Below are 115,343 nucleotides of genomic sequence, written 5' to 3' on the forward strand. Positions count from 1 at the left end.
GGCCTGGAACAGGATGCTGCCGCGCGGGCTGGCATCCGCCGGCCAGTCGAACCGGCGGAGCATCCACCCGTCGCGCGCGCGCCAGAAACCGACCCGGGCGCCGGCGGGAATGGCGCGGCGATGGGAGTGCGGCGACAGCATCGACTCTGGTTACTTTTTTGAAAGCCATTCCGTCTAGGCGCTTTCAGATGGGTGGGACGCTATTCGTGACATTGCTGCCGGGCGCGCTGGCGCTGCTCCTGGTCTGGGCCGGGATCGAGGACGCGCGCACGCGCGAGATCGCCGACTGGAAGAACATCGCCATCGCGCTGCTCGCGCCGCTGTGGTGGCACGCGAGCGGCATGGCGCCGTGGCCCGACATGGCGCTCCAGATCGGCCTCGCGGCCGCCGTGTTCGGCCTGTTCTGCGGCGTGTTCGCGTTCGGCTGGATGGGCGGCGGCGACGTCAAGATGATCGGTGCGCTCGCCTTGTGGTTCCCGCTGCAGGCGCTGGTGTGGATGCTGGTGGTGATGTCGATCGCCGGCGGGGCGCTCACCATCGTGATGCTGTTCGATCGCGCCCGCGACCGCACCACGCCGATCGAGGTGCCGTACGGCGTCGCGATCGCCTTCGCGGCGCTGCTCGCGATGCGTGAACTGCATCTTAACCACCCAAGCATAGTTGCTTGAACTCCAATTAGCCGGGCGTCGAAAGGCCGAGATGGACAGTCGCAAAATCCTGTTGCTGGCGAGCGCGCTGGTGGTCGCCGCCGTGACCGCCTTTCTGGCGCGCAGCCTGATCGTGGGCGCGCCGACGCCCCAGGCGGCGGCGATCGCGACCGCCGCGCCGGTGAGCGGCCCCGAAGTGCTGGTGGCGACACGCGCGCTGCCGGTCGGCACGATCCTCGACGCGACCGCGCTGAAGTACCAGCCCTGGCCCAAGGAGCTGGTCGAGAACGCCTATTTCATCCGCCAGGGCAATTTCGACGCCAAATCGCTGCAAGGCACGGTGGTGCGCAACCCGATCACCGCCGGCCAGCCGATCACGCAGGGCGCGCTGGTCAAGCCCGGCGACCGGGGCTTCCTGGCCGCCGCGCTCGGGCCGGGCATGCGCGCGGTGACGGTGCCGGTCTCGCAGCAGAGCAGCGTCGCCGGCTTCGTGTTTCCCGGCGACCGGATCGATCTGGTGCTCACGCAGAACGTGGTGGGCGGCGGCGACGGGCCGCCGCTCAAGGTCGCCGAGACGGTGATGCGCAACCTGCGCGTCCTCGCCACCGACCAGCGCACCGACAATAGCGTCGACGAGACCGGCAAGACCCAGGTCCGCAGCTTCTCGATGGTGACGCTGGAGGCGACGCCCAAGCTCGCCGAGCAGATCGCGGTGGTGCAGACGCTCGGGCAGCTTTCGCTCTCCCTGCGAAGCCTCGCCGATAATCCGTCCGAACTCGAACAGGCGATCGCCAGCGGCGCGGTGAACGTGCCCGACGGCAATGATCCCAAGGCCGAGAAGGCGATGATCGCCAAGGTCGCCGCGCAGCCGAGCGCGGGCAGCCTTTCGTATGAAACCGGCGCCGACGTGTCGCGCTTCCAGCGCCGCACCGTGCCGGGCAAGCCGGTCGATGCGACCGCGCCGGGGGGCGCGGTGGCGCTGGCCAAGGGGCCGGTCGTGCGGATCGCGCGTGGCAATACCGTGACCGATGTCGCGGTTGGGGGGAAGAAATAGGATGCGCGCTGTTTCGAAGTCGATCGGCTGGCCGCTGGCTGCCGCGCTGATCGCGGGCGCGGCGAGCGCCGCGCCGCTGAAGCACGCGCCGGCGAGGCGCGCCGTCGCCGCCGTGGTGCCGGCCAGCACGCTTTTGCAGGTGAGCACCGGGCGCGGGCGCCTGATCGACCTGCCCCGCCCGATCACCGACGTGTTCGTGGCGAGCGACGCGATCGCCGATGTGCAGGTCCGCTCGCCGACCCAGCTCTACGTGTTCGGCAAGGGCCAGGGCGAGACGACGGTGTCCGCCACGGCGGCCGGCGGCGCAGTGGTGTATTCGGCGACCGTGCGCGTCGGCAACAATTTCGACACCATCCAGCAGATGCTCGACATGGCGATGCCGGATTCGCACATCATCGCGACGACGATGAACGGTCTGGTGCTGCTGACCGGCACGATCGCGAGCCCCGGCGACGGCGCCGAGGCCGAACGGCTGGTCCAGTCCTTCGTCGGCGACACCACCAAGGTGCTCTCGCGGCTGAAGACCGCGACGCCGCTGCAGGTGAACCTGCAAGTGCGCTTCGCCGAAGTGAGCCGCAGCTTCGTGAAGAACATCGGCGTCAACCTGACCACCTACGACAAGGCCGGCGGTTTCCAGTTCGGCCTCGGCCAGGGACGCCCCGCCGTGCCGCAATATACCCCGTCCGGCGGCCTGTTCACGGGCATGTCCAAGGCGGACAGCGGCAGCAGCGTGCTGACTTCGATCGCGAACGGAACGACGATCGGCGCGGCGGGCAAATTGCTCGGAGTGAACATCCTCTCCTCGCTCGATCTCGGCGAGCAGGACGGCCAGGTGACGACGCTCGCCAACCCCAACCTCACCGCCCTGTCGGGCGAGACCGGCACCTTCCTCGCCGGCGGGGAAATCCCGATCCCGGTCAGCCAGGGGCTCGGCGCGGTCTCGGTCGAGTATAAGCAATATGGCGTCAGCCTCGCCTATACGCCGACCGTGCTCGCCGATGGGCGCATCTCGCTACGCGTCCGGCCCGAAGTGTCGCAATTGACCTCCGAGGGCGCGGTGACGATCAGCGGCGCGACGATTCCCGCGCTGAGCACACGGCGCGCCGAGACGACGGTCGAACTCGGCTCCGGGCAGAGCTTCATGATCGCCGGGCTGCTTCAGAACGACCACAACAACGCGATCAGCAAGGCCCCCGGCGTGGGCGACATGCCGGTGCTCGGCGCGCTGTTCCGATCGAACGCGTTCAAACGCAACGAGACCGAACTGGTGATCGTCATCACGCCGTATCTGGTCAAGCCGGTCGACGCCAACCAGATCGTGCTGCCGACCGACGGCTATAAGGCGCCGACCGATCTCGACCAGATCTTGTTCGGCCAGCTCGGCGGCGGGACAAGCGGCGCGCAACGGCCCAAGCCGCGGCTCGTCGCGCCCGTGACGGCACCGCCGGCGATCGGCGCGGCGACACCCGCGCCGCCGATGCCGGGCACGCCCGCCGCGCCACCGCCGCGCGGCACGGCGGTGGCCGCGACCGATCCAAAATCGCAGCAGCCCGGCGCGGCGGCGCCCGGCTTCGACAACTGACGCTTCGCGAAGGGCAATGTCCATGCGTAAACATCTGATCCTGATCGCCGCGCTCACCATCGGCGGCTGTACCGGCACGCAGAATCGCGGCCTCGAATCGGTGCATCAACCGGTCGTCGCGCGTACCGATTACGTGTTCGATGCCGCCACCAGCGGCGACGCGCTCGCGCCCGGCGAAGCGCAGCGGCTGGCCGGGTGGATGGCGTCGATGCGGCTGGGCTATGGCGATCATGTCGCGGTCGATGATCCGGGCGGCCTTGCGGTCCGCGCGCACGAACAGATCGCGGCGCAGGTCGCGCGCTACGGGCTGCTCGTCACCGATGACGCGCCCACGACCGATGCGCCGGTCACGCCGGGCATGGTCCGCGTCGTCATCAGCCGGATGAAGGCGAGCGTGCCGGGCTGCCCGGACTTCAGCCGCGTCGGTCAGCCCGATTTCGAGAACCACACCGGATCGAACCAGGGCTGCGCGATCAACGCCAATCTCGCAGCGATGGTCGCCAATCCGATGGACCTCGTGCGCGGGCAGAGCGCCGGCAGCCTGACCGACACCGCCTCCGCCACCAAGGCGATCGACAGCTTCCGCAAGACCGTGCCGACCGGCGCGGGCGGACTAATGGGCGGGCTGAAGGACGTGAAGAAATGAACGCGCCCTTCAACCCCGGCAAGATCGGGTTTCGCGAACCGTTCGTCGCCCACGTCTGCGACGAGCAGACCGCCGAGACGATCCGCGCCGTCGCGTCCGACATGGGATGGGCGGAGGAGAAGGTCAGCAAGGGCGGATTGCGCAACGCGGTCCAGTCGCTGTCGGTGCAGGCCAGCCCGCAGATCCTGCTCATCGATCTGTCGGAGAGCGGCGATCCGCTCAACGACATCAACGCGCTCGCCGAGGTGTGCGAACCCGGCACCGTGGTGATCGCGACGGGCCAGGTCAACGACGTGCGGCTCTACCGCGATCTCATCGCCAGCGGCATCCAGGATTATCTGCTGAAACCCCTCAGCCCGGCGATGCTGCGCGAGGCGCTGACCCATGCCCAGTCGGTCTTCAACGCGCCCAGGGCGATCGAGGATCATGGCGGGCGGCCGCACTGCGCGACCGCCTTCATCGGCGCGCGCGGCGGCGTCGGCGCATCCACGCTGGCGACGTCGGTCGCATGGCTCATCAGCGAGCGCGGGCCGCGCAATACCGCGATCCTCGATCTCGACGTGCATTTCGGCACCGGCGCGCTCGCGCTCGATCTCGAACCCGGCCGTGGGCTGACCGACGCGATCGAGAATCCCAGCCGCATCGACGGGCTGTTCATCGAACGCGCGATGGTGAAGGCGAGCGAGACGCTTTCGGTGCTGTCGGCCGAGGCGCCGATCAACGCGCCGGTGCTGACCGATGGCGCCGCCTTCCATCTGTTGCAGGAGGAGATGCGGCTCGCGTTCGAATGCACCGTGGTCGATCTGCCGCGCGCGATGCTGGTGCAGCACCCGCAGCTCGTCGCGGGGGTTCAGGCGGCGGTGATCGTCACCGAACTGACGCTGGCGGCGGCGCGCGACACGATCCGCATCCTCTCCTGGCTCAAGTCGAACGCGCCGGCGAGCGAGGTTATCATCGTCGCCAACCGCGTTCCGCCGGCGGCGCAGCTCGAGATCAGCCGCAAGGATTTCGAAGGTTCGATCGAGCGCAAGATCGACCATTTCGTGCCGCTCGACCAGAAGCTCGCCGCGCAGGCGGCCAAACTCGGCAAAACGCTGGCCGAAATCGGCAAGGCGTCGAAGACGACCGCGCCGCTGGCGGAGATCGCGGCCCGCATCCTCGCGACCGGCGAGACCGAAAGCGGCGCACCGCGCGGCAAGGGCAAGGCCGGCGGCGCTTCGCTGTTCGCCAAGATGGGCGCGCTCACGGCGATGATGCCGAAGCGCGGCGATAAGGCGAAACAGGCTTGAGCGTCGGGAGCGATTGAGACCGATGGGGATGATGCCGCTCCTTGCCGTGGGCGCCGGCGCGCTCTGCGTGCTGGTGCTGGTGGCGTTCGCGTTCGCCGGCCCTTCGCCCGAGCGCGCGCGCGCCCGCCGGCTGGCATTGGTGCGCGAGCGGTACGGCGAGACGGCGGCGGCGCTCTCGGCCGTGCAGGCGCGCGGCATCGCCGCCGCGCGCGCCAACAAGATGGACGCGGCGGCGATGCGCTATCTGCCGCGCCCGGACGCGCTCAAGAAGCGGCTGGCGATGACGGGAAAGACCTGGACGGTCGGCCAATATGGGATGGCGACGGTCGGGTGCGCGCTATTCGTGGCGTTGGGGCTGATGGTGCTCAATCTGCCCGTCGCGCTTTCGGTGCTGCTCGCGATCGCCGTCGGCGCGGGCATTCCGCACATGACGGTGAGCTTCCACATCCGGCGGCGCGTCACCCGCTTCACGGCGAAATTCCCCGACGCGATCGAACTGCTCGTGCGCGGCTTGCGCTCGGGCCTGCCGATCACCGAGACGATCGGCGTCGTCGGTCAGGAGATTGACGGGCCGGTCGGCGTCGAGTTCCGCGCGATCACCGACCGGATGCGGATCGGCCGCACGCTCGACGCGGCGTTGCAGGAGACCGCGGACCGGCTGGGCACGCCCGAATTCCAGTTCTTCGTCATCAGCATCGCGATCCAGCGCGAGACCGGCGGCAACCTCGCCGAGACGCTCGCCAACCTGGCCACGGTTCTGCGCACGCGCTTCCAGATGAAGCTGAAGATCAAGGCGATGTCCTCCGAATCGAAGGCTTCGGCCTATATCGTCGGGTCGCTGCCGTTCATCGTCTTCGCGATGATCTGGATGGTCAACGCCAGCTACATGCGGAACTTCTTCGTCGATCCGCGGCTCATCATCGCGGGCGTTGGCGGGCTGGTGTGGATGGGGATCGGCGTGTTCATCATGGCCAAGATGGTCAGTTTCGAAATCTAACCGCGGGTACGAGCGACAGATCATGGCACCAGCAGCCGGCCCCACGATCCTCGGGATCGACGTCTTCGCGGTCGCGACCCTGCTCGCGGCGGTGGCGGCGTGTTCCGTCCTGCTCGCCATCTACGCGGCGACGACGGTGCGCGACCCGATGACGAAGCGGGTCAAGGCGCTCAACGACCGCCGCGAACAGTTGAAGGCCGGCATTGCCCCATCGCCCAAGCGCCGCGCCAGGCTCGTCACCCGCAACGAGACGACCGACCGCATCAAGGCGTTCCTCTCCGCGCTCAAGATGTTGCAGGACAGCCAGGTCAAGGCGGCGCAGGTCAAGCTGCTCCAGGCGGGCATCCGATCCAAGGAATATGCCGTCGCGGTGATCTTCGGGCGGCTGGTGCTGCCAATCGTGTTCGGCGGGCTGAGCCTGTACTTCGTCTACGGCACCGACATGTTCGCGACCTGGTCGCCGCTGAAGGCTTACGGCGTGGTCGCGGGGACGTTCATCCTGTCGTACAAGGCGCCCGACCTCTACCTCGACAACAAGGTGACGAAGCGGTCGGACGCGATCCGCAAGGGGTTGCCCGACGCGCTCGATCTGCTGGTGATCTGTGCCGAAGCGGGATTGACCGTGGATGCGGCGTTCGGCCGCGTCGCGCGTGAACTCGGCAAAGGCTATCCCGAACTGGGCGACGAATTCACGCTGACCGCGATCGAACTGGGCTTCCTGTCGGAGCGGCGGCAGGCGTTCGAGAACCTTGCGGCGCGGGTCAAGCTCGATGCGATCCGGGGCGTGGTCACGACGATGATCCAGACCGAGAAATACGGCACGCCACTCGCCTCCGCGCTGCGCGTGCTATCGGCGGAGTTCCGCAACGAGCGCATGATGCGGGCGGAGGAAAAGGCCGCGCGCCTTCCCGCGATCATGACGGTGCCGCTGATCCTGTTCATCCTGCCGACCTTGTTCATCGTCATCCTCGGCCCGGCGGCCTGTTCCATTTCGGACTCGTTCATCCACGGCAACCACTGATCTGTCCCGAAGCGGAGCATATCGTCTGGCTTGCCGCCCGCGCGGGCGCGCGGCAGGAAAGCCGCACCGTGGATGGAGGCCGGTGCTGCGATGCTGTTCGATTCGCCGTTGCAACTCCTCGTGCTGTGCGCGGTGGCGGTCGGTGCGTGGCTGCTCGGGTTCGCGACCAATCCGACCTCGGTCAATCGCGACCGCATGATGCGCCGGCTGACCAGCGAGTTCGCCGCGTTCCGGACGCAATCCCAGGACCGTCTCAACACGTTGGCCCGCCACGCCGCCGCGCTGGAGGCCACGCACGAGACGATGGCGGCGCGGCTGGGCGAAGCCGAGGCGCGGATCGCGGCGTTCAAGATCGCCGGCGCGGCATCGGCGCAGGAACGGCTTCCGAAGCTCGCCGAGACCGAGGCCACCTCCGATGCCATGCCCGATGCGCTGACGCGGATCGACGGGATCGACGATGCGCTCGCGCAACGGCTGCTGGACCTCGGCATCACCAGCTTCGAGGATATCGAGAAACTGTCCGACGAGGACGAGATGGCGCTGGAACTGCGCCTCGCGCTGCCGGCGGGTTACGTCACCGGCCGGCAGTGGCGCCAGCAGGCGGCGACGTTGCGAACCCCCGGCGACGCATGATCGCGCTCAGTACCGAACCCGCCGCACGGTGATGTGCTTCTTCGCGAGCAGCGACTGGACGCTGCCCGCGCCGGCGAGATGCCCCGCCCCGACCGCGATGAACACGGTGCCGGGCTGATCCATCCGCCGCGCGATCCAGTCCGCCCAGCGCGCGTTGCGATCATAGAGCAGCACCTGGCGCAGCACCGGCTGTTTGGTGAGATCCTCGTTCATCATCTTGCCGAGCCCGTCGGCATCGCCCTTGCCCCACAGATCGACCATCTTGTCGATTTCCGCCGGGAAGGTGTCGATTTCCTCGATGCCGGAGAGCAGGAACGAGACCTGCGCGTCCTGCGGCAGATCGTGGAAATAGCCGAGCTGCTGGCCGAGCGTTTCCAGCCCGGTGACCGGCTTGCCCGCCGCCTTGGCCGCGGCATCGAGCTGTTTCTCGACGCCGTCGTCGCGCCCGAAGCCGCTCTTCTGCAGTTCGAGCTGGCCGACCGTCGCACCCGCGAACCACGGCTCGAAACGGTCGAAAGCATCCGGCCGGACGCCGAGCTTGGCGAGCCCCGCGCGATATGCCGCGCGCTTGTCGGCGGGGATCTTCTCGGTCAGCGTCGGCCCGGTCGGATCGAGCGCGAGCGGCAGCATCACCTTCTGCGCTTCGTCGGGCGAGGGCATCGGGATTTCGAGGACGAGGCTGTCGCTCGCGTCGAACGCCTTCCGCACCGCATCGTCGAACCAGCCGAGGCCGGGTTTGAGCGCGTGGATCGTGCCGAACAGATAGATGGTGGTATCCGCGTCCTTGACCACCCACAGCGCCGGATCGACATCCTTGACCGCACCCGGCGCGGGCTTCGCGCAGGCGGGCGTGGCCGCGATCAGGCTCACCGCCAGCAAGGTCTTCAAGAAACGCATCGTTCACATCCCACAGAGCCGAGCGGCGCCGATTATAGAATCCCGCGTGCCGCACCAGCCCAAAGTCGGCTCGCGCAACGCGCCTGCGTGGAACGGTGGATGCCGGAACCGGGCCGCCGCGTGCGCCGCATCACTGCACCCGCGTCACGCGCACGCCGCGTTTCTCGAGCAGCGCGAGCACCGAATCCGGGCCGATGAAATGCCCCGCCCCGGCCGCGAACAAGGCGGTGCCCGGCACCTTGAGCCGCCGCACCAGCGCGTCCGCCCAGGCGCGGTTGCGATGCGCGAGCAACGCGCCCCCCAGCGCATCGCCGCCCGTCGTGACCGCCAGATCGCGGGTCAGCGCCGACCCCGGGCCGAGATCGCCCTGCGCCCAGGCGTGCGTCGGCGCGCGCCGCTCGGCGCGAGTCGCGGCGGGCGTGTCGAGCGCCTTGTCGAGCGTCTTGCGCTGCTCGGCCTCGGCCACGGCGTTCACCTGCCCCATCACCTTCGCGGCATCCTCGATCGCGATGACGGGTTTGTGGCGGCTGCGGAACTGCGCCTCGATCCAGTCGTCCGCGCCCGGCCCCGGCAGCTCGCCCGCCTGCGTGTCCCGCGCGAAGCCGACCGCGATCGCGGCGATCCAGGTCGGCATGCCGTCGAGCACGGCGGCGGCCTCGGGCGGCAGCGTATCGGTGAACCGGCGCAGCGCGGCGCGATGATCGGGCGAGACGCGCGCGGCGAGCGGCGGCAGTGCTGAGCCGCCGGCATATGTGACGGCGAAATCGGGCACGGCATCCTCGTCGATCGCCTCGACGATCAGCGTGTCGGCCTTCGCCACGATCGCGTCGATCGCCGCGTCGCGCCACGCGAAACCGGGCGGCAGGACATGGACCGTGCCGAACAGATAGATCGTCGTGTCACGGTCACCGATCCGCCAGATCGCCGGATGGGGGCGGTAATTCTGCGAAAGCTGCGAGAGCAGCAGCGTGTCGGCGCCGCGCGCCGCCTCCTCGGGCGATATCGTGTCGCCGTCGAGCGGCGTATCGGTCGGCGCGGTCTGATCGTCGAGCGGCAGCGCGGTATAGCCCACCTTCGGGGCGGGCTCGACCGGCTGCCCGTGCAGCGTGACCGTCTCGCTGGCGGGAACGGATGGATAGGCGATGCGCTGCGCGAGCGCCGGCGCGCCCGCGCACGATAGCGACAACGCGACCGCCAAGGCACAGCGTACCCCCGACCCGCCCGCCCGCGGCAAAGCGAGACCCTTTCGCACCATGACGCCCCCGATGAAGCGCAAAGCCGCCGCGCCGTCAATCGTGCGCGGTACGGACGGTTGACCCTCTTTCGGCCATACGCCAAAGCCGTGGGCCACCAGCCACCCGTGAGGATATCGTTCTTGGCCGCAAGCCACCCCTCCGCCCCCGCCCCCGGCGAGCCGCTGAGCTTTCAGCGCATGATCCTGACGCTCCACGATTACTGGAGCGCGCATGGCTGCCTGATCCTGCAGCCGTATGACATGGAGATGGGCGCCGGCACCTTCCACCCGGCGACCACGCTGCGCGCGCTCGGGCCGAATCCGTGGAACGCCGCGTTCGTCCAGCCCTGCCGCCGCCCGACCGACGGCCGCTATGGCGAGAACCCCAACAGGCTCCAGCATTATTACCAATATCAGGTGATCCTGAAGCCGAGTCCGCCCGATTTGCAGGAGCTGTACCTCGGCAGCCTCGCCGCGATCGGCATCGATTTCACGCGGCACGACATCCGCTTCGTCGAGGACGATTGGGAGAGCCCGACGCTCGGCGCATGGGGCCTCGGGTGGGAAGTGTGGTGCGACGGCATGGAGGTGACTCAGTTCACCTATTTCCAGCAGATGGGCGGATTCGACTGCAAGCCGGTCGCGGGCGAGCTGACCTATGGGCTCGAGCGGCTCGCGCTGTACCTCCAGAACAAGGACAGCGTGTACGATCTCGCGTTCAACGACGCGCAGGGCAATAAGCCGCAGATGACCTATGGCGAGGTGTTCCTGGAGAACGAACGCCAGATGAGCGCGTGGAACTTCGAGGTTGCCGATACCGAGCGGCTGTTCGACCTGTTCCGCAAGGCCACCGCCGAATGCGAAAGCTGTCTGGAGACGAAGCTGCCGATCCCCGCCTATGAACAGGCGATCAAGGCGAGCCATGTCTTCAACCTGCTGCAAGCGCGCGGCGTGATCTCGGTGGCGGAGCGCCAGGCGTATATGGGCCGCGTGCGTGATCTGGCGAAGGGCGCGTGCGCGGCGTGGATGGAGAAGAACGGGTGGGCCGCGTGAGCACCGTTGATCCCAACCGCTGTTCCCCCGCGAAGGCGGGGGTCCAGACCCCAATCAACATTCCGCGCGCCAGCGCGATCGGCGCTGCGCGCCGAGGCTGGACCCCCGCCTTCGCGGGGGAACGGAGAGCATCATGACCGACTTCCTCCTCGAACTCCGCTCGGAGGAAATCCCCGCGCGCATGCAGGACAAGGCGCGCGACGATCTCGCGCGACTGTTCGCGGCCGAGTTGGCGAAAGCGGGTCTGCACACCGATGCCATTGTCACCTTCGCGACGCCGCGCCGGCTCGCGCTGATCGCGCGTGACCTGCCCGACGCCACCGCTGCCGTCTCGGAAGAGACGAAGGGGCCGAAGACCAGCGCGCCGCCGCAGGCGCTCGAAGGCTTTCTGCGCAAGACCGGGCTGACGCGCGACCTGCTCGTCGAGCGCGACGGCGTGTTCTTCGCGGTGGTCGAGCGCGCCGGGCGCGCCACCGCCGACGTGCTCGCCGAGGCCATTCCCGCCGTGATCCGCGGCTTCCCCTGGCCCAAGTCGATGCGCTGGGGCGAAGCGTCGCTCACCACCGAATCCCTGCGCTGGGTGCGCCCGCTGCAAGGCATCGTCGCTTTGTTCGGTGAGGATGTCGTTCCGTGCGAGATCGCCGGCGTCGCCTCTGGCGCCGCGACGGTGGGGCATCGCTTCCACCATCCGGGCGTCATCACGATCGGCTCGGCGAGCGATTATGTCGAGAAGCTCCACGCCTGCCACGTCGTCGTCGATCAGGACGAACGCCGCGCGCTGATCCGCGAGCGTGCGAGCGCGCTGGCCGAGGCGGCGGGGCTGGCGCTGGTCGAGGACGAAGGGCTGGTCGCCGAGAATGCCGGGCTGACCGAATGGCCGGTGCCGCTGCTCGGGCGCTTCGACGCGGCGTTCCTCAGCGTCCCGCCCGAGGTGATCCAGCTCACCGCGCGCGTGAACCAGAAGTATTTCGTGTGCCGCGATGCCAGCGGGAGCCTTGCGAACGCGTTCGTCTGCACCGCCAATATCGACGCGGTCGATGGCGGCGCGAAGATCGTCGAGGGCAACCAAAAGGTGCTCGCCGCGCGGCTTTCAGACGCGAAGTTCTTCTACGAGACCGACCTCAAGGTGCCGCTCGAAGAGCAGGCCGAGAAACTCGCGCGAATCGTGTTCCACGAGAAGCTCGGCACGCTCGCCGACAAGGTGGACCGGGTCGCCAAGCTGGCGCGGTGGCTGGTCGAAGAGGGGATCGTCGGGGGTTCAAGTCCCTCCTCCGCTACCACCACCGTCGTCACCCCAGCGCAAGCTGGGGTCTCCCGCGATGGCGCGGGGCAAGAGCCGCACGAGACCCCAGCTTTCGCTGGGGCGACGAAGGAGGCACTGGTTGACCTCACCGAACGCGCGGCGCGGCTGGCGAAGGCCGATCTCGTCACCGGCATGGTCGGCGAGTTCCCCGAGTTGCAGGGGCTGATGGGTGGCTATTACGCCGAGCGCCAAGGCGAAGACCCACGCGTCGCGGCGGCGATCCGCGATCATTACAAGCCGGTCGGCCAGGGCGACGACGTGCCGACCGATCCGGTGACGGTGGCGGTGTCGCTGGCGGATAAGCTGGATACGTTGCGCGGGTTCTTCCTGATCGAAGAACTGCCGACCGGATCGAAAGACCCGTTCGCGCTGCGCCGCGCCGCGCTCGGCGTGATCCGCCTGATCGTCACCAACGGGTTGCGCGGCGCGCTCGGCGCATGGCTGACCAAAGCGGCCGATCTCCACCTCGAAGCCTATCTGCGCAGCGTCGGGCGCGCGGTGCCGGGCGCGCCGATGTATCTCGAAGTCTCGGGCGATGTGCGCCGGCTGATGGCGGACCGCGAAGAACTGATCGTCTTTCCGGTGGCTGACGATGCCCGCAGCTACGCGGGCCTGCGCGCGGCGGGGCTGCACCCCGCCCCGCCGATCGACTTCTTCGCCGACCGCCTCAAGGTCCAGCAACGTGAAGCCGGTGTGCGCCACGACCTGATCGATGCGGTGTTCGCGCTGGGGGGCGAGGACGATCTCGTCCGGCTGCTCGCGCGGGTGCGGGCGTTGCAGGCGTTCGTCGGCACCGAGGATGGGGCGAATCTGCTCGCCGGGTACAAGCGGGCGGCGAATATTTTGAAGAAGGAGGGCGTTCCCCAAAGCGTCACCCCAGCGCAAGCTGGGGTCTCTGGCGATGGTGCAGGACAGGAGCCGCGAGAGGCCCCAGCTTCCGCTGGGGCGACGGCTGGCGTGGATGCGACGTCTGTGGCCACCGAACCCGCCGAAGCCGCGCTCGGCGCCGCGCTCGATGCGGCCGAGCCGGCGGCGGCCGATGCGGTCGCGCGGGAGGATTTCGAGGCGGCGATGGCGGCACTCGCGACGCTGCGCGCGCCGATCGACGCGTTTTTCGAAGCGGTGATGGTCAACGATCCCGATCCCGCCAAACGCGCGGCGCGCCTCGCGTTGCTCGCGCGGGTTCGTCAGGCGGTCCATACCGTTGCCGACTTCTCGAAGATCGACGGCTGATCTTAGCGCGGACTTGGCATAACTCTGACAATTGACTGATATCGCTAACACGATCGAAAGATCAATTTAGCGCCTTCGACTTGAATTCTTGCGTGCTGCGATGCACAACGCGGGAAACACGTTTTGGAGGAAGACATGGCGACGATTCTGGCTGACGCGGACACTTCCACCGGTCAGCGCTATGTCTATCGTTTCGGCGGCGGTGTGTCGGACGGCGGCAAGGGCGACCGCAACCTGCTCGGCGGCAAGGGCGCGAACCTCGCCGAGATGGCGTCGATCGGCCTGCCCGTGCCGCCGGGCTTCACGATCAGCACCGAAATGTGCACGCGCTATTATGACGAGGGTGGCCGCTTCCCGCAGTCGCTGCGCGACGAGGTCGCCGCCGGCATCGCGCATATCGAGGGCGTGACCGGCAAGGTCTTCGGCGACGCCGCCGATCCGCTGCTCGTCTCGGTGCGCTCGGGCGCGCGTGCCTCGATGCCGGGCATGATGGATACGGTGCTCAACCTCGGGCTCAACGACCAGACGGTCGAAGGGCTCGCCGCCACCTCGGGCGACGCGCGCTTCGCGTGGGACAGCTATCGCCGCTTCATCCAGATGTATTCGGACGTCGTGCTCGAACTCGATCACGGCGCGTTCGAGGAAGCGCTGGAAATCGCCAAGGAAGACAATGGCTATTTCCTCGACACCGATCTGACCGCCGACGATCTGCGCAAGCTCGTCACCGAATATAAGGCGCTGGTCGAACAGCAATGGGGCAAGCCCTTCCCGCAGGACGTGCACGACCAGCTCTGGGGCGCGGTCGGCGCGGTGTTCGGATCGTGGCAGTCGGAGCGCGCCAAGGTCTATCGCCGCCTCAACGACATTCCCGCCGCCTGGGGCACCGCCGTCAACATCCAGGCGATGGTGTTTGGCAACATGGGCGAGACCTCGGCGACCGGTGTCGCCTTCACGCGCGACCCCGCCAAGGGCGACCGCGCCTATTACGGCGAGTTCCTCATCAACGCGCAGGGCGAGGATGTCGTCGCCGGCATTCGCACCCCCCAATATCTGACCAAGGCGGCGCGCGAAGCCGCCGGCGCCAAGCCCGCCTCTATGGAAGAGGCGATGCCCGAGACCTTCGCCGAACTGGCCAAGGTGTTCGACCTGCTCGAAACGCATTACCGCGACATGCAGGACATCGAGTTCACCGTGCAGCAGGGCAAGCTGTGGATGCTCCAGACGCGATCGGGCAAGCGCACCGCCAAGGCCGCGCTCAAGATCGCGGTCGAGATGGCCGAAGAGGGTCTCATCACCCGCGAGGAGGCGATCGCGCGCGTCGAGCCGCAGGCGCTCGACCAGTTGCTCCACCCGACGCTCGACCCCAAGGCGGCGCGCGACGTGCTGACCAAGGGGCTGCCCGCATCGCCGGGCGCCGCCTCGGGCGCGGCGGTGTTCGACAGCGACACCGCCGAGAAGCGTGCGGCGGCGGGTGACGCGGTGATCCTGATCCGCGTTGAAACCTCGCCCGAGGACATTCACGGCATGCATGCGGCCAAGGGCATCCTCACCGCGCGCGGCGGCATGACCAGCCACGCCGCGGTGGTCGCGCGCGGCATGGGCCGGCCGTGCGTCTCCGGCGCGGGGTCGATCTCGATCGATGCGAAGGCGCGGGTGATGCGCGTCGGCGCGCGCGAGATCGCCGAGGGCGAGATCGTCACGATCGACGGCACCACCGGCGAGGTGATGGCGGGCGCAGTGCCGACGGTGCAACCCGAACTGTCGGGTGATTTCGGCACGCTGATGGGCTGGGCCGATGCGGTGCGCCGCCTCAAGGTGCGCGCGAACGCGGAAACGCCGCTCGATGCCAGGACCGCGCGCGAGTTCGGCGCGGAGGGCATCGGCCTGTGTCGGACCGAGCATATGTTCTTCGACGCCGCGCGCATCACCAGCGTGCGCCAGATGATCCTGGCGGAGAACGAGGCCGGCCGCCGCTCGGCACTCGACAAGCTGCTGCCCGAGCAGCGGAGCGACTTCGTGCAGTTGTTCGAAGTGATGGCCGGGCTGCCGGTGACGATCCGCCTGCTCGATCCGCCGCTGCACGAATTCCTGCCGCACGAGGAAGCCGAATTCGCCGAGGTGGCGACCGCCGCCGGAATCGACATCGACACGCTCAAGCGCCGCGCCGCCGAACTGCACGAGTTCAACCCGATGCTCGGCCATCGCGGCTGCCGGCTCGGCGTGACCTACCCTGAAATCTACGAGATGCAGGCGCGCGCGATTTTCGAGGCGGCGATCGAAGTGGCGGAGAAGTCGGGCGCGGCACCGATCCCCGAAGTGATGATCCCGCTCGTCGGTACGCGCCGCGAGCTGGAGCTGATGAAGGTGGTGGTCGACCAGGCCGCGCAAGCGGTGTTCGCCGAGAAGGGCCGCACGATCGAGTATCTGGTCGGCACCATGATCGAACTGCCGCGCGCCGCGCTGATGGCGGGCGAGATCGCGGAGGTCGGCGAGTTCTTCTCGTTCGGCACCAACGATCTGACCCAGACCACGCTCGGCGTGTCGCGCGACGATGCCGCGCGCTTCCTCGGCGTGTATGTCGAGAAGGGCATTTACGCCAAGGATCCGTTCGTCAGCCTCGATGTCGAGGGCGTCGGCCAGTTGATCGAACTCGCCGCCGAACGCGGCCGCAAGACGCGCGCCGGCATCAAGCTCGGCATCTGCGGCGAGCATGGCGGCGATCCGGCCTCGATCGCGTTCTGCGAGAAGACCGGGCTCGATTACGTCAGCGCCTCGCCCTACCGCGTGCCGATCGCGCGGCTGGCGGCGGCACAGGCCGCGCTCGCCACCAAGGGGTGATGCGCGACGCGTGACGAACTGATCTAGCGCCGTTCACGCTGAGCGAAGTCGAAGCATGGCGAGCGGCCTGGTTCGGCCACGCACTTCGATTTCGCTCAGTGCGAACGGTTGAAATTGAGACCGCTACGCCTCGACCTTCTGCTGGTGCGAGGCGATCAGCGCGTTGAGCACGCGGATACGCTCGCGCGTTTCGGTCGAATCCTGTGAGGGGTAGGTTTGAATCTTGTCGAGAAGGATGGCGAGTTCCTTCTCCCACTCGGCCTGATTGTTCTCGGACATCATACTCTCCTTCTTGGTCTCCCACCGATATGGGAAGGCGCCCGGCCAATTCCAGCGGTATCCGGGACGCGCCCGCCCCCTTGCCCTCCGCGTACGCTTCGGCTATGCGCGCCGGCTTCCGGTCAGGGTCATCCCTGGAGGCCTGGCCGGACCATGAACCACCGTATTTCGGAGATCTGCAATGAGCGAACAACTTACGCTCGCAGCCGAGACGCGCGAACAGGTTGGCAAGGGAGCCTCCCGTTCGCTTCGTCGTGAAGGCCGCGTACCCGCCGTCGTCTATGGCAACAACCAGGAGCCGCTGGCGATCCACGTCGAGGAAAAGGCGCTGATGCGCCTCCTCATGACGGGCCATTTCATGAATTCGCAGGTGATGATCGAGGCCAATGGCCAAAGCATCCGCACGCTCCCCAAGGACGTGGCGTTCGATGCCGTCACCGACCGCCCGGTCCATGTCGACTTCCTGCGCATCGGCGCGCACACCACCGTTCACGTCAGCGTGCCGGTCGTGTTCACCGATGAGGACGAGGCCCCCGGCATCAAGACCGGCAAGGGCGTGCTCAACATCGTCCAGCACGAGATCGAGCTGGTCTGCGACGCGGCCGCGATCCCCGACGACATCACCATCTCGCTGGCCGGCCGCGAGATCGGCGATTCGATCCACATCTCGAACGTGACGCTGCCGAACGGCGTGACCCCGGCGATCACCGACCGCGACTTCACCATCGCGACGATCGTCCCGCCGACCGTGCCGACCGCCGCCGATGACGAGGCTGATGCCGCCGTCGCCGCCGAAGCAGCCGCGGAGAGCGAGGCGTAAGCCTTACCCGATCGGGCAGATTTGGGCAGGGCGGCGCGCGGCGTTGCCCTGCCCTTTTCGTATTCGGAGCAATCGCACGTGCAAATCTGGGTCGGTCTCGGCAATCCGGGTGCGCAATATGCGCTCAACCGGCACAATGTCGGCTTCATGGCGGTCGACACGATCGCCGATCTCCACGGCTTCTCGCCGGTCAAGAAGGCGTTCCAGGGCTGGACCCAGGAAGGGCGCATCGGACCTGAGAAAATCCTGCTGCTCAAACCCGCCACCTTCATGAATGAAAGCGGCCGCAGCGTCGGCGAGGCGATGCGCTTCTACAAGCTCGACACCGGCGACGTCACCGTCTTCCACGACGAACTCGATATCGCGCCGTTCCGCGTGAAGGTGAAGGTCGGCGGCGGCACCGCCGGGCATAACGGCCTGCGCTCGACCGAGGCGCATATCGGCAACGCGTTCCGCCGCGTCCGGCTCGGCATCGGCCATCCGGGGCACAAGGACAAGGTCTCGCCGTACGTGCTCGGCAATTACGCCAAGGCGGAGATGGACCCGCTTTCCGACATGCTCGGCGCGGTAGCGGCGGAGGCGCCGTGGCTCGCCAAGGGCGACGACATGCGTTTCATGAACGATGTCGCGCTGCGGCTTGGAGATGGCAAATGAGCGTGCGCACTCTGTTCGCGACTCCGGTTTACGAGGGCGCGCTTGGCGACGCTCGGCTGCTCGAAGACCTGGAACAATCGTGCCTGATGTTCGCGCAGGAAGACCGCGCCGGGCGCGCCTGGTCGAAGGCGCACACCTATCGCGGCTACACCAGCTATGCGTCGCTCAACGACTTGCCGCAGCGCGATCCCGCGTTCGGCGACCTCGCCAAGCGGCTCGCCAAACACGTCGCGGCCTTCGCCGAGGCGTGCGCGTTCGATCTTGGCGGGCGCAAGCTCCGGCTCGACAGCCTGTGGGTCAACGTCCTCAAACCTGGCGGCATGCATTCGGGGCATATCCACCCGCATTCGGTGGTGTCGGGCACGCTGTACGTCGCGGTGCCGCCGGGTGCTGGCGCGATCCGCTTCGAAGACCCGCGGCTGCCGCTGATGATGGCCGCCCCCACCCGCCGCGACGACGCGCCGGAGCCGCTGCGCAGCTTCGCGCATGTCACGCCCGAGCCGGGCACGATCCTGCTGTGGGAAAGCTGGCTGCGCCACGAGGTGATCGCCGGCACCGCCAAGCAGGACCGGATCAGCATCAGCTTCAACTATAGCTGACACGCATTTCCGTCATCCCAGCGCACGCTGGGATCTCTCCGGGGAGGGCGTGCGGCCCACCCGGAGAGACCCCAGCGTGCGCTGGGGTGACGGTCTCGGTGTGACATCTGGCATTCCCCCTCCGCACTCGCTATCGGCGGCACCATCGCGCGCCCGTTGCGGCGCACCAGCATTCAAGGACGAGAGTATGGGTTTCCGCTGTGGTATCGTGGGCTTGCCCAATGTCGGCAAGTCCACCCTGTTCAACGCGCTGACGCAGACGGCGGCGGCGCAGGCGGCCAACTATCCGTTCTGCACGATCGAGCCGAACGTCGGCAACGTCGCGGTGCCCGATGCGCGGCTGGATCAGCTCGCGGCGGTCGCGGGCTCGGCCAAGATCATCGAGACGCAGCTCGCCTTCGTCGATATCGCCGGGCTGGTGCGCGGCGCTTCGAAGGGAGAAGGTCTAGGCAACCAGTTCCTCGGCAACATCCGCGAGGTCGATGCGATCGTCCACGTGCTGCGCTGCTTCGAAGACGGCGACGTGACGCATGTCGAAGGCAAGGTCGATCCGATCGCCGATGCCGAGACGGTCGAGACCGAGCTGATGCTGTCCGATCTGGAAAGCCTCGAAAAGCGCGTGCCCAACCTCGCCAAGAAGGCGGCGCAGGGCGACAAGGAGGCCAAGATCGGCGTCGCGGTGCTGGGGCAAGCGCTCGAGCTGCTGCGCGAGGGCAAGCCCGCCCGCCTGACCGTGCCCAAGGACGAGGAAGAGGCGCGCGTGTTCGCGCAGGCGCAATTGCTCACCTCCAAGCCGGTGCTCTATGTCTGCAACGTCGATGAAGGCGATGCGGCGAACGGCAACGCGCTGTCAGCGCGCGTCTTCGAGAAAGCGGCGGCGGAGGGCGCGCAGGCCGTGGTCGTCTCCGCGGCGATCGAGGCCGAGATCGCGACGATGCCGCCCGAGGAGCGCGGCGAGTTCCTCGGCGAGCTTGGGCTTGAGGAGACCGGCCTCGCCCGCGTCATCACCGCCGGGTACAAGTTGCTCAACCTGCTGACCTTCTTCACGGTCGGCCCCAAGGAAGCGCGCGCCTGGACGGTGCATGTCGGCGCCAAGGCGCCGCAGGCGGCGGGCGAGATCCACACCGATTTCGAACGCGGCTTCATCCGTGCCGAGACGATCGCCTTTGCCGATTACATCGCGTTCAAGGGCGAGGCGGGCGCGCGCGATGCGGGCAAGCTGCGCCAGGAAGGCAAGGACTATGTCGTGCAGGACGGCGACGTGATGCTGTTCCGCTTCAACGTCTGAGCGGCACACCGCGCTGTCTTGAAGATGTAGCAGAGCCGGCGCAGGGGGCGGTCATGCGTTGGTATAGCAAGATCGTCGTCGCCGGGCTCTGCGCGGGCCTCCAGGCCTGCGTCACCCCGCCGGCGGTAGCCCCCGCCCCGCCCGCCAAGTCCGTCGCCCAAGCGGCGCGGACGCCGGTCACCATCCTGATCTCGATCGACGGGTTCCGGGCGGATTATCTCGAGCGGGGGGTGACACCCAATCTGTCGGCGCTCGCGGCGGCGGGAATCAGTGCGGCGATGCGGCCGTCGTTCCCGTCGAAGACCTTCCCCAACCACTGGACGATCGTCACCGGCGAGCGGCCCGACCGCAACGGCATCGTCTCCAACAGCATGGAGGACTCGCGCCGCCCCGGCGAAACCTTCACGATGGCGACCGACGATCCGTTCTGGTGGAATGAGGCCAAGCCGCTGTGGGTCGATGCCGAGCAGGCCGGCATCCATAGCGGCACGATGTTCTGGCCGGGCGCGAATGTCGCCTGGGGCGGTGCGGTCAAGCCCAACAGCCACGGCGCGACCACGGGCGGTACGCGGCCCGAGGACTGGATGCAGTTCAACCAGGCGGTGACCGGCGAGCAGCGCGTCAACGGCGTGCTCGACTGGATGCGCCGCCCAGCCGCGATCCGCCCGCGCTTCGTCACTCTGTATTTCGACACGGTCGATGGCGCCGGGCACGAGTTCGGCCCCGACGATCCCCGCACCACCGCTGCCGCTGGCGCGGTCGATGCGCTGATCGGCAAGCTCGTCGCCGGCCTGCGCGAGCTTGGGCAGCCCGCCAATCTCGTCATCGTCGCCGACCACGGCATGGCCGCGATCAGCAGCGAGCGCACGATCGCGATCGACCGGATCGCCAACCCGGCCGACTATCGCATCTTCGAGACCGGGCCGTTCGCCTCGCTCTCGGCAGTGCCGGGCCACGAGGCGGCGCTGGAAAAGGCGTTGCTGGCGCACCACGACCATCTGCAATGCTGGCGCAAAAGCGATATCCCGGCGCGCTTCCATTACGGCAGCAATCCGCGCATCCAGCCCTATTTCTGCCTCGCCGAGCCGGGCTGGGAGACCGCCAAGACCACCCCCGACAAGCCGCGCACCGGCGGCGACCACGGCTATGACAATATGGCGCCCGAGATGCGCGCGCTGTTCGTGGCGAGCGGGCCGGCGATCAAGCCGCTCGGCACGCTGCCGCCGTTCGACAATGTCGATGTCTATCCGTTGCTGCGCGATCTGCTTGGCTTGCCGCCGGCCAGCGGTGTCGATGGCGACGACACACCGTTCCGGGCCGCGCTGAAACGGTAGCCGGTGCGAAGGCTCGCGCGATCCTAACCCCGCAGGATCGCCATAAAGCGGTCGGCCGGGCAGAGTTTCCCGCAGCCGGACACGCTGAGCACCTGCTCGACCGGCGCGCCGCCGCCCGCGCGCAGCGCGGCGAGCGGCTGTGCGCGGTAGCGAACCCGCACGAACGCCTTGCCCGCGGAATCGCGCAGCCTTTCGATCACGATCGCGCCGCCCGGCGCTGGGTCATCTTCGGCATAGCCGGGAACGTGCCAGTGGACGCCGAGCAGCCCGCCGAGATTGGCGATCTGCGTATCGTGCGCGGAAAACACCGTGATCCGCGCCGCCTTGGGGTCGGTCAGCGCCGCCGCGATCGTCGGGGTGATCAGCGACAGGTTCGCGCGCGCGACCGGGAGCGGCCGCGCGAGTAGGCGGAATTCGAGCGCGTGGAATTCGGACAAAGCGGTCACATCGGCGGCGGAGGCGCGGCCGAAGCCGACATCGGCCATCGGCTTGCCATCGGCATATTCGAGCAGCAACACCTGCGCCGCGGTCGAAGCGAGATCGAGCGCGCCGCGCAGCTTGGGGCGGCTGGTCGCGGTCGCATCGGTGAGGCCGGTCGGGGTGCGCGTCACGCCGCAGGCGGGCTTGCCGCCACACAGGATCGCGTCGAGCCTGCGCAGCAGCGGCGCGTACCGTGCGTCGAGCGCCGCCACCCCGCCGGGCCCGACCGCCGCCCTCACCGCCGCGCCTACCGCGACCGGATCGAGCGTCGCGCCATTGCCGAGCGGCGAGAACATCGGATCATCGACATCCTGCGGCTTGTGCGTGCTCGGCAGCGCGCAGCCTGGCGCGAAGCCCGACGCCCAGGCATCGGCGGTGGCGATCGTGCGCTGGTCGCTGTCGGCGATGATCGCGACCGATCCCGCCGCCGGGCAACCGCCCGCCGGGACCAGCCCGGCCTTGACCACCGTGGCGCGATCGGCGGCGCCGAGCGCCGTCACCGCGACGGTGCCGTGCGCGGTCAGCCAGCCCGGCGGCACTGCCCAATCGGGCCAGCGCTCGGGCGTGACGCTGACCGGCATCGCCGGCGCCTTGGTTGGCGGGCGGACGCCGTGGCGCATCATCAGCACGACGCGCTCGAGTTTTAATGCGGGGGTCTTGGCCGGCGCGGCGCTCGTGCCGAGCCCGGCCAGGGCGATCGCGAGAATCAGGGCTGAACGGCGCATCTGTGTCCCTTTCGATCAATCACCCAAACCGTTCGTGCCGAGCCCGTCGACGCACGTGCCACGCAACGCAGCGCCTTGGGCACGTCCTTCGACTTCGCTCAGGACGAACGGGGGTGCAGGCGGTGTCTCTAGAAATGGAGCTGCACGCCACCCCGCAGCGAATAATCGTACCGCTCGCGTTCGACCAGATTGGCCTTGGTGCCGATGAACCGGCGCCACGGCGCGTCGCTGAGGTTGGTGCCGTCCGCGAAGATCGTCACCATCGGTGTGATCTGATAGCTGGCATGGACATCGAGCTGGCCGTTACTGTCAGTATATTCGTCGGTCGCGGTGCTGCCGCCGAGCAGATCGAGATATTTGGAGCGGTAGCTGTAGGCGACGCGCGCCGCGAAGCCGTATTTCTCGTAAAAGAGCTGCGCGGTGCCGATATCGTGCGACTGGAAGCCGAGCGGAAGGTCGCCCGCGCGGATGCCCGGTGCGGTCGCATGTCCCTCGACATGCGTGTAGTTCGCCGACACGCCGAACCCGCTGAGCAGCCCCGGCAGCCAGGTGAACTGGGTCTGCGCGTTAAGCTCGATGCCGTACACGACTTCGCTGTCGGCGTTGATCGGCTTGGACACGTCCGCCGCCGCATAGGCCACGCCGGCATAGGTCACGTTGGTGAGCCGCGCATTGCTCGTGTAGATCGGGTTGTCGATATGCTTGTAGAACAGGCCGATCGCGAACACGCTGTCCTTGGTCGGATAATATTCGAGCGACGTGTCGAGATTGACCGCCTTGTACGGTTTCAGATCTGGGTTGCCGAGCGAGATGCCGGGCACCGTATCGTCCTCGACGACGATATAAGGCGCGAGATCGGGATAATTGGGCCGGCCGATCGCGGTCGTCACCGCCGCGCGCATCAGCAGATCGTCGGTGATGTTCCACTTGGCATTCACGCCCGGGAAGACGTCGGTATAGCTCTTCTTGCCGAAGCTGTTGTAGCCGTCGGTCAGTTTCGAGGCGGCATCAACCACGGTGGCGCTGGTCTTGTCTTCGGTATGCTCGACCCGGACGCCGGGGATGATCGTGATGGGGCCGAACTTGAGCGTCGCCATCGCATAGCCCGCGACGATCGTCTCGCGCACGTCATAGTCGCTCGACAGCGTATCGGCGAGCGTGCCGTCCTTGTCGATCTTGAGCGTCGAAGGGTTGGCATCGACATAGGCGCGCGCCTTGTAATAGTCGATCCGCTGGCCGAAACGGTACATGCCGTCGTAGAAATTGGTGTTGCCGACATAGCCGAAATTGGTGAGCGCCAGCGCGGTGCTGCCGGCCTTGTAATCCGTCTTGTCCTGATTGTTAAACTTCTTGCGGTTCAGATATTTGCCGCCGATCTTGATCGAACTGTCATCGCCGATCGCGATCGGCAGCGTGTAATCGACGCGCGCCTGCCACACTTCCTCATAGGCCTGACGGCGATCGAGATTGAACTTGCTGAGCGTGAACTTGCTCGGATCGGTGAAGCCCGGCGCGCGCGGGGTGAAACTATAGGGATCGGTCGAGAGATCATAGTCGACGGTCAGCCCGTTCTTGGGTGTGGTGAAGGTGAACTCGCTGCGGATCGGATCGGTCTTGACCGCCTTGGTATAGCCGCCCGATGCCTCCAATTTACCGCCGCCGACGTTGAACTCGCCGCCGAGCGTCACCGACTTGGTGTTGTCGTCCTCCTCGCGGCGGCGCACGAGGATCGTGCCGGTCGCCTTGAACGTACCGCTGGTCGCGCTCGCCGGGGTGATGCCGGTTTCGCTGCCCACGCGATTCTGGTCGCGCGTCTCATGATCGGTGAACTTCGAATAGCTCGACCGGATATAGAGCTTCACGTCGTCCGACGGGCGATAATCGAAATTGCCGACGATCCCGAGCCGGGTGCGTACGAGGTTGTAGTCGCGCAGCCCGTTCTGATCGGGAACGCCACTGCCCCACGCTTCCGAACCCTGGAAGTTCTCCGACTCGATCGGCCGGCGCGAGTAATTGGCGGAGACGACCGCGCCGAACTCCTCATTGGCGCCGAACCGCCCGCCGACCTGGCCATCGACCTCCCACGGCGTCTTGCCGTTGAGCTTGCTCCAACCCGCCGAGCCACGCGCACCCAGGAAGAAGCGTTCGCTGCGGTCATATGCGGTCAGCGTGCGGATCGCGACTTCGCCACCGATCGCATTGGCATCCTGGCTCGGCAGCAACGACTTGGAGACCACCACCGACTGGATCATCGCCGAGGGCAGATCGTCGAGCTTGACCTGCCGGCCATCGGGCTCTGGCGCGGGCAAGGTCTGACCGTTGAGCGTGACGTTGACGAGATTCGGGTCGATGCCACGGATGATGACATACCGCCCCTCGCCCTGATCGTTCGCGACCGACAGGCCCGGCAGGCGGCGCACCGCCTCGGCGACGTTCTGATCGGGCAGCTTGCCGACATCGTTGGCGTAGAGCGCCTCGACCGTGTTGTCCGCGCCGCGCTTCTCGGCGACCGCTTTGCGCTGGCCTTCGCGCGCGCCGGTGACGACGATGTCAGGCGCGGTATCCTCGCTCGCGGCGTCGGGAGCCGGCGCCGGTTCCGCGTTCGCCAGCGCGGGCGAAACCCAGGCGCCCGCGATCACCGCGCACGCGGCGGCACGCGCGAGCAACGCGCTCTTGATCGGCTTCATCGATAGTCCCCCACAATCCCTGTGGGCGCGCGCTAGGCAAAATTCGCGACGCGTGCATGACGCGGCGGTTACGGTTTCGCGTCAACCACCGCACGGGGAACTACATCAGTCAGCCGGCTTCTTGCGCACCGGAACGTCGAGATTGCACAGATCGGCGTTGCCCGCCGGCACGGTGAAGAACGGTAAACCGCGATTGGCGCGCGCCTCCAGCGTCCGCGCGAACTCGGGCGCGGAGGGCTTGAGATACTGGTAGGACAGTCGCTCCCCGGCGGGCAGATCGCTCGCGATCGCGACGCGGCGGATCGGCACATAATCCTCGGCGCTTTCATACAGGCCGAGGCCCCCGCCCGTCCCGCGCTTGCGCGCCGAAAACGCCGCCATGCCGTCGATCACCCGGCCGACCAGCGCGATGTTGCGATCGAGATGCCGGGGCGCGTGGCCGATCACGGTGTAAAGATCTCCGCCCGTCCCGACATCGGGCGCCAGATCGCGCGCGACGCCGACCATGCCGTAGCAATGCGGCAGCCATTGCGAACGCCCGTCCCCCGCCACCGCCCAGCCATCGGCGGTGAAGCCGGTGACGGCGGCATAGGCATCCTTGTACGGATTGGCGACGACCGGGTGCGCCGACGCCGGCCATTCATATTCGGCGGGCGGATGCAGCGCTATGCCGGCGGCGGGCGGCTTCTTGTTGGTGGGATCGCCCCATTGCGTCACATAATCGTCCTGCACCCGGTAGATTGCGCCGCCCCGCCACCAGCCGCTGCGCGCGATCGTGCGGATGTTGGCGACATGCACCGGCGCGAGCGTGGCGGCGAGCCAGATAATCCCGCGCTGCCCGTCCGCGAAATCGATCACCAGCAGATCCTCGGGCGCGATGGCGGCCCAGGACGAGGCCGGCGCGGCGGCGGCGATCTGCGCGGCGGTGGGTTTCGGCGGCGGCGCGGCACCCTGCGGGGCGGCGGCGAGTGCGAGCAGTACGGGCAGGAGCATCGGCATGGCGGCGATCCTGACACGAGGCGCGGCCACCATGCAATCCTCACGCGCCGCTTGCGCTGCCCGCACCGACCCGATAGGGGCCACAAATCCAGCGAATGCGGAGCGGTGGCCGAGTGGTCGAAGGCGCTCGCCTGGAAAGTGAGTATACGTCAAAAGCGTATCGAGGGTTCGAATCCCTCCCGCTCCGCCACGGACCATTCCACAGGGGTCCGCAGAAGACCACGGGTCTCGACTTTTTCCTCCTGATTACCGACGCTTAGCAGACCGGTTCGGCCTCGGCCGTCCGTAGCCGTTCATGCCCATTCAACGAATCGGCTTTTCAACTTTCTTGAACAAGTCTGGCGAACTTTCCTCGCTATTTCCCGATGTGGAATTCTTTAGGGTCAACGTCATCGCTTCCGGACCCTGAAGGAGATTGAAAGATGACCGCAACCGCAACCGCCAGAGCCGGCACGTCGCTTATCTCGCCGACCGACCACATGCTGATCCTGATCGACTTCCAGTCGCAGATGGCGTTTGCGACCAAGTCGATCGCGGCGGAACTGCTGCGTAACAACGCAGCGCTTATCAGTCGCGCCGCCAAATCGTTCGACGTACCAACGATCCTGACGACCGTTGCCGAGAAGAGCTTTTCCGGCCCGATGTTCGACGAAATCAGGGATGCGTTCCCGGGACAGTCGATGCTCGACCGGACGTCGATGAACACGTGGGAGGACGAAGGTGTCATCGCCGAGATCAATCGCATCGGCAAAGAGCGGATCATTTTCGCCGGACTGTGGACCAGCGTCTGCATCGTCGGCCCTGTCGCTTCGGCGGTCGATCAGGGTTTCGATTGCTACTTCATCGCCGATGCATGCGGCGACGTTTCGGTCGAAGCGCATGAGCGCGCCGTGCAGCGCATGATCCAGCTTGGCGCCAAGCCGATGACGTCACTTCAGTACTTGCTGGAACTGCAGCGCGACTGGGCCCGCAGCGACACGTATGACAGCACCACCGGCATCGCAAAGAAGTGGGGCGGCGGTTACGGCCTCGGCGTCACCTACGCGAAGACGATGTTCGGTGCCTCCGAGGGCGCGCACGCCTGATCAGGCGGGCGCTTCGCGGAAAGGATCGCCATCCACATGACCAACCCCAAGATCGAGCTGTCCCGTCGCGCGGTCGTCATCGCCTCCGCTGGCGCGGCTGCGGCGACACTGCTGCCATCGGCAGCCCTTGCGACCATCAAATCCGGTACATTCAAAGGAGTGAAGACAATGAGCGAGTTCGTAACCACCAAGGACGGCGTCGAAATCTTCTTCAAGGATTGGGGCCCCAAGGATGCCCAGCCGATCATGTTCCATCACGGCTGGCCGCTCTCGTCGGACGACTGGGACGGGCAGATGCTGTTCTTCCTGAACAACGGCTTCCGTGTCGTCGCACACGACCGGCGTGGTCATGGCCGGTCGGCGCAGGTCGGCACGGGCCACGACATGGACCATTATGCCGCTGACGCGGCGGCGGTGGTCGAACACCTCAACCTTCGCAACGTCGTTCACATCGGCCATTCGACGGGTGGCGGCGAAGTCGCGCGCTATGTCGCCAAACATGGCCAGCCGTCTGGCCGCGTCGCCAAGGCGGTCCTGGTCAGCGCGGTCCCGCCGCTGATGATCAAGGCGCCCAACAACCCCGATGGTCTGCCGATCGAGGTGCTCGACGGCATCCGTCAGGGCGTCGCGACCAATCGTGCGCAGATGTTCCGCGATTTCGCCGCCGGCCCGTTTTACGGCTTCAACCGGCCCGGTGCGAAGGTCAGCCAGGGCATTATCGACAATTGGTGGCGCCAAGGCATGAACGGCAGCGCACAGGCCCATTACGACGGCATCAAGGCCTTTTCGGAGACCGATCAGACCGCCGATCTGCAGGCGATCAAGGTGCCGACGCTGATCCTGCAGGGCGATGACGATCAGGTCGTTCCGTACAAGAACGCCGCACTGAAACAGGGCAAGCTCGTGCCGCATGCCACCGTCAAAATCTACCCCGGCTATCCGCACGGCATGCTGGCGACCAACGCCGATGTCATCAACCCCGATCTCCTCGCCTTCGTGCGCGGTTGATCCTCCGACGCCGAGGATATTGTTATGAAGCCCTATATCATTTCGCTTGCCGCAGGCCTTCTGGTTGGCGGTATCTACAGCCTCCTCGGCGTCAAATCTCCGGCACCACCGATGATCGCGTTGGTGGGCCTGCTCGGCATCCTGTTCGGTGAGCAGGTCGTGCCGATCGCACGGCGGATCATCGCCGGGCAGCCGGTGGTGGCGGCCGTCACGAGCGCATGCGCCGAACCGATGATGGGCCGCTTGCCGGGAGATCCAGCGGCGGCGCCGGGGAAGGCAGATGCATGACGATCACGCGGCGCGACACCCTGCTCGGAGGCTCGGCCGTCCTGACGCTGGCGGCGATGCCGGCCAACGCTAGTCAACGGAGAACAGCCATGACCGACCTGATCCTCGTCAACGCCAAGGTGACGACGCTCGACCGCGAAAATCCCGAAGCACACGCCGTCGCGATCCGCGACGGCCGGTTCCTCGTGGTGGGTTCCGAGCAGGAAGTGCGCGCGGCGCTGCCGAAGGCACAGGTGATCGACGCGCACGGCCGCAGGATCATACCGGGCCTGATCGACAGTCACATGCACATCATTCGCGGTGGACTGAACTACAACATGGAGCTTCGCTGGGACGGCGTGCCCAGCCTTGCCGACGCCATGGCGATGCTCAAGCGACAGGTCGATAACACCCCGGCGCCGCAATGGGTTCGCGTCGTCGGCGGCTTCACCGAACACCAGTTCGTCGAGAAGCGGCTGCCGACGATCGCCGAACTGAATGCCGTCGCGCCCGATACGCCCGTTTTCATCCTCCATCTCTATGACCGCGCGCTGCTCAATGCCGCGGCACTCCGCGTCGTCGGCTACACGAAGGACACGCCCAACCCGCCCGGTGGCGAGATCGTGCGCGATGCGGCGGGTAACCCTACCGGGCTGCTGCTCGCCCACCCCAACGCAACCATCCTCTATGCGACGCTTGCCAAGGGACCGAAGCTGCCGCCGGAATATCAGCTCAACTCGACGCGCCATTTCATGCGCGAGATGAACAGCCTGGGCGTCACCGGCGTGATCGACGCGGGCGGGGGTTATCAGAATTACCCCGATGATTACGAGATCATCGAACAGCTCCACAAGGACGACCAGCTCACGCTGCGCATCAGCTACAACCTCTTCACGCAAAAGCCGAAGGAGGAGCTTGCCGACTTCCAGGGATGGGTGAAACAGGTCACGCCAGGGCAAGGCGACGACACGTACCGTCACAACGGCGCGGGCGAGATGCTCGTCTATTCCGCCGCCGATTTCGAGGACTTCCGGGTCGAACGGCCCGATATGGCGCCGAGCATGGAAAGCGATCTGGAACCCGTTATCCGCTTGCTGGCCGAACATAAATGGCCCTGGCGGCTCCACGCGACCTACGACCAGACGATCGGCCGTGCGCTCGACGTCTACGAGAAGGTGGCGAAGGACATCCCCTTCACCGGGATCAACTGGTTCTTCGATCACTGCGAGACGATTAGCGACCGCAATATCGATCGCATCGCCGCACTTGGTGGCGGCATCGCGATCCAGCACCGCATGGCCTATCAGGGGGAATATTTCGTCGAACGCTATGGCGCCAAAGCCGCCGAGCGGACGCCGCCGATCGCCAAGATGATGGCGGCGGGTCTGCCTGTCGGCGGGGGCACCGATGCGACTCGCGTGGCCAGCTACAATCCGTGGGTGTCGCTCAATTGGCTGGTGACCGGCAAGACGGTCGGCGGGCTATCGCTGTACCCGGGCGTCAATCGCCTCAGCCGTGAGAAGGCGCTGCGCCTCTGGACCGTGGACAACACCTGGTTTTCGAGCGAGGTCGGCAAGAAGGGCCAGATCAAGGTCGGCCAGCTCGCAGATCTGGCGGTGCTATCGGGCGATTATTTTTCCGTGCCCGAAAGCGACATCCCGCACCTGCGTTCGGTCCTGACCATCCTCGGCGGCAAGGTTGTGTCGGGCGAGGGCGATTACGCGCCCCTCGCCCCCGCGCTGCCCCCGCCGATGCCCGATTGGTCCCCGGTCGCGACCTTCGGCGGCTATCATCGTACACCCGAAGCGTCCGCCAAGCTGGCCAGCGCCTGCGGCTGCACGAGCGCCTGTTCGGTCCACGGCCACGACCATGCGGCAGCGCTCGGCGCGAATGTTCCGGTCAAGGACGTCCAGAGCTTCTGGGGTAGTTTCGGCTGCGGCTGCTGGGCCGTCTGATATTTCCTCGAACAGAAAAGGCAATCCGATGAAGATCAAGCTCAGCCTGCTCGTTGCGACCGCACTGCTAACAAGTGCGAGCGTCGTCCCCGCTGCCACGGCGCAGCAGACCGCCACCACCGACTACGCCGTCGGCCCGCAATATGACACGACCCATGTCTACGTTCCCCAGGAGCAATACGACGCCTTCATGCAGAGCTTCGTCGCGACCTTCGGCGGCAAGCTGAGCGCGCAGGGCCAGTTCCAGGTTACGCCGACCCCGAGCAAGACCAAATCGCAGCTCGCACTGACGCCCGCCGGCACCGTTTCGGGGTTCGGCTTCCTGACACCGATCCCCTACCCCTTCGGGCACGAGCGCAACGGTTATCTCGTCACCGACATCGACGCGGCCGTCGCCTCGGCGGTGAAGAACGGCGCCGTGCGGCTGATTACAACCTTTCCCGATCCCATCGGCCGCGATGTCGTCGTGCAATGGCCCGGCGGGGTGAGCATGCAACTCTACTGGCACACTGCCAAACCGAACTACACGCCACTTGCCACGGTGCCGGAAAACCGGGTTTACCTGACCGCCGACGCCGCACCGGCTTTCCTGAAGAGCTGGCGCGGCTATGCCCACGCGAAGACGCTCGACGACAAGACGGCGGACGGCGCGGACATCGGCCAACCCGGCAAGAGCTATCGCCGCGTGCGGCTCACCTCGGGCTATGGCGACATGCTGGTGATCGTATCGGATGGTCAATTGCCTTGGCCATATGGCCATGAGATCACCGGTTATACCGTTCCGAATTTGCAAGCGACACTGGTGAAGGCGACTGCCGCCGGTGTCGAGACGCTGGTCGCGCCGCATGTGGCGGGTGACCGGCAATCGGCAATGGTTCGTTTTCCCGGCGGGTACATCGCCGAGATCCATTCGCCCGTCACGCAGTGACGATGAGACCACAAAGCGATCCCCGCTTCGTGGATGCGATCCTCGACTGGCGCTGGACGGGGTTCGTCGCTCGTCTGGCGCTGGTCGGCGCCTATCTGCTGGGCGGGATCGTGAAGGCGAGCGACTGGCCTGCGGCGGTCGCGGAGCAGGCGCATTTCGGGATGCAGCCTGCCGCCGTCTTCGCGGCTCTGACCATCCTGGTCGAAATCGTTGGTCCAGTCTTGATCCTATGGGGACGGTTCGTGTGGCTCGGCGCAGGGATGCTTGGCGTGTTCACGCTGCTTGCCGCGATTACCGCCAATGCCTTCTGGGCAATGCCGGCGGGGCAGGCGCGCTTCATGGCGACCAACGCGTTCTTCGAGCATCTTGGGCTGATCGGCGGGTTCGTGCTGGCGGCCATCGTCGCCGAATTGGACCAGCGCGCCAAAGACGCTCGACGTGGCTAAGCTCGCGAAGCTTGCGATCACGGTGGTTGCTGCGGCCTGCCTGACCAAGCAGGTCTCAGCGCAAACCGCGACGGCCGGCACTCAACCACCGACTGCAACGGAAGCGTGGCAGGCACCCACGCTGACGATCACCCGGTATGACGAGCATTACGACCAGCTTGCCAGTTCCGCCGCACGCACGGATCACTGGACGGAACCGTTCAAATATATCCCGGTCGGAGATGATGCCTATCTGACCACCGGAATCGAACTGCGTGCGCGTAACGAGACCTATCACAACAATCTGTGGGGAGGCGGTGACGCGCCCGACGACAGCTATCTGTGGTTGCGCGCAATGCCCTATGCCGATCTCCATATCGGCACAGGCGCGATCGGCGCGCGCGCTTTCGTCCAGCCGATCCTGGCATATGCCATCGGCGTCGCGCCGTCCGCCGGCCCCGTCGATCAGACGCGCACCGATGTGCTGCAGGGGTTCGTCGACCTTCGCCTTGGTGCTCAGACGAACGCGATCGATGGCGCTGGCGTGACGCTGCGTGCAGGCCGGCAAATGCTGTCGCTCGGCACCGAGCGATTGGTGGGCACACGCTACGGCCCGAACGTGCCGCTGGCGTTCGATGGTTTGCGCGGGCTCGTTTCCCTGAAAGGGGCGACCATAACCCTGCTGGCGGTCCGCCCAGTAACGCCGGGCCCCGGCACGTTCGACGACACCCGCTCCCGCACCAAGTCGCTATGGGGCGTTTATGCGACGATCCCTGCGATCGGCCTTGCGTCCGGCATCGACGTTTATTGGCTCGGCTATCGCAACACCGCAGCCCGATACGGCGGCGTCAATGGCGCCGAGCAGCGCGACAGCTTTGGCGCGCGACTGTTCGGTGCATCGGCCGGGTGGCACTGGAACGTCGAAGGCGTCTACCAATCGGGCCGATTTGCCGATGAGCCTATCTCAGCTTGGACGATCGGCACCGAGGCTGGCCACAGTTTTGCCGACGTACCGTTGAAGCCCGACGCGGTTCTGCGCGTCAACATCGTCTCCGGCGATCGCGACCGCGACGATAAGAGATTGAACACGTTCAACGCGCTGTTCCCGAAGGGCAAATATTTCGGCGAGCTTTCGCCGGTCGGACCCTACAACATCATCAGCGTCAATCCGCGCGTCGCGGTGGCGCTGGCCAGCAGCGTGTCGGCGAGTATCGCCGGTATGGCCTATTGGCGCTATTCGCGCGCCGACGGCGTGTACGACATCCCCGGCAATTTGATCCGTGCGGCGGGCAGCGCAACCGCACGATTCATCGGCAAAGAGGCTGAGGCCACTCTGGCATGGCAGGCAACGCCCGAACTTGAACTCTCGACCTCGCTCTCCGCCTTCGCGCCCGGCGGCTTCATCCGTCAGACGGGGTCCGCGAAGACGATCACGATGCTGGGTCTCGAGACCAATTTTCGCTTCTGAAGAGGATCACGTCGCATGTCAGCATCCCCATCCCGCCCGTCCGTTTCCGACCCGCGCGTGCCGCTGCTGCTCCTGCTCTCGGCTACGACCGGGCTCGTCGATGCCGCCAGCGTTTTGGGCTTGGGGAAGGTGTTTACGGCCAACATGACCGGCAACGTCGTTTTTCTCGGCTTTGCCGCCGCCGGCGCGCCGGGGTTCAAGGTCATGCCCTTTGTCGCGGCGATCATCAGCTTCATGATTGGCGCTACGATCGCCGGGCGTGCCGGCAAGGCCCATGTCGGCAAGACCGAACGGCGCTGGTTGCTCACCGCAGCGGCGGCCGAAGCGGCGCTGCTATGGGCCGCCGCCGGTGTCGCGATCGGCTTCGACGTGGCGACGCAGACGCCGGAGGTGCGGCTGTTTGCCATCATCGCTCTCACCGGCCTTGCGATGGGCTTTCGCAACGCCACCATCCGTCAGCTCAAGGTGGCCGACCTTACCACCACCGTCCTGACGCTGACGCTCACCGGCCTGGGCGCGGATTCCAGCGCGGCGGGTGGCAGCAACCCCAATTGGCCAAGACGGATCGGGGCGGTGCTGGCGATCTTCGTCGGCGCGGCAATCGGGGCATGGCTCATGGTCCACGTCGGGATCGCCTCGCCGTTGGCGCTTGCCGGCGCGCTGGTTCTGTTCGGTACGATGGCGTGCTCGCTGCATCCGGCGTCCGCGAAGCTGGTGTCGTGAGGACGGGCGCTGCATCCGTTGGCATCCGTGTAGCTTCGACGCCCCCGCCCCCGCCCGCGCGCCCGCGACCGAACAACCACAAACTCTCGCACGCCTATGCGGCAGGCACGCAGGCGTCGGTTTCACAAGCGCGCGCACCGTTTTCTGAAAGGATCTGATCATGCGTCTCCCACCGATCGCCCCCGACGAGCTGAGCGATGCCCAGCGCCCGCTGTTCGACGCGATGACGGCAGGCGTCTCCGCAAAGTTCGGCGGCTTTACGACCACGCGCGCTGACGGCGCGCTGCTCGGCCCGTGGAACGCATGGCTCCACGACCCCGAAGTCGGCACGGCGTTCTGGACCGTCACGCAGGCGCTCACGAAGGCGCAGCGCATCCCCGACCCGGCCCGTCAGGTCGCGATTCTGGTCACAGGCGCCCATTTCGGCGCCGCCTTCGAGCTCTACGCGCATGGCGCCGTGGCGAAGCAAAAGGATGGAATGAGCGATCGGCGGATCGCCACCCTTGCCGCAGGCGAGCGGCCCGAGGATCTGGACGAGCAGGAAGCGGCCGCATTCGACATCGCCAAGGCTTTGCTGAAAGGCGGTCCGCTCCCCGCCGCCCTCTATGAACGGGGCATCGCGCTGTTCGGTCAAGCGGGCGCCAACGAACTGATCTGGCTTGTCGGCCATTACTGCTTCGTATCGGTGACGCTCAACGGCTTCGACATCGCCGTCCCGACCGACGGCGCCAATGCTGGCTGAAGCGTGATCCGAAAGCGTTTTCCCCGGACGCATCTCTCAACAAGGCTCGATGCCCGAGCCGGGCAACACCGTTCAACCAAGGAGACGACCATGGCCATGACAATCGAAAAAGACCTTCCGACGATAGTGCTCGTTCACGGCGCCTGGGCCGATGGGTCGAGCTGGAGCCGGGTCATCCGGCTAATCCAGCAAAAGGGCTTTCCGGTACGGGCCGTACAATTGCCACTGACCGGACTGGGTGACGATTCCACGACGACGCGCCGCGCGCTCGCGGATATCGTCGGCCCGATCGTCCTGGTCGGACATAGCTGGGGCGGTAGCGTCATCACGGAAGTGGGATTGGACGCCGATGCCGATGTCAAGGCTCTGGTCTACATCGCCGCCTTCGCGAACGATGCGGGCCAATCCGGCAGCGACCTGCTGGCGCCATATCCCACGCCCGGCGTGATGGGCGCGATCCGGCCGTATGGCGAAGGTTTCCTGTTGATAACCGACGCGGGGATGGCGGACGTCATCGCGCACGATTTGCCCGCCACGGAAACCAAGGCTCTGGCCGCGATACAGCGACCGCTTGCCACATCCAGCTTCGGCGACCGCGTCAGCACGCCGGCGTGGCGCTCGCTGCCATCGTGGTATGTCGTGGCGCAGGATGATCGTGCCATCAGCCCGCAGATGCAGCGTGATTTCGCCACGCGCATGGGCGCGCAGATCACGGAGCTGGCGTCGAGCCACATGGTAGTGTTGTCGCACCCCGGAGAGGTGACGGATGTGATCCTGGCGGCTGTTTCGGCGTCCGCGAAAGACGCGGCATAGCTTGGGCTCGGGTGATCGGATTGATCCGATCACCCGTAACAGGCGCTTGGCGCAGCCCCTCGGTATCATCCGCTGCGGTAACCTTGCCGTCGTCCGGTCACCGCTCGAGACGAGGCCGGGCGTTCAGCGCATCACACTCCCGTCCAGCCGTCCAGAAAGTCGAGGAGGAGCGCGTTCACGGCTTCGGGCCGTTCTTCATGTGGCAAATGGCCACACCGCGGGATCGGTACGGCGCGGAGGGTATCCGCCATCTCCGCCCAGACCTTGGGCATATCGAACATCTCACCCACGGCGCCGAAGTTTTCGCCCCACAGCGCGAGGGTCGGGCAGGCGATCTTGACGTCCGCATCCGCCGCATCCTGCGCCAGATCTTCGGCATTGGCGCGGTAGTCGGCCATCGCGCCTCGAACCGCACCGGGCGCGCGATACGCACGAACGTATGTGTCGAACGCATCGCCGGTGATCGCCGCTGGGTCATAGGTCCAGTCGGAAAAGAACCAACGCAGCCACGGCTCCTCCTTGCCCGCTATCAGCGTTTCGGGGAGGTCGGGGACCAGATGAAAGAGGAAGAACCAATAGGCTTTGGCGATGCGCGCATCGAGATCGCGCGCGACGATGCGGGTGGGGACATTGTCCATCACCACCAATCGATCGACCCGGTCCGGAAAGTCCTTGGCGAAGCGCGTCGCGACACGCGCGCCCCGATCGTGCCCGACGAGCGCGATTTTGTCGATTGCGAGGAGATCGAGCAGCGCGGCAAGATCCGCCGCCATCGTGCGCTTGTCATAACCGGATGCAGGCTTATCGGTCTCGCCATACCCACGCAGGTCGGGCGCGATGATGCGATAAAGCTCGCCGAGAACCGGCACTTGATGCCGCCAGGCATAGTTGGTTTCCGGGAAACCGTGCAGGAGAACCACCGGAGCGCCGCTGCCCGCATCGATGTAATTCTGACGGATGCCGTTGGCGCGCGCGGTGTGGTTGGCGATCTGTATCATGGCGTGATCCGGTTCAGCGTGTAGTTGGCAGGCACCCAACGATAATGGCCATTGTCTGCGACGACATGGCCGATGCCGGGAAACGAGATGTGCGCGCCCGCCACCCACCAATGCTCCGCGCTTGCCCGTGCGAGGATAGCCTTGCGTGCCGCCACCGCCATGTCCGCATTCCAGTCATAGCGAATGGCGATGTTCGGGTCGGCGAACTGGACGGGCTGCATGTGGACGGTATCGCCCCAGAACAGCAGCGACTGACCTTCGTCCTGCAGCAGATAGAAGGTGTGGCCGGGCGTGTGGCCGGGCGCGGCGATAGGAGTAAGTCCCGGCAACAATGGCGCCTCGCCTTCGAAAGGCTTGAAGCGCCCTGCGGCGATATAGGGCGCTACCACCTGCTGGATCGCAGGAAAGAACGGTTTGAGAAGATCATCGACGTTGGCCTGATTGGCATCGTTCAGCCAGAAATCGGCGTCACGCTTCGAGACGTGGACGATCGCCTTGGCGAAAACCGGCTTGCCATCCAGCAGCAACCCGCCCGCATGATCCTCGTGCAGGTGCGTGATGAAGATGTCGTCGATCTGATCGGGCGTGTAGCCTGCGGCTCGGATCGCCGACACCAAACCACCGCCCTCCTTCCCGTAGAGATTGCCGGCTCCCGTATCGATCAACACAAGCCGATCTCCCGTGTTCACCAGAAAGGCATTGATCATACCTTCGAACGCCGGCGGCAGGTATTGCGCTGCGAGCAGCGCATCGACCTCGCCCGGCTTCGCGTTCACCGCCACCTTGTCCGACGGGAAGGGGTGCGTGCCATCGAGCAGCGCCGTGACCTCGAAGCGACCGACATGCATCCGGTAATAGCCCGGCGCCTGCCCTCCCACCGGCCTCGCCGCAGCGATGGCCGGTTGTAGTGACGTACCCACCGAAAGCACGCCAATCAGCACCGACGCCAGCATGGCACGCCACCGCACGCTCACTTGGCGTCGCCCTGCGCGACCGTAGGCGAAGCGCCGACGCCCGTCATCGTGGCTGCGGTAACGCTCAGGAGCAAGCGGTCGATCATGCACATTCGAAAGTCCTCGTCGGTTGGATACTGGATCGTTGGGCATCGGCCGGTCATCAACGTTGCATCGCCGGGAATCAGGGAAGCGGCGCTCCGGCAGCGTCACGGCGTTCGATCGTCGGCGTGCCGTCGGCAGCCACGGTCGCGTCGAGCCGTCGCCTGCCTGCCGCGTCGATCAACACCACGCCCGAGACGCCTTGATTGTTGAGGAAAAGGTAGCTCGATGCCCCGCCGGGGCGATCGAACTTCACGTGGGCTCCCTTGTCATCAATCGCGAGTGCCGCACTCGGCAGCGCCGGGTCGGGGTTCGTCAGCGTGACGCTGGGCCGGTTTGCGGCATCTAATGCCACAGTCGCGCCCGGCTTTCCGTCAAGACCAACCAGGACGATCGTCGGCACCCCGTCCTTGGCGGACATCAAGATGCGCGGATGGCCTTGCGCATCGACGATGCGTAGCTCCTGCGTCGTCATGGGCGGTGGTGACAGATCCGACATTGTGTTCTCCATTCCGCGATAATCGTATGCGCAGCGCGGATCAGCCGGTGCGCAACAGATATTTGTGCATGCCCGAGAGGACGAGTTCGCCCTTTTGATTGTGGACGGTCACGCTGGTCGTCACCTGGCCCTTACCGTCCATCGGCTCGAGCGCGACGATCTCCAACGCGGAATACAGCGTATCGCCGGCATGAACCTCGACCAGGAATTTCGCGGACAGTTCGGTGAAGGCGATGAACACCGCGCCGAACGTGTGCGGAAGCAACGTCGCACCCGGCGCGGTGAACGCGAGTACCTGCAAGCCGTGGACGACCGGCGCGGGATGGCCGTACCGCCGCGCGTATCCGACATCGTAATGGATCGGATGGTTGTCGCACGAAACCGTCTGGAACGCGGACGCATGGGCGTCAGTCAGTGTCCGGCTGGGCGCCCGGAAGATTTCGCCGACCTTCAGTTCGGCAAAGGTTCGCGCCGGCACGATCTGCCAGTCGGTGGGTTCGAATACGAAGCTCATGCGATGGTTTCCTTCGGCGATGGCGATGCGTAGACGCAGCGCCTGCTCAAATCCTCACGTCGTGCGGAAAATGGAAACCGGCACGATACGAAGGCGGGAACGTGTGCGTGCGATCAGGGTTTGATCATGTCGCGCGCATAATCGAGGCCGATGCCGTAACCGCCGCCGTGATCGACGACGATGCTACGCGCGGCTTCGTAGGTATCGTGACGCGTCCAATCCCGCTGCATTTCGAGCAGAAATTGGAGCCACGACGTCATCACCGCGCCCGCCTGCTCCATTCTGCGCAACGCCGCGTCATGGCTGGCCGGCGTCAACCCGCCGCACGCATCGGCAACCACGTGGACCGCGTAACCGTCCGCAAGCGCGGCCAGCACCGGAAAGCTGACGCAGGCCTCCGTCAACAAACCTGCGACGACCAGCGTCTTACGTCCGGTCGCCACCACTGCCGCTTTTGCCGCATCGTCTTCCCACAGGTTCATGGTGCGTCGCTCGATCGGCGTGACGTTCGGCAGGACCGCGCGCAGCGGCGGCATCAGCGGGCCGCTATACACTTTCGATGCCGATGTGCTGACGACCGTTGGTATTTCGAACGCGACCGCGGTTCGCGCGAGCGCAACCGCGTTGCTGCGTAGCGACTGCCGATCCGCAGAACCGGCTGCGAACGCGAGCCCGGCCTGCTCGTCCACCAGAACCACCGTGCAATCGGCGGGAGTAAGAAGCGTTTTCTCGGCCACGACCTATCTCCAATAATCTCGGGGACGAGATACAGGACGCCTCGGGCTAAATCAGTGGGATAGTATCGAGGCTGGCGTTCAACATTGTTGAATAGCTCTGTCGCGGCACCGCCGGGCCAATCGATGCGCCGCCGCGAAGCTGCCCCCGGTAACGGTCAAGCCTGTGGCTCGATGACCGTGAGCGCAGCTCGAAACTGCGCTTCTGCACCGTCGAGATGCGCAATGCCCGCGTCGAACGTCCAAGACCGCAAGGGCGGCCGCGAAGCGAGTTCCAGCGTGGCTGTGCGTTCCAGCCGGCGCAACGCGGAATTGAGACCGCCCAGCATCGCCGCTGGCGTATCCCCTGTCGCCTTGATGCCCGAATCCAGCAGACTGGGCGCGAACGCGACCGAGGCGACGCGGCGCTCGTGCGCGATGCCGGCCGCCAGCATGACGGACCGCTCCATCACCGATGGCGTCCACGCGAGCGGATCGCCAAGGCCGATGATCAGCACCGCGGCCGAGCCGATCTCTGCCGGAAGCTGGTCCAGCACGAGGAAGTCCATGTCCTTCGCGCGAAAAACCGTCTCGGTCCTCAACCGTAAGAGTGCGCCCCCGAGCGCCACGTCGAGATGCAGCAGACCTCCCGCAATCGATGTCCCGGGCATTTCGCGCTCGAACATGCATACGCACGATAAATCGACCGCGGCACCGACCCCGTCCCATCCCGCCACATCGACGGCAACACCTTTGAGCGAACCTATCGCCCGCCGATCGATCGTCACAATCCTCGTCCTCGCACTCTTTCCAGGTTTAGATATCAGACAGGTCTGTGAACTCCTGATCTTGCTTGCCGTACTCGACGAACTGACGGAGCAGCCACGACCCGGCTGGACCCGGTGGCAGATCACGACGCCACACGCCGGCGAAGCGGTACATGCCACCAGGATGGTCCGGCATTTCGAGCCGAACCAGCGTGCCCGATGCGAGATCGCCTTCGATCATCGGCAATGGCATATTCCCCCAGCCGATCCCCTCCCGCAGCAGTGAATGCTTGGCGCCAAGATCCGCGAGCCGCCAGGTTCGCGGGCTCATGACCGAAAAATCCCGGCCTTCGGTGAGCGGCGAGCGATCGGTAAGGACAAGCTGGATATGTTCCCGCCCGGCGCCAGGCGCGATCCGCTCCATGCGCGCAAGCGGATGATCGGGTGCGGCGACCGGAACCATCGGTACCGAACCCGCCGATATGCATTCGACACCCTGCACGCCCGCGGCCAGCGGTCCGGAAATGCCGACCACCGCGTTCTGATCGAGAACCAGCGCCGTCACGGCGCCAAGCGCCTCCACATGCAGACGCAAGGTAACCGTCGGGAACTCCACGTTGAAGGCGCGCAGGACGGAACCGACTCTGGCGGCCGGCAGCATGACGTCGAGCGCTAGATTGACCTCTGCCTCCAGCCCTTCCAGCAGCCCTTTCACCTTGGCGCGCAGACCATCGAAGCCTTCGCCGATCGTCCGGATCTCAGCGAGGACCGCGCGTCCGGCCACCGTCAGCTTCGGCTTGCGCGTGCCTTCGCGATCGAAGAGCCGTACCCCAAGTTGCGCTTCAAGATTGGCGATGCCGTAGCTTATCACGGAGACGGCACGGCCGAGTTGACGGCCTGCACCGGCGAAGCTCCCACTGTCGACCACTGCAAGGAAGGTTCTGAGCTGATCGTAGGTTGGGGTGCCAGGATTGACCATTCAAGTTCCTCGAAGGTTTCCGTCAATATCATCGCTTGGGTCGGGCAAGTCGAGCTGGGCCATCTGCAACGGGCTTGCGAGGCAGGTCGCTACCGCAGGCGACGCAACTCCAGCCGGGTCGGCCCGACCCGCACGACCTGGAGGGAAAGCAAGGCCGATACGCTTCGGGCGAAGTGTTCAGGGTCGCCAGCGCGGAACCGCCCGGACACGCGAAGCTGTGCGATCTTGGGATCGGGAACGACGAGTTTGAGCGCGCTACCCTGGTTGATCGCCGCTGCCGCAGCGGCAAGCGTCACGTTATCGAGCTGGACCAGTTCGCCGCCCCCCGCCTCTCCGGGGGGGACCCGCGTGATGACGTCAGGCTTTCCGGGGCGTGCGATCAGTTGCTCGCCGGGCCGCAACACCCTTGTGGCGTCCCCCCCTTCGATACGGACGCTGCCCTCGAAAAGAACGACACGCATTGCCCCATTGCCCAAGGCAACCTGGAAACGCGTGCCGATATCGAGAATGCGTCGGTCCCGCGCAACGACCTGGAACGGGCGCGACGCATCGTGCGCCACGGCTAGCGTCACCGTTCCGCGCTCCAAGGTCACGACCCTGCTCTCAGCCGACATCGATGCCCGAGCCAGGGTATCGGCCCCGAGCGCCATCGTCGTTCCGTCTGCGAGCGCGAACCGCTGCGGGGTGGGTTTCGTCTCGAAAATCTGGTTCTCGGGAGTTGCACCCGGCGTCGTCGCGATCCCTCCGCCCGACGGTACCGGGCGGCGACCGAGTTCTCGACCGCCAGCTATCAGCACAACGAACACCGCTACCGCGGCCGCCACCGGGCGCCAATGGTCGCGCACGTCATACCAGCGCGACACCGGAGGAACCGCCAGCGCGGCATGGCGAAGTTCCGCGAGATCCGCATCGTCCGCCGTGTCGAACACACCCCAGGCGCTTTCGACGGACTGCCAAGCCGCTCGGTTGGCCTGGCTCTGCTCGAGCCACTCCTCGAACAGCCCTGCCTCCAACGGTATCCCCTGATCTTTCTGCACGCACCACAACGCGGCGGCCTCTGCTGGCGACAGTGTCGCCAAACGCCCCCTGGTGATCGGCTCGCTCATCGCAGATCTCCAACTGAGGCGAGGTGCGCGACTGCACGCACCATATGCTTTTCCACGGCGCTCACCGAGATACCGAGACGCTTCGAGATATCGAGATAGCGCATGCCCTCGATCCGCCGAAGAACAAAAATGGTACGGGTCCGGTCGGGGAGCTGGTTCAGTGCCGAAAGCACGGCGTTGAGCGTCTCTCGTCCAGCTATTATCCGGTCGGGCGCGAGCGCTGGCTCGGCCATCCTTTCGGGATCGAGCTCGACATGCGCATCCGCGTGACGGACTGCGCGGCGGCGCTGGCGATCGGTGAGCACGCTCTCCGCGACCTGAAAGGCATAGCCGCGCAGGTTCGCGATTTCGACCAGGGCGCCACGCTGCGAAAGTCGCAGAAAAACCTCCTGCACGAGATCGTGGACGTCTTCTTGCTCGCGGACACGATGTCTGAAATATCCGGTCAGCAGCGGGCGCAACGCATTCAAAGTGGCCCCACTCGGCGAATCGTTACCGGATATATCGTCAGACCAAGCCACTCGGGTGGTTTGCGGCACGCGCGGGCCGAATACCAGCCGCTCCGCGCGGTGGTTTTCGGACGGTTTTCGGCGACCCTGGCGTAGCAGCATTTCCATAGCCGGCACGACGCACGCCGTCGTCAAATCCACACTCGACCTACAAGTTTGCAGCTACCGTGAGATCGAAGCGCCGCCGCCGCGGATCGAGATAGGTGTTGTACGCACCAGAAGCGTTCACGACGGTCTTCGGGCGAGTGTCAAAGGCATCCTGCACCCCGAAGCGGATGCTCATTGCACGAGGGCGACCCGCCAGACCACCATCCGCGATGGAGACGCGGTACTCGACGGCGAGGTCGAACGTTGCCTGCGCCGCGATATCCGCACCGCCCTGATGCACCACCGCATATCGCTCGTCGATATCCTGGAGGAATTCGAGGGCGCTGGTTATCCGGTACCTGCCGGTCAGTTGCGCGTCGGCGGAAAGGGTTAGCGGTCCCGCCGTGAAGCGCGCGCCCGCATTGCCCCGAAACGCCGGCGCACCGTCCGTCACACCGACATAATTGCGGCTCGGTAACCCAAAGCCGATGATCCGTCGAAAACGAGGCTGCCACGCCGTGGCCGCGTGCACCGCGATGATGCCGGCGCCGTTGAGCGAGAAGCTGAAATCCATCAAGCCATCGACGGAATCGGTGACGGTCCGGCCGTTCTGCAAGCTTGAGCTATCGACGCTGGTGATGAGCCCGCCGGTGTAGCCAAGCGCCGCGTCCGCGCTGGTGAGCGGTTGCCGCACGACACGATCGGGGTAGTCCTGTTCGTTCGCGATGAAATAGGCGGAACCGTTGGCCAGAGTCACGACATCCTCACCGCGCTTTTCGATGTGGGTGAAATCGACCGACACACGCAGGTTAGGCACGCCCTGTGGCTGAAAGACGATACCTGCGGACAGGCTTTGGGCCCGCCCCGGCCGCGGGTTCGGGGCGCCGCCCGACACCTCGTCAAAGAATTCGAACGTTCCGGGCCGCTTTGGATCGTTGAACGTTAATCCGGGCAGTATGTACCGCGACAAATTCGAAACGGTAAGGGGCTGCTGCCCGGTCGAGATGCTGCCCCGGAGAAGGAGACCCTCGATCGGGGAGAACTTCAGACCTGCCGTGTAGACGGTCCCGGTATTTCGCACCGTGCGCGTGCCGCCGCCATCGACCGACAGCGCATTCTGGATGGCATCGGTCGTAGTCCAGTCTCGCCGCATGGCAAGCTGGACCTCCAGCCCGCGCAAGGGGCGGAAGCCGGAGAGCGCATCCACCAAGGGTGCGCGAACCTCCCCGTAGAGTGAGCTGGTCACTTGCCCGTAGTTCGGACGAGCCTCGACAATCTCGTCTGAAAGGAGGGGCGAGTAGGAATGTCGGCTCGCGTTTGCCACGCGCTCGCTTCGCCGCTCCGCGAGCAATGTTGCGCTGAGATCGCCGCCGGAAAGCGACAGTACCGGGCCGGCCAGCCTCAACGACGCGTCGCCGAAGACATTCCGCGCGTGCGACGTTTCGCCATAATCGCCGAACAACCCGGCAAAAGACTGAAGATATGCCGAATAGTCACCGAGGGGATTGCCGATGTTGCCGCCGTAATATGCGTTAATCCCGGCAAGCGTGAGTTGCTGCCCGCGCGAGACATAGCTGCTGATGCCCGACCCGTGGCTATAGTCGCCCTCCGCGCGCCACGCGCCCGGGAGTTGAACGATCACGCCACCCGTCAGTCGGGAAACGCGAGAGCTGAAGGCGTAGCGGATCGTCTGCGAGGGCTGAGGCGCATAGACGGTGACGGCTTGGTCGAACGGATTCCCGGGATCGTCGGCGCTGAGCTTTATCGTATTTTGCGGATACCCTGTCTGCGCGGTGCCCTCATTGTCGAAATGGAGATAGTCCACGAAAAGCTCGATCGGCCCCAACCGATGTCTGGCGCTGGCGATGAAAGCGGTGGTGCGCCGTCCGGACAGCAAGGTCTGACCATCACCTGACGCATCCGGGCTCGGGTTGGGATCGATCTTGCCGGCGTTTTCGATCAACACCTGGACAAGTTCAGCGCTGGATCGCCCATCCGCCGGCGGCACGAAGGTGATCTGCGAACCCAGTGTCGCGCCGCCGAACGCGGATTTCAGCCGCAGAACATCTCCGCCGCTTGCAGCGACCGTCAACGACGCCGATGGCGGCGGCCCCGCCAAAACGAAATAGCCGGGATCATTGGCGAATATGCGGGCATTGGCGCGCTTTTGGTAATCGCGATCCCCAACATCGAGCCCGCCGAACGTCGATCGGGCGTATTCCACCATCACATCGGTCGATCCGTGATCGGGGGTGAAACCAAGCCGCAGGTCCACCCGACGCGTGGGGGTGTCGCCGCGGGCGGTGACGCCATCGGTCACCGCAACGTCGATGCCGCGATAGTCACGCCGAAGCACCAGATTGACCACACCGGCGGTCGCGCCGGGGCCGTAGATGCCGCCGGCCGTCGCAGTGATCGCCTCGACCCGTTCGATCGCTTCGAGCGGAATCGCGTTCACGTCTGATTGATTGAACCCGTTCACCGGCCCCGGCATCATGGGAAGGCGGTGGCCATCGACGAGGATGAGGGTCTGGTCCGTCCCGAGACCGCGCAGGTTGATCGACGATGCGGTCGAACCCTGAGCGCCAGCCCCCTGCTGCGACAGCGTCGCCCCCTGATCGTTGGCAGGAAACCGCTTGCCGGCAAGCTCTTCGATCGTCGAGACATGGGACGCTGCGATGTCTTGACGGGTAATCACCTGATACGGACGAACGTCGTTTTCGGTGCGGCGAACGTCGGTGTTCTGGGTCCGCTGGCCGATGACAAGAATGTCGGGAATGGCTTTCGGTTGCTCGCTGGACCCGACGGACATGGCGGTGATGATGAAACTGCCTTCGCCGGTTTTCTGGACGGCAAGCGGAGAGCCGGCGAGCACCAGGGCGAATGCCTGTTCTACGGTCATTCGCCCGGAAACCGAGGGCGCCCAACGCTCACCGATCACGCTTTGCGAAAATAGAAGCTGAATTCCATAGCGCTTCGCGATCGATTGCACGCTAGACGATAGCGGTTGCGCCGGGAGCGTGAGTGTACGCAAAGCGTCCTCTGGCGCCGCACGCGCGATGGAGGGCACCGTCAGCGCGACGATCCCCAGATAGACATAGCGCCACATGACCCCTGTTCCGCCCCTAAGCTACTCTGACGTCCTGAACAGGTCACCGACGCGCAAGGGCGCATAGTGGACCATCGCTCGCCAACCTCGATAATACCCAACCCGTTGCAACGGCTTTTCGGAAATGTGGAGCGTTTTGCAACGTCTTGTTCAGCTCAACCGCTCCCGGTTCATCGAAGGCTTCGGATGTCACGTTAGCAGACGTGACCCTTTAACGACCTTCGCAAACCCCGGAAGGCATCGCTTGGCCGCCGTCAGCAGCTCCGGGTCGCGCCCACAGAACTGCCGACCTGGCGCATCGATTGATCTGTTCCCAACAGAGGGATCGACCAGCAAGGCTCAGCATCATCGGCGCGACGCTCCGAGCAGCGTTGGTGCGTCGATCGTGAACTTGAAGCCGAACACAAGGGCATTGCCGATATTCTTCGTGCGGAACGGCGCGCCAGTCTGGTCGGGGTGCAGGATATACTGGATATTGGGCGAGATGCGTACGGCGGGGCTGAGTTGCGCCCCATACGCCAGCTCCATCATATATTGGTGGCGGCGGATATTGCCGTCACCACCCGCCGACATTCGCGCGGTGCGCATCCGCTCCATGGCGAGGTCGCTGAACTGCTGGTCGTTGATAAGAAAGCCGATCGTGTCGGCATCACGCCCCCGGAAGGTGCCGGTCTGGAGCAAGCCGAGTTCGAGATAATGGCTCTCCTCGACGCGGCCCGTGAGATTGGTCATGGCGACCCCGAACACGGCCAAGCCCCGCTTCGAATTCGGATCGGGACGGGTCAGCATCTGGTCGAACCGGAAATAGAGTCCCGAGCGCCCATGCAACGTCGCGGCCGGCTTGCCGGTCAGGATTGCGATGCCGCCCGAGGCATCGCGCACCGGATCGGCATAATCGCCGCGGTCGAACCAGCCGCCGAGGATATAATGGCCCGGCAGGCGCGTGGCGTAGCTGTCGTCGGCATAGCCCGCTTCCCACGGTACGACGACGCCTGTCGCATTGCGCGTGCTGAAATTGAACCCGTGGTCATCGGCGCGCTTGCGATCGGGATTCACCTCATAGACGCCGGCGTGGAGGAACCAGCGCGGCGTGAACTGGACACGCGCCTGCGCCATCCAACTCGACGCCGGGAAATAGGTGAAGTTGCTGTTCTTGAACACGAAGGTCGGGTTGCCGCAGGCAGAGTTCGTCTGGAAATTGCAGTAGAGCGGGGAATTCAGAAAATGGATGTTCGCCTGGCTGCGACCGGCTTCGATGTCGAGGCGGCCATCGAACAGTTTCTGCTCCCAGGTCAGGATGGCAAGGTGGGTGTTTTGCGTGCCCCACACTTCCTGAACTGAAGTATTGTTGCCGATCGCGATCGCCGAAAGGCTGTCGCCATGCCGGTTGGTGACTGCAAAATGGATGGTGCCACCGTTGATCCCGACGATATGATCCATGTCGAAATCGGCGCCGACATAGACCTGGCCAGTATAGGCGCTGTCACGCCGCAGGCCCCCGCTCACATTGCCGGCGGCCTCGCCGGTATAGCTGAGCGCCAGCGCGATGCCCTGCGCAGCCAGGGGCTGGAACGGGCGCACCGTATCGGCCTCCTGGTTTGGCAAAATCGGCGGTGGCGGGGTGGCCGGATCGGTGACGGTGCTATCCTGGGCATACGCCGCGGGTGCTACCACGAAAGACAAGGAGAGGACGGCGACGCCTGCGGTGCAGGCGCCCTTGAGCGAAGCGAGCATGGGTCGAGTTCCTTCGGGCCGGCCGCGCCGGCCTCAGTGGCGGGATTTCACGCGGTGGCAGGGTCTCTGTGAGACGCCTTGAGCACCCCGACCAGCACCGCCGTCAGCGTCGTTCCGGCCACAATCGCTGCGGCATACGCGAGCAGGTGCGTGACCGCGCCGGGAATTGGCAGGACGAAGATGCCGCCGTGCGGCACCTTCAGTTCGACGCCGGAGGCCATCGAGATCGCGCCCGCGACAGCCGACCCCGCCATCAGCGATGGAATCACACGGAACGGATCACGCGCCGCGAATGGGATGGCGCCCTCGGTGATGAAGGACAGGCCCAGCACGCCCGCCGCAGCGCCCGCTTCGCGCTCTTCGGCGGTGAAGCGGTCGCGGAACAGAAAGGTCGCGAGCGCGATGCCGAGCGGCGGGGTCATGCCGGCGGCCATGGTCGCGGCCATCGGCGTATAGACCTGGGAGGCGACCAGCCCGACCGAAAAGGCATAGCCGGCCTTGTTGACCGGGCCGCCCATGTCGAACGCCGACATGGCCCCGAGGATCACCCCGAGCAGAATCGCGCTCGATCCCTGCATCGAGCGCAGCCACTCGGTTAGGAACGCGAGCGCTGCGGCGACAGGCGTTCCAACCGCAAAATACATGAGCAATCCCGTCAGCAGCGTACCGAGCAGGGGCAGGATCAGCACCGGCTTGAGACCCGTCAGGTTCTTCGGCAGCCTGATCCAGCGGTTGAGCTGGTCGACGCCATAGCCGGCGATGAAGCCGGCGACGATGCCGCCGAGGAAGCCGGCGCCGAGCATGGCGGCGACCATGCCGCCAATCATGCCGGGTGCGATGCCAGGCCGATCGGCGATCGAATAGGCGATATACCCAGCGAGCGCCGGCACCATAAGCGCGAACCCACCCTTGGCACCGATCAGGAACAGGGTGTGGGCGAGCGTGCCGGCAGCGGCATCATCATTGGCGTGGATGCCGCCAAGCGCGAAGGCGAGCGCGATCAGGAGGCCGCCCGCCACCACGAAAGGCAGCATGAACGACACGCCGGTCATCAGGTGCTTGTACGGCCCCGCGCGCTCCTTCGCGCCCGCTGGCGCGGAGCCCGCTGCGGCGCCCGCACCGCCCTGAACCGTCGCTTCGGCGAGCGCCCTCTCGATGAGCTTCGCGCCGCCGGTGATCGCCGGCTTGGTGTTGCTTGCGAACACGCGCTTGCCCGCGAAGCGCGAGCGATCGACTTCGCGATCCGCCGCAATCAGCACGATCTCGGCGTTGGCGATCTCTTCGTCGGTCAGGGGCGTGCCGGCGCCGACCGACCCCTGAGTCTCGACCCGGATCGGATAGCCGAGCTGCTTGGCGCCCTCCTGCAAACCTTCCGCCGCCATGAAAGTATGCGCGATGCCGGTCGGACAAGAGGTTACGGCGACGATCGAGGGAATCCGCGAAGCCAACACCGCGCCGTCGTCAGCCGCGTCGCGGAGCGCGCCGGCGGGGTCGGTCAGCACGGCATCGAGGGTCAGATGCCGGTCGGCTTTCCGGCCGAGCGCGCCTTCGTCAGCGCCGACGAGCAGCAAGGTCGTGCCATCGTCGGGCACCACATCGAGCGGCTGCCGGCGATCGCGCACCTTGATTTCAAGCGGACGGCCTTCGGTTTGCGCGGCCTTGCGCAGGGCTTCCGCCGCCAGCACGGCCTGGATATCTCTGCCCTCGCCGTCGATTACGGCCAATAGTCTCTTCATGATCCTCTCCGCTTCATGATCGTTGTCAGGCGATCTCCAGTCGCGAGACCGAAACCTCCGCAGCGAGCGCTTCGATGGCGCCGCGCGCCGGCAGGTTCGGCCCCGCCATTCCGAGCTTGCCCCCCGCGAAGGCGGTCGCGAGCCGGGCAAGCCGCTCCGGTTCCGCATTTTCGTGAAGGGCAGCGGCGATCCCGGCGACCATCGCGTCGCCGGCGCCGACCGTGCTGGTTACGTCGCCGAGCACCAGTTGCGTCGCGACCGTGCCCTCCGCCGACAGGAACAGCGCGCCTTCGGCGCCCATCGAGACCACCACCAGTTCGACGCCGCGATCCAAAAGCCCCCGGGCGGTGTCGATCAGCGCGGCGCGATCCGCAAAGGGATGCCCAACCCAGGCGGCAAGCTCATCCCGATTGGGCTTGACCACATGGGGCAACACCTCGGCTTCGAGCGCGCGCTCGAGCGGCAAACCGCTGGTGTCCAGCAGAACCCGGCAGCCCGTACCGCGCAACTGCCGCACGAGCATGGCATAGATACCGCTCGAACAGCCGGGCGGTACGCTGCCCGACAGGATGACAAGATCGCCGCGCTGGACTGCTGCGCTGAGCGTCGCGACGACCATGTCGACTTGGCTCTCGTCGACCGCGATGCCGGTCAAATTGATGTCGGTGGTACCGACCCTGTCGACCAACTTCAGATTGACCCGGGTCGATCCGGCCACGCGGACGAAGCGATCATCGATCGCCTTCTGGGCGAAAAGCTGGTCGAACGGCGCGGCATTGTCGCGCCCCAGCAGGCCATGCGCGACGACGTCCAGATTCCAGTCGGCGAGACAGCTTGCGACATTGACGCCCTTGCCACCGGCATTCTGGCGGACGGCTGTCGCGCGGTGAACCTCGCCTGGCACGAGCCGGTCGAGCGTAACCGTCTGGTCGATCGCCGGGTTGAGGGTGACGGTATGGATACGCATCAGGCCACCGCCTCGCCAAGCGCGCGCACCTCGGCCGCCCCCTCCATCTCGACGGCGCGGCGGGCGAGCGCCTCGAGTGCGGTCAGATCGGAGGCGCGGATGCGAGCCTTCACCGCCGGAACGTCGCGCGGAGTCATCGACAATTCGGTGACGCCGAGGCCAACGAGCAGCGCCGCCCCGAACGGATCGCCGGCGATACCGCCGCACACCCCGACCCAGCGGCCATGCGCCCTGGCGCCCTCGACCGTCATTGCGATCAGCCGCAGCACCGCCGGGTGGAGACTGTCGGCCTCGTTGGCGAGATCGGGATTCTGGCGGTCGATGGCGAGCGCATATTGCGTCAGGTCGTTGGTGCCGATCGAGAAGAAGTCGGCATGGGCGGCAAGCGCCCTGGCCTGGACGGCGGCCGCCGGTACCTCGATCATGATACCGATCGGCACGACCGGCGCGTCGAGTTCGACCCGGATCGCCTCGCAGCGCTCACGCAACCGGACCAATTCCCAGGCCGAGGTGATCATCGGAAACATGATCGACAGGTCACCGCCCGCCTTCGCCGCCCGGTAGAGCGCGCGTAGCTGCGGATCGAGCAGGTCGGGGCGACGCAGCAACAGCCGCGCGCCGCGCACGCCGAGGAACGGGTTTTCCTCCTTGGGCAGATCAAGGTGTGGCACCTGCTTGTCGCCGCCGATATCGAGCGCGCGGACGATCAGTGGGCGGCCGTCCAGCGCGTCGATCATGCCGCGATAGATCGCCTCCTGCTCCGCTTCGTCCGGCGTGTCGCCGCGTTCGAGGAAAAGGAATTCGGTCCGCATCAAACCGACGCCTTCGCCGCCCTGCGCCAGCGCGAACGCCACCTGATCCGGGCGATTGACGTTGGCGGCGACCGCTATTTCATGCCCGTCACGCGTCACCGCCGGACGGCTGCGATCGGCGGCTTCGGCGAGACGTTTTTCCGCCAGGTCAGTAATCCATGCCTTTGCGGAATCGAGGTCGGCGTCGGTCGGGTCGAGCCAGACGCGCCCGCTGTCGCCGTCAACGATCACCGCCGTCCCCGGCGGTAGCGCGAGAAGATCGGCGCCGCCCGCGACGATCGATGGCAGGCCCAGGGTGCGTGCGAGGATCGCGCTGTGCGACGTGGGACCGCCGAGTGCGGTCGCGATGCCGACCACACGGTTGGTATCGAGCGTGGCGGTGTCGGACGGCGACAGATCGGGCGCGATCAGAATCGCTGGCGCCTCCGGCAAGACGGCGAGCGACCCTGCGGCCAGCGCCGGATCTATCGCGGCGAGGACGCGTCGGCCGACATCATGCAGGTCGGCGGCTCGCGCCGCGAGAACCGGATTGCCGAGCGCCGAGAGCTGTCCGGCGATCCGGCCGACCGCCTGGTCCCATGCCCAGCCGACGCCATGCCCTTCGACCATCAACTGACACGTCAGCGTGATGAGATCGGTGTCGTCGAGCAGGTCGGCCTGCGCCTTGAAGATCGCCGCATCGGAGGCGCCAAGCCGCCGCGTGGTTTCGTCCACCAGCGCCTTCATCTGCGCGCGCGTGCGGGTCAGCGCCTCGTCCAGCAAAGCCCCGCCGGTCACGAGATCGACCGGCTCGTCCGGCACCACAAGCTCGGATGGAGCGAGGACGTGGACCTTTCCCACGGCAAGCCCCGGACTTGCCGCGACCCCGACGATCGCCTTCAGCGCGGTTACGGGCTGCCAGCCGCGCACCGCGACGCTCGCCTTGGCCGCCGCGCGCGCGGCGTCTTCCTTCTCACGCGCGGTCAGGCGGCGAACCACGGCCAAGAAGGCGTCGAGCGCGGCGCGCGCATCCGGGCCGTCGGCAGAGATGGTGACCGCGTCGCCCGCCTTAAGCCCAAGCTGCAGCAACGACACGAGGCTGCGCGGATCAGCGGTCTCACTGCCATGACGGACGCGTAGCCGCGCTGTTGCCGCGCGCGCCGCCTCACCCCAGGCCGAAGCCGGACGGGCGTGAAGCCCCGCCGGATACTCCACCGTCCACTTGGCGGTCTCGCTGAAGTCTTCGGCCGCTGACGCGGCGGCGGAGGGAGCATTCTCCTGGAGCGCGGATGTGATCACCCCCGCATCGTCGGTAGCGACGAGCGACTGAATCCGGGCATCGTCCTGAATAAGCCGGGTCAGCCGACGCAGAATAGCGATGTGGCTGTCCGAATTGGCGGCGATGCCCACGACGAGATGTGCCGTCTGCCCGGGGTTCCACTCGACACCGTCGCGCAGTTGCAGGATCGCGATGCCGTCACGGCGGACGAGCCCCTTGTCCTCGCCAAGCCCATGCGGAATCGCGACCCCGGCGCCGAGGAATGTGTTGGCCACGGCCTCGCGGCGAACCATGCTCTCCTCGTAGCCTGGCGCAACGCAGCCAGCAGCGATGAGCAATTGTCCGACCTGGCGGATCGCGTCTTCCTTGTCAGCGGCGCGCGCGGCGATACGCACAAGCTCGTCGGCGCGGGTCAGCGGTTCGGCGGAAGCGGGCATTTCAGACGACTCTCCACGTATTCTCGTTGACGATGAGAAAACGTTTTCTCGCAATCTTTGTCAAGAGGGTTGCGAATTAGGGAGCAAAGGATGCAGAATGCGCATCTGGGAACAGCGCGTTATCCCGTAATGAGAGATCGATTTCTTATGGCTGTCGGGATCAAGGATGTAGCGAAAGTCGCACAGGTTTCGCCTGCCACGGTGTCTCGCGTGCTGGCCGGGCGCCCGGTCGATCCCGCCATGAAGGATCGGGTGCAGGCCGCCGTCAAATCGACCGGCTACCGGCCCAACCTGGCGGCGCGCAGGTTGCGTTCGCAGCACACGAACACGATCGGTCTTATCGTCGCCGACATCCGCAACCCCTATTTCACCTCCGTCTCCCGCACGATCGAGCGGGTCGCCGCCGAGCGGGGCTTCAGCGTGATCCTCAGCAACACCGATGAGGATCCCGCTCAGGAAGCGAAGTATCTCGAGTTGATGCAGCAGGAGCGCGTGGCCGGCGTCATTCTCGCCCCGTCCCGCCAGCGAGTCGATCGGGCGGGTAAGCTATCGCTCGATTGCCCGGTCGTGCTGATCGACCGCGCGATGCCGCAGACCGGGCATGACTGCGTGCTTCTCGACAATGAAGCCATGGCCGCGTTGCTGGTCGAGCACCTCCACGCAGAAGGGCATCGCCACATCGCCGGATTGTTCGGCGCTGCGAGCAGCACCGGCGTCGCGCGCCGCGCCGGCTTCGAGCGCGCTGCCGACCAACTCGGCATGAATGCGGCAGCCGTCGCCATTCCGCATGAATCAGATGCAGCAGAGCGGGTGGTCGCGGAGCTTCTGCAGGGCGCCAAGCGGCCTGATGCGCTCGTCGCGAGTAACGGCGTCATGGTGTTGACGGTGTTGCGTGCGCTGCGCACCCTCGGCCTCGACGTACCCCGCGACATTGCTCTCGCTGGTTTTGATAATAATGACTGGATGGAATTTGTTGGTGAAGGACTCACGGTCATCGAACAACCTGTCGAGGAAATCGGCCGCACCGCGATGACCATGTTGTTCGACCGCTTCGATCATCCCGGCGGCCCTGCGCGCCGTGTGGTTCTGGACGGACGCCTGATCGCCCGCGGATCGAGCACGCTTGCGGGCAATGTCGGACGACGCGGGCTCATGCCTCCACAACCGTCTTTATGAACTGCTCGGGTTCGATTAGGTGTCCAGCCATTCAGAACGTCAGGGCGATCGCCGAAGCGACCGCATTCGCCCACCGTCCAGACCTTGCCGACCGGATCATGACCCTTGCGCGGAGACAGCCCGATGAATGAAACGAATGACCGGAACACCGCGCGAGCACCAACGCTGTCCCGCTTCCTGATCGATCAGCAGCGCAAGCCCGGCTGCCCTTGTCCGGCCGAACTGCGTTTGCTCATCGAAACGGTTGCCCGCGCGTGCAAGGCGGTGGGGTATGCCATCTCGAAGGGCGCGCTCGGTGACGTGCTGGGGACGCTCGGCAGCGAGAATGTCCAGGGCGAGGTCCAGAAGAAACTGGACGTCATCGCCAACGATCTGCTGCTCGACGCCAACGAATGGGGCGGGCACCTTGCCGGCATGGCATCCGAGGAGATGGAGACGATCCACCCCATTCCCAATCGCTATCCCAAGGGCGAATATCTCCTCCTGTTCGATCCCATCGACGGATCGAGCAACGTCGATGTCGATCTGTCGGTCGGCACGATATTCTCGGTGCTCCGCGCCCCGGCCGATTGCGCCGGACGCGACGTGACGGAAGAAGACTTCCTACAGCCCGGCCGCGATCAGGTCGCCGCGGGCTATGCGATTTACGGTCCGCAAACCTTGCTCGTGCTGACAGTGGGTACCGGCGTTTACGAGTTCACGCTCGATCGCGAGGTTGGCTCCTGGCGCCTGACGGATGGTCCGCTGCGCTTGCCGGCCGGCACGCAAGAGTTCGCCATCAACATGGCGCGACGGCGGCAATGGTCGCCCGCAATCGCCCGCTATATCGAGGATCGCATCATGGGTTCGGAAGGGCCGCTCGGCACCGACTACAATATGCGCTGGACCGCCTCGATGGTGGCCGACATCCATCGCATCCTCAAGCGCGGTGGCGTGTTCCTCTACCCATCGGACCATCGGCACCCCGGCAAGGCGAGGCTGCGCTTGCTTTACGAGGCCAATCCAATGGCGTTGCTTATCGAGCAAGCCGGCGGTGCGGCAAGCGACGGCTCGCAGCGCATCCTCGACGTGATGCCGGTCGGATTGCATCAGCGGGTGGGGTTCATTGCCGGCGATGCGCAAGAGGTTGCCACTGCGGTACGTTAAGAGACTTGGGCGCAGCTAGGATCCATAACCGCTATCCCATTGGCGCGGATCGTGCAGCGCACAGTGGGCCAGCGCACTTGCTAATCCACGCCTTGGCTTCCTCAAGAATGACTTCGTCGTTTCGACCAGCCTCGGTCACTCCCGTTCCGCAGAGAATGCCCGCTTACAACGATACCGGTCATCGACCACCGGCAAGCGCGGCATTCGCCCGATCTGCGGAAAGGTCGATCTTCGTGCCGGCTGCCTTGCGTTCCGAATACCGGTCGACCAGTTGGCCCGCATGGGGCCGCATGAGCACGGTGATCCGCACCAGCTCCTCCATCACGTCAACGATCCGGTCATAGTAGCTGGACGGCTTCATACGCCCCGCCTCGTCGAACGCCTTGTAGGCCATGGCGACGGAGGACTGGTTGGGGATGGTGAACATCCGCATCCAGCGCCCAAGCAGGCGGAGCGTGTTGACCGCGTTGAACGACTGCGAACCACCGGACACCTGCATGACGGCAAGCGTGCGCCCTTGCGTCGGGCGCATGCCGTTCATTTCCAGTGGCAGATGGTCGATCTGCGCCTTGATGATGCCACTGATCTGGCCATGCCGCTCCGGGCTGCACCAGACTTGGCCTTCCGACCACAGCGAGAGTTCGCGCAGTTCATGGACGGCGGGATGATCGTCCCCGGCGACCTGATCCGGCAATGGCAGATCGGACGGATCGAAGATGCGCGTTTCGGCGCCGAAGACCTGGAGCAGCCGCGCCGCTTCCTCGACGGCGAGCCGGGAAAAGGAGCGTTCCCGCAGCGATCCATAGAGCAGGAGAATGCGCGGTGGTGGCTGGTCATCGCCAAGACCGAGCGCCGGACGCGCGATGGCATAGTCCGGATCAAGCGCGGGGAGATGGTCGGGGTCAGGCAAGGTGCGGATGCGGCTCATGCGCGGTCCTCTATTGGGCTGCGGAAGATGATCCCGGCGGCGAAGTGGGCGGCGATGGCACCGATGATCTGCGCGGCCACGAAGGCCGGTACGCAGGAGGGGGCGATCCCCGCGAAGCTGTCGCTCAGCGATCGCGCGACGGTGATGGCGGGGTTGGCGAAGCTGGTGGACGAGGTGAACCAATAGGCGGCCACGATGTAGAGGGCGACGCTGGTCGGCGCACTGTCCGGGCGCGTCCGCGCCGTGCCGAGGATCGTCAACACCAACCCGAACGTCGCGACCGCCTCTCCGGCCCATTGCCCCGGGCCATCGCGCAGCTTCGTGGACAGTTGGAGCAACGGCATGTCGAACATCACGTGGGCGAGCCACACGCCGATGACGCCGCCAACCATCTGGGCTGCGCCATAGGCCAGCGCCGCGCCGGTGCGGATGTGACCGCGCAGGCGCATGACGAGTGTGACGGCGGGATTCATGTGGGCGCCCGACACCGGCCCAAGCATCGTGATCAGCACGAACAGGATCGCGCCGGTCGCCAGCGTGTTGCCGAGCAGCGCGATGGCGACGTTCCCGCCCGCCAGTCGCTCCGCCATGATCCCCGAGCCGATGACGGTCGTGAAGAGCAACAGGCTGCCTAGCGCCTCGGCGAGGACAGCGCGGCGGTTCACGCCTGGATGCGATTGCCGGCGGCGTCGATGACCTGCTCGCCGTCCTCCTTGGTGAAGGCGCCCCGCTGTGCACCCGGCAGGATATCCAGCACCACCTCAGACGGGCGGCAGAGCTTTACGCCGAGCGGCGTCACCACCAGCGGCCGATTGATCAGGATCGGGTGCGCCATCATCGCGTCGATCAAGGCATCGTCGGTCAATGTCTCGTCACCGAGCCCGAGGTCGGCGTAGGGCGTGCCCTTCTCACGCAGCAGGTCGCGGGGCGTCATGCCGGCGCGCGCGATCAGCTCCACCAGCAGCGCGCGCGCCGGCGGCGTCTTCAGATACTCGATGACGTGCGGCTCGATACCGGCGTTGCGGATCATGGCGAGCGTGTTGCGGGACGTTCCGCAGTCGGGATTGTGGTAGATGACGATGTCGGTCACGGGGCTGGTCCTTCAGCAGCAGGTGAGTTCGGCGAGCAGCGGCTCGCACAGGTCGGCGCGGCCCCCGCAGCAGTCCTTGGCGAGGAAAATCATGAGGCCGCGCAGCGCGTCGATACTGACGCGCTGGATCTGCCGACGTCCACGCTTTTCGGAAACGACGACCCCGGCCTTCACGAGAACCGCCAAGTGGGTGGAAAACGTACTCTGGCTCAACCCACTGGCCTCGACCAGTTGACCGGTGGAGAGGCCGCCAGGCTCATGCTGGACCAGCAACCGGAAGGTCGCGAGACGGGTGGGATGAGCGAGAGCTGTGAGAATCCCAAGAGCCGTATCCGTTTCCATGTATCGGAATTAACCGATGCGATGATAAGAGTCAACAATGCATCGGCATATCCCGATGCATTGTTGACGCCCGCTCTAACCAAGAGCCGCCGTTGATAGCGCGGGTGGCGAACGCGCCCCAGGGCACGACCATTCGCCGATCCTCGGAAACTTGCTTTGTATCGTAGTTCGAATACCGTGCATTCCGCCGAACCGAGCCGGCAAGTATCGGTTTTCGGACGAAAAGTTTTGGTCTCTCGAGGTATCGAAAGAAAAGCGGATCGATCAGAACCACGGCAAATCAGCCGCTTGTCGGGCCGATCCGAATCCCTCCCGCTCCGGCAAACATCCGTTGTCAGCATTATGGTCACGACCGGCCTTATAACCGCTCGCCCCGTTTATGGCCCGGCGCGGCGTGTTTTGCTTCGCACTGATACGGTCGATACAGTCTTGCGGCGCAGAGTACATGCCGTGATCCAGGTAAATCCCTGCCACTTCGGCCGATCTTGTGAATAATCCTGCGATCGTGTAAGTCATTACTATTCGTACCACCGGATTTCAGAAGCACGGTGCGGACCGACAGTAAATCAGAAAGCTGCCGCTCATGAGACGGAGCTTTCACATGGCTCAGCATGATAGCACCCATTCCGAATGCCGCTGCTGGGTGTCGGATCGGAAGGCTCGCGATACTGTCACCCTATGCTCGTGGTCGCCACGAAATGCCGCGATGATCTCGGCCTGACGGCGCCCCTACCGCGCATCAACCTGCGCGGCGAGGCGTTTACCTTCCCTGTGAGGATGGCCGTCAGCCCGACCCGCGCGATGGCCACGCAATAAGGAAGTCATCATGTCTGTTATAGCGATTCCGCCGACGGGAGATTTCCACCCGGCGCTCCGGCGCCTTGCAGCGATGGTCGAGCTGACCGACGCCGACCGCGTCGCGCTGCGCGGCGCGGTCGGCCGAGAGCGGAGCGTCAAGGCGCGCGGCGAACTGTTGCAGGAAGGCAAGCCGATCCGCGAGCGCCTGCTTGTCCTCTCCGGCTGGGCTGCGCGGGTCCGCATCCTTCAGGACGGCCGGCGGCAGATCATCAATTTTCTTCTGCCCGGTGATCTGATCGGCAATTGCAGCCATGCCAATCCGTTGGCGCCATCGACAGTCGCCGCGCTCACCCCCCTCACCGTATGCTCGCTCCCCGATCCGGCGACCTCGCCGACGCTGTGCGAGGCCTATGCGCTGAGCGCCGCGACCGAAACCGCCTATCTGATGGCGCAGATCGTCCGGCTGGGGCGCATGACCGCGTCCGAGCGCGTCGAAGACCTTCTGCTCGAACTGATGGAGCGGCTGGAGATCACGGGCCTCGCCCGCGAGGGCCATTACGCGATGCCGATCACGCAGGAGACGATCGCCGATGCGCTCGGGCTGACATCGGTTCACGTCAACCGCATGTTGCAGCGCTCGCGCCAGGCCAAGCGATTGCGCTGGGCGCGCGGCGCGATGGAGATCGCCGCACCGGCCGAAATGCGCCGCGACGTCGGCCGTATGCCGGTCCGCGTCTCGCAATGACGCTTTTCACGCGATAATCAGGAACTTTCTGTAACAATTGAAATTTCTAACACCTGCGGCGGGCCATTTCCGTGTACGATCGCACGATCAACTGTGGGGGTTTGACAAGGGTGACAGGCTCGGAACGGCGCGAGAGCGGCGGCGGACCCTTTGATTTTGCGGCAGGCGGCGGCGAACTGGGGGAGCGGATCGCGGCCTTCGACTGGGCATCGACCAGCATCGGCCCGGTCGAGGGGTGGCCGGTCGCGATGAAGACCCTGCTCGCCTTCGTGCTGCGCTCACCCGTGCCGATCGTGACCCTGTGGGGCGACACCGGCGTGATGATCTACAACGACGCCTATCGCGCCTTCGCCGGAGGGCGGCATCCGGGCATTCTGGGCACCAACGTCCTCGAAGGGTGGCACGAAGTCGCCGACTTCAACGCCAACGTGATGCAGAAGGTGTACCACGAGGGCGGGACGCTCTCCTATCAGGATCAGGAGTTGACGCTGGTTCGCGACGGCACGCCGCGCGTGCTGTGGACCAATTTGGAATATTCGCCCGCGTTCGACGAGAACGGCCGGCCGATCGGCGTCGTCGCGGTCGTGATCGAGACCACCGAGAAGGTGCTCGCCAGCCGCCAGTTGGAGGACGACCGCAACCGGCTCTGGACGATCTCGCGCGATCTGCTGCTGGTCAGCACGATGGATGGGACGATCACCGCGGTCAATCCGTCCGCGACCCGGATGCTGGGCTGGGCCGAAGCCGAACTCGTCGGCGTCAAGGTCTCAGAACTGGTCCACCCGGACGACCTCGCCGACACCGCCGCCGAACTCGAGAAGCTGCGCCAGGGCCAGACGACGCAGGTGTTCGAGAACCGCTATCGCACGCGCGATGGCGGGTACCGCCTGCTCGCCTGGACGGCGGTGCCCGAAGGCGGCCGCATCCATGCCGTCGGCCGCGACATCACCGAGGAACGCCAGCTCGTCCGCGATCGCGACCGGATCTGGAAGCTGTCGCCGGTGCTCAAGGTCGTGACCGATTCCAACGGTTGCATCACCGATATCAACCCGTCGTGGACGCACAAGCTCGGCTGGACGCGCGAGGAGACGCTCGGCCACCGCACCGCGCACTTCATGATCGAGGACGAAGGCCGGTGGGCCGAGCGGGTCGAAGCGCTGCGCGCGGGCACGCCGCTGCCCGAATATCGCACCACGCTCGTCGCCAAGGACGGCAGCCACCACATCATCCAATGGACGACGGTGCCGGAGAATGGCACGTTCTACGGCTTCGGGCGCGACGTGACCACCGAGATCGAAGCGGCGGCGGCACTCGCGGAGACGGAGGCAGCGCTCCGCCAGTCCCAGAAGATGGAGGCGGTCGGCCAGCTCACCGGCGGCATCGCGCACGATTTCAACAATTTGTTGCAAGGCATTACCGGCAGCCTGGAGATCGTCCAGCGGCGCGTGGCGCAAGGGCGGATCGACGAACTCGACCGCTTCATCACCGGAGCCTCCACGGCCGCGAACCGCGCGGCTGCGCTGACCCACCGCTTGCTGGCCTTTTCACGCCGCCAGCCGCTCGACCCCAAGCCAGTCAAGGCCAACGCCCTCGTCGCCTCTATGGAAGATCTGCTGCGCCGGACGATCGGCGAGCGGATCGAACTCGAATTCGTGCTGGCGGGCGGTTTGTGGACCACCAAGTGCGATCCCAACCAGCTCGAGAGCGCGATCCTCAACCTTGCGATCAACGCGCGCGACGCGATGCCCGACGGCGGCAAGCTGATCATCGAGACGTGCAACACGCATCTCGACCGGGCCTATGTCGCGCGGCAGCGCGGCGTGAAGCCGGGGCAATATGTGTGCCTAAGCATCTCGGACACGGGCATCGGGATGGACGCGGACACGATCGGCAAGGCGTTCGAGCCGTTCTTCACGACCAAGCCGATCGGCCAGGGCACCGGTCTCGGCCTGTCGATGATCTACGGCTTCGCCCAGCAGTCCGAAGGCTATGCCAAAATCTATAGCGAGGTCGGCCAGGGGACGACGTTCAAACTCTACCTGCCGAGGCATCGCGGCGGCACCGAGGAAGACGACGTGCCACCACCCGCAGCGGCGCTCCAGCATGCCGAGGATGGCGAGGTCGTCCTCGTGGTCGAGGATGAGGCCGTGGTGCGCGGGCTGATCCTCGAGGAACTGCACGAACTCGGCTATGCCGCGCTGGAGGCGGTGGATGGCGCGAGCGGGCTCGAGATGCTGCGCTCGAAGCGCCGGATCGACCTGCTGATAACCGATATCGGCCTGCCCGGCCTCAACGGCCGGCAATTGGCCGACGCAGCGCGCGAGCTGCGGCCCACGCTGAAAGTGCTGTTCATGACGGGCTATGCCGAGAATGCGGCGCTGGCGTCCGGTTTCCTGGAGTACGGCATGGAGATGATCACCAAGCCGTTTGCGATGGAAGCGCTGGCGAGCCGTATCCGCGCGATGCTGGAAACCCGCTGAGCCGCACGTTCCGGCGCGTTTTCCGTGGCTCCCGGTCGCGTGGCACGGGAGCGGTCCGGCGGCGCGCGGAACGTCGCGGTGCGGCATATGTTCTGTCTTTCTGAGAATGGGAGACGATCATGAGCGACAGACAGCCGACGCCCGCCGACGAGCGCGAGAAGCCCGAGACGATCACCGAGGACGTCACGCCCAAGAACGAGTCGGTGGGTGAAAGCGGCGGTGGCGCCTACCCCAACCCGCATACCGGCAAAGACGGCGGCGGCTTCGACGGCGGACAGACCGAGCGCCCGTACAGCGGCCCCGACAACCCGAACGCGACGACAGAATAGCCGGAAAGTTCCTAACCTGAGCGGGTTAGTCCCGGATCACAGGGAACCCGCGCGCAGGCTTCGGGATTGTCTTTCCGCCGCGCCAGCGGCGGCAGTGCCGAGGCGAGGAGGACATTCGTGGCGACCCATGCCCGATCACAGGAGACCGTCGGCGCCAGCCCCTATGTGCTGGCGCTGCGACACGCGCTTCGTGACGGCACGATGCGAACCGTCGCCGAGTTCGACATCGGCGCGCTCCGCGTCGAGCTACGCGTCGGGCAGGACTCGCTATGGGCGCTCGTGCGCCGCCCGAATGCCGGCGGGCTGGCGATACGCGCCGCGTATCCGGGCGGCCCTTTCGAATGTTCGCAGGTGCGGGCGGACGACGGCGAGATCGTCAAGCTGCGGCTGAACAGCGCGCTCGGCGAGCATGTCGTGTCTTTCCGCACGCACGACGACGCGCTCCAGTCGCTGCGGATCACCGCCGAACTCACGCCCAGCACGCCGATCCTCGTCCCATTCATGCCGCGTGATCTGTACCCGCTCGACCACGTCGACGATCCGCTCGGCGCGGTGGGTCAGGTCGAGGCGGGGCAACGCGGGCTGAACGTCGGCGTGGTGTATTTTCACATCGACGATCCCGCGTTCGGCAGCGTGTTGTATTTCCAGAACCTGACCGCGATGAACCCGTATTATCGCGCGACCAAGACCGCCCCGGACAGCGCGGTCGGCGGGGTGTGGCCCGAGCTCGGCTATCTGCCGCCCACCCCCGCGCAAAGCGGCACCCCGCCGATCGACGCGCTGCCCGCCGGCAAACGGGTGACGATGTCCGACGCGATCCTGGTGTTCCGCCACGATGCTGCCCCGCACGAGCGCGAATCCGCACGCCGGTTCCTGCAAATGCTCGGGGTGGCGTACAAACAGCTCGCGCTGCCGGGGACCGACTATCGCGACTGGGTCGGCCGCGCGGAGAAGACGCTTCGCGATCTCGATGAAGCGCCGGCGGCGACGATCCGGCACTACGGCCACCGCTATATCCATCCCTACACCGGGGCCGAATATCCCGATGTGATGGTGCAGATGTCGATCGTCTCCGCGCTGCACGACTGGAGCAAGTGGACCGGCGAAGACGTTCCGCTCAAGCGAGCGTTTCAAGCGGCGCTCGACAAATTCTACGACCCGAAATTGCGGACGCTCAGGCGGTATCTGCCCAACGTCGGCAAGGACAAGAACGCCGATGCGGTCGATAGCTGGTATCTCTATCACCCGCTGCTCAACCTGAGCAATCTCGCGCTCGACGGCGACGATCACGCGCGCACGCTGTTCCTCGATTCGATCGACTATGCGATCAAGGCGGCGCGGCATTTCGACTATCGGTGGCCGGTCCAGTATGACCTGACCGACTTCTCGGTCATCACCGATGTGGCGGACGCCGACGGTCGCGGCCAGACCGACGTGGGCGGGGTCTATGCCTGGGTGATGCTCCAGGCGTTCCAGCTCACCGACGACAAGCGCTTCCTCGACGAAGCGCGTGCGGCGCTCGACGCCGCGATGGGGCTTCGCTTCAACATCAATTATCAGGCGAACCTCACCGCCTGGGGCGCGGCCGCATGCATGCGGCTGTGGCGGATCACCAACGCGCCGATCTATCTGGAGCAGAGCTACGTCTATCTCGGCAGCTTCTTCCAGAATTGCGAGATTTGGGAAAGCCAGCTCGAACTGGCGGTGCATTACCGCAATTTCCTCGGCGTGACCTGTCTGCAGGACGCGCCGTACATGGCGATCTACGAATGCTTCGAATCGTTCGCCGCGTTCGAGCGCTATCTCGACGACAGCGGGCCGGAGCTCGATCCGGCGGTGCGGATGCTGATCGCCGAATATTGCAAATATGCGCTCGACCGGGCGTGGTATTATTATCCCGACGTTCTGCCGCGCGAGGCGATCTCGCCCGAGCAGCGCGCGGGCAACGGCCATATCGACCCCAAGCTGTCGTTCCCGCTCGAGGATCTGTATCCCGACGGGCAATTGGCGGGCCAGGTCGGCCAGGAAGTCTATGGCGCGGGCGCCGCGTTCATCTTCGCCACGCGCGCGTTCACGCATGTCGAGGATGCGCCGTTCCTGCTGTTCTGCGACCATCTGCTCCGCGCGATCGAACGCACCGGGGATCGGGCGCTGACGCTGACGCTTGACGGCGGCGAGACCTGTACCGCCGCGCTGAGCCTCGTGCGCCGCAAACGGCGGACGCTGACCAAGAGCCGCGTCGCCACCATCGGCGGCGACACGGTGCGCGCGCACGCATCCTCGCCCGACCGGATCGATTACCGTGTGCCGGCGAACGGCCGCCTGGTCATCACCTGGGAATGACGCCACGCGGAGGGCATGGACGTTTTGCCGCCGTGACAGCGCCCAGCGGGACGCATAGAGGCTTGAGCGTGCAGAGGTTCCGCGATCATCTGAGGCAGCATCCGGCGTTGGCCGCGTGGCTGCTGACGCTCGCGCTGCTGCTCAAGCTGCTCGTGCCGAGCGGCTATATGCTCGATGCGTCCGGGCGGTCGATCGGCCTCGTCCTGTGCTCGGGCATGACTCCGAGCCATGCCGCGCCCATGGCCATGCCAATGGCGATGCCGGGCATGGCGCATCACGCCGACCATGACAGCAAGGAGGACGGTCAAACCGCCGAACAGCCGTGCGCCTTCGCCGGGCTGAACGCCGCATCGCTGGCGGCGGCCGATCCGGTCCTGCTCGCGGCGGCGATCGCGTTCGTGATCGCGGTCGTATTCCGGCACGTCAGCCAGAAGCCGGTCGGGGCGCGCGTCTATCTGAGACCACCGTTGCGCGGACCACCGTCGCGCCTGTGATGATCGGCCTCTTCGCGCGCGCCTGACCGGCGCGGCGTGTGCCGACGGTGCGGCGGATGCCGCGCCTCCATCCTTGCTGCACTCGCGCCAACAGGAGTCACTGTGCGCTTTTTCCTGCCTTGCGCGGCGTCGATCGCCGCGCTCGCCGCATCGACGGCTTCCGCCCAATCCCCTCCAGACGCGCGTCGCGCCGAATTGCTGCGGCAACGCGACGCGATCGACGCCGAGCTGCGCCAGATCGACGCGGCGCCCCCCGCCCCGCCCGCCCCGTCGAGCGCGCCGGTGGAAACGCGTGACATCGTGGTCATGGGCAACGCGCTGACGCTCACCACCAGGGTCGCCGGCCAGACCGACACGACCATCGCCAACGCCGATTTTCGCAACACCCCCGCGACGACGATCGCCGATATCGTCAGGCTCTCCCCCGGTGTCACCGTGATCGGGGGCAACGGCCCGCGCGATGTCGGCGTGTCGATCCGGGGATCGAACGCGCGCAACAGCTTCGGCGCGCGCAACATCCAGGTGTTCGAGGATGATTTTCCCGTCACCCAGCCCGACGGCCTCGCCCGCTTCGACCTCACCGACCCGCACGCTTATGGCGCGGTCGATGTCGTGCGCGGGCCATCCTCGGCGCGCTACGGCAATTACGCGGTGGAGGGGGCGATCAACTTCCGCACGCGCAGCGGCCGCGACCTGCAAGGGATCGAGGCGGGGATCGACGGCGGCAGCTTCGGCTATCTCAACGCCTATGCCACGCTCGGCCATGCCGGGCACGGTTTCGACTATAGCGTGTTCGGCAGCTTCGCGCGCGCGGACGGCGCGACCGGACACACCGGCTACGAAACCGGCACGATCAACGCGCTCGCGACGCTCGCCCTGTCCGACCGCGACCGCATCACGGGCAAGGTGATCTATAACGAGGGCGAGTTCCGGCTCTCGACGCGGCTGTCGTACAATCAGTATCTCGCCAACCCGTATCAGCAGGGCTGCGACCGGGCGGCGACCGCCGCGCCCGGCTGCGGGACGATCTCGGTGCTGGTGAACGGCGTCAACGGCGCGCGGATCGCGCAGACCGCCGCCGAGGGCGACCTTGCCCGCAACGACCGCCGCACGATCGTCGGCGCGCGGTACGACCACGATTTCTCCGCCGGTACGACCTGGCGGACGCAGGCGACCTTCGACAGCCGCGTCGTCTTCCAGCCGACCAGCGCGACGCCGTTTCGGGGCACGCTCAACAGCTACAACGTCAGTTCCGACGTGACCGCGAAGAGCCGCCTCGCCGGCATGGACGCGGTGAGCTTCATCGGCGTCTTCTACAATTACCTCGATGCGCAGAATTATTCGTTCAACAAGACGCCCGCCGGCCGCAACGGCATCGGCGCGCCGACGCAGACGGTGTTCGGCGGCGTGCGCAACATGGGCGCGCGCGCGCGAAGAACTTGGCCTCACCTCCAATCTGCAACTGATCCTCGGCATCGGCTACGAGCATTCGCGGATCGACATGCGGCAGACCGCGTACACCTATCCCTTGGGAGCCGGCCCAACGCTGGCCTACATCCCCGCGCTGCGCGACTTCGACAATGTCGCGCCCGAGGCTTCGTTGGTCTGGCAGGCAGACCCGGCGCTGAAACTGCACGCGCGGATCGGCACCGCTTACGGCATCCCGCAATCGGGCCAGTTGTTCGTCACCACCGCTGGCGTGGCGGGCAACAATACCGATCTCAAGACGCAGACCAATCTCGGTGTCGATCTCGGCGCCGAGGTGAAGCTGGCCGACACGCTGACCGCCGAATTGACCGGCTATCACGAGTGGTTCCGCAACGAGCAGGTCAGCCAGTCGGCGGGCGTCGATCTGCTGTCGTTCACCACCAACGTGCCCCGCTCGATCCACCGCGGCGTGGAAGTGGCGATGCGCTGGACACCGCTGCCCGCCGCGTTGCCGGGTGGCTATGTGCAGGCGAATTACAGCTACAACGACCAGCGCTACACCCGTTATGTCGAGCGGCTGACCTCGGGCGCGGTGTCGGCGGCGTTCGACCGCGCCGACAAGCGCATTCCCGGCGTGATCCCGAACTTCATCAACGCCCGTGTCGGCTATGATGCTCCGCACGGCGCGCTCGCCGGCTTGGGCGGGTTCGCGGAGGTGACGTATCGCTCGCGCTACTTCATCGACAATGCCAATCTGCTGAGCATCCCCGCCTATACGCTGCTCAACCTCAACCTGCATTACGATCCGCCGGCGGGCGAAGGCTGGTGGTCGCGGCTGTCCTTCTACGCCTCGGTGCAGAACCTCACCGACAAGACCTATATAGGCTCCGCCTCGATCATCTCGGACAGCCTCGACGCGGCGGGGCGGCAGAACCCGGCCAGGGTACTCATGAATACGACAGGCGCGCTCTACGCCGGGCAGCCGCGCACCGTCTATGTCGGTCTGAAAGGACGGTTCTGATGGCCCATATTCCCATGCCGAGCCTGCGTTACGGCACCGTCTGGCGCTGGCATTTCTATGCGGGCCTGTTCTGCGTGCCGTTCGTGATCTGGCTGGCGCTGACCGGCACGATCTATCTGTGGAGGCCGCAGATCGAGGCGTGGCTCGACCGGCCTTACGCGCATCTTACCACCACCGGGCCGCGCGCGTCGGCCGAGGCGCAGGTCGCTGCTGCCGTCAGCGCGGTTCCCGGGGCGACGCTCCACAAATATGTGGTGCCGCAGCGTGACGACGCCGCCGTGCAAATCCTCGTCACCCGCGATCACGCGGACACGCGCGTCTATCTCGATCCCCGGTCGCTCGCGGTGCTGAAGGTCGTGACCGAGGAGCGCCGGCCGCTCCGAATGGTGTTCCACCTCCACGGCGAATTGCTCGCCGGCGCGATCGGCAGCTATCTGGTCGAGATCGCCGCCTGCTGGGCGATCGTGATGCTGCTGACCGGCCTGTACCTGTGGTGGCCGCGCGGGCGGTCGGGGCTTGCCGGAGTGCTGTATCCGCGTTTGCGCGCCAATGGACGCCCGTTCTGGCGCGATCTGCACGCGGTCGCGGGTATCTGGGTGTCGCTGTTCGCGCTCGGGCTGATCCTGACCGGCCTGCCCTGGGCCAAGGGCTGGGGCAGCTATCTGGGCGAGGTCCGGCACCTCACCGGCACCACGCGCGGGCCGGTCGACTGGTCGATCGGCGGCAAGCCGCCCGCCGATGCGATGTCGGGCGATCACGCCGGTCACGGTGGCATGACGATGGCCTCGGCGCCGATGCGGGCGGGCGAACTCGCCCGCGTGATCGCCACGACACGCCCGCTCTCGATCGCGCCGCCGGTTCTGATCTCGCCGCCGGTACGCGCCGGAGCGCCCTGGTCGGTCGCCTCGGATGCCGCCGATCGGCCGCTGCGCAGCGACCTGAAGATCGACGGCGCGACCGGCACCGTGCGGAGCCGCGTCGATTTCGCTGAGCGCCACTGGATCGATCGCGTAATCGGCTATGGTGTCGCCGCGCACGAAGGCGCGCTGTTCGGGATCGCCAACCAGCTCCTCGGCACCGCCACCGCGCTGCTGCTCGTCCTGCTCGCCGTCTCGGGCGTGGTGATGTGGTGGCGCCGGCGGCGGGTCGGCCTCGGCGCGCCGGCCGCGCCGCCGCGACCCGCGTTCGGCGCCGGCCTGGTGATCGCGATCGTGGCGCTGGCGCTATACCTGCCGATGTTCGGCCTCACGCTGATCGCCGTGGTCGCGGCCGAGGCGATCGTGCGGCGGGGGATGCCCGGCGCGGCGCGGTGGCTGGGGCTGCGGCCGATCGCGACCGCCTAAGCGGCGCGCATCGTCACCCGCACCGACTTGTACGAAGGCGTGCCGCTGTGGGGATCGTGATCCTCCAGCGGCACGAGGCAGTTCGCCTCCGGGTAATAGGCCGCGAGCGAGCCGCGCGCGATCGCGTAAGCGACGACGGTATAGCCCTCCAGCCGCCGGCCTGGCCCCGCCTCGATATTCACGACATCGCCATGCGCCAGGCCGAGTTCAGCGAGGTCTTCGGCATTGGCGAACACGACGTCGCGCCGCCCGGTGATGCCGCGATAGCGATCGTTCAGCCCGTAAACGGTGGTGTTGTACTGATCGTGGCTGCGGATCGTGGTGAGCAGCAGCGCCCCTGCCTCCCCGCTCGCGCCGGCGAGCGGATGGGTCAGGAAATGCGCCTTGCCGTCGGCGGTGTCCCATATGCGGTTCGAAGCATCCACGGTCAGGCGGAAGCCGCCTTTGTGGCGCACGCGAACGTTGAAATCGCGGAAGTCCGGGAACACCGCCTCGATCGCGTCGCGGATGCGATCGTAATCGCCGACCAGAGCGTCCCAATCGATCGCCGCGCCGCGCAGCGCGGCCTTGGCGATCTCCGCGATGATCGCCGGCTCCGAGCGCAGATCGGGCGCGGCGGGCTTCAATCGCCCGCGTGAGGCGTGGACCATCGACATCGAATCCTCGACCGTCACCCATTGCGATCCGCTCGCCTGTTCGTCGTGCTCGGTTCGCCCGAGGCATGGCAGCACGATCGTCTCGCGCGCGGTAAGCAGGCAGGTGCGGTTGAACTTTGTGACGATGGTCACCGACAGATCGAGCTTGCGGAACGCGGCGAAGCTCGTCTTTGGGTCGGGCATCGCCACCGCCAGATTGCCGCCGAGCGCGATGAGCGCCTTGGCGCGCCCGTCGCGCATCGCCGCCAACGCCTCGACCGCATTGTGGCCGTGCGCGCGCGGCGAGGTGATGCCGAAGCGCGCGTCAAGCCGTGCCAGCATCGCCTCCGACGGAATCTCGGTGATGCCGACGGTGCGGTCGCCCTGCACGTTGGAATGGCCACGCAGCGGGCAGATGCCAGCGCCCGGCTTGCCGATATTGCCGCGCAGCAGCAGCAGGTTGGCGAGTTGCTGGACATTGGCGGTGCCGTTGGCATGCTGGGTGATGCCCATGCCGTAACACAGGATGACGCGCTCGGCCTGCCAATAGGTGCGCGCCATGCGCTCGATCGCAGCGCGCTCCAGCCCCGATCGGGCGACGATCTCGTCCCAGCCGGTGGCATCGATATCGGCGCGCAGCGCATCCAGCCCGACGGTATGTTCGGCGATGAAGGCGCGATCGAGCAGCCCTGCCCCGCCCGCCCCGAGATCGGCGGCGTCCGCCTCGAACAGTGCCTTCATCATGCCCTTGAGCATCGCGCCGTCGCCGCCGACCCGGACCTGATGATATTCCGAGGCGAGCGGGGTCGCGTAGGTGCTCAGCATTTCGGTCGGGTGCTGCGGCGATTTGAACCGCTCCAGACCGCGCTCGCGCAGCGGGTTGGCGACGACGATCGGCACGCCGCGCCGCGCCGCCGCGCTCAGCGTCGAGAGCATGCGCGGATGGTTGGTGCCGGGATTGTGCCCGATGCAGAAGATCGCGTCGGCGAGATCGAAATCGTCAAGCGTCACTGTGCCCTTGCCGACGCCGATCGACTGCGGCAGCCCGACGCTGGTCGCTTCGTGGCACATGTTCGAACAATCGGGGAAATTGTTCGTCCCGTAAGCGCGCGCGAGCAACTGGAACAGGAACGCGGCCTCGTTGGAGGCGCGGCCGGATGTATAGAATTCGGCCTGATTGGGATCGGCGAGCGCCTGCAACCCCGCGCCGATCCGGGCGAACGCGTCATCCCACGCGATCGGCACGAAATGGTCAGTTGCCGCGTCGTATCGCAGCGGATGCGTGAGGCGGCCGGCATCCTCCAGCGCATGATCGGTCCAGCCGAACAACTCGGTCGCGCTGTGGCGCGCGAAGAAATCGGGATCGACCCGTTTGGCGGTCGCCTCCCACGTCACCGCCTTGGCGCCATTTTCGCAGAACTCGAACGACGAGGTTTTCTTGGGGTCCGGCCAGGCGCAGCCTGGACAATCGAATCCGTCGGGCTGGTTCATCTGGAGCAGCGCGCGCGTGTCGGTGGACGCGCCCATCTGGTCGCGCACCGCGACCGCCACCGCCTTCAGCGCGCCCCAGCCGCCCGCCGGGCCATCATAATGTTCGACGCCGGTGACGGGTCGCTCGGTCTCGGGAGAGTCGCTGAAGTCTTCCATGTCGGTTCCACGTACCGGCGGAAGCCGGCTTCCGCTGTAGCTGTGCCGCCTAAGCCGCCGGGACGCAAACACACTTTGGTATGGGCTGACGGGTCAGTCCGCCTCGACCCAGTCGCGCGTGAGATAGCGCGACGCGATCAGCATCAGCACACCCGCCAGCGCATAGAAGCCGAGCGAGGCGATCACCGCCCACCGCAACGCCTCGTTGCCGAGGCTCGGCGTGAGCGCGTCGGACAGCGCGCCGATCGCGAGCGTGCCGAACCCCACGCCGATCAGATTGTTGATCGTGAGGAAGCTCGCCGAGGCGGTCGCGCGCATCGGCGGCGGGACGAGGTGCTGGACCGCCGTCAGGATCGGCCCGAGCCAGACATAGGCCAGCCCCTGCGGAATGAGGAACAGCGCGAAGGCGATGCCCGGCGAACGGCTCAACACGCCGGCCACGAACAACGGCACCGCGATCAGATAGGCGATCGCCGGCACCCGCGCATAGGCGCCCTTGTCGCGCCCGCCGAGCCGGTCCGCCAGCCAGCCGCCGCCGAACATGCCGATCGTACCGCCGATCAGCAGCAGCCCGGCGAAAAAGCGCCCGGTCGCCGGCAGATCGAGATCGAACGAGCGGCGCAGCAGCGACGGCAGCCAGAACGCCAGACCATAGCCGACCATCGAACTCGACGCGGCCCCGCAGGACAGGAGCCAGAAACTCGGCTTGGCGGCGAGCAACGCGAACACCGCGCCGACCCTGACCCGTTCGCCGGCAGGCGCGCGTCTCACCGGTTCCTTGACGACCAGCGCGAAGACCGGCGCGACGACGAGCCCCGCCAGCCCCACCCACAGGAACGCCGCGCGCCAGCTCACCAGCGCCGCGACATAGCCGCCGAACAGTACGCCGAGCGCCGATCCGATCGGAATACCGAGCGAGTAGATGGCGAGCGCCCGCGCCCGCCGCCGCGCGGGGAAGACATCGCCGATCAACGCATAGGAGGGCGCGACGCCGCCCGCCTCGCCGACGCCGACGCCGACCCGGAACGCGAGCAATTGCCCGAAGCTGCCCGCCGCGCCGCACAAGGCGGTGAACCCGCTCCAGAGCGCCAGCGAGCCGGTTATGACCCAGGTGCGCCGTGTGCGATCGGCGAGCAGCCCGAGCGGAATGCCCATCGTCGAATAGAGGATCGCGAAGGCCAGCCCGCCGAGCAGCCCGAGTTGCTTGTCGCTGAGCGCGAACTCCGCCTTGATCGGCGCGGCGAGGATGCTGACGATCTGGCGATCGAGGAAATTGAAGCTGTACACCAGCAACAGCATGGCGAGCACGATCCCCGGCCGCGAACCGGAGCGTACTGGCGTCGGATCATGCTCGCCCGCCATCAGAATTTGGCCGTCACGGTCGCCAGCACCTGCCGGGGGTTGCCGTAGAAGGCGGTCGCGATCCCCTCTTTGCCCAGCGTCGGGGTATAGCCGCCGGACGGCGTACGGATCGGAGTGCCTGCCACGTTGACGTTGATATATTGATAGCCGCCGATCTTGTAGGTCTCTCCGGTCAGATTCTTGCCATGCACGCCGATCGAATAGCGGCCCTTGCCGAAGCTATACACCAGATTGGCATCGACCAGCGTGTACGCCGGCTGATCGAGGAAGGGGCTGGCGGTCTCGAACTGGTGGGTCAGGCTGCGGTACGATACCGTCGTCGATCCGTTCAGCGATCCGCTCGCCACCGGCAGCGTCGCACCGAGCGTGCCGCTCACCGACCATTTCGGCGTGTTCTGGAAGACGCGATATTGCGACACGTCGGTCGGCGGCGTGCCCGCGATGAAGCGATCGTATTTGGCGTCGATATAACCGACCGTCGTGGCGAACGTGATCGTCGATCCCTGCCCGGCGAAACCGCGCGCGAGTGTGGCGTTGCCCTCGAACTCGGCGCCCTTGATCGTCGCCTTGGCGGCGTTGGTGGTGATGCCGCAGAAGGTCTGCACGCCACCCACCACGCAGCCCGACGACCCCGGCACCTGCACGTCGGCATAATCGGCGTAGAAGCCGTCGGCCGCGAAGGTCAGCCGATGGTCGAACAGCGCGCCCTTCCACCCGATCTCGTAGCTCTTCACCGTTTCCGGCTTGAACAGCAGGAAATTATAGATGTCCTGATAGGTGCGCCCGGCGGCCGGGTTGCTGATCGGCGCGTTCGCGCCGGTGCCGCGCGGATCGAAGCCGCCGCCCTTGAAGCCTTCGGAATAGGACGCATAGATCATGTGATCGGGCGTGATCTTGTAGCTGAGCGAGGCGCGCGGCGTGAACTTCTGGAAGTTCGCCCGGCCGCGGAAATCGGTTGAGGGCAAACCGAACAGAACGGGATTGCCGCCGAACTCGCTGGTCGGGCCACCGAGATAATTGGCCTTGAACACCTGCGACTTGCGTTCGTCCCACGTATAGCGGCCGCCCACCGACAGGCTCAATTGCGGCGTGAAATCATAGGTGAAATCGCCGAACACCGAATGCGTCTCGGTTCGCACGTCGCCCTTGGTATAAGCGTCGAGCCCCGGCAGCGCCGCGCCGCCGGTCGTATAAAGCAGCACGTCGAAGCCGGTCGAAGCCTTGGCGCCAAGATAATAATAGCCGACCAAGCCGTTCAGCTTGTCGCTCTTGTAGAGGAGCTGGAATTCCTGACTGGTCTGATCGTTGCGGTAGATCGCGGGAACATCGACATCGACGGCGGGGAGCGAATCGAAGTCGATCGGCGTGTAGCTCACGTCGCCGCGATACGCGCTGATCGAGCGTAGCGTGAGGTGATCGGTGAGGTCCGCCGAAATCGACATCGAGATGCCGCCGCCCTTCACGCTGTTGCGCGGATTGGAGAGGCCGGCGCGCGTATCATAGACGTCGGTGAGCACGGGCGCGCCGGAGAGCAGGCCGGGGATGAGCCGATGCCCGTTGCGCGCGAGCGATTTGTCGTCGGTGTAATCGCCGGTGATCCGCACGAACAGGCGCTTGTCGGGCGTCTCGAACTCGACGGTGCCGCGCCCGGCCCAGATATCCTTGTTGTAATTGTCGATGCCGAGATTGAGGTTGCGCCCGAACCCGTCGTGGCTCAGCCGTGCGCCGGTGACGCCGACCTTGAGCAGATCGCCGATCGGAGTCGACAGGCTGATGACCCCGTCCGCTTCGTTATAGGAACCGTAGGTGCCACGCAGGCTGGCGGAGAGCGTGTCGGGCAGGCGCTTGGTCACATATTTGACCGCGCCGCCGATCGTGTTGCGGCCGTACAAAGTGCCCTGCGGCCCGCGCAGCACCTCGATGCGGTCGACATCATAAATGTCGAGCACCGCCGCCTGCGGGCGGTTGAGATAGACGTCGTCGAGATAGATGCCGATGCCCGCCTCGAACCCCGGCACCGGATCCTGCTGGCCGACGCCGCGAATGAAGGCGGCAAGCGTAGAATTGGTGCCGCGCGCGGCCTTGAAGGTCGTATTGGGCGTGAGCGTCTGGATGTCGGTGAGGTCGACCGCGCCCGATTTGGCGAGTTTGTCGCCGCTCAACGCGGTCACCGCGACGGGCACGGTCAACAGAGTCTCCTCGCGCCGGCGCGCCGTGACGACAATATCCTGCCCGGTGCCGGAATCGACGGCCTGCGGGGGTGTTTCGCTCGCGGGCGGCGCGGTCTCGGTCTGCGCCATCGCGGAGGGCGCAAGTGCCACCAGGCTGACGCCAGCCGCAAAAAGCGCACGCATTGATGAAGCCATCAGTCGCATATCCTCTCCTCCTGATCGAGCGCATGAGCGAACCGCTTGCGCTTCGTTACGCTTGCTTATAGTGAAACCTGAACCGGGTTTCAAATACGAAAAATTACGCATTCGAAAGAATCGAGGGAGCGATGGTGCCGGCGGCGGAGGATGCTAAGGCGGTGGCCGTGACGAGAAGAGAGGGCATCAAGACGCCCAAAACGGCGCGCGGCCAGCGCACGCTGCGCCTGCTTCTGGACGCGGCCGCCGAGGAATTCGGCGAGAAGGGCTTTCACGAGGCCGCGATCAGCCGCATCACCGCGCGCGCCGGCGTGGCGATCGGCAGTTTCTACACCTATTTCGATTCGAAGGAGGCGCTGTTCACCGAACTGGTGCGCGACCTCACCACGCAAGTCCGCGACTTCGTCGCACCGCGCCTGTCTGGCATCGACGACGGGATCGCGGTCGAGATCGCGGGCCAGGCGGCGTTTCTCGATTTCGCGCGGGCGCACAAGGAAATCTACCGCATCATCGACGAATCCGAGTTCGTCGATCCGGCCGGCTACCGGGCGCATTACATGCGTACCGCCGACCGGATCACGCGGCGGCTCGAGGCCGCCGCCGAACGCGGCGAGATCAGCCCCGGATCGGCGGAGATCCGCGCCTGGGCGCTGATGGGGATGAACGTCTTCCTCGGCCTGCGCTTCGGCGTCTGGAGCGACGAACTCGCCGTCGAAGAGGTGACGGCGGTGACGGGAGACCTCATCGCCAACGGCCTCGCGCCGAAAGGACGCGGCGCATGAGCGGCTATCGCGACCTGTATTGGCAGGCTTCGGACGGGCTGCGTCTGCATGCGCGCGACTATCCGGCGGCGAGCGGCCCTGCCCGCCTCCCGATCCTGTGCCTCCACGGTCTGACCCGCAACGCCAAGGATTTCGGCGCGCTCGCGCCGCGCCTCGCCGAGCTGGGCCACCGCGTCCTCGCGCTCGACGTGCGCGGGCGCGGCGGATCGGAGCGCGGCGCGCCCGAGCGATATGTGCTGCCGGCCTATGCCGGGGATGTCGAACGGCTGGCACAGGCGATCGGAATCGGCCGCGCGATCTTCATCGGCACGTCGATGGGCGGGCTGATCACGATGGAAGTCGCGGCTCGCGCGGCGGGACTCATCCATGCGGCGGTCGTCAACGATGTCGGACCGAAGCTGTCTCCGCGCGGGCTCGCCCGGATCGCGGGGTACGCGGGCGCCGCGCAGGCGTTCGCGACCTGGGACGATGCCGCCGCACAGGTCCGCCAGCTCAACGAAGATGCGCTTCCGCACTATACCGCGCGGGACTGGCGGGCGATGGCCGAGCGGATGTTCCGCGAATCGGACGGCGTGGTGATCGCCGATTACGATCCGGGCATCGCCGTACCGTTCAAATCGGCTCCCGCAGGTGCCGATCCGCAGCAGCGGTGGGAGGCGCTCGTCACCGGCCGGCCGATTCTGGTGCTGCGCGGGGCGCGATCCGATCTGCTCGACCAGGATGCGGCCGAGGCGATGGTCGCCGGCAAGCCGAACGCGCGGCTCGAAATGGTCCGCGATGTCGGCCACGCGCCGATGCTCGACGAACCCGACGCGCTGGCCGCGATCATACGCTTCCTCGCCGACATCGGCTGAGCGCTGGGCCTGAGCACCGGCGTCAGCGCGCAAATCGGCCGGATCGGCACCGACCGACTTGGCGCGGGCGAACACCGCCGCTATAGGCGGGGGCCTGCCCGTATAGCTCAGTTGGTAGAGCGCCACCCTTGTAAAGTGGATGTCCGGGGTTCGATTCCTCGTGCGGGCAGGGTTCACCGATTCAGGAACCCACGGCGATTCCAAAGCGTTGTTCGCTGCTGTTGCGGCGGCGACGTGCGAAGGACGCGTTTCATGGAAGAAGACCAGACCGTCCATTACGACGGCGCCGAGGGTGGCTGGGGATCGGTGCGCGGCATCGTAGAGACGGCGCTGCGCGAACGCGCCCGGCCCGTCGCGCTCGACACGCTCAGGCGACAGAATAAGGCTGGCGGCTTCATGTGCGTATCGTGCGCGTGGGGCAAACCCAAGGTGCCGCACACATTCGAGTTCTGCGAGAATGGCGCGAAGGCGACGCTGTGGGAATTGACCAGCCGGCGGTGCACGCCCGAGTTCTTCGCCCAGCATAACGTCTCCGACCTCAAGACCTGGACGGATCACGATCTGGAGCAGACCGGGCGGCTCACCCATCCGCTGCGCTATGACCGCGCGAGCGATAAATACGTCCCGTGCGACTGGGACGAAGCCTTCGCCGCGATCGGCGCGGAACTGAAGGCGATCGATCCCGGCGCCGCCGTCTTCTACGCGTCGGGCCGGGCGAGCCTTGAGACGAGCTATCTCTACGCGTTGTTCGCGCGGCTGTACGGCCATAACAACCTGCCCGACAGCTCCAACATGTGCCACGAAACCACCTCGGTCGCGCTCAAGGACGTGACTGGGTCGCCGGTCGGCACCTGCGTGCTCAGCGATTTCGAGCTGTGCGACGCGATCTTCTTCTTCGGGCAAAATCCGGGCACCAACTCCCCGCGCCTGCTCCATCCCTTGCAGGAGGCGGTCAAGCGCGGCTGCAAGATCGTGACGTTCAACCCGATCCGCGAAAAGGGTCTGGAGGTCTTCAAGAACCCGCAAAGCCCCAAGGAGATGCTGACCCCGGCCGAGACGCAGATCTCGACGCTCTACCTCCAGGTCAAGACCGGCGGCGACATCGCCGCGATCACCGGCATGATGAAGCACGTGCTGGCCAGGGAGGCGGCGCTGTGGGCGGCGGAGCGGCGCCACGTGCTCGACGTGGACTTCATCGCGCAGCATACCGACGGGTTCGAAACGCTGAAAGCGCATGTCGAGGCGACGGAGTGGGCGGCGATAGAGGCGGAAAGCGGCCTGGCGCGCGCCGACATCGAAGCGGCGGCGGACATCTATATCGGCGCCAAGCGCTCGATCGCGATGTACGGCATGGGCCTGACCCAGCACGTCCACGGCAGCGACAACATCAAGCAACTCGTCAATCTGTTCTTGTTGAAGGGCAATATCGGGCGCGACGGAACGGGCGTGTCGCCGGTGCGCGGCCACTCCAACGTGCAGGGGCAACGCACCGTCGGCATCACCGAAAAGCCCGAACTCGTTCCGCTCGACAAGCTCGCCGAGCAATATGGCTTCGAGCCGCCGCGCGATAAGGGCCTGACGACGGTCGATGCCTGCGAAAAGATCGTCTCGGGCGAGGTGAAGGCGTTCATCGGGCTCGGCGGCAACTTTATCCGTGCGATCCCCGAGCGCGAAATCATGGAGACCGCCTGGACGAAGCTGCGGCTCACCGTCCAGATCGCGACCAAGCTCAACCGCAGCCATCTCGTCAACGGCGAGGTGGCGTATCTGCTCCCCTGCCTCGGCCGATCGGAGGAAGACCTTCAGGCGAGCGGGCCGCAGGCCGTGACGATGGAGGACAGCCTCTCCTGCATTCACGGTTCGATCGGCAAGGCGACGCCGTCTTCGCCCGATCTCAAATCCGGACTGGCGATCGTTGCCGGCATCGCGAAGGCGACGCTCCCGCCCAATCCCAAGGTGCCGTGGGACGCATGGGTCGGCGACTATGCCAAGGTCCGCGACGCGATCGAGGAAACCTATCCCGAGCAATTCCACGACTTCAACCAGCGCGTGTTCACGCCCGGCGGCTTCTATCGCGGCAATTCGGCGCGGGAACGGGTCTGGAAGACGAAGAGCGGCAAGGCCGATTTCACCGTGCCCAAGAAGCTCAATTCGTGGGGCGTGGAAGACAAGCCCGGTCGGTGGCGGCTGATGACCCTGCGGTCCAACGACCAGTTCAACACCACCATCTACGGCTATTCCGACCGGCTGCGCGGGATCGAAGGCACGCGCGAGGTGCTGCTGATGAACCCCGAGGATATCGCGGCGGCGGGGCTGAGCGAAGGGCAGATCGTCGGCCTCGCGAGCGACGCGGACGATGGCGTCGATCGGCAGGTCGGCGGGTTGAAGGTCACCAGCTTCCTGCTGCCGCGCGGATGCCTCGGCGCCTATTATCCCGAGATGAATCCGCTGGTGCCGCTGTCCTGGCACGACGCGGAATCGAAGACGCCAGCGGGCAAGAGCGTACCGGTGCGGATCATCGCCTAAGGCCGGTTGACGGCCTGCCCGGAACCTCCGCGCAGGCCGCCGATCCGTCAGGCGGGCTCGGCCTCGTCATCGACGCCGAGCGCGTCTTCCTCATCGCCGTCGAGTTGTTCCTCAATGGCCTCGACGATCAGGTCGAGCTGTTCGTAGCTCGCGACGAACTCGGTCTTCTCGCCGTCCTCGTCTTCCATCGAAATCAGATACTCTTCGCCCGAGCGTGTGATCGTGAATCCGGCCAAGGTCTTGGACATTGCGCTCTCCATTGTTGAACGGGGCGAACGCGCGGCATCCGATATCGCTCCTCGGCCACCTTATCCGCAACGGGCGTCGACCACCTTGCCATCCGGGGCGATGGTGAGCGTGACGCGATCCGGCCGGAAATCCTGCGTGACCATGTCGCCTGGCGCGATTCGCCGGATCGTGCTCGCGCCGGTGCGCCGCCGCACCTGCGCGTCATCGGGCGCGATATGGCCGACGAGGCTCGCCGCCGCCTCCGAGCGACACTGGCGCGGCGCGGGGGAATCGCCATGCGCGACCGGTGCGCATGCCGCGAGCAGCGCGGGGGCGATCACGAACGTGGGAAGCGTTCTTTTCATCCGCGCGAAACTCCCGGCCGAGTGGTCTGGCGCATCCATTCCTCGATGCCGAGGCGCTGCGGCAGCGCGCGCAGCACGATGTCGAGATCGCGGCCCTCGCCTTCGCGGCAGCCGCCACGATGCGTCGCGACGGTCTGTTGACCCGCCGGCCCGGTCCAGGTGATCGTATATGTCGGCATGTCGCTGATCGTGACGGCGCAGGGCACGGCCGCCGTGCTGCCGTCAGCGGGCCGAAACGGCGCGAGATCGGCCGCCAGCGCACGATAGACGTGCGGCGTGACGCGGCGCTCGCGCGTGCCGAGCACGGCGGTATGGCGCGTGCCCGTGAACGCGACCGCACCATCGGCCGCGACCTTCACGTCATAGACCGGGCAGAAGCCGAAGCACGGCCCCACCGAGATCGCGATCGTTGGCGCGCCAGCGGCGGGCGCGGGAGTCACTTCCGGCGAAACGGTCGCACAGGCCCCGAGCGCCGGCAGCGCGGCACAGGCCAGGGCGGCCTTCATGACGGCCTTCACTTCGCCGCCCCCCTCAGCCCGGCCGGAAGCATATAGGCGGGGCAGTAGCGATAGGTCGTGCCCGGCCCGCGCGTCTGCATCGTGAACGTCAGCGCGTCCGGCACGGTGACGGTCTGCCGCTGGCTGACGCGCGGCGCCGGACCGGCACCGGCATCGATGCACGACTGGCTGACCGAATACCGATCGCCCTTGCGCGCGAGCACCCGCGCGCGGCACGCGCGCGAATGCGCATCGCTGATACCCCGGCCGTCATATTGCCGGATCGCCGCATTGGGCGCGGATTCGCAAGCCACGCCCTTCTGAACGTAGATGCCCGGCTTGAGCCGGTACACCCCGCCCGGCGGTGGCGAGCGATCGACGCTCGCCACAGCGGGCGCGCCGCCCGCGACCACGGCGAGCGCCAGACTCGAAAACACCCCGATTCGTAACAGCATGTCATATCTCCCGTCAGGTTCGGACCGGCTGTATCGGGCCGAATCTGAACATAGACGGAGCCGACCGCCCGATCCCTTGCGACCGCTGCGTCAGCCGCCGATGCCGAGCGTATCGAGGCGCTTGCGCAACGTGTTGCGGTTGATCCCGAGCGCCCGCGCCGCGCGAAGCTGGTTGTTGCCGTGGCGCTCCAGCAGCGCCTCGATCAGCGGGCGTTCGACCTCGCCGATGATCCGGTCGTACAGCGATCCGTCGTCGAGCGCGGTCGGTTCCTCGATCGCGAGCCGCTCGAGCCGCGCGCGGATCGCCGCCGCGATGCCGGGATCGACCTCGGTCGGCGGGTTCGCGGAATAGGAACCACCGAGCAGCACCCGCACCTCACCCGCGCCGATGGTGTCATCGCGGCTGAGCACCGCCATGCGGCGCATCATATTCTCGAGCTCACGGACGTTGCCGGGCCAGTCGTGGCTTTCCAGCACGGCGATCGCCTGCGGATCGAGCTGCTTGCGCGGCAACCCGCTCTCGGCGGCGCGATCGAGGAAATGCCGCGCGAGCAGCGCGATGTCCTGCCGCCGCGCGCGCAAAGCGGGCAACGTCACCGGCACGACGTTGAGCCGGTAGAACAGATCCTCGCGGAACTGCCCGGTCGCGACCAGCACCGCGAGATCGCGGTTGGTCGCGGCGACAATGCGGACATCGGCCTTGATCGTCCGTGCGCCGCCAACGGTGGTGAACTCGCCCGATTGCAGCACGCGCAGCAGCCGGGTCTGCGCCTCCATCGGCATGTCGCCGATCTCGTCGAGGAACAGGGTGCCGCCCGCCGCCTGCTCGAACCGCCCGGCCGAGCGCGCCTGCGCGCCGGTGAAGGCGCCGCGTTCATGCCCGAAAAGCTCCGCCTCGATCAACTCGCGGGGGATCGCCGCCATGTTGATCGCGATGAACGGCGCCCTGCGGCGCGGCCCGAGATCATGGATCGCGCGCGCCACCAGTTCCTTGCCGGTGCCCGATTCGCCCGAGATCAGCACGGTGAGATCGTTCGAGACGACGCGGGCGATCACCCGGTACACGTCCTGCATCGCCGGCGAGCGCCCGATCAGCGGCAGCGCGCGGTCCTCCTCGCCGATCGGTTCGGCCACGCCGCCCGAGCCGCGTGCCAGCGCGCTTTGCACGGCCGCGGCGAGCGTATCGAGATCGAACGGCTTGGGGAGGTAATCGAACGCGCCGACCTCGGTCGAGCGCACTGCCGTGGTGAGCGTGTTCTGCGCCGACAGCACGACCACCGGCAGGCCCGGATGTTCGGCGACCAACCGCTCGACCATGTCGAGCCCGTTGCCGTCGGGCAGCACGACATCGGTGATGAGCACATCGGGCAGCCCAGCCGCCAGCCGCATCTCCGCCTCGGCGAGCGTGGCGGCAGTGATGAGGCGGTGGCCGTCGCGTTGCAGCGCCTGCACGATCACGGTGCGGATCGCGCCGTCGTCATCGACGACGAGGATGTTGCCGGCTCTGGTCACGCGGAACCTCTGGGAAGCAAGATACGAAAGACGGTGCTGAGCGGGGAGCCTTCGCGCGCATATTGGACGATACCGCCCATGTCGCGCACCAGCTTATCGACCAGCGACAGGCCAAGTCCCTGCCCTTCTGGCTTGCCCGAGACGAAGGGATCGAACAAATGGTCGGCGATCTCCTCCGGCGCGCCGGGGCCGTTGTCGATCACGCACACCTCGATCGGCAGCGGCTGGCGCGGACGGCCCGGCGACGGGCTGACCGCCATGCCGTGCCGATAGGCGGTCGAGAGCAGGATACGCGGGTTGGCCACCGTGGTGAGCGCCTCGCAGCCGTTCTTGAGCAGATTGAGCACCACCTGGAGCAGCGCGTCGGGATCGACCAGCACCGGCGGCAACGACGGATCGAACCGCTCCTCGATCGTCACCGTGCGCCCGAACCCGGCGAGGGCGACGCGGCGGGCATGATCGAGCAGCGGGTAGATGTTGGACGGTTTGATGTTGAGCGGGCGGGTGTCGGTGAAATCCTGCATCCGGTCGATCAGCGCGGCGATGCGATCGACTTCGGTGGTGATGAGCGTGGTGAGCGTGGTGTCGGTCTTCGGTCCGGCCAGCAGTTGCGCGGCTCCACGAATACCCGACAGTGGGTTCTTGATCTCATGCGCGAGCATCGCCGCCGCGCCGATCGCCGCGCGCGCCGCCGAGGCACGATCGACCGAATGGCCCATCCGGCGCGAGGCGGCGGCGTGGTGCAGCGTCACCGTGCGCCAGCCGGGCCGGTCGGTAACGCGCGCCTCGATATAATCGACGCGCACGCGCCCGCCGCCGCGCCGCAGTTCGATCTCGGTGTCGAACGCCGCGAACTGCCGCTCATCGCGGCCGCTCGGTGCGCGCGGCGGGACGATCACCGCATCGAGCTTCTGCCCGCGCATCGCCCGTTCGGAGAGGTTTAGCAGCGTCTCGCACTCGGCGTTGGCGTAGGTGATGCGCGCATCGGGATCGAGCACCATCACCGCCACCGGCAGCGTCGCGAACAGCTCGGCGAAGCCCGGCCCGGCGGTGTCGGTCACGCCGCCGCGCGGCTCCGGTACGGCGCGTAGAACTCCGCGAGCATCGCCTTGACCTGTTTTGCGTCGGCGATCTGGTTGGTCTTGTTGCGGAACTCGGCCGAACCGTGCAGCCCGCGCGTGTACCAACCGATATGCTTGCGCATCATGTTGACGCCGGTTTCGTTACCGTAGTGTTCGAGCATCGCCTCGTAATGCTCTGCGATCAGGCAATATTGTTCGTCGAGCGTCGGATCGGGAACGCGCCGCCCGGAACGGAACCACTCCATCACCTGCCCGAGCAGCCACGGCCGTCCGTAAGATCCGCGCCCGATCATCACGCCGTCCGCGCCCGATTGTTCCAGCGCCGCCTCGGCGTCCTCGATCGAACAGATGTCGCCGTTGGCGATCACCGGCACGCTGACCGCATCCTTGACGCGGCGGATGAAGCCCCAGTCGGCGCTGCCCTTGTACATCTGGTTGCGGGTGCGGCCGTGAACGGTGATCATCTTCACGCCGAGATCCTCGGCGATGCGCGCGAGTTCGGGCGCATTGAGGCTCGAATGGTCCCAGCCCATCCGCATCTTGAGCGTGACCGGCACCTTCACCGCATCGACCACGCCTTTGACGATCGCGGCGGCGAGCGTGAGATCCCGCATCAGCGCCGATCCGGCATCGCCGTTCGTCACCTTGCGCACCGGGCAGCCCATGTTGATGTCGATGATCGCCGCGCCGCGATCCTCCGAGAGCTTGGCCGCCTCGCCCATCTCATACGGCGTACAGCCGACGAGTTGCATCGACACCGGATCTTCGATCGGATGCCACGCCGCTTTCTGAAGCGACTGGCGTGTCTCCCGGATCGCCGCCTGGCTCGCCACCATCTCGGTGACGTTGAGGCCCGAGCCGTAACGGCGTACGATCGTGCGGAACGGCATGTCCGAAACGCCGGTCATCGGCGCCAGGATCACCGGCTGGTCGATCGTCACGGGTCCGATCTGGATGGGAGCGAGGGTGCGCGGGGTCACTAAACGTCTGCCTGAAAAACAGGCAGCCTATAGGCGAGCGCGTCGTGTGCGGCAAGGCTGGCGGGCGGGTGCGGCATGGGCTAGGCGCTGAGGCCATGTCGTCCACTCGTACCGTCGCGATCATCGTTGCCGCCGGCCAGGGCCTGCGCAGCGGCAGCGCGCTCCCCAAACAGTTCGCTCCGCTCGCCGGCAAGCCGATGCTGGTGCACAGCTACGCCGCGCTCGCCGCGCATCCCGGCATCGACGCGGTGCTGGTGGTGATCGGCGCGGGACAGGAAACGATGCTTGCCGAGACGCTCGGCGACGCGCGCTTCATCATTGGCGGCGCGACGCGGCGCGAATCGGTTCGAAATGGTCTCGAAGCTTTCGCGGACGAAGCGCCCGATCGCGTGCTGATCCACGACGCCGCCCGCCCCTTCCTGCCGGCGACGGTGATCGACCGGCTGATCGCAGCGCTCGATGCCGAGGCAGGCGCTCTTCCCGCCCTGCCGGTCACGGATACGCTGGTGCGCGAGGACGGCACGCCGGTTTCGCGCGACCGCCTCCACCGTGTGCAAACCCCGCAGGCGTTCCGCTTCGCCGAGGTGCTCGCCGCGCACCGCGCCTGGCCGGCGGGGGAGGACGCGACCGACGACGCGCAGATGGTCGCCCGCTCCGGCCACATTGTCTCCATCGTCCAAGGCGATTCGATGCTCGAAAAGATCACCCACCCGGCCGATTTCGCCGCCGCCGAGGCGCGCCACGCGGCGACGCTCCGCGTGCGGACCGCGCTGGGCTATGACGTCCACCGACTCGTCGAAGGCGAGGAATTGTGGCTCGGCGGGCTCCTCATCCCGCACGACAAGGGGCTTTCCGGGCATAGCGACGCCGATGTCGCGCTCCACGCCATCACCGACGCGTTGCTCGGCACGATCGCCGACGGCGACATCGGCATGCATTTCCCGCCGAGCGATCCGCAGTGGCGCGGCGCCAACTCCGCACAATTCCTCCAGCACGCCGCCGCGCTGATCGCAGCCCAAGGCGGGATCATCGACTTCATCGATCTCACGATCATCTGCGAAGCGCCCAAGATCGGCCCGCACCGCGCCGGCATGCGCGCGCGCATCGCCGAACTGCTGCAGATCGAACCGGGCCAGATCAGCGTCAAGGCCACCACCACCGAACGACTCGGCTTCACCGGGCGGGGCGAAGGCATCGCCGCGCAAGCGGTGGCAACGATCAGGATCGGCACGCGATGAAAACTCTCAGAACGCTGGCTGTCGCCCTGGCGGCGTGCGCGCTCACCGGCCAGGCGGCGGCGCAGCCGCTCCAGGCGCGCGCGTGCCTGACTGCGCCCGAGGCCGAGTCGCTGCTCATCACCGTCATCCCCGATGCGCTCGAAGAGGTCAGCCATACCTGCGCGGCCCAGCTTCCCGCCGGGGCGCTGTTGCGCAGCCCCGGCCGGGCGTTCGGTGACAGCTATCGCACGCTGGCCGACGCCAACTGGCCGAACACGCGCCGCGCGCTCGCGAAGATCCTCCCGTCCGATGCGGCGCCGATGCTCGACAACGACCTCGCCCGCTTGATGCTGATCTCGCTCGCCGGGCCGATCGTGGCGCAACAGGTCACGCCCGCCGATTGCGGGCCGGCCAATCGCTTCCTTACGATGATCGCGCCGCTGCCACCCAAGAACGCCGTCGCCGCGATCGTGGCTGCGATGCAGATCGCCGCGACCGACCGCAAGAACGGCACCAAGCCCGCCGCCATCCCCGTTTGTCCGTTTGGAGCGCAGTGACGATGCTCACTCTCCTGCCAGAAGAGCTTGTCGCCGCCGCGCGGAAGGTGGTGGACGCCAATCTCGCCGCCGGCCGTACCGTCTGCGTCGCCGAAAGTTGCACCGGCGGGCTGGTCGCCGCCGCGATCACCGAGATTCCGGGATCGTCGGAAATGTTCGAGCGCGGCTACGTCACCTATTCGAACGACGCCAAGGTCGATACGCTCAACGTCAGCCCCGACGTGATCGACACGTTCGGCGCGGTCTCGATCGCGACCGCGTGGAGCATGGCGCAGGGCGCGCTCGAAGCCAGCGGCGCGGATGTCGCGGTGGCGATCACGGGTGTCGCCGGACCGGGCGGCGGCACCGAGAAGAAGCCGGTCGGCACCGTCGTGTTCGCGCGGGCGGAACGTGGCGCTGATCCCAGCCATGTCGTCGCGGATCGCAAGGACTTCGGCGAGATCGGACGCGGCGGCATCCGGCTTCAGGCGGCGTTATGCGCGCTCGACTTGTTGATGCCGTCCGTCGGCGAACCCGAAGGCGAACCATAAAGCGCCGCCGCGCGCTCCTCGAACGCGCCGATCATCTTGCGTAGCGCGACCCCGAACACCTGACCGGCAAGCATCTCGAAAACGCGGTTCTTGAACGCGAAGTCGACCGTGAAATCGACCGCGCAGCCGGTGCCGTCGGGCCGGAACACCCAATCGTTGCGCAGATATTTGAGCGGGCCGTCGAGGTAGTCGACATGCACCCGCTCCGGCCGCTGCTTGTCGACCTTGGACGTGAAGGTCTCGCGCAGCCCCTTGAAGCCGACGATCATGTCGGCGACCATCTGGGCCTCGCTGTCCGAGCGGATGCGAATCGCCGAGACCCACGGCAGGAACTCGGGGTAACGCGCGACATCGGCGACCAGATCGAACATCTGCTCGGGCGTGTAGGGCAAGCGGCGGGTTTCGTGGTGCTTAGGCACGGGTCATCGCTTCGCCGAATCCCGTCACCCCGGCGCAAGCTGGGGTCTGCCGGTGATGGTGCGCGCCTTTGCCGCAAAAGACCCCAGCTTGCGCTGGGGTGACGTATAGGGCGGACAGGCTCACACCCGCACCGTTGCCAGCTTCGCCGCCCGCGCGGCGCGCAGCCGGGCGAAATCGTCCCCCGCATGGTAGCTCGACCGGGTCAGGGGCGAGGATGCCACCAGCAGGAAGCCCTTCGCGCGCGCGATCGCGGCATACGCGTCGAACGCCTTGGGGGTCACGAAATCCTGCACCTTGGCGTGGCGCGGCGTGGGCTGGAGATATTGGCCCATCGTGAGGAAATCGATGTCGGCGGAGCGCATGTCGTCCATCACCTGATGCACCTCGAGCCGCTCCTCGCCCAGCCCGAGCATCACGCCCGACTTGGTGAAGATCGACGGATCGTGACGCTTCACGCTCTCCAGCAAACGCAGCGACGCATAGTAGCGCGCGCCGGGGCGGATCGTCGGGTAGAGACGGGGCACGGTCTCGAGATTGTGGTTGTACACGTCGGGCCGCGCGGCAACGATCGACTCGATCGCCGCCTGCGCCTTGTTGCGGAAATCCGGCGTGAGGATCTCGATCGTCGTGCTGGGCGTCGTGCGGCGCAGCGCCTCGATCACCTTGACGAACTGCGACGCGCCGCCATCGGGCAGATCGTCACGATCGACCGAGGTGATGACGATATGCTCGAGCCCGAGCTCGGCCGCGGCATCGGCGGTGTGCTGCGGCTCGAGCGCATCCACCGCGCGCGGCATGCCGGTCTTGACGTTGCAGAAGGCGCAGGCGCGGGTGCAGGTGTCGCCCAGGATCATCACCGTCGCGTGCTTCTTGGTCCAGCACTCGCCGATGTTCGGGCAGGCCGCTTCCTCGCAGACCGTCGCCAGGTTGAGCCGTCGCATCAGCCCCTTGGTCTCGTTGAAGGCCGCGCCCATCGGCGCTTTCACGCGAATCCAGTCGGGCTTGCGCTGGCGGCCCTCGGGTTGGGCGGCCGGGTGAGCGATCGGGGTGATTTCGTTCATCGCCCGCAAATAGCCATCCGCGCCGCTCACCACAACTGCCGCGCCGATCATCACGGTTGCGCTTGTCGTATGCGGCGCTTTGCCTCTAGGAACCGCGCCATAGCGAAACGACGGAGAGCGACATGAGCGGATTCGAAAACCTCATCGAGGGCTATCGGCGCTTCCGCGTGGTCGATTGGACCCGTCAGCGCGACCGCTGGGCCGAATTGCGCGAAGGTCAGGCGCCGCGCGTGATGGTGATCGCCTGCTCCGACAGCCGCGTCGACCCCGCGCAGGTGTTCGACACGTCGCCGGGCGAGATCTTCGTGGTGCGCAACGTCGCCAATCTGGTGCCGCCGTTCGAACGCGACGGATCGCGCCACGGCGTCTCCGCCGCGCTCGAATTCGCGGTCACGCAGTTGGGCGTCTCCGACATCGTCGTGATGGGGCATGGCTCGTGCGGCGGCGTCAAAGCCTGTCTGACGCACGCCTTCGAAGGCGCGGAACCCGGCGAAGGCGGCTTCATCGCCCATTGGGTCGATATGCTCGATACCGCGCGGGACCGGGTCGTCGCCGAACACGGCACCGGCGACGAGGCGATCCGCGCGCTCGAACTGGAGACGGTGCGGGTCAGCCTCGCCAACCTGCGCACCTTCCCGTTCATCCCGGAACGCGAGGCGGCTGGCACGTTGACGCTGCGCGGCGCCTATTTCGCGATCGCGGACGGCGTGCTGCATGTGATGGATGACGACGGGGCGTTCGCGCCCGCCTGAACTGCGTCAGGCGGGGTCGCCCGCCGGCGGCACGGTGATGTGCCGCGGCTTGCCGACGTCCTGCGCGATGGCGGGCGCGAGCGCCCCGCGATGCACCCGAACGCCGGCGACGCCGCTCTCGGCGACCGGCGCCACTGCCGGCGCGGCTGCCGCTGCGGGTGCCGCGTCTTCGGGTGTGCTGCGATGGATCGTCACGGAGCCGACCACCTGAATGCCGCCGTTGGCCGCGCTCGCGGGCGGCACGCTTGCTTCATCGGCGGCCGCGAGGATCGGGCTGGTGCGTGCCGGTAAGGTTTCGCTTCCCGAATAGGTCTGGCGGAAGGCGAGCGCATTCTCCATAGCGCCGCGCCAGCGATAGAAGATATGCGCGCCGACCGCGGCGACCTGCCTCATGCTGGTCGCCCACCAGGGCGAGACGTAATTGGCGTGGTAGAAGGTCGCCGAGCCGACCGGCGCATACACCAGCCCCGCCAAGGCCCCCGTCGCGACCGCGCGCGCCCGCGCCCAGGCGCTGGGCTCGATCGGATGGTTCATTGATCCGTCGCAGGTGAAACTGAACTGGCAGCCGCTCGATCGCGCAGATCCCTGATAGACTACCCCGCAGATGCTGTCGGGAAAGGCCGGATCGCGCACGCGGTTGAGCACGACCTGCGCGACCGCGCGCTCGCCCTCATCCGATTCGGAGCGCGCCTCGTAATAAATGGCCGCGGTCAGGCAATCGATCGCGCGCGCGGCGTCATCGGGCGTGCGCGCGCGACCGAGGAAGGCGGGCGCGGCGTCGAAATCGGCCGCGTCCGCCGCCGCGGCTTCCCGCAGCGCGGTGCGTGCGAGGTCCCTCGGCACGTTCAGATCGAGTCGCTTGAGCAGATCGGGCGCGCGGACGATCGGCGGGATGTCCATCACCACCTGCATCGGCGGCGTGCGCGTGCAGGACGTCATCAACACCAGCGTCGGCAGCACGAGCAGCAAGAATCTGAGCATGACGGTCCGACGCGGTGGCAACTCGCGCTCGGATAGCCGGCAAGCCTTAGCTTTGGATTAAGGACGCCGCCGCACCGCGCCGGCCCCTGCGCGATGCGGTGCGGCGGACCGGCCTATTTTGCGGCGGGGCCGTCCACCGTCCTGATGTGCAATTCCTTCAATTGCTTGGGGCTGGCGAAGTTCGGCGCGCCCATCATCAGGTCTTCGGCCTTCTGCGTCATCGGGAAGGTGATGACCTCGCGGATGTTGGGCTCATCGGCGAGCAGCATCACGATGCGATCAACGCCCGGCGCTGAGCCGCCGTGCGGCGGCGCGCCGCACTTGAACGCGTTGATCATACCCGCGAAGTTCGTGTCGACCTCGGCCTGCGTATAGCCGGCGATCTCGAACGCCTTGTACATGATCTCGGGCTTATGGTTCCGGATCGCGCCCGACGACAGCTCCACACCGTTACAGACGATGTCGTACTGATAGGCGAGGATATCGAGCGGGTCTTTGGTCTCCAGCGCTTCCATCTCGCCCTGCGGCATCGAGAAGGGATTGTGGCTGAAGTCGATCTTCTTGGCGTCTTCGTCATATTCGAACATCGGGAAATCGACGATCCAGCAGAATTCGAAACGCTTGTCGTCGATCAGCCCGAGCTGCTCGGCGACGCGGGTGCGCGCCAGACCGGCGAGCTTGGCGGCCTGCGCTTCCTTGCCGGCCGCGAAGAACAGCCCGTCGTCCGGTCCCAGGCCGAGCGCGTCGGCCATCGCGGTCATCTTCGCCTCGCCGTGGTTCTTGGCGATCGGACCGCCCCATTCGCCGCCCTTGCGGGTCGCGTAGCCGAGGCCGGCGAAGCCTTCGCCCTGCGCCCAGCTATTCATGTCGTCGAAGAACTTGCGGCTCTTGTCGGCTGTACCCGGCGCCGGGATCGCGCGCACCACGTCGCCGCCCTCGACGATCGACGCGAACCGGCCGAAGCCCGAGCCGATGAACTGCTCGGACACGTCCGAGATCAGGATCGGGTTGCGCAGATCGGGCTTGTCGTTGCCGTACTTCAGCATCGATTCGCGGTACGGGATCCGCTTGAACGGCAGCGGCGACACGGTGCGGCCCTTGCCCTGCCAGTCGGCGAACTGTTCGAACACGCCGTGCAGCACCGGCTCGATCGCGGCGAACACGTCTTCCTGCGTGACGAAGCTCATCTCGAAATCGAGCTGGTAGAATTCGCCTGGGCTACGATCGGCGCGCGCATCCTCGTCGCGGAAGCACGGTGCGATCTGGAAATAGCGATCGAACCCCGCCACCATCAGCAACTGCTTGAACATCTGCGGCGCCTGCGGCAGCGCGTAGAACTTGCCGGGATGCACGCGGCTCGGCACCAGATAGTCGCGCGCGCCCTCGGGGCTGCTCGCGGTCAGGATCGGCGTCTGGAACTCGGTGAAGCCCTGCCCGATCATCCGCTGGCGCAGCGAGGAGATCACCTGCGAGCGCAGCAGGATGTTGGCGTGGAGCCGCTCGCGGCGCAGATCGAGGAAGCGATAGCGCAGGCGGATATCCTCAGGATATTCATTCTCGCTCGCCACCGGCATCGGCAGGTCGTGCGCGGCCGATTGCACCACTGCGGAGGTGGCGCGCACCTCGATCGCGCCGGTCGGCAGGTTCGGGTTCACCGCCTCGCCGGCGCGCGCGACCACCGTGCCGGTGATCGTCACCACGCTCTCGCTGCGCAGCCCCTCGATCACGTCGAACACCGGGCCGCTCACGTCGGTCACGATCTGGGTGATGCCGTAATGGTCGCGCAGATCGACGAAGACGAGATCACCGTGGTCGCGCTTCTTGTGGACCCAGCCCGACAGGCGGACTTCCTGGCCGACCTGTTCGGCGCGGAGTTCGGCGCAAGTGTGCGTGCGATAGGCGTGCATGGTTCTCGTCTTTCAATCATCACCCGCCCCGATCGTCACCCCAGCGCACGCTGGGGTCTGCCGGGGAAAGGGCATGCGTTATCACCGCGAGACCCCAGCGTGCGCTGGGGTGACGGTATTGGATGATCCGCGCACCTCCCTTTCCGAACCGCCTTTGTCAAGGCGCGCATCCCTCGCTAAAGGGTGAAGATGCATATCCATCCGCTCATTACCGACAGCGCCACGCTCGCCAATCTCTGCACGCGGCTCGCCGAAGCCGATTTCGTCTGCGTCGATACCGAGTTCATGCGCGAGAACACCTTCTGGCCCGAACTCTGCCTGATCCAGATCGCCGACGAGAACGAGGCGGCGGCGATCGATCCGATGGCGCCCGGCCTCGACATGACCCCGCTCCTCGATCTGCTGGTCAACAACGAGGACGTGCTCAAGGTCTTCCACGCCGGCGGTCAGGATCTGGAGATCGTCTATAATCTCACCGGCAAGACGCCCCACCCGCTGTTCGACACGCAGGTCGCGGCGATGGCGCTCGGCCAGGGCGAGCAGATCGGCTATTCGAACCTCGTCGATGCCTATCTCGGCATCAGCGTCGACAAGGGCGCGCGCTTTACCGACTGGAGCCGCCGCCCACTCGACGCACGCCAGATCGAATATGCGATCGGCGACGTGACCCATCTCGCCAAGATCTTCCCGAAGATGCTCGCCCGGCTGCGCAAGACCGGGCGCGGCGCGTGGCTCGATCAGGAAATGGAGCGGATCGGCGATCCCGCCAATTACGCCAACGATCCCGAAGAGGCGTGGCGCCGCATCCGCGTGCCGAGCCGCAAGGCTGATATCCTAGGCCGGCTAAAGGCGCTGGCGCGCTGGCGCGAACTGGAGGCGCAGGGCAAGAACCTGCCGCGCGGCCGGATCGTCAAGGACGAAACGCTCGCCGACATCGCCGGCCACCCGCCGCGCAAACAGGCCGATCTCGCCAAGGTGCGCGGCCTTTCGCCGACCTGGGCGACCAACGACATCGGCGGGCGGATGATGGCGGCGTTGGAAAACGCCCAACCGATGTCCCCCGAGGAGATGCCCGCGCGGGACGACCGCAAGCCCGGACTCGGCAAGGACGGCGCGCTGGTGGCCGATCTGCTCAAGCTGCTGCTCAAGATCCGCTCGCGCGATATCGACGTGGCGGCGCGGCTGCTCGCCCGCGGCGATGATCTCGATGCGCTCGCGGCGGGTCAGCGCGAGGGGCTGCCGATCCTCGAAGGATGGCGCTTCGAACAGTTCGGGCGCGACGCGCTCGATCTGGTCGAGGGGCGGCTGGCGTTCGCGGTGGTCGGCGGCAAGCTGAAGATGACGCGCGCCGAAGCGGCGGAGTGAGCGAAGGGCGGCGACGTTCGCCCCGGTCGCACGAACGTCGTCTCGCCAAAAAAGAGCAACGCTGAGCGCATCGCTCGCCTGCCCATACCCGTTCGTGCTGAGCGTGTCGAAGCACGTGCCCCAAACGCGGCATTGCCTTGCACGTGCTTCGACACGCTCAGCACGAACGGCGAAAAAAGCGGCCCCGGCCTACGCCGGAGCCGCCGTCGTTGTTTACGCGGCCACCGGCGGCGACGCGATCCAGGTGATCCACAGCTTGGCGATGTCCGCGTTCGGCGAGGTCGTCACCTTGGCGAGCGTGGCCCGCGCGCCTTCCTTGTCGCCACCGAGCGCCTGCGCGATGCCGAGGTGGAGGTTGAGCCGGTCGTTATCGGCAACCCCCTTGGTCGCGGCGAGCTTGTACAGTTCGGCGGCCTTCGCGTAGTTGCGCTCGCCGAGGTACGCGTCACCCGCCTGAGAGGCGAGATCGCCCTTCGGCGCAGCGGCCGCGGCCTTTTCCTGTGCGGCGAGCGGCTTGTCCGACGCGATCGATTCGCTGGCCTGCTTGGCCATGTCGGTCGCGGTGGCGTTGCCGGCCGGGATCACCTTGGTGTCGAAACCTTCCTTGATGACCGCCTTGGCTTCGGTCGGCAGGCCGGTCTTGTTCGCGGCATCGGCGTAATCGATATATTCCTTCGCGCCGGCGAGCGAGTTGGTGACGCGCATCAGGCGGTACAGGTCGATCCGGTTGCGATCGGTCAGCTTCGCGGCACCCGGGCCGGAGAACCCGAAGGTATAGATGGCGGTGCGCCAATTCTCCTTGGTGCCGTAATTCGACAGCCACGCCTGGGTCCAGGTGTTGGTCTGCTCGGGCAGGTTCGCCTTGATTGCGTGCGACACGGCGTATTTGTACCAGGCTTCGGGCGCCTTGCGGCCAGCGGCCTGCTCGGCCTTCACCGCGGTATCGAGCTCCGCGACGCCGCCCGCCACGTCACCCGCTTCGACCTTCGCGCGCGCGAGGTTGAGCGGCAGATCGGCGTTCTGGTAGCCGAGATCACGGGCGCTCGCCATGAACTGCGCCGCCTTGGCATAGTCCTTCTGGTTGTAGGCGATGTTGCCGCGGATATAGGTGTACTGCGCCTTCTCGGCCTTCGGCGTGATCGGGTTGGCGATCAGCGTCTCGAGCGGCTGGGCCAGCACGACGTCGTTGCGCTGCGCCTCGGGCAGAGCGTTCATCTCGCCGCTCGCCACCTGGAGGCGGAACTTGGCGATGATGTAGCTGTCGGTCGCGTTCTTCGCGAGGCCGTCCGCCTCGGTCAGCTTCGTCTTCGCGGTCGCATAGTCGGGCGGGGTCGCGGCGAGCGCGGTCTGGATCGCGCTGAGCGCGGGACGCGCCTCGTTCGACAGGTTCTTGGGGTTGAAGCCTTCGGCGGGCGCCGCCTCGGCCGCCTTTTCCTTCTTCGCGTTCGCCGGCAGCGCGATCACGGTGCCACCCAGGCCGAGCATCAGCGCCCCGGCAATCGCAATCCTCGAAACACCCTGCATCTTGAAAGTCTCCCAAAGTCGGCGCTGGCCGAACACCGCGCCGCTCTACCGATCCGTCTCGCCGCGTTCAAGCGACGCCGCGTGCGCCGGCTTCTGGCCGGCGCGGGGTGAACAACGGTTGAACCCGCGCCCGGCTCCCTTTGACGCTTCGGCGCATGGCCGCTACCCGCGCCGAATGATCGCCCTGCTCTCGCCCGCCAAGACGCTCGATTACGAGCGGCCACTTCCCGCCGTCACGCCGACCACGCCGCGCTTCGCGGAGGAGGCCGATACCCTCGCCGCCGCCGCATCGCGGCTGAGCCAGAAAAAGCTGAGCGAATTGATGCACATCTCGCCCAAGCTCGCCAAGCTCAACGCCGATCGGTTCGCGGGCTTCGCCGACGGCCCCGAGCGGCCGGCGCTGTTCGCGTTCGCGGGCGACGTCTATACGGGGTTCGAGGCGCCGACGCTCGACGAACCGGCGGTCGCATTCGCGCAGGACCATGTCCGCATCCTGTCGGGGCTGTACGGGCTGCTTCGCCCGCTCGACGCGATGCGGCCCTATCGGCTCGAAATGGGCACGCGCTGGGCACCGCGCCGCAAGAGCCTGACCGACTGGTGGGGCGACCGGATCGCCGCCGTGCTACGCGACGATGTCGCCGAGGAGGGATCGGGCGTCGTCCTCAACCTCGCCAGCCAGGAGTATTTCGCCGCGGTGGCCGGGCGATTGACGGGTTTGCGCGTGATCGACGTCGATTTCCGCGAGCCCGGCCCCGACGGCCCGCGCTTCGTCAGCTTCAACGCCAAGCGCGCGCGCGGCATGATGGCGCGCTGGCTGTGCGAACACCGCATCACCGACGTCCAGGCGATGCAGGGATTCGACAGCGACGGCTATCGCTTCGACCCGCACGAAAGCGAGGCGGACCGCTGGCGGTTCACGCGCGCATGAGCAGCGCGGTCGTCATCGGCGCTTCGGGCGGGATCGGCGCGGCGTTCGTGCGGGCGCTGGAGGAAGAGGGCACGTTCGACACGGTCCACGCTTTCGCGCGCGGTTTCGCCGGATCGGGCCATATCGATCTGGAGGACGAGGCGAGCATCGCCGCCGCCGCCGCGATCGTGGCCAAGGGCGCGGCGCCGACGCTGATCCTCGTCGCGACCGGCCTGCTGCACGCGGGCGAGCGCGGGCCCGAGAAGGCGATCGGCGAACTCGATCCGGCCTGGCTCGCGCGCAACTTCGCGGTCAACGCGATCGGGCCGGCGATCGTCGCCAAGCACTTCCTGCCGCTGATGCCGCGCGATGGCCGCTGCGTGTTCGGCGTACTGTCGGCGCGGGTCGGCAGCATCGCCGATAATCGCCTTGGCGGCTGGTATGGATATCGCGCGTCGAAGGCGGCGCTCAACATGCTGGTGCGCACGCTGGCGATCGAAGAAAAGCGCCGCAACGGCCGGTCGATCGTGGTGGCGCTGCATCCGGGCACGGTCGACACAGCGCTGTCGCGACCATTTCAGGGAAACGTCGCGCCTGGGCAATTGTTCGATGCCGACCGCGCCGCGTTGCAGCTCCTCGATGTGATCGACGGGCTCAAGGCGCCCGATTCGGGCAAGCTGTTCGCTTGGGACGGCGCCGAAGTCGCTCCGTGACAGAGACGTCATGCGCGCTTCATTGTGGCTTGTGACAATTGGGTCCAGACCGGCCCCAGACGCATATCGCGTCCTGTGACGTTAGGAGAGCCATGATGAAGCCATTGATGCCGCTGTTCGCTGTTGCCGCGCTGATCGGCACGCACGCCGCGCTGGCCGCGACGCCCGCCGCCAAGGCCACTCCCGCGCCCGCCGCCACGCCCGTGGCCAAGGCCAAGGTCACGAAGACCAAGGTGGCCGCCGGCCGCATGGTCACGACCAAGACCGCCGCCGGCAAGACCATCACCTACAATTGCTCCAAGCCCGGCAATGCCAACAAGAAGGCCTGCAAATAAGCCAAGCCAGACCGCCTTCCCTGTGCCCCCGCGCGAGCGGGGGTCCAGGCCCAAGCGCTGATCGACCGGACGGGCCTCGCGCGGGCGTGTGCGCGTGACATGGGTGGCGCGCTCGGCTAGAACCGCCGTCACCCAAACGAAACAAACCCGAAAGACCTGACGCTTTGACCGACGAGACGCTGCTCGCCGACCCTTCGGATATTTCCCCGATCTCGATCGTCGAGGAAATGAAGACCTCGTACCTCGATTACGCGATGAGCGTGATCGTATCGCGCGCCCTGCCCGACGTGCGCGACGGCCTGAAGCCGGTCCACCGCCGTATCCTCTATTCGGCGCAGGAAAGCGGCTTCCACTACAACCGCCCCTACCGCAAATCCGCCCGCATCGTCGGTGACGTGATCGGTAAATACCACCCGCACGGCGACAGCTCGATCTACGAAGCCTTGGCGCGCATGACCCAGGATTGGGCGATGCGGCTGCCGCTGATCGACGGCCAGGGCAATTTCGGCTCGATGGACCCCGATCCGCCCGCCGCGATGCGCTATACCGAGGCGCGGCTCGCCAAGGCGGCGAGCTTCCTCATGCAGGATCTCGACAAGGATACGGTCGATTTCGTGCCCAACTACGACGGCTCCGAAAGCGAGCCGTCGGTGCTGCCGGCCCGCTTCCCCAACCTGCTCGTCAACGGCGCCGGCGGCATCGCGGTCGGCATGGCGACCAACATCCCGCCGCACAATCTCGGCGAAGTCATCACCGCCTGCCTCGCCTATATGGACGACGGCGCGATCAGCACCGAGCAACTGATGGAGATCGTGCCGGGGCCGGACTTCCCGACCGGCGCGATCATCCTCGGCCGCGCTGGCTGCCGCTCGGCCTATGAGAGCGGGCGCGGGTCGATCATCGTGCGCTCGCGCTACGTGATCGAGGAAGGGCGCGGGGACCGGCGCTCGATCGTGCTGACTGAAATCCCGTTCCAGCAGGGCAAGAACGCGCTGGTCGAGAAGATCGCCGAAGCCGCCAAGGACAAGCGGATCGAAGGCGTCAGCGACATCCGCGACGAATCGAACCGCGAAGGCGTCCGCATCGTCATCGACCTCAAGCGCGACGCCACCCCCGACGTCGTGCTCAACCAGCTCTGGCGGCACACGCCCGCGCAAGGCTCGTTCCCGGCCAACATGCTGGCGATTCGCGGCGGCCGCCCCGAACTGCTCAACCTGCGCGACTTCATCCAGGCGTTCATCCAGTTCCGCGAGCAGGTCATCACCCGCCGCTCGAAGTTCGAACTGGCAAAGGCGCGGGACCGCGCGCACATCTTGCTCGGCCTCGTCATCGCCGTCACTAACCTCGACGAGGTGGTGCGGATCATCCGCGGCTCGGCCTCACCCGCCGATGCGCGCGCCGCGTTGCTCGCGCGTGAGTGGCCGATCGCCGAGATCGCGCCGTACCTCAAGCTGGTCGAGGCGTTCGACGTCGAAGCGACCGGCGACAGCTACCGCCTGTCCGAAATTCAGGTCCGCGCGATCCTCGATCTGCGCCTCCACCGCCTCACCGCGCTGGGCCGCGACGAGATCGGCGACGAACTGAAGGGCCTCGCCGATTCGATCGCCGAGCTTCTCGAAATTCTCGCCAACCGCGCGCGGCTTTACGAAGTGATGCGCGAGGAGCTGGTCGCGGTACGCGACGAGTTCGCCACGCCGCGCCGCACCGAGATCGCCGCCGCCGCCGACGGGATCGACGACGAGGATCTCATCGAGCGCGAGGACATGGTCGTCACCGTGACGATGCAGGGCTATATCAAGCGCACCACGCTCGACACCTTCCGCGCGCAGGCGCGCGGCGGCAAGGGTCGCGCCGGCATGGCGACCAAGGACGAGGATGTCGTCACCAATTTGTTCGTCACCTCGACGCATACGCCGGTGCTGTTCTTCTCGACCGCGGGCAAGGTCTATCGCCTCAAGGTGTGGAAGCTGCCCGAGGGCGGCGCCGCCACGCGCGGCCGGCCGATGATCAATCTGCTGCCGCTCGCTGAAGGCGAGACGATCTCCACCGTGCTGCCGCTGCCCGAGAATGAGGACGAATGGGGCAAGCTCCACGTCATGTTCGCGACGGCGAAGGGCAACGTCCGCCGCAATTCGATGGACGCCTTCACCAACGTTCCGACCGCCGGCAAGATCGCGATGAAATTCGAAGGCGAGGATGAGGACGATCGGCTGATCGGCGTCGCGCTGCTCGATGAGAATGACGACGTGCTGCTCGCCACGCGCCAGGGCAAGGCGATCCGCTTCGCCGGTGACGAGGTGCGTGAGTTCCAGAGCCGCAACTCGACCGGCGTGCGGGGCATGCGGCTCGGCGCGGGCGATCAGGTGATCTCGCTGTCGATCCTCCACCGCGTCGGCGCGACCCCGGACGAGCGCGAGGACTATCTGCGCCATGCGCCGTGGAAGGGCGAAGACCCCGATCGTCAGCCGCGCCGGATGGAAGATGCGCGCTTCGCCGAGTTGATGGAGCGCGAGCAGTTCATCCTCACCGTCTGCGCCAATGGCTATGGCAAATTGTCGAGCGCCTATGACTATCGCCGCACCGGGCGTGGCGGTCAGGGCATCACCAACATCGACAATATCGGCCGCAACGGGCCGGTGGTGGCGAGCTTCCCCGCCTCGAAGGGGCATCAGTTGATGCTGGTGACCGATCAGGCCAAGCTGATCCGCATGTCGCTCGGCTCGCTGCGCGTGATCGGGCGCGGCTCGGCCGGCGTGCGGCTGTTCGATGTCGCCAACAACGAGCATGTCGTCTCGGCGGCGCGGATCGAGGAGACCGAGGGCGAGGCTGAGGCCGACGTGCGCGATCCGCTCGCCCCGCTCGAAACCGCGCCAGATGACGGCGCCAATACCGCCGACGATTCGGCTGCCGGACCGGAGGACGGCGAGTGAACGATCGTCCCACCACCGCTTACAAGGTGCTGACCGCCGAACAGATGGGGACGCTGGAGGGCGGCAGCTTCGCCGGCGCGCCGATCGATCTGGCCGACGGCTACATCCACCTCTCCACCGCCGCGCAGTTGACCGAAACGGTCGACAAGCATTTCGCCGGGCAGAGCGATCTGCACGTCGCGGCGGTGGACCTCGACGCGCTCGGAGACGCGGTGAAGTGGGAGGAGTCGCGCGGCGGCCAGCTCTTCCCGCACCTCTACGGCGGCCCGCTGCTGCTCGAAACGGTGGTCGCTTACGGCCCGCTGACGCGGAACGAAGACGGTGGCGTCGCGCTGCCGGTGGCGGGGTAATAGGTCAGCTCAGCCCATCGCCCCACCGCCTCAACGTCACTACAGCTCAAGCTGGAGCCTCTCGCCCCGTGGGCGTTCGCTCCGAGCCTCGCAGAGAGATGCCAGCTTGCGCTGGCATGACGACGCTCGACTTGCCAACGTAGCCCGCGCCTGTTATTTCTGAATTTACAGAAATCACGGGTGCGCAATGATCACCGACCATCCCGAAGCCAAGGCCTTCATCCTTCATTGGGGCGAGATGGGCACGCAATGGGGCGTGAGCCGCTCGGTCGCGCAGGTGCATGCGCTTCTCTACCTTTCCGACCGCCCGATCGACGCCGAGGCGATCGTCGATGCGCTCGGCCTCGCCCGCTCGAACGTCTCGACCGCGCTCAAGGAGTTGCAGGGCTATGGCATCGTCCGCCGAGTCCATGTCGAGGGCGATCGCCGCGACCATTTCGTCGCCGAGACCGACCTGTGGGAAATGCTGATGCGGATCGTGCAGGAGCGCAAGAAGCGCGAGATCGATCCCACCATCGCGCTGCTCGGCGAACTGGCGGAGCGGCTGCGCGGCGACACGACCGCCCCCGCCCAGGTCCGCGAGCGGGTGGTGCGGATGCACGAGTTCATCGGCACGCTCGGCACCTGGTACGAGCAGGTGCGCGTGCTGCCCAAGCCGACGCTCGTCACGCTGATGAAGCTCGGCGGAAAGGTCGCGCGGTACATCCCCAAGGGCAAGAGCGGCTAGGATCGACGCAATACCGCGTGTCCTCATGCCACCTAATTTCAGAGTTTACCGAAACACCAGGAAGAAAGGAAAGCCTCATGCAAGCCCCTTTTGCCCAGCTCCGAACGGTGGTCCGTTGGCGTGACCTGACCCCGATGCGCCGTCGCGACGGTCTGCTCGAATGTGCGCATCCGCTGCCGTGGCTCGCGGCGAGCTGGATCGCCGCAGCGCTCGCGGTATGGCCCGTGGCGATCGTCTGCACCTTCATGTTTTTCCTCACGGCTTTGCGGCTCAACCATGAGGCGATCCACGGCAATCTCGGCTTCCGCCCGCGAACGGATCGCCGCGTGTTGCATGCGCTGAGCGCCGTGATGCTTGGCTCCAACAGCGCGGTTGCGTTCAATCATGTGCGCCATCACCGCTACCTTGGTACGCCCGATGATCTCGAGGGCGCCTGCGGGCGGATGCGGCTGTGGGCGGTGATCCGGCACGGCCCCTGCTTCCCGATCGAAATGCACCGCGCTGCTTGGCGCGACGGCGACGCGGCGTTGCGCCGGAGGATGACGATCGACTTCGGGCTCAACGCCGCGGTGGTCGGCGCGGCCGTCGCGAGTTGGTCCCCGGTGCTGCTGTATCACGTCGCGGCGATGAGCGTCGCGCAATGCCTCACCGCCTTCTTCGCGGTGTGGGTGACGCACCACGATTGCGCGCCTGATGACGTCGCGCGCACGCAGCGCTCCGCGATCCTCAATTATATCAGCTACAACATGTTCCTGCATCGCGAGCATCACCTGTTCCCCGGCGTGCCAGTGCGTAGGCTCGGCATCCTCGCCGCACGGATCGCCGAAGCGGTGCCCGATATGGAGCGCCGTGCGGCACTGGTCGTCCCCGAGCCACGTTTTCGCGGCCGCGTGCGCGCTATGCCATCCTGATGCATGGCGCACCGGGCTTTGTCAGCCACGTCCGAACGCGCTATCGGCCCCGAATGACTCACGACATTCATATCATCGGCGGCGGACTCGCCGGGTCCGAGGCGGCATGGCAGCTCGCCGAGGCGGGCTTTCGCGTCAAGCTCTCCGAAATGCGCGGGTCGGGCGAGGCGACGCCGGCGCACCATACCGACGGCCTCGCCGAGTTGGTCTGCTCGAACAGCTTCCGCTCGGACGACGCAGAGAGCAACGCGGTCGGGCTGCTTCACGCCGAGATGCGCGGCTTGGGCTCGCTGATCCTGCGCGAAGCCGATGCACACAAGGTGCCGGCCGGATCGGCGCTGGCGGTCGATCGCGACGGCTTTTCGGCGGGCGTGACGGCGGCGCTGAAAGCGCATCCCAACATCACGATCGTCCGCGAACGTGTCGACGCGCTGCCTGCGGACGGGCCAGCGATCATCGCCACCGGCCCGCTCACCGCGCCGGGCCTCGCCGCGAGCATCGCCGGCGCGACTGGCGCTGACGCGCTCGCCTTCTTCGATGCGATCGCGCCGATCGTCCATTTCGACAGCATCGACATGGAAACGGCCTGGTTCCAATCGCGCTGGAACAAGGGCGATGGGAAGGATTACATCAACTGCGCGCTGAACCGCGGACAGTATGAGGCTTTTCACGCCGGATTAATCGCGGGCGAAAAGACCGAGTTCAAGGACTGGGAGCGCGACACGCCCTATTTCGAAGGCTGCATGCCGATCGAGGTGATGGCCGAGCGCGGTATCGACACACTCCGCTTCGGGCCGATGAAGCCGGTCGGGCTCGACGACCCGCGCACCGGGCGGTGGCCGCATGCCGTGGTTCAGTTACGGCAGGACAATGCGCAGGGCACGCTCTGGAACATCGTCGGGTTCCAGACCAAGCTCAAGCACGCCGAGCAGATTCGGCTGTTCCGCACGATTCCGGGCCTCGAAAACGCCGAGTTCGCGCGGCTGGGCGGGCTGCACCGCAACACCTTCATCCGCTCGCCCGAACTGCTCGATCCGACGTTGCGGCTGCGTAATCGCCCGAACATCCGCTTCGCCGGGCAGATCACCGGCTGCGAAGGCTATGTCGAGAGCGCCGCGATCGGGCTGATGGCGGGCTGCTTCGCGATCGCCGAGCTGCGCGGGCAGACGCTTGCACCGCCACCGGTCGAGACCGCGCTGGGCGCGCTCCTTCATCACATCACCGGCGCGGCGGTGGCGGAGACGTATCAGCCGATGAACGTCAATTTCGGGCTGATGCCGCCGATCCCGGGCCGGACCAAAAAGGCCGACCGCAAGAAGATGTACACCGATCGGGCGCGGGCGGCGATGCAGGCGTGGCTGGCGCCCGCCTGACATCAGCCGCGGGTCTGCCCGGAGACCAGGGTCAGCGTACGGCCGCCGACCCACACCTGCCCCTCGTCGTCGCGGGACACGCGCACGCGCCCGGTGCGCCCTAACCGCGTGCCTTGTGCGGCGACATAGGCGTTCGTCACGCGTCCGCTGTCGAACAGCCACTGACCGACGGATGCGTTGAGGCTGCCGGTAACCGGGTCTTCGATGATGCCGCCGCCGGGCCCGGTGAACAGTGCGCGCAGTTCGAACGCCGCCGGCCCGCCAGGCGCATGCGGCCCGACCACGCCGATGTCTACGCGGCGATCGGGTTGCGCGAGCGGCTCGATCGCGAGCACCGCCTCTGCCGATTCGAGCAGCACCGCGATCCAGCCCGGCCCGTTATCGGCCCATCGCGCGTCGATGATCGCGGCGGGGGCGATGCGCAGCACCGTCGCGACCTCGGCGATCTCATCCTCGCTTGGCATGCCGCCGCGGATCAGCGGCGGGGCCGCGAAGGCAAGCGTGCCGCTCTCCTGCCGCACGGCGATCAGCCCGGCGCCGCACTCCTGCACGATCACGCCGTCGCGCTTGGGACTCCCGCCCGCCTCGAGCCAAGCGTGACAGGTGCCGAGCGTTGGATGCCCGGCGAAAGGCAGTTCGTGGGTCAGCGTGAAGATGCGGACGCGGTAATCCGCCTCGGGCGTCGTCGGCGGCAGCAGGAAGGTGGTTTCGGAGAGGTTGAGCCAGCGCGTGATGCGCTGCATCGCCTCGGTGTCGAGATCCTCAGCGCCCGCCACCACGGCGAGCGGATTGCCCGTGAACGGCGCGGTGCCGAACACATCGACGAGCTTGAACGCGTGATCCATGCCTGATCCTTCCGCCGACCCGCCCTCGCGCGGGACCGAATTTCCGTATTCTCGTCCATGTGCGGCTAAAATTCGGCGCGTGTGCCGTGGTCAACTGTCTTCGTCGCGGGCCGGAGCGGTCTGTTGGTTTTCGGGGCAGCGCGCGCGGACCCGCGATTTGCGCTTGGGCGCGGTCGCGGCGAATTCGGCCGCGTTCAGCGCGCCAGATTTGTCGGCGTCGGCGCCCGCGAACTTCGCCTCGGTCTTCGCCGCCCATTCATCGAACGACAGCGTGCCGTCGTGGTTCGCGTCGAGCTTGGCGAATGCCTTGCGGCGCGGCGCGAGATATTCCTCACGCGTGACGTTGCCGTCGTCATTCTTGTCATACCGCGCGAGGCGCTTTTGCTCGCGTGTCTTGTCGCTCGCTTCCGGCACGGTATCGGGCAGCGAATCGTCGCTTCGCGCGGGCGACGCCGCCTGCACCGCCGCCAGCGGAAGGCCGATGCCGTTCGCCCCGCGCCCGGTGAAATAGATGAACCCCGCCGCCAACAGCAGCAACGCCGCCAGTCCGCCCGCCAGATAGCGCCACATGAAGCGAATCCCCCCGCCCTTGTTCCTCTTTTGTTTACACGATACACACGCGCAACGAAAGGGTCAGCGTCCGGTCATTCGATGCAGCATCAGCCGGGCGACGCGACGCGGCGCGCCGGCCGGGATCGGCGCATCGGCCGGCACCGCGAGATTCATCCGCGCGACGAGCGCGAGCGCGCCGAGCGGTCGCAGCCGCGCCGGCCATACGCCGGACAGCGCCTCGGCCAGCGCCGCTTCCGCCATCGCCCGCGCCTGGCCGGCGGCCCCCGCCGCGCGCAGGTGGCGCGACAGATCGGCCAGCGCCCAGCCGTGACCGGCCGCCGCGACGCGCGTGTCGGACCGGCCCAGCATCGCCGCCGCAGCCGCGAACACGCCGCCGCCACGCGCCTCCGCATGGGCGCGCATCACCGTCTCGTCGATCGTCTCGGCCTCGATCAGCGCCTCCCAACCGATGACGAGTTCGGCGAGCGCGGCGCCCGACACGCCGCGCGGCAAGACCGCCCCGGCCAAGTCCTGCAACACAGGCTGCGCGGGCGGCGCCGCCTCGTCCAGCCGCCGCAGGGCATCGTGCCACCACGCGAGCCGCATCTGGCCGATCATCGGCTCGGTGGTGGTGCGCAGCACCTGCCCGAACGTATCGTCGAGCGCGAACAGCGCGTGGAGCGCCGGGCGGATCTCGGCGGGGGCGTAATCGAGCGCGAGCGCGCGCTCTGGATCGGCTTGCATGCCCCCGCGCCTAGCGCCGGGGCGCCCGCGCGGTCCAGAGGTTATCACGGCGTTCACCATATCGCTTGAGCCGAGATTATCCACCCCGCCGCTAGACCGCACCCTCGGAACGGGGATCGGGGCGGAGCGTGGGGCGGATCAAGGCGAAGTCGAACCCCGGCCGGAACACGGCACGCGCCGGGCTGCTCACACGGCTCGCGCGGGACCGGCGCGGCAATACCCTCGCGATGATGGCGGCCTTCCTGATCCCGCTGTCGGCGCTCGCCGGCTCGGCGGTGGACATCGCGCGGCTCTACGTCGTCAAGGTGCGGTTGCAGCAGGCGTGCGACGCCGGCGTGCTCGCCGGGCGCAAGTTCATGACCGATTCGAACCCGGCCACCCCGCTCGACGCCACCTCGGTCAAACAGGCCAAGGCGTTCTTCGCGAACAACTTCCCGAGCGGCTGGATGGGCACCAAGGCGTTTTCCGCCACCTCCGGCCCATTCCCCTTCACCCCGACCAAGACGAGCGGCAGCCAGGTCGCCGGCACCGCCGCGATCACCGTGCCGATGACGATCATGAAGATGTTCGCGATGGCCGACAGCACGATCTCCGTCACGTGCCAGGCGCGCTATGACGTGGCGGATACCGACGTGATGTTCGTGCTCGACACGACCGCGTCGATGGCTTGCTCGCCTGGCGGCGCGGATAGCTGCGGGACCGGAACATACAGCTACAAGCGCCCGGCCACGAGCGGCGGCGTTCCAGGATATGCCGGCACCACCGCCTATGCCACGAACGAACTGACCTCGAACGGCAGCAACGTTTCGCGCATCGACGCGCTGCGAAAGGCCGTGCTGAGCTTCTATGATACGTTCGCCGCCAATGCCGATCCGTCGACACACGTCCGCTATGGCTTTGTCACCTACAGTTCTTCGACGAACGTTGGGCAGGCGATCCTCGACAAATCACGGAGCTATCTGGTGGGTTCGCTCGGTCCATCAGACCCGGCGTCCTATCAGTCGCGACGACCGATCCGAGACTATGAGATTAGCAACACCGGCAACGATACGCCCAATAACAAGTCGCAAGCCAATTGCACCGCTCCGGGCACACGTACCCCCTCTGCGGCACTGACCTACGACTCCAGCGGACGGGCGACAAAAGTCAACTATGACGTCTGGGTCACGACCGGTGGGTACTGGAATACGACATCGGCTTGCTACACGCGCGCAAAAGGCACCTTCGGCCCAGTGTGGGAATATAAAAAACTCCCATTCGACGTGAGTGCCCTGGTCAATGGCGGCACGTCGATGCCCGACACGACGGAAGCGGTGCCAGGCACGAAAACGCAGTGGCTGGGTTGCGTCGAGACGTCGGTGGACAATCCTGGCCAAACCACATTCACGACGGCAAACCTGCCCTCCGAACTCAATCCAGATCTCAAGCCTAGCGGCGCGGCGCGGTGGTGGCCACACCTTCAGGACATCGAATATCGCCGTACCGCCACGCCTGACACCAGAAACGGCGACGACACCGACCATTATAGCATGGGGTCCAGCAGCCTCTTGCAGAGCGGCTACGTCGCATGCGGCAAACCGGCCAAACGGCTCGGCGTGATGGCGCGTTCGGATGTCTACAATTACGTCTACGCGACCGATTTCGTTCCTCAGGGCGGCACATATCACGATGTCGGCATGATCTGGGGTTCGCGGCTGATCTCGCCGAGCGGTCCCTGGGCCGACGATACCACCGCTTGGCCGGGCCGCCCCGCCCCCAACCGTGTGATCGTGTTCATGACCGACGGCGTCATGGCGCCGAATAGCAATTCCTATTCGATGTATGGCTATGAGGACTATGACAAACGCGTCGCGAACGGCGACACCAGCAATCTCACCAATTACCACAATTACCGCTTCCTCGCCGCCTGCGCCGCCGCCAAGGCACGCAACATCGACGTATGGACGGTGGCGATCGCCAGCAGTGCCTCGACGCAACTCCAGACCTGCGCGACGACGGTGAACCAGGCGCTCTACACCACCACCGGCGACGGCCTCTCCGCCGCCTTCACCTCGATCGCCCAACATCTCGCGATGTTGCGGATCAGCAAATGATACGCACGCCGCACGGGCTCGCGCGCGACCGGCGCGGCGTGACGATCGTGGAATTCGCGATCGTGTTACCCGTCATGCTGCTGACGATGATGGGGCTCGGCGACCTGCTCTATCAGGAATATGCCCAGTCGATCCTCAGCGGCGCGGTGCAGAAAGCGGCGCGCGATTCAGGGATCGAGGGCGGCGCCGCGACCACCGCCGCGATCGACGGCAAGGTCGTCGACATGGTGAAGATCATCATCAAGAATCCGGTCAACACCTGCACCCCGACGGGGACCGCCGCGACATGGTGTTCGAGCCGCAAAACGTATGATTCGTTCAGCGAGGTCGGTACCCCGGAGCCGTTCACCGACAGCAACAAGAACGGCGTTCTCGATAAAGGCGAGTGTTTCACCGACCAGAATGGCAACGGCAAATACGACCTCGATCCCTTCGTGAACGGACAGGGCGGCGCGAGCGCGGTGACGCTCTACACGATGAGCATCACCTACCCGCGCATCTTCCCGGTCGCGGGGCTGTTCAGATGGCCGAAGACACAGACCATCACCGCGACGACGCTGCTCAAGAACCAGCCTTACGCGTCTCAGACCAACACCAACGCCTCGGTGTGCCTGTGAGGATGTACACGCCCCTCCGCGTCATCGCGCGCTTCGCCCGACGGCTCCGCGCGGACCGCAGCGGCCTCGCCATGATCGAGTTCGCGCTCAGCGCGCCGATCGTGCTCGGGATCGGCTGCTACGGCACCGAACTGGCGAACCTCGCGCTCGTCAACATGCGGATCAGCCAGATCGCGCTCAACCTCGCCGACAACGCCTCGCGCGTGGGCGCGTATAGCGGGCTCACCACCCAGCAATTGCGCGAGGTCGACATCAACGACATCCTCCAGGCGGCGCGCTATCAGGGTGCCAGCATTGGGCTGACAAAGAACGGGCGCATCACGCTGTCGAGCCTGGAAAACGTCTCACAGAGCTATGATAAGGGCGCGATCGTCCAGCGCATCCACTGGCAGCGTTGCCTCGGCGCCAAGAAGGGCGCGGGGTATGATTCGCAGTTCAAGGCCAACGTGGCGGTCGCCGCCGGCAGCGACGCCAGCCAGGCGAACAAAGGTTACGACCTGCCCGGCGGGATCAGCGACAATGGCGGCGCGGCGATCAGCCCGCCTGGCGGGTCGGGGCTGATGTATGTCGAGATCAACTATCTGACCAAGCCGCTGTTCGGCGCGTGGCTGGTCGCGCCGCAGCGCATCCACTACACGGCGTCGTTCATCGTGCGCGACAAGCGCGACTACGCCCAAATCTACAATCCGGCGGCGACGCCACAAACGCCGCGATCGACCTGCGACCTCTATTCGGCCTGAGCCGCCGGCGAGCGGGCGGAGCGCATCGGCGCCCCGCCCTTTCCCGTCAGCGGTAGGTCACCTTCTTCGCCGCCGCGACGATCTTGTCGGCGTTGACCAAGGCGAGCTTCTCGAGGTTCGCCGCGTAAGGCAGCGGCACGTCCTCGTTGGCGACGCGCAGCACCGGCGCGTCGAGATCGTCGAAGCCCTGTTCCATCACCACCGCGCTGATTTCCGAGGCGATCGAGCAGGTCGCCCAGCCCTCCTCGACGACGACGAGGCGGTTGGTCTTCTTGACGCTCTTGAGCACCGCCGCCGTATCGAGCGGACGGAGCGTGCGCAGATCGATCACCTCGGCGTCGATCCCCTCGGCGGCGAGCGTCTCGGCGGCTTCGAGCGCCAGGCCGACGCCGATCGAATAGCTGACGATCGTCACGTCCTTGCCGGCACGCATCGTGCGGGCCTTGCCGATCGGCAGGACGTAATCGTCGAGCTTGGGCACGTCGAACGATCGACCGTAGAGCAGTTCGTTCTCGAGGAACACGACCGGGTCTTCGCTGCGGATCGCGGCCTTGAGCAGACCCTTGGCGTCGGCCGCGTCATAGGGTGCGATCACGATCAGGCCGGGAACGCTCGCATACCACGGGCCGTAGTTCTGCGAATGCTGGGCGGCGACGCGGCTGGCCGCGCCGTTGGGGCCGCGGAACACGATCGGGCAGCGCATCTGGCCGCCCGACATATAGTTGGTCTTGGCGGCCGAGTTGATGATGTGGTCGATCGCCTGCATCGCGAAGTTGAAGGTCATGAACTCGACGATCGGCTTGAGACCGCCCATCGCCGCGCCGGTGCCGATGCCGGCAAAGCCATATTCGGTGATCGGCGTGTCGATCACGCGGCGCTCGCCGAACTCGTCGAGGAGGCCCTGGGTGACCTTGTACGCGCCCTGATATTGCGCGACTTCCTCGCCCATCACGAACACGCGGTCGTCGGCACGCATTTCCTCGGCCATCGCGTCGCGCAGCGCCTCGCGCAACGTGATGCGGACCATCTCGGTGCCCTCGGGCAGCGCGGGATCGGCGACCTCGGAATCGTGCTTGGCGGCTTCGAACAACTGGCGCGCGCCGGTTTCGACCTTCTCCTGCGCGGGGCTCGCGCCGGTTTCGGTCGATTCGGCCTTGGGCGCGCTCGCGGCGGGCTGTTCGTTGGCGGCGGGGGCCGGTTCCGCGCCGGCTTCCTCGCCCTCAGCCAGCAACGTCGCGATGACGGTGCCGACCTTCACGCCCTCGGTGCCCTCGGCGACGAGGATCTTGCCGACGGTGCCTTCATCAACCGCTTCGAATTCCATCGTCGCCTTGTCGGTCTCGATCTCGGCCATGATGTCGCCGGACTTGACGGTGTCGCCTTCCTTGATGAGCCACTTGGCGAGCGTGCCTTCCTCCATCGTCGGGGACAGCGCGGGCATCTTGATCTCGATCGCCATCTCAGTAGCGCTCCACCAGAACGTCGGTGTACAGTTCGGCAGCGTCCGGTTCGGGCGTCTGCTCGGCGAAGTCGGCGGCTTCGTTGACCTGCTTGCGGATCGCCTGCTCCACGGTCTTCAGTTCGTCTTCCTGCACGCCCAGTTCCTCGAGCAATTTCTTCGCATGATCGATCGGGTCCGATTTGTCGCGGACGGCCTGGACCTCGTCACGGCTGCGGTATTTGGCGGGATCGGACATCGAGTGCCCACGGTAGCGATAGGTCTTCATCTCGAGGATGATCGGACCCTTGCCGGCACGTACCCACGCCAGCGCTTCCTCGGCGGCACCACGGCAGGCGAGCACGTCCATGCCATCGACCTGGATGCCGGGGATGCGGAAGCTCTCGCCGCGCTTGTAGAGCTGGTCTTCCGAGGACGAGCGGTTGACGCTCGTGCCCATCGCGTACTGGTTGTTCTCGATCACGTAGATGATCGGGAGCTTCCACAGCTCGGCCATGTTGAACGATTCATAGACCTGGCCCTGGTTGGCCGCGCCGTCGCCGAAATAGGCCATCGCGACACCACCGTCGCCGCTGTACTTGTGCTTGAAAGCAAGCCCGGTGCCGAGGCTGACCTGCGCACCGACGATGCCGTGGCCGCCGTAGAATTTCTTCTCGGTCGAGAACATGTGCATCGAGCCGCCCTTGCCCTTCGAGATGCCGGCGGCGCGGCCGGTCAGCTCGGCCATGATGACCTTGGGGTCGATGCCGTAGGCGAGCATGTGGCCGTGATCGCGGTAGCCGGTGATGACCGAGTCCTTCTCGCCATCGAGCGCCGACTGGAGCCCCACCGCGACCGCTTCCTGGCCGATATAGAGGTGGCAGAAGCCACCGATGAAGCCGAGGCCGTAGAGCTGGCCCGCCTTCTCCTCGAACCGCCGGATCAGCAGCATCTGCTTGTAGAGCGCGAGCAGCTCGTCCTTCGAAGCCTGGTACGGAGTCGGCTCGTTGGGGCGCTCGCGATTGGGCACTGGCGGTTCGGCTGTTCTGGTCGCTGGGGCTTTGGCCACGTGATCGAAACCTCATCTGTCCTTGGGGAGGAAGGTGGCCGCTATAGGCGGGATGCGGCCAAAACATCAACGGCCCGTGGCTAGACGAGTTTTCCTCATCAAATGCAATCGCCGATTGCCCGCGCGCGGCGGCTCGTCTTAAGGCCAGATGCAATGGCCAGATCGCCCGACCCGCTCCGCCCGCCCCATCCACTGCGCATCGCGAACTTCCGCGCCTATTGGGCGGCGCGCTTCTGCATGACGCTCGCCCAAAACGGTATGATCGTGGTGATCGGCTGGCAGACCTATACGATCGCGCGGGCGACGATGTCGCCGAGCGCCTCGGCGGCGCAGCTCGGGCTGATCGGGTTGCTGCAGTTCCTGCCGCTGTTCATCTCGACGCCGATCACCGGATGGGTGGCGGACCGCTTCGACCGGCGGATGATTACCCGCCTGACGCTCAGCCTGCAGGTGTTCTGCGCCGCCGTGCTGGCGATATCAACGGTCGAGGGCTGGATCTCGCTGCCGGTGATCTTCTCGGTCGCGGTGTTGCTCGGCATCGGCCGCGCGTTCGCCGGGCCGGCGTTCGGCGCGCTCGCCCCCAATCTCGTCCCGCGCGAGTCGCTGCCGACCGCGATCGCGCTCAGCTCGACATCGTGGCAGGTCGGCGCCATCGTCGGCCCCGCGATCGGCGGCTTCGCCTATTCGATCACGCCCTCGGGCGCCTATTTCCTCGCGACCGCCCTCTTCGGCCTCGCGCTCGGCTGCATGCTGCTGATCGGCCCGGTGCCGCGCACGATCGCCATCGCCAAGGGATCGCCGCTCAAGCAGATCGCCGAGGGCCTCGCCTATGTCGGGCAGAACAAGCTCGTGCTCGGCGCGATCACGCTCGATCTGTTCGCGGTGTTCCTGGCGGGCACCAGCGCGCTGCTGCCGATCTACGCACACGACATCCTCAAGGTCGGGCCGCAGGGGCTGAGCCTGTTGGTCGGTGCGCCCGCGATCGGCGCGGCGGTGGTCGCGATCTTCTTCTCGTTCCGGCCGATCAAGACCAATGTCGGGGTCAAGATGCTCGCCGCGGTGCTGGTTTATGGCACCGCGACGGTGACCTTCGGCGTATCGACGTGGATGCCGCTCAGCCTCGGCGCGCTCGCGCTGGCGGGCGCGGCCGACATGTTCTCGGTCTATATCCGCTCGTCGCTGATCCAGCTCTACACGCCCGATGACAAGCGCGGGCGGGTCGGCGCGGTGTCGCAGCTCACCATTTCGGCCTCGAACGAACTCGGCGAGGCGGAGTCGGGCTTCCTCGCCGCCGCGCTGGGGCCGGTCGGCGCGGTGCTCGTCGGCGGCGGCGGCGCGATTGTCGTTACGCTGCTGTGGGCCTATCTCTTCCCCAGCATCCGCAACGCCCGGACGTTCGAACCACCGCAGTCACAACGCGACGCGGCAGATCTTGAGATGGAGGCAATGCCATGAAAGCCAATACGATCCTCGATACGATCGGCAACACGCCGCATATCCGTCTGCACAAGCTGTTTCCCGGCCAGGAAGTCTGGATCAAGTCCGAGCGTTCGAACCCCGGCGGGTCGATCAAGGACCGCATCGCGCTGGCGATGGTCGAGGCGGCCGAGCGCGACGGGCTGCTCCAGCCCGGCGGCACGATCATCGAGCCGACCAGCGGCAACACCGGCGTCGGCCTCGCGATGGTCGCGGCGGTGAAGGGCTACAAGCTGATCCTCGTCATGCCCGAGAGCATGTCGATCGAGCGGCGCCGGTTGATGCTCGCATACGGTGCGCGCTTCGACTTGACCCCGCGCGAGAAGGGCATGAAGGGCGCGATCGAACGGGCGCTGGAGCTGGTCTCGCAGACGCCGGGTTCGTGGATGCCGCAGCAGTTCGACAATCCCGCCAACATCGACGTGCATGTCCGCACCACCGCGCAGGAAATCCTAACCGACTTCGCCGATTCGCCGATCGACGTCATCATCACCGGGGTCGGCACCGGCGGGCATATCACCGGGGTCGCCGAGACGCTCAAGAAGGAATGGCCGCACCTCAAGGTCTATGCGGTCGAGCCCGAGGCCTCGCCGGTGATCTCGGGCGGGCAACCGGGGCCGCACCCGATCCAGGGGATCGGCGCGGGGTTCGTTCCGGCGAACCTGCATACGCAGGCGATCGACGGGGCGATCAAGGTCGATGCCGCCGTGGCGAAGGACATGGCGCGGCGCTCGGCGAGCGAGGAAGGTATTCTCGTCGGTATTTCCTCTGGCGCGACGCTTGCCGCGATCTTGCAGAAGCTGCCGGACCTGCCGGACGGCGTGCGGGTGCTCGGGTTCAACTATGATACGGGCGAGCGCTATCTTTCGGTGCCGGATTTCCTGCCGGAGTCCTGACTCCAGCCGTTCGTGTCGAGCGCAGTCGAGACACTTGCGCTTGGAGCTGGTCCCTCGATTTCGCTCGGGACGAACGGTTTGGGAGCTTGGACCTTCACCCATTTGTCCCGAGCGAAACGCCTAGGATACGTGCTTCGACAAGCTCAGCACGAACGGGTATTGCGAGCCAGCACGACCGGGAGGAGGCACGAAGGTTGACCCGGCGCGGCAGCTTGGCGCATCGGGCGCCGATGCGTCCACCCGCCCGCCCCGTCTCCCGTGCCCTATAGTCACTTTTCCTCGCGTCGCAGGCGGCCGTTCTGGCGGCGCCTGCCGGCCTTCCGTCGCCCGGACGATCTCGGGCTGCGCTGCCTGCTCGCGTTCGTGGCGGTGGTGGCGATCGTCGCGCCGGCGCTGCTGGTCCATTACGGCCCGCACGTAGTCGTCGTCCACAACCGCCTCATTCGCGTGCCGCGCCACCGCGTCGTGCCCAAGGCCGAGTTGCCGCCGGTCGAGCCGGTCGCGTTCCAGGATCTCGCCCCCGCCGATGCGCGCGCGTTCAACGCCACGGTTCCGTTCTCGACCGGCCCCAACCCCGCCGCGCGGCCGTTCCACCTCGATGGCACGCCCGAGCAACGCGCGCGCGCGACCGACTGTATGGCCGCAGCGATGCTCTACGAGGCGGGCGACGATGGCGAGGGCCAGCGCGCGGTCGGCCAGGTCGTCATCAACCGGGTGCGCCACCCGGCCTTCCCCAAGACGATCTGCGGCGTGGTGTTCCAGGGCTCCGAGCGCAGCACGGGCTGCCAATTCACCTTCACCTGCGACGGCGCGCTGATCCGCCACGCCTGGCGAGCCGAACAATGGGCGCGCGCCCGCACGCAGGCGGCGCTGTCGCTCGGCGGGCAGGTGTACGCGCCGGTCGGCTATTCGACGCATTATCATACCGACTGGGTGGTGCCATACTGGCAATCGAGCCTCGACAAGGTCGCGGCGGTGCATTCGCATCTGTTCTTCCGCTGGACCGGCTGGTGGGGCACCCCGCCCGCGTTCAACCGCGCCGTCTCCTCCGACGAACCGATCGTCCGCGCGCTCGCGCTCTATTCGGATGCGCACAAGACCGGTGCCGCCCTGGCGGCCGCCCAGACCGCGGCGGCCGAACTGACGGTCGCCGCGCTCGCCCCCGAAGCGCTGCCGGTGCCGCTCGCGAGCGATTCGGAAACGTTCCTCATCACGATCGATCCGCACCTGCCGCCCGAATCCTTCGCGCTGCTGGCGGCACGGGCCTGCGGCGAGCGGCCGCGCTGCAAGCTGATGGCGTGGACCGACCGCGCGCGCACCCCCACCGCGATGCCGCTCGACGCCGGGCAGATCGACGCGATGGCATTCAGCTATATGCGCGATCGCACCTTCCACTATGACAAGACGCTGTGGAACTGCGCCACCTTCAAACGCCCCGATCCCGCCGAGTGCATGAAGACGCAGGTGCTGATCCCGGCGCGCGAGGTGGCGACGAAGGCAGCGCCCACGCCGGTTCCGCCGGCGGCGGAGGTCTTGCCGGGGGTGCGGCGCAAACCCGCGACCGGCGCCACGCCGACTGCGCTCGCCACGCCCGCCGCGCCGGACTCCCCGCTGACGGCGGAAAGCCGGTAGCCGATCGCGCCGTTACGCCCTTCCCGCCGGGCCCAGCCGAAGCGCGTGCCCTGCGTGGAAGCCCCTCACCCGCTCGAACACAAGAGCTGTCCACGCGAGTCGCGCAGCGTCGCCGCTTCGGAGGCGGCGTCGCTCAACTGATCGACGGCGAGCCCCGCGATGGACGCGCGTTCGGAACAGAACTTGCGGCACGCATCGGGCACGCTGCCGGGAAAGACGATGCGGTCGCCCTCGAAGCGCGCATCGAAAGCGCAGCCCTCCGCATCGCCGAAGCTGATGTGCAGCGTCTCCCCGTCGCGCGCGACGGACCCCATTCCGCTGCAATGCTGTTGGTCGCCATAATCGACGAACACGCCGATCTGGTATGCCTTGGGGGTCGGCACGATGCACACCCGATCGGTCTCGCGCGCGTACAGGCCGGTGATGTCGGCACTCTTCGGATCGGCGATCACCCCCGCCGCGATCGCCGCCGCCTCGAGGTCGGTCGGCGCGGCGGCGTTGCCTTCGGGGGGCGGTTCGGCGCGCGAACAGCCCGCGACGAGCAGCACGCCCAGCGCGAACGCGAGCCTCATTCGGCCGGGATCAGCCGGTCGCCGTCGATGCGGCGGAAGAAACAGGAGCGCGCGCCGGTGTGGCACGCCGGGCCGACCGGATCGACGATCAGCCACACCGCATCCTGATCGCAATCGATGCGGATATCGTGGACGTGAAGCACATGGCCCGAGGTCTCGCCCTTCTTCC

At 66.5% G+C, this 115,343-nt stretch carries 105 protein-coding genes, 2 tRNA genes and 1 pseudogene (2 of these 108 cut by a window edge); 60 read left to right on the plus strand and 48 right to left on the minus strand.

Features of this window, described 5'->3' with window-relative positions:
- Positions 1-141, minus strand: partial view of an alpha/beta fold hydrolase gene (locus tag PX554_RS10075; RefSeq protein ID WP_275501271.1) — the 5' portion only. Its footprint begins 807 nt before the window's first position; 141 of the gene's 948 nt are visible here — the first part of the coding sequence; it begins with the start codon at positions 139-141; its stop codon lies off the left edge, out of view.
- A 47-nt stretch (positions 142-188) separates the two neighbouring features.
- On the opposite strand from PX554_RS10075, the gene PX554_RS10080 reads away from it, so the two are divergent.
- The 8 genes from PX554_RS10080 (at position 189) to PX554_RS10115 (ending at position 7,869) form a co-directional block, all read left to right on the plus strand.
- Entirely contained in the window at positions 189-668 is a 480-nt protein-coding gene (locus PX554_RS10080) for an A24 family peptidase (RefSeq protein WP_275501274.1), read from the plus strand.
- 31 nt (positions 669-699) lie between these two features.
- On the plus strand, positions 700-1,701 hold the full coding sequence (gene cpaB / locus PX554_RS10085; RefSeq protein WP_275501276.1) for a Flp pilus assembly protein CpaB: 1,002 nt from the start codon (positions 700-702) through the stop codon (positions 1,699-1,701).
- Between the two features lies 1 nt (position 1,702).
- Positions 1,703-3,283, plus strand: coding sequence for a type II and III secretion system protein family protein (locus PX554_RS10090; RefSeq protein ID WP_275501278.1), 1,581 nt, complete (start codon positions 1,703-1,705; stop codon positions 3,281-3,283).
- Between the two features lie 22 nt (positions 3,284-3,305).
- Positions 3,306-3,929 carry a CpaD family pilus assembly protein gene (locus PX554_RS10095; protein ID WP_338061582.1) on the plus strand — a complete coding sequence of 208 codons (624 nt, stop codon included), beginning with the start codon at positions 3,306-3,308 and terminating at the stop codon, positions 3,927-3,929.
- Positions 3,926-5,218: a CpaE/TadZ family protein gene (locus PX554_RS10100; protein ID WP_275501285.1), complete on the plus strand. Its 1,293-nt coding sequence runs from the start codon at positions 3,926-3,928 to the stop codon at positions 5,216-5,218. The genes PX554_RS10095 and PX554_RS10100 overlap by 4 nt, the downstream gene beginning before the upstream one ends.
- 22 nt (positions 5,219-5,240) lie before the next feature.
- Positions 5,241-6,215 carry a type II secretion system F family protein gene (locus PX554_RS10105; protein WP_275501287.1) on the plus strand — a complete coding sequence of 325 codons (975 nt, stop codon included), beginning with the start codon at positions 5,241-5,243 and terminating at the stop codon, positions 6,213-6,215.
- Positions 6,216-6,237: 22 nt separating this feature from the next.
- Positions 6,238-7,236, plus strand: coding sequence for a type II secretion system F family protein (locus tag PX554_RS10110; protein WP_275501292.1), 999 nt, complete (start codon positions 6,238-6,240; stop codon positions 7,234-7,236).
- 90 nt (positions 7,237-7,326) lie between these two features.
- Complete coding sequence (locus PX554_RS10115; protein WP_275501294.1) at positions 7,327-7,869, plus strand: hypothetical protein; 543 nt, start codon at positions 7,327-7,329, stop codon at positions 7,867-7,869.
- Between the two features lie 6 nt (positions 7,870-7,875).
- On the opposite strand, the gene PX554_RS10120 is transcribed toward PX554_RS10115, so the two are convergent.
- Both PX554_RS10120 and PX554_RS10125 read right to left on the minus strand, forming a co-directional pair.
- Entirely contained in the window at positions 7,876-8,766 is an 891-nt protein-coding gene (locus tag PX554_RS10120) for a TraB/GumN family protein (protein ID WP_275501296.1), read from the minus strand.
- Positions 8,767-8,896: 130 nt separating this feature from the next.
- Positions 8,897-9,964: a TraB/GumN family protein gene (locus PX554_RS10125; protein ID WP_275501297.1), complete on the minus strand. Its 1,068-nt coding sequence runs from the start codon at positions 9,962-9,964 to the stop codon at positions 8,897-8,899.
- Between the two features lie 234 nt (positions 9,965-10,198).
- Between PX554_RS10125 and PX554_RS10130 the strand changes: the two genes are divergently transcribed.
- From PX554_RS10130 to ppdK, 3 genes are all read left to right on the plus strand, one after another.
- Positions 10,199-11,053 (plus strand): glycine--tRNA ligase subunit alpha, encoded by an 855-nt coding sequence (locus tag PX554_RS10130; RefSeq protein WP_275501959.1) that lies wholly within the window; start codon positions 10,199-10,201, stop codon positions 11,051-11,053.
- A 133-nt stretch (positions 11,054-11,186) separates the two neighbouring features.
- Positions 11,187-13,589 carry a glycine--tRNA ligase subunit beta gene (glyS, locus tag PX554_RS10135; protein WP_275501299.1) on the plus strand — a complete coding sequence of 801 codons (2,403 nt, stop codon included), beginning with the start codon at positions 11,187-11,189 and terminating at the stop codon, positions 13,587-13,589.
- A gap of 135 nt (positions 13,590-13,724) precedes the next feature.
- Positions 13,725-16,427: a pyruvate, phosphate dikinase gene (ppdK, locus tag PX554_RS10140; RefSeq protein ID WP_275501300.1), complete on the plus strand. Its 2,703-nt coding sequence runs from the start codon at positions 13,725-13,727 to the stop codon at positions 16,425-16,427.
- 123 nt (positions 16,428-16,550) lie between these two features.
- Here the strand turns inward: ppdK and PX554_RS10145 are convergent, their stop codons facing one another.
- Positions 16,551-16,706: a hypothetical protein gene (locus tag PX554_RS10145; protein ID WP_176786969.1), complete on the minus strand. Its 156-nt coding sequence runs from the start codon at positions 16,704-16,706 to the stop codon at positions 16,551-16,553.
- 181 nt (positions 16,707-16,887) lie between these two features.
- Between PX554_RS10145 and PX554_RS10150 the strand changes: the two genes are divergently transcribed.
- From PX554_RS10150 to PX554_RS10170, 5 genes are all read left to right on the plus strand, one after another.
- Positions 16,888-17,526, plus strand: a complete 639-nt coding sequence (locus PX554_RS10150) for a 50S ribosomal protein L25/general stress protein Ctc (protein WP_093219473.1) — start codon at positions 16,888-16,890, stop codon at positions 17,524-17,526.
- Positions 17,527-17,604: 78 nt separating this feature from the next.
- Complete coding sequence (gene pth / locus PX554_RS10155) at positions 17,605-18,180, plus strand: aminoacyl-tRNA hydrolase (RefSeq protein ID WP_093221621.1); 576 nt, start codon at positions 17,605-17,607, stop codon at positions 18,178-18,180.
- Entirely contained in the window at positions 18,177-18,779 is a 603-nt protein-coding gene (locus PX554_RS10160) for a TIGR02466 family protein (RefSeq protein WP_275501305.1), read from the plus strand. Before pth ends, PX554_RS10160 begins: the two co-directional genes overlap by 4 nt.
- A gap of 187 nt (positions 18,780-18,966) precedes the next feature.
- Positions 18,967-20,067 (plus strand): redox-regulated ATPase YchF, encoded by a 1,101-nt coding sequence (ychF, locus tag PX554_RS10165; RefSeq protein WP_275501307.1) that lies wholly within the window; start codon positions 18,967-18,969, stop codon positions 20,065-20,067.
- Between the two features lie 53 nt (positions 20,068-20,120).
- Positions 20,121-21,401: an alkaline phosphatase family protein gene (locus PX554_RS10170; RefSeq protein ID WP_275501309.1), complete on the plus strand. Its 1,281-nt coding sequence runs from the start codon at positions 20,121-20,123 to the stop codon at positions 21,399-21,401.
- A gap of 23 nt (positions 21,402-21,424) precedes the next feature.
- Here PX554_RS10170 and PX554_RS10175 read toward each other — a convergent pair whose 3' ends face one another.
- From PX554_RS10175 to PX554_RS10185, 3 genes are all read right to left on the minus strand, one after another.
- The gene (locus tag PX554_RS10175; protein ID WP_275501312.1) at positions 21,425-22,606 is read right to left on the minus strand and encodes a histidine-type phosphatase; all 1,182 of its coding nucleotides are present in this window, start codon (positions 22,604-22,606) and stop codon (positions 21,425-21,427) included.
- 128 nt (positions 22,607-22,734) lie between these two features.
- Positions 22,735-25,293 carry a TonB-dependent receptor gene (locus PX554_RS10180; protein WP_275501314.1) on the minus strand — a complete coding sequence of 853 codons (2,559 nt, stop codon included), beginning with the start codon at positions 25,291-25,293 and terminating at the stop codon, positions 22,735-22,737.
- 105 nt (positions 25,294-25,398) lie between these two features.
- Positions 25,399-26,292, minus strand: coding sequence for a peptidylprolyl isomerase (locus tag PX554_RS10185; protein WP_275501316.1), 894 nt, complete (start codon positions 26,290-26,292; stop codon positions 25,399-25,401).
- A gap of 99 nt (positions 26,293-26,391) precedes the next feature.
- On the opposite strand from PX554_RS10185, the gene PX554_RS10190 reads away from it, so the two are divergent.
- From PX554_RS10190 to PX554_RS10240, 11 genes are all read left to right on the plus strand, one after another.
- Positions 26,392-26,482, plus strand: a tRNA-Ser gene (locus PX554_RS10190).
- Between the two features lie 232 nt (positions 26,483-26,714).
- Positions 26,715-27,377, plus strand: a complete 663-nt coding sequence (locus PX554_RS10195; protein WP_093219488.1) for a hydrolase — start codon at positions 26,715-26,717, stop codon at positions 27,375-27,377.
- Between the two features lie 168 nt (positions 27,378-27,545).
- On the plus strand, positions 27,546-28,385 hold the full coding sequence (locus PX554_RS10200; protein WP_218123080.1) for an alpha/beta fold hydrolase: 840 nt from the start codon (positions 27,546-27,548) through the stop codon (positions 28,383-28,385).
- Positions 28,386-28,409: 24 nt separating this feature from the next.
- Positions 28,410-28,673 (plus strand): XapX domain-containing protein, encoded by a 264-nt coding sequence (locus PX554_RS10205; protein WP_093219493.1) that lies wholly within the window; start codon positions 28,410-28,412, stop codon positions 28,671-28,673.
- An 89-nt stretch (positions 28,674-28,762) separates the two neighbouring features.
- Positions 28,763-30,607 carry an amidohydrolase gene (locus PX554_RS10210; RefSeq protein ID WP_275501323.1) on the plus strand — a complete coding sequence of 615 codons (1,845 nt, stop codon included), beginning with the start codon at positions 28,763-28,765 and terminating at the stop codon, positions 30,605-30,607.
- 28 nt (positions 30,608-30,635) lie between these two features.
- On the plus strand, positions 30,636-31,535 hold the full coding sequence (locus PX554_RS10215; protein WP_275501326.1) for a glyoxalase: 900 nt from the start codon (positions 30,636-30,638) through the stop codon (positions 31,533-31,535).
- Positions 31,536-31,537: 2 nt separating this feature from the next.
- Complete coding sequence (locus PX554_RS10220) at positions 31,538-31,981, plus strand: DoxX family protein (protein ID WP_275501328.1); 444 nt, start codon at positions 31,538-31,540, stop codon at positions 31,979-31,981.
- Between the two features lie 40 nt (positions 31,982-32,021).
- The gene (locus tag PX554_RS10225) at positions 32,022-33,428 is read left to right on the plus strand and encodes an alginate export family protein (RefSeq protein WP_275501960.1); all 1,407 of its coding nucleotides are present in this window, start codon (positions 32,022-32,024) and stop codon (positions 33,426-33,428) included.
- 15 nt (positions 33,429-33,443) lie between these two features.
- A complete protein-coding gene (locus tag PX554_RS10230; RefSeq protein WP_275501330.1) occupies positions 33,444-34,151 on the plus strand; it encodes a YoaK family protein in 708 nt (235 codons plus the stop codon).
- A 160-nt stretch (positions 34,152-34,311) separates the two neighbouring features.
- On the plus strand, positions 34,312-34,893 hold the full coding sequence (locus tag PX554_RS10235) for a carboxymuconolactone decarboxylase family protein (RefSeq protein ID WP_275501332.1): 582 nt from the start codon (positions 34,312-34,314) through the stop codon (positions 34,891-34,893).
- A gap of 90 nt (positions 34,894-34,983) precedes the next feature.
- Positions 34,984-35,706 (plus strand): alpha/beta fold hydrolase, encoded by a 723-nt coding sequence (locus PX554_RS10240; RefSeq protein ID WP_275501333.1) that lies wholly within the window; start codon positions 34,984-34,986, stop codon positions 35,704-35,706.
- Positions 35,707-35,837: 131 nt separating this feature from the next.
- Here the strand turns inward: PX554_RS10240 and PX554_RS10245 are convergent, their stop codons facing one another.
- From PX554_RS10245 to ptsP, 14 genes are all read right to left on the minus strand, one after another.
- Complete coding sequence (locus PX554_RS10245) at positions 35,838-36,704, minus strand: alpha/beta fold hydrolase (RefSeq protein WP_093219508.1); 867 nt, start codon at positions 36,702-36,704, stop codon at positions 35,838-35,840.
- A complete protein-coding gene (locus tag PX554_RS10250) occupies positions 36,701-37,870 on the minus strand; it encodes an MBL fold metallo-hydrolase (protein WP_275501338.1) in 1,170 nt (389 codons plus the stop codon). The genes PX554_RS10245 and PX554_RS10250 overlap by 4 nt, the downstream gene beginning before the upstream one ends.
- On the minus strand, positions 37,842-38,258 hold the full coding sequence (locus PX554_RS10255; protein ID WP_275501340.1) for a hypothetical protein: 417 nt from the start codon (positions 38,256-38,258) through the stop codon (positions 37,842-37,844). The genes PX554_RS10250 and PX554_RS10255 overlap by 29 nt, the downstream gene beginning before the upstream one ends.
- Before the next feature lie 40 nt (positions 38,259-38,298).
- Positions 38,299-38,772 carry a MaoC family dehydratase gene (locus PX554_RS10260; protein WP_093219513.1) on the minus strand — a complete coding sequence of 158 codons (474 nt, stop codon included), beginning with the start codon at positions 38,770-38,772 and terminating at the stop codon, positions 38,299-38,301.
- Between the two features lie 113 nt (positions 38,773-38,885).
- Positions 38,886-39,509, minus strand: coding sequence for a hydrolase (locus PX554_RS10265; protein ID WP_275501345.1), 624 nt, complete (start codon positions 39,507-39,509; stop codon positions 38,886-38,888).
- Positions 39,510-39,664: 155 nt separating this feature from the next.
- Positions 39,665-40,273, minus strand: a complete 609-nt coding sequence (locus PX554_RS10270) for a macro domain-containing protein (RefSeq protein WP_275501347.1) — start codon at positions 40,271-40,273, stop codon at positions 39,665-39,667.
- A 28-nt stretch (positions 40,274-40,301) separates the two neighbouring features.
- Positions 40,302-41,231 (minus strand): LysR family transcriptional regulator, encoded by a 930-nt coding sequence (locus tag PX554_RS10275; RefSeq protein ID WP_093219521.1) that lies wholly within the window; start codon positions 41,229-41,231, stop codon positions 40,302-40,304.
- 89 nt (positions 41,232-41,320) lie between these two features.
- Positions 41,321-42,337 carry a FecR family protein gene (locus PX554_RS10280; protein ID WP_275501352.1) on the minus strand — a complete coding sequence of 339 codons (1,017 nt, stop codon included), beginning with the start codon at positions 42,335-42,337 and terminating at the stop codon, positions 41,321-41,323.
- The gene (locus PX554_RS10285) at positions 42,334-42,987 is read right to left on the minus strand and encodes an RNA polymerase sigma factor (RefSeq protein ID WP_176786970.1); all 654 of its coding nucleotides are present in this window, start codon (positions 42,985-42,987) and stop codon (positions 42,334-42,336) included. The genes PX554_RS10280 and PX554_RS10285 overlap by 4 nt, the downstream gene beginning before the upstream one ends.
- A 7-nt stretch (positions 42,988-42,994) precedes the next feature.
- Complete coding sequence (locus PX554_RS10290; RefSeq protein WP_275501360.1) at positions 42,995-46,042, minus strand: TonB-dependent receptor; 3,048 nt, start codon at positions 46,040-46,042, stop codon at positions 42,995-42,997.
- Between the two features lie 345 nt (positions 46,043-46,387).
- Positions 46,388-47,776, minus strand: coding sequence for a carbohydrate porin (locus tag PX554_RS10295; protein WP_275501364.1), 1,389 nt, complete (start codon positions 47,774-47,776; stop codon positions 46,388-46,390).
- A 47-nt stretch (positions 47,777-47,823) separates the two neighbouring features.
- The gene (locus PX554_RS10300) at positions 47,824-49,512 is read right to left on the minus strand and encodes a PTS fructose transporter subunit IIC (protein ID WP_275501366.1); all 1,689 of its coding nucleotides are present in this window, start codon (positions 49,510-49,512) and stop codon (positions 47,824-47,826) included.
- A 25-nt stretch (positions 49,513-49,537) separates the two neighbouring features.
- Positions 49,538-50,479, minus strand: a complete 942-nt coding sequence (gene pfkB, locus PX554_RS10305) for a 1-phosphofructokinase (protein WP_275501368.1) — start codon at positions 50,477-50,479, stop codon at positions 49,538-49,540.
- Entirely contained in the window at positions 50,479-52,986 is a 2,508-nt protein-coding gene (gene ptsP / locus PX554_RS10310; protein ID WP_275501370.1) for a phosphoenolpyruvate--protein phosphotransferase, read from the minus strand. Before ptsP ends, pfkB begins: the two co-directional genes overlap by 1 nt.
- Before the next feature lie 147 nt (positions 52,987-53,133).
- On the opposite strand from ptsP, the gene PX554_RS10315 reads away from it, so the two are divergent.
- On the plus strand, positions 53,134-54,162 hold the full coding sequence (locus tag PX554_RS10315; RefSeq protein ID WP_093219543.1) for a LacI family DNA-binding transcriptional regulator: 1,029 nt from the start codon (positions 53,134-53,136) through the stop codon (positions 54,160-54,162).
- Between the two features lie 123 nt (positions 54,163-54,285).
- Positions 54,286-55,308 carry a class 1 fructose-bisphosphatase gene (locus PX554_RS10320; protein WP_093219545.1) on the plus strand — a complete coding sequence of 341 codons (1,023 nt, stop codon included), beginning with the start codon at positions 54,286-54,288 and terminating at the stop codon, positions 55,306-55,308.
- Between the two features lie 178 nt (positions 55,309-55,486).
- Here the strand turns inward: PX554_RS10320 and arsH are convergent, their stop codons facing one another.
- Genes arsH through PX554_RS10340 form a run of 4 tightly spaced genes read right to left on the minus strand, consistent with a single transcriptional unit; the run spans position 55,487 to position 57,668 of the window.
- Positions 55,487-56,236, minus strand: a complete 750-nt coding sequence (arsH, locus tag PX554_RS10325) for an arsenical resistance protein ArsH (protein WP_275501374.1) — start codon at positions 56,234-56,236, stop codon at positions 55,487-55,489.
- The gene (locus PX554_RS10330; RefSeq protein ID WP_275501375.1) at positions 56,233-56,901 is read right to left on the minus strand and encodes an aquaporin; all 669 of its coding nucleotides are present in this window, start codon (positions 56,899-56,901) and stop codon (positions 56,233-56,235) included. The genes arsH and PX554_RS10330 overlap by 4 nt, the downstream gene beginning before the upstream one ends.
- Positions 56,898-57,326, minus strand: coding sequence for an arsenate reductase (glutaredoxin) (arsC, locus tag PX554_RS10335; RefSeq protein ID WP_275501378.1), 429 nt, complete (start codon positions 57,324-57,326; stop codon positions 56,898-56,900). Before arsC ends, PX554_RS10330 begins: the two co-directional genes overlap by 4 nt.
- Positions 57,327-57,338: 12 nt before the next feature.
- Positions 57,339-57,668 carry an ArsR/SmtB family transcription factor gene (locus PX554_RS10340; protein WP_275501379.1) on the minus strand — a complete coding sequence of 110 codons (330 nt, stop codon included), beginning with the start codon at positions 57,666-57,668 and terminating at the stop codon, positions 57,339-57,341.
- A gap of 826 nt (positions 57,669-58,494) precedes the next feature.
- Between PX554_RS10340 and PX554_RS10345 the strand changes: the two genes are divergently transcribed.
- From PX554_RS10345 to PX554_RS10370, 6 genes and pseudogenes are all read left to right on the plus strand, one after another.
- Positions 58,495-59,211, plus strand: coding sequence for a Crp/Fnr family transcriptional regulator (locus tag PX554_RS10345; protein WP_275501381.1), 717 nt, complete (start codon positions 58,495-58,497; stop codon positions 59,209-59,211).
- Between the two features lie 110 nt (positions 59,212-59,321).
- The gene (locus PX554_RS10350) at positions 59,322-61,691 is read left to right on the plus strand and encodes a PAS domain S-box protein (RefSeq protein WP_275501382.1); all 2,370 of its coding nucleotides are present in this window, start codon (positions 59,322-59,324) and stop codon (positions 61,689-61,691) included.
- 119 nt (positions 61,692-61,810) lie between these two features.
- A complete protein-coding gene (locus PX554_RS10355; RefSeq protein WP_275501384.1) occupies positions 61,811-62,020 on the plus strand; it encodes a hypothetical protein in 210 nt (69 codons plus the stop codon).
- A 117-nt stretch (positions 62,021-62,137) separates the two neighbouring features.
- Complete coding sequence (locus tag PX554_RS10360; RefSeq protein WP_275501388.1) at positions 62,138-64,363, plus strand: hypothetical protein; 2,226 nt, start codon at positions 62,138-62,140, stop codon at positions 64,361-64,363.
- A 68-nt stretch (positions 64,364-64,431) separates the two neighbouring features.
- Positions 64,432-64,857 carry a DUF2946 family protein gene (locus tag PX554_RS10365; protein ID WP_275501389.1) on the plus strand — a complete coding sequence of 142 codons (426 nt, stop codon included), beginning with the start codon at positions 64,432-64,434 and terminating at the stop codon, positions 64,855-64,857.
- Positions 64,858-65,163: 306 nt separating this feature from the next.
- Positions 65,164-65,457, plus strand: a pseudogene (locus tag PX554_RS10370) (TonB-dependent receptor plug domain-containing protein); the annotation flags it as partial.
- 377 nt (positions 65,458-65,834) lie between these two features.
- Here PX554_RS10370 and PX554_RS10375 read toward each other — a convergent pair.
- Complete coding sequence (locus PX554_RS10375) at positions 65,835-66,092, minus strand: hypothetical protein (protein WP_275501392.1); 258 nt, start codon at positions 66,090-66,092, stop codon at positions 65,835-65,837.
- A 92-nt stretch (positions 66,093-66,184) separates the two neighbouring features.
- On the opposite strand from PX554_RS10375, the gene PX554_RS10380 reads away from it, so the two are divergent.
- Together PX554_RS10380 and PX554_RS10385 are read left to right on the plus strand one after the other, a co-directional pair.
- A complete protein-coding gene (locus PX554_RS10380; protein ID WP_275501393.1) occupies positions 66,185-67,306 on the plus strand; it encodes a TonB-dependent receptor domain-containing protein in 1,122 nt (373 codons plus the stop codon).
- Positions 67,306-68,649, plus strand: a complete 1,344-nt coding sequence (locus PX554_RS10385; protein WP_275501395.1) for a PepSY-associated TM helix domain-containing protein — start codon at positions 67,306-67,308, stop codon at positions 68,647-68,649. Before PX554_RS10380 ends, PX554_RS10385 begins: the two co-directional genes overlap by 1 nt.
- Here the strand turns inward: PX554_RS10385 and PX554_RS10390 are convergent.
- From PX554_RS10390 to PX554_RS10400, 3 genes are all read right to left on the minus strand, one after another.
- Positions 68,646-70,931 (minus strand): FdhF/YdeP family oxidoreductase, encoded by a 2,286-nt coding sequence (locus PX554_RS10390; protein WP_275501397.1) that lies wholly within the window; start codon positions 70,929-70,931, stop codon positions 68,646-68,648. The genes PX554_RS10385 and PX554_RS10390 overlap by 4 nt on opposite strands.
- A gap of 93 nt (positions 70,932-71,024) precedes the next feature.
- A complete protein-coding gene (locus PX554_RS10395) occupies positions 71,025-72,293 on the minus strand; it encodes a spinster family MFS transporter (RefSeq protein ID WP_275501399.1) in 1,269 nt (422 codons plus the stop codon).
- Positions 72,293-74,668, minus strand: a complete 2,376-nt coding sequence (locus tag PX554_RS10400; RefSeq protein ID WP_420833446.1) for a TonB-dependent receptor — start codon at positions 74,666-74,668, stop codon at positions 72,293-72,295. The genes PX554_RS10395 and PX554_RS10400 overlap by 1 nt, the downstream gene beginning before the upstream one ends.
- A gap of 122 nt (positions 74,669-74,790) precedes the next feature.
- On the opposite strand from PX554_RS10400, the gene PX554_RS10405 reads away from it, so the two are divergent.
- From PX554_RS10405 to PX554_RS10420, 4 genes are all read left to right on the plus strand, one after another.
- Positions 74,791-75,441, plus strand: coding sequence for a TetR/AcrR family transcriptional regulator (locus PX554_RS10405; protein WP_275501403.1), 651 nt, complete (start codon positions 74,791-74,793; stop codon positions 75,439-75,441).
- A complete protein-coding gene (locus PX554_RS10410; RefSeq protein WP_275501406.1) occupies positions 75,438-76,295 on the plus strand; it encodes an alpha/beta fold hydrolase in 858 nt (285 codons plus the stop codon). Before PX554_RS10405 ends, PX554_RS10410 begins: the two co-directional genes overlap by 4 nt.
- Positions 76,296-76,391: 96 nt before the next feature.
- Positions 76,392-76,464 (plus strand) — tRNA-Thr (locus PX554_RS10415).
- A gap of 83 nt (positions 76,465-76,547) precedes the next feature.
- Positions 76,548-78,821, plus strand: a complete 2,274-nt coding sequence (locus PX554_RS10420; RefSeq protein WP_275501408.1) for an FdhF/YdeP family oxidoreductase — start codon at positions 76,548-76,550, stop codon at positions 78,819-78,821.
- 47 nt (positions 78,822-78,868) lie between these two features.
- Here PX554_RS10420 and PX554_RS10425 read toward each other — a convergent pair whose 3' ends face one another.
- The 7 genes from PX554_RS10425 to dusB form a co-directional block, all read right to left on the minus strand.
- On the minus strand, positions 78,869-79,069 hold the full coding sequence (locus tag PX554_RS10425) for a hypothetical protein (RefSeq protein WP_093221641.1): 201 nt from the start codon (positions 79,067-79,069) through the stop codon (positions 78,869-78,871).
- Positions 79,070-79,129: 60 nt separating this feature from the next.
- Positions 79,130-79,414, minus strand: a complete 285-nt coding sequence (locus PX554_RS10430; RefSeq protein WP_176786972.1) for an I78 family peptidase inhibitor — start codon at positions 79,412-79,414, stop codon at positions 79,130-79,132.
- A complete protein-coding gene (locus PX554_RS10435; protein WP_143023263.1) occupies positions 79,411-79,920 on the minus strand; it encodes a DUF6438 domain-containing protein in 510 nt (169 codons plus the stop codon). Before PX554_RS10435 ends, PX554_RS10430 begins: the two co-directional genes overlap by 4 nt.
- Before the next feature lie 8 nt (positions 79,921-79,928).
- Positions 79,929-80,366, minus strand: coding sequence for a hypothetical protein (locus tag PX554_RS10440; RefSeq protein ID WP_093219584.1), 438 nt, complete (start codon positions 80,364-80,366; stop codon positions 79,929-79,931).
- A gap of 90 nt (positions 80,367-80,456) precedes the next feature.
- A complete protein-coding gene (gene ntrC / locus PX554_RS10445) occupies positions 80,457-81,878 on the minus strand; it encodes a nitrogen regulation protein NR(I) (RefSeq protein WP_275501419.1) in 1,422 nt (473 codons plus the stop codon).
- Complete coding sequence (locus PX554_RS10450; protein WP_275501420.1) at positions 81,875-82,939, minus strand: two-component system sensor histidine kinase NtrB; 1,065 nt, start codon at positions 82,937-82,939, stop codon at positions 81,875-81,877. The genes ntrC and PX554_RS10450 overlap by 4 nt, the downstream gene beginning before the upstream one ends.
- Positions 82,936-83,940, minus strand: a complete 1,005-nt coding sequence (gene dusB / locus PX554_RS10455) for a tRNA dihydrouridine synthase DusB (RefSeq protein ID WP_176786973.1) — start codon at positions 83,938-83,940, stop codon at positions 82,936-82,938. Before dusB ends, PX554_RS10450 begins: the two co-directional genes overlap by 4 nt.
- Positions 83,941-84,035: 95 nt before the next feature.
- Here dusB and PX554_RS10460 point away from each other — a divergent pair, with 95 nt between their 5' ends.
- From PX554_RS10460 to PX554_RS10470, 3 genes are read left to right on the plus strand one after another with little or no spacing between them, the layout of a single operon-like run.
- Complete coding sequence (locus tag PX554_RS10460) at positions 84,036-85,178, plus strand: bifunctional 2-C-methyl-D-erythritol 4-phosphate cytidylyltransferase/2-C-methyl-D-erythritol 2,4-cyclodiphosphate synthase (RefSeq protein WP_275501423.1); 1,143 nt, start codon at positions 84,036-84,038, stop codon at positions 85,176-85,178.
- A complete protein-coding gene (locus tag PX554_RS10465) occupies positions 85,175-85,714 on the plus strand; it encodes a hypothetical protein (protein WP_275501425.1) in 540 nt (179 codons plus the stop codon). The genes PX554_RS10460 and PX554_RS10465 overlap by 4 nt, the downstream gene beginning before the upstream one ends.
- Positions 85,715-85,716: 2 nt before the next feature.
- A complete protein-coding gene (locus tag PX554_RS10470; RefSeq protein WP_275501427.1) occupies positions 85,717-86,244 on the plus strand; it encodes a CinA family protein in 528 nt (175 codons plus the stop codon).
- Here the strand turns inward: PX554_RS10470 and PX554_RS10475 are convergent.
- The gene (locus tag PX554_RS10475) at positions 86,178-86,663 is read right to left on the minus strand and encodes a type II toxin-antitoxin system RatA family toxin (protein ID WP_093219597.1); all 486 of its coding nucleotides are present in this window, start codon (positions 86,661-86,663) and stop codon (positions 86,178-86,180) included. The genes PX554_RS10470 and PX554_RS10475 overlap by 67 nt on opposite strands.
- Positions 86,664-86,783: 120 nt before the next feature.
- Positions 86,784-87,725, minus strand: coding sequence for a lipoyl synthase (gene lipA / locus PX554_RS10480; RefSeq protein ID WP_275501964.1), 942 nt, complete (start codon positions 87,723-87,725; stop codon positions 86,784-86,786).
- 122 nt (positions 87,726-87,847) lie between these two features.
- On the opposite strand from lipA, the gene PX554_RS10485 reads away from it, so the two are divergent.
- Positions 87,848-88,477, plus strand: coding sequence for a carbonic anhydrase (locus PX554_RS10485; RefSeq protein WP_275501429.1), 630 nt, complete (start codon positions 87,848-87,850; stop codon positions 88,475-88,477).
- Between the two features lie 6 nt (positions 88,478-88,483).
- Here the strand turns inward: PX554_RS10485 and PX554_RS10490 are convergent, their stop codons facing one another.
- Both PX554_RS10490 and aspS read right to left on the minus strand, forming a co-directional pair.
- Positions 88,484-89,458 carry a cell wall hydrolase gene (locus PX554_RS10490; protein WP_093219603.1) on the minus strand — a complete coding sequence of 325 codons (975 nt, stop codon included), beginning with the start codon at positions 89,456-89,458 and terminating at the stop codon, positions 88,484-88,486.
- 113 nt (positions 89,459-89,571) lie between these two features.
- Positions 89,572-91,365 carry an aspartate--tRNA ligase gene (gene aspS / locus PX554_RS10495; protein ID WP_275501432.1) on the minus strand — a complete coding sequence of 598 codons (1,794 nt, stop codon included), beginning with the start codon at positions 91,363-91,365 and terminating at the stop codon, positions 89,572-89,574.
- 189 nt (positions 91,366-91,554) lie between these two features.
- On the opposite strand from aspS, the gene rnd reads away from it, so the two are divergent.
- Positions 91,555-92,730, plus strand: a complete 1,176-nt coding sequence (gene rnd, locus PX554_RS10500; RefSeq protein WP_093219608.1) for a ribonuclease D — start codon at positions 91,555-91,557, stop codon at positions 92,728-92,730.
- A 213-nt stretch (positions 92,731-92,943) separates the two neighbouring features.
- Here rnd and PX554_RS10505 read toward each other — a convergent pair whose 3' ends face one another.
- Positions 92,944-94,254, minus strand: coding sequence for a tetratricopeptide repeat protein (locus PX554_RS10505; RefSeq protein ID WP_093219611.1), 1,311 nt, complete (start codon positions 94,252-94,254; stop codon positions 92,944-92,946).
- A 175-nt stretch (positions 94,255-94,429) separates the two neighbouring features.
- Here PX554_RS10505 and yaaA point away from each other — a divergent pair, with 175 nt between their 5' ends.
- The 8 genes from yaaA to trmFO all read left to right on the plus strand — a co-directional run bounded on the left by yaaA (position 94,430) and on the right by trmFO (position 102,500).
- Complete coding sequence (gene yaaA, locus PX554_RS10510; RefSeq protein ID WP_275501436.1) at positions 94,430-95,182, plus strand: peroxide stress protein YaaA; 753 nt, start codon at positions 94,430-94,432, stop codon at positions 95,180-95,182.
- Positions 95,179-95,874 (plus strand): SDR family NAD(P)-dependent oxidoreductase, encoded by a 696-nt coding sequence (locus PX554_RS10515; RefSeq protein WP_275501437.1) that lies wholly within the window; start codon positions 95,179-95,181, stop codon positions 95,872-95,874. Before yaaA ends, PX554_RS10515 begins: the two co-directional genes overlap by 4 nt.
- Before the next feature lie 92 nt (positions 95,875-95,966).
- Positions 95,967-96,209: a hypothetical protein gene (locus PX554_RS10520; RefSeq protein WP_275501439.1), complete on the plus strand. Its 243-nt coding sequence runs from the start codon at positions 95,967-95,969 to the stop codon at positions 96,207-96,209.
- Between the two features lie 164 nt (positions 96,210-96,373).
- Entirely contained in the window at positions 96,374-99,139 is a 2,766-nt protein-coding gene (gene gyrA, locus PX554_RS10525) for a DNA gyrase subunit A (RefSeq protein WP_275501441.1), read from the plus strand.
- Complete coding sequence (locus PX554_RS10530; protein WP_275501443.1) at positions 99,136-99,489, plus strand: DUF952 domain-containing protein; 354 nt, start codon at positions 99,136-99,138, stop codon at positions 99,487-99,489. Before gyrA ends, PX554_RS10530 begins: the two co-directional genes overlap by 4 nt.
- Before the next feature lie 187 nt (positions 99,490-99,676).
- A complete protein-coding gene (locus PX554_RS10535; RefSeq protein WP_275501445.1) occupies positions 99,677-100,216 on the plus strand; it encodes a GbsR/MarR family transcriptional regulator in 540 nt (179 codons plus the stop codon).
- 77 nt (positions 100,217-100,293) lie between these two features.
- Positions 100,294-101,127, plus strand: coding sequence for a fatty acid desaturase (locus PX554_RS10540; protein ID WP_275501447.1), 834 nt, complete (start codon positions 100,294-100,296; stop codon positions 101,125-101,127).
- Between the two features lie 53 nt (positions 101,128-101,180).
- Positions 101,181-102,500 (plus strand): methylenetetrahydrofolate--tRNA-(uracil(54)-C(5))-methyltransferase (FADH(2)-oxidizing) TrmFO, encoded by a 1,320-nt coding sequence (trmFO, locus tag PX554_RS10545; RefSeq protein ID WP_275501449.1) that lies wholly within the window; start codon positions 101,181-101,183, stop codon positions 102,498-102,500.
- Between the two features lie 2 nt (positions 102,501-102,502).
- Here trmFO and PX554_RS10550 read toward each other — a convergent pair whose 3' ends face one another.
- The 3 genes from PX554_RS10550 to PX554_RS10560 form a co-directional block, all read right to left on the minus strand.
- Positions 102,503-103,345, minus strand: a complete 843-nt coding sequence (locus tag PX554_RS10550; RefSeq protein ID WP_275501451.1) for a PhzF family phenazine biosynthesis protein — start codon at positions 103,343-103,345, stop codon at positions 102,503-102,505.
- Positions 103,346-103,435: 90 nt separating this feature from the next.
- On the minus strand, positions 103,436-103,915 hold the full coding sequence (locus PX554_RS10555; protein ID WP_275501453.1) for an EF-hand domain-containing protein: 480 nt from the start codon (positions 103,913-103,915) through the stop codon (positions 103,436-103,438).
- A gap of 63 nt (positions 103,916-103,978) precedes the next feature.
- Complete coding sequence (locus PX554_RS10560) at positions 103,979-104,641, minus strand: squalene/phytoene synthase family protein (protein WP_275501455.1); 663 nt, start codon at positions 104,639-104,641, stop codon at positions 103,979-103,981.
- Positions 104,642-104,769: 128 nt separating this feature from the next.
- On the opposite strand from PX554_RS10560, the gene PX554_RS10565 reads away from it, so the two are divergent.
- From PX554_RS10565 to PX554_RS10575, 3 genes are read left to right on the plus strand one after another with little or no spacing between them, the layout of a single operon-like run.
- The gene (locus tag PX554_RS10565) at positions 104,770-106,734 is read left to right on the plus strand and encodes a TadE/TadG family type IV pilus assembly protein (protein WP_275501457.1); all 1,965 of its coding nucleotides are present in this window, start codon (positions 104,770-104,772) and stop codon (positions 106,732-106,734) included.
- Positions 106,731-107,351: a TadE/TadG family type IV pilus assembly protein gene (locus tag PX554_RS10570; RefSeq protein ID WP_275501459.1), complete on the plus strand. Its 621-nt coding sequence runs from the start codon at positions 106,731-106,733 to the stop codon at positions 107,349-107,351. Before PX554_RS10565 ends, PX554_RS10570 begins: the two co-directional genes overlap by 4 nt.
- A gap of 2 nt (positions 107,352-107,353) precedes the next feature.
- Positions 107,354-108,091: a TadE/TadG family type IV pilus assembly protein gene (locus PX554_RS10575; protein ID WP_275501461.1), complete on the plus strand. Its 738-nt coding sequence runs from the start codon at positions 107,354-107,356 to the stop codon at positions 108,089-108,091.
- Between the two features lie 46 nt (positions 108,092-108,137).
- Here PX554_RS10575 and PX554_RS10580 read toward each other — a convergent pair whose 3' ends face one another.
- Together PX554_RS10580 and pdhA are read right to left on the minus strand one after the other, a co-directional pair.
- Positions 108,138-109,550, minus strand: coding sequence for a pyruvate dehydrogenase complex E1 component subunit beta (locus PX554_RS10580; protein ID WP_275501463.1), 1,413 nt, complete (start codon positions 109,548-109,550; stop codon positions 108,138-108,140).
- Position 109,551: 1 nt separating this feature from the next.
- Positions 109,552-110,598 carry a pyruvate dehydrogenase (acetyl-transferring) E1 component subunit alpha gene (gene pdhA, locus PX554_RS10585; protein ID WP_275501464.1) on the minus strand — a complete coding sequence of 349 codons (1,047 nt, stop codon included), beginning with the start codon at positions 110,596-110,598 and terminating at the stop codon, positions 109,552-109,554.
- A gap of 153 nt (positions 110,599-110,751) precedes the next feature.
- Here pdhA and PX554_RS10590 point away from each other — a divergent pair, with 153 nt between their 5' ends.
- The 3 genes from PX554_RS10590 (at position 110,752) to PX554_RS10600 (ending at position 114,602) form a co-directional block, all read left to right on the plus strand.
- Positions 110,752-112,053: an MFS transporter gene (locus tag PX554_RS10590; protein ID WP_275501466.1), complete on the plus strand. Its 1,302-nt coding sequence runs from the start codon at positions 110,752-110,754 to the stop codon at positions 112,051-112,053.
- On the plus strand, positions 112,050-112,970 hold the full coding sequence (cysK, locus tag PX554_RS10595) for a cysteine synthase A (RefSeq protein ID WP_275501468.1): 921 nt from the start codon (positions 112,050-112,052) through the stop codon (positions 112,968-112,970). Before PX554_RS10590 ends, cysK begins: the two co-directional genes overlap by 4 nt.
- A gap of 351 nt (positions 112,971-113,321) precedes the next feature.
- On the plus strand, positions 113,322-114,602 hold the full coding sequence (locus PX554_RS10600; RefSeq protein WP_275501965.1) for a cell wall hydrolase: 1,281 nt from the start codon (positions 113,322-113,324) through the stop codon (positions 114,600-114,602).
- 65 nt (positions 114,603-114,667) lie between these two features.
- Here PX554_RS10600 and PX554_RS10605 read toward each other — a convergent pair whose 3' ends face one another.
- Both PX554_RS10605 and hisI read right to left on the minus strand, forming a co-directional pair.
- A complete protein-coding gene (locus PX554_RS10605; RefSeq protein ID WP_275501469.1) occupies positions 114,668-115,174 on the minus strand; it encodes a hypothetical protein in 507 nt (168 codons plus the stop codon).
- A protein-coding gene (gene hisI, locus PX554_RS10610; RefSeq protein ID WP_093219662.1) for a phosphoribosyl-AMP cyclohydrolase crosses the window boundary here: on the minus strand, positions 115,171-115,343 show its 3' portion. The gene runs 190 nt beyond the window's last position; the window shows 173 of its 363 coding nt (coding positions 191-363); its start codon lies beyond the right edge, outside the window; the stop codon is at positions 115,171-115,173. The genes PX554_RS10605 and hisI overlap by 4 nt, the downstream gene beginning before the upstream one ends.

This window comes from Sphingomonas pollutisoli (assembly GCF_029167165.1).
GTDB lineage: Bacteria > Pseudomonadota > Alphaproteobacteria > Sphingomonadales > Sphingomonadaceae > Sphingomonas > Sphingomonas pollutisoli.

Bases quoted from the DNA above. Each gene is read 5' to 3' on its own strand.
- PX554_RS10080 (WP_275501274.1), top strand. From the start codon at position 189: ATGGGTGGGACGCTATTCGTGACATTGCTGCCGGGCGCGCTGGCGCTG.
- cpaB (WP_275501276.1), top strand. From the start codon at position 700: ATGGACAGTCGCAAAATCCTGTTGCTGGCGAGCGCGCTGGTGGTCGCC.
- PX554_RS10090 (WP_275501278.1), top strand. From the start codon at position 1,703: ATGCGCGCTGTTTCGAAGTCGATCGGCTGGCCGCTGGCTGCCGCGCTG.
- PX554_RS10095 (WP_338061582.1), top strand. From the start codon at position 3,306: ATGCGTAAACATCTGATCCTGATCGCCGCGCTCACCATCGGCGGCTGT.
- PX554_RS10100 (WP_275501285.1), top strand. From the start codon at position 3,926: ATGAACGCGCCCTTCAACCCCGGCAAGATCGGGTTTCGCGAACCGTTC.
- PX554_RS10105 (WP_275501287.1), top strand. From the start codon at position 5,241: ATGGGGATGATGCCGCTCCTTGCCGTGGGCGCCGGCGCGCTCTGCGTG.
- PX554_RS10110 (WP_275501292.1), top strand. From the start codon at position 6,238: ATGGCACCAGCAGCCGGCCCCACGATCCTCGGGATCGACGTCTTCGCG.
- PX554_RS10115 (WP_275501294.1), top strand. From the start codon at position 7,327: ATGCTGTTCGATTCGCCGTTGCAACTCCTCGTGCTGTGCGCGGTGGCG.
- PX554_RS10120 (WP_275501296.1), bottom strand. From the start codon at position 8,766: ATGCGTTTCTTGAAGACCTTGCTGGCGGTGAGCCTGATCGCGGCCACG.
- PX554_RS10130 (WP_275501959.1), top strand. From the start codon at position 10,199: ATGATCCTGACGCTCCACGATTACTGGAGCGCGCATGGCTGCCTGATC.
- glyS (WP_275501299.1), top strand. From the start codon at position 11,187: ATGACCGACTTCCTCCTCGAACTCCGCTCGGAGGAAATCCCCGCGCGC.
- ppdK (WP_275501300.1), top strand. From the start codon at position 13,725: ATGGCGACGATTCTGGCTGACGCGGACACTTCCACCGGTCAGCGCTAT.
- PX554_RS10145 (WP_176786969.1), bottom strand. From the start codon at position 16,706: ATGTCCGAGAACAATCAGGCCGAGTGGGAGAAGGAACTCGCCATCCTT.
- PX554_RS10150 (WP_093219473.1), top strand. From the start codon at position 16,888: ATGAGCGAACAACTTACGCTCGCAGCCGAGACGCGCGAACAGGTTGGC.
- PX554_RS10160 (WP_275501305.1), top strand. From the start codon at position 18,177: ATGAGCGTGCGCACTCTGTTCGCGACTCCGGTTTACGAGGGCGCGCTT.
- ychF (WP_275501307.1), top strand. From the start codon at position 18,967: ATGGGTTTCCGCTGTGGTATCGTGGGCTTGCCCAATGTCGGCAAGTCC.
- PX554_RS10170 (WP_275501309.1), top strand. From the start codon at position 20,121: ATGCGTTGGTATAGCAAGATCGTCGTCGCCGGGCTCTGCGCGGGCCTC.
- PX554_RS10175 (WP_275501312.1), bottom strand. From the start codon at position 22,606: ATGCGCCGTTCAGCCCTGATTCTCGCGATCGCCCTGGCCGGGCTCGGC.
- PX554_RS10180 (WP_275501314.1), bottom strand. From the start codon at position 25,293: ATGAAGCCGATCAAGAGCGCGTTGCTCGCGCGTGCCGCCGCGTGCGCG.
- PX554_RS10185 (WP_275501316.1), bottom strand. From the start codon at position 26,292: ATGCCGATGCTCCTGCCCGTACTGCTCGCACTCGCCGCCGCCCCGCAG.
- PX554_RS10195 (WP_093219488.1), top strand. From the start codon at position 26,715: ATGACCGCAACCGCAACCGCCAGAGCCGGCACGTCGCTTATCTCGCCG.
- PX554_RS10200 (WP_218123080.1), top strand. From the start codon at position 27,546: ATGAGCGAGTTCGTAACCACCAAGGACGGCGTCGAAATCTTCTTCAAG.
- PX554_RS10205 (WP_093219493.1), top strand. From the start codon at position 28,410: ATGAAGCCCTATATCATTTCGCTTGCCGCAGGCCTTCTGGTTGGCGGT.
- PX554_RS10210 (WP_275501323.1), top strand. From the start codon at position 28,763: ATGACCGACCTGATCCTCGTCAACGCCAAGGTGACGACGCTCGACCGC.
- PX554_RS10215 (WP_275501326.1), top strand. From the start codon at position 30,636: ATGAAGATCAAGCTCAGCCTGCTCGTTGCGACCGCACTGCTAACAAGT.
- PX554_RS10220 (WP_275501328.1), top strand. From the start codon at position 31,538: ATGAGACCACAAAGCGATCCCCGCTTCGTGGATGCGATCCTCGACTGG.
- PX554_RS10230 (WP_275501330.1), top strand. From the start codon at position 33,444: ATGTCAGCATCCCCATCCCGCCCGTCCGTTTCCGACCCGCGCGTGCCG.
- PX554_RS10235 (WP_275501332.1), top strand. From the start codon at position 34,312: ATGCGTCTCCCACCGATCGCCCCCGACGAGCTGAGCGATGCCCAGCGC.
- PX554_RS10240 (WP_275501333.1), top strand. From the start codon at position 34,984: ATGGCCATGACAATCGAAAAAGACCTTCCGACGATAGTGCTCGTTCAC.
- PX554_RS10245 (WP_093219508.1), bottom strand. From the start codon at position 36,704: ATGATACAGATCGCCAACCACACCGCGCGCGCCAACGGCATCCGTCAG.
- PX554_RS10255 (WP_275501340.1), bottom strand. From the start codon at position 38,258: ATGTCGGATCTGTCACCACCGCCCATGACGACGCAGGAGCTACGCATC.
- PX554_RS10260 (WP_093219513.1), bottom strand. From the start codon at position 38,772: ATGAGCTTCGTATTCGAACCCACCGACTGGCAGATCGTGCCGGCGCGA.
- PX554_RS10275 (WP_093219521.1), bottom strand. From the start codon at position 41,231: ATGGTCAATCCTGGCACCCCAACCTACGATCAGCTCAGAACCTTCCTT.
- PX554_RS10280 (WP_275501352.1), bottom strand. From the start codon at position 42,337: ATGAGCGAGCCGATCACCAGGGGGCGTTTGGCGACACTGTCGCCAGCA.
- PX554_RS10290 (WP_275501360.1), bottom strand. From the start codon at position 46,042: ATGTGGCGCTATGTCTATCTGGGGATCGTCGCGCTGACGGTGCCCTCC.
- PX554_RS10295 (WP_275501364.1), bottom strand. From the start codon at position 47,776: ATGCTCGCTTCGCTCAAGGGCGCCTGCACCGCAGGCGTCGCCGTCCTC.
- PX554_RS10300 (WP_275501366.1), bottom strand. From the start codon at position 49,512: ATGAAGAGACTATTGGCCGTAATCGACGGCGAGGGCAGAGATATCCAG.
- pfkB (WP_275501368.1), bottom strand. From the start codon at position 50,479: ATGCGTATCCATACCGTCACCCTCAACCCGGCGATCGACCAGACGGTT.
- ptsP (WP_275501370.1), bottom strand. From the start codon at position 52,986: ATGCCCGCTTCCGCCGAACCGCTGACCCGCGCCGACGAGCTTGTGCGT.
- PX554_RS10315 (WP_093219543.1), top strand. From the start codon at position 53,134: ATGGCTGTCGGGATCAAGGATGTAGCGAAAGTCGCACAGGTTTCGCCT.
- PX554_RS10320 (WP_093219545.1), top strand. From the start codon at position 54,286: ATGAATGAAACGAATGACCGGAACACCGCGCGAGCACCAACGCTGTCC.
- arsH (WP_275501374.1), bottom strand. From the start codon at position 56,236: ATGAGCCGCATCCGCACCTTGCCTGACCCCGACCATCTCCCCGCGCTT.
- PX554_RS10340 (WP_275501379.1), bottom strand. From the start codon at position 57,668: ATGGAAACGGATACGGCTCTTGGGATTCTCACAGCTCTCGCTCATCCC.
- PX554_RS10345 (WP_275501381.1), top strand. From the start codon at position 58,495: ATGTCTGTTATAGCGATTCCGCCGACGGGAGATTTCCACCCGGCGCTC.
- PX554_RS10355 (WP_275501384.1), top strand. From the start codon at position 61,811: ATGAGCGACAGACAGCCGACGCCCGCCGACGAGCGCGAGAAGCCCGAG.
- PX554_RS10380 (WP_275501393.1), top strand. From the start codon at position 66,185: ATGCGCAGAATTATTCGTTCAACAAGACGCCCGCCGGCCGCAACGGCA.
- PX554_RS10385 (WP_275501395.1), top strand. From the start codon at position 67,306: ATGGCCCATATTCCCATGCCGAGCCTGCGTTACGGCACCGTCTGGCGC.
- PX554_RS10390 (WP_275501397.1), bottom strand. From the start codon at position 70,931: ATGGAAGACTTCAGCGACTCTCCCGAGACCGAGCGACCCGTCACCGGC.
- PX554_RS10395 (WP_275501399.1), bottom strand. From the start codon at position 72,293: ATGGCGGGCGAGCATGATCCGACGCCAGTACGCTCCGGTTCGCGGCCG.
- PX554_RS10400 (WP_420833446.1), bottom strand. From the start codon at position 74,668: ATGCGACTGATGGCTTCATCAATGCGTGCGCTTTTTGCGGCTGGCGTC.
- PX554_RS10405 (WP_275501403.1), top strand. From the start codon at position 74,791: ATGGTGCCGGCGGCGGAGGATGCTAAGGCGGTGGCCGTGACGAGAAGA.
- PX554_RS10410 (WP_275501406.1), top strand. From the start codon at position 75,438: ATGAGCGGCTATCGCGACCTGTATTGGCAGGCTTCGGACGGGCTGCGT.
- PX554_RS10420 (WP_275501408.1), top strand. From the start codon at position 76,548: ATGGAAGAAGACCAGACCGTCCATTACGACGGCGCCGAGGGTGGCTGG.
- PX554_RS10425 (WP_093221641.1), bottom strand. From the start codon at position 79,069: ATGTCCAAGACCTTGGCCGGATTCACGATCACACGCTCGGGCGAAGAG.
- PX554_RS10430 (WP_176786972.1), bottom strand. From the start codon at position 79,414: ATGAAAAGAACGCTTCCCACGTTCGTGATCGCCCCCGCGCTGCTCGCG.
- PX554_RS10435 (WP_143023263.1), bottom strand. From the start codon at position 79,920: ATGAAGGCCGCCCTGGCCTGTGCCGCGCTGCCGGCGCTCGGGGCCTGT.
- PX554_RS10440 (WP_093219584.1), bottom strand. From the start codon at position 80,366: ATGCTGTTACGAATCGGGGTGTTTTCGAGTCTGGCGCTCGCCGTGGTC.
- PX554_RS10460 (WP_275501423.1), top strand. From the start codon at position 84,036: ATGTCGTCCACTCGTACCGTCGCGATCATCGTTGCCGCCGGCCAGGGC.
- PX554_RS10465 (WP_275501425.1), top strand. From the start codon at position 85,175: ATGAAAACTCTCAGAACGCTGGCTGTCGCCCTGGCGGCGTGCGCGCTC.
- PX554_RS10470 (WP_275501427.1), top strand. From the start codon at position 85,717: ATGCTCACTCTCCTGCCAGAAGAGCTTGTCGCCGCCGCGCGGAAGGTG.
- lipA (WP_275501964.1), bottom strand. From the start codon at position 87,725: ATGAACGAAATCACCCCGATCGCTCACCCGGCCGCCCAACCCGAGGGC.
- PX554_RS10485 (WP_275501429.1), top strand. From the start codon at position 87,848: ATGAGCGGATTCGAAAACCTCATCGAGGGCTATCGGCGCTTCCGCGTG.
- PX554_RS10490 (WP_093219603.1), bottom strand. From the start codon at position 89,458: ATGCTCAGATTCTTGCTGCTCGTGCTGCCGACGCTGGTGTTGATGACG.
- aspS (WP_275501432.1), bottom strand. From the start codon at position 91,365: ATGCACGCCTATCGCACGCACACTTGCGCCGAACTCCGCGCCGAACAG.
- rnd (WP_093219608.1), top strand. From the start codon at position 91,555: ATGCATATCCATCCGCTCATTACCGACAGCGCCACGCTCGCCAATCTC.
- PX554_RS10505 (WP_093219611.1), bottom strand. From the start codon at position 94,254: ATGCAGGGTGTTTCGAGGATTGCGATTGCCGGGGCGCTGATGCTCGGC.
- yaaA (WP_275501436.1), top strand. From the start codon at position 94,430: ATGATCGCCCTGCTCTCGCCCGCCAAGACGCTCGATTACGAGCGGCCA.
- PX554_RS10515 (WP_275501437.1), top strand. From the start codon at position 95,179: ATGAGCAGCGCGGTCGTCATCGGCGCTTCGGGCGGGATCGGCGCGGCG.
- PX554_RS10520 (WP_275501439.1), top strand. From the start codon at position 95,967: ATGATGAAGCCATTGATGCCGCTGTTCGCTGTTGCCGCGCTGATCGGC.
- PX554_RS10535 (WP_275501445.1), top strand. From the start codon at position 99,677: ATGATCACCGACCATCCCGAAGCCAAGGCCTTCATCCTTCATTGGGGC.
- PX554_RS10540 (WP_275501447.1), top strand. From the start codon at position 100,294: ATGCAAGCCCCTTTTGCCCAGCTCCGAACGGTGGTCCGTTGGCGTGAC.
- trmFO (WP_275501449.1), top strand. From the start codon at position 101,181: ATGACTCACGACATTCATATCATCGGCGGCGGACTCGCCGGGTCCGAG.
- PX554_RS10550 (WP_275501451.1), bottom strand. From the start codon at position 103,345: ATGGATCACGCGTTCAAGCTCGTCGATGTGTTCGGCACCGCGCCGTTC.
- PX554_RS10555 (WP_275501453.1), bottom strand. From the start codon at position 103,915: ATGTGGCGCTATCTGGCGGGCGGACTGGCGGCGTTGCTGCTGTTGGCG.
- PX554_RS10560 (WP_275501455.1), bottom strand. From the start codon at position 104,641: ATGCAAGCCGATCCAGAGCGCGCGCTCGCGCTCGATTACGCCCCCGCC.
- PX554_RS10570 (WP_275501459.1), top strand. From the start codon at position 106,731: ATGATACGCACGCCGCACGGGCTCGCGCGCGACCGGCGCGGCGTGACG.
- PX554_RS10575 (WP_275501461.1), top strand. From the start codon at position 107,354: ATGTACACGCCCCTCCGCGTCATCGCGCGCTTCGCCCGACGGCTCCGC.
- PX554_RS10580 (WP_275501463.1), bottom strand. From the start codon at position 109,550: ATGGCGATCGAGATCAAGATGCCCGCGCTGTCCCCGACGATGGAGGAA.
- PX554_RS10590 (WP_275501466.1), top strand. From the start codon at position 110,752: ATGGCCAGATCGCCCGACCCGCTCCGCCCGCCCCATCCACTGCGCATC.
- cysK (WP_275501468.1), top strand. From the start codon at position 112,050: ATGAAAGCCAATACGATCCTCGATACGATCGGCAACACGCCGCATATC.
- PX554_RS10605 (WP_275501469.1), bottom strand. From the start codon at position 115,174: ATGAGGCTCGCGTTCGCGCTGGGCGTGCTGCTCGTCGCGGGCTGTTCG.